Annotated in this window: 102 protein-coding genes, 1 tRNA gene, 2 pseudogenes and 1 other annotated feature (2 of these 106 cut by a window edge); of the genes and pseudogenes, 59 read left to right on the top strand and 46 right to left on the bottom strand. The window is 48.6% G+C overall.

Annotated features, from left to right (window positions below):
- From FQZ95_RS01855 to FQZ95_RS26240, 7 genes and pseudogenes are all read left to right on the top strand, one after another.
- Nucleotides 1–593, top strand: partial view of a fimbrial protein gene (locus FQZ95_RS01855; protein ID WP_160529821.1) — the 3' portion only. Its footprint begins 481 nt before the window's first position; 593 of the gene's 1,074 nt are visible here — the last part of the coding sequence; its start codon lies beyond the left edge, outside the window; it ends in the stop codon at nt 591–593.
- A gap of 246 nt (nt 594–839) precedes the next feature.
- Nucleotides 840–1,880 (top strand): phosphate ABC transporter substrate-binding protein PstS, encoded by a 1,041-nt coding sequence (gene pstS / locus FQZ95_RS01850; RefSeq protein WP_160529820.1) that lies wholly within the window; start codon nt 840–842, stop codon nt 1,878–1,880.
- 85 nt (nt 1,881–1,965) lie between these two features.
- Entirely contained in the window at nt 1,966–2,925 is a 960-nt protein-coding gene (gene pstC, locus FQZ95_RS01845) for a phosphate ABC transporter permease PstC (protein WP_000741620.1), read from the top strand.
- A complete protein-coding gene (gene pstA, locus FQZ95_RS01840) occupies nt 2,925–3,815 on the top strand; it encodes a phosphate ABC transporter permease PstA (protein ID WP_001251991.1) in 891 nt (296 codons plus the stop codon). Before pstC ends, pstA begins: the two co-directional genes overlap by 1 nt.
- 91 nt (nt 3,816–3,906) lie before the next feature.
- Complete coding sequence (gene pstB, locus FQZ95_RS01835; protein ID WP_000063126.1) at nt 3,907–4,680, top strand: phosphate ABC transporter ATP-binding protein PstB; 774 nt, start codon at nt 3,907–3,909, stop codon at nt 4,678–4,680.
- Nucleotides 4,681–4,694: 14 nt separating this feature from the next.
- Complete coding sequence (gene phoU / locus FQZ95_RS01830) at nt 4,695–5,420, top strand: phosphate signaling complex protein PhoU (RefSeq protein WP_160529819.1); 726 nt, start codon at nt 4,695–4,697, stop codon at nt 5,418–5,420.
- Nucleotides 5,421–5,697: 277 nt separating this feature from the next.
- Nucleotides 5,698–6,461, top strand: a pseudogene (locus FQZ95_RS26240) (type III effector protein); the annotation flags it as partial.
- Nucleotides 6,462–6,599: 138 nt separating this feature from the next.
- Here the strand turns inward: FQZ95_RS26240 and FQZ95_RS01815 are convergent.
- On the bottom strand, nt 6,600–7,790 hold the full coding sequence (locus FQZ95_RS01815; protein ID WP_160529816.1) for a pentapeptide repeat-containing protein: 1,191 nt from the start codon (nt 7,788–7,790) through the stop codon (nt 6,600–6,602).
- A 297-nt stretch (nt 7,791–8,087) separates the two neighbouring features.
- Here FQZ95_RS01815 and FQZ95_RS01810 point away from each other — a divergent pair, with 297 nt between their 5' ends.
- Nucleotides 8,088–10,493, top strand: coding sequence for a type III effector (locus tag FQZ95_RS01810; RefSeq protein ID WP_160529815.1), 2,406 nt, complete (start codon nt 8,088–8,090; stop codon nt 10,491–10,493).
- A 136-nt stretch (nt 10,494–10,629) separates the two neighbouring features.
- Here FQZ95_RS01810 and yieH read toward each other — a convergent pair whose 3' ends face one another.
- On the bottom strand, nt 10,630–11,295 hold the full coding sequence (gene yieH / locus FQZ95_RS01805; protein ID WP_032185525.1) for a 6-phosphogluconate phosphatase: 666 nt from the start codon (nt 11,293–11,295) through the stop codon (nt 10,630–10,632).
- Nucleotides 11,296–11,462: 167 nt separating this feature from the next.
- Between yieH and adeP the strand changes: the two genes are divergently transcribed.
- Nucleotides 11,463–12,800, top strand: a complete 1,338-nt coding sequence (gene adeP / locus FQZ95_RS01800; protein WP_032185524.1) for an adenine permease AdeP — start codon at nt 11,463–11,465, stop codon at nt 12,798–12,800.
- A 53-nt stretch (nt 12,801–12,853) separates the two neighbouring features.
- On the opposite strand, the gene yieF is transcribed toward adeP, so the two are convergent.
- The 7 genes from yieF to tnaC all read right to left on the bottom strand — a co-directional run bounded on the left by yieF (nt 12,854) and on the right by tnaC (nt 19,639).
- Nucleotides 12,854–13,420 carry a class I chromate reductase YieF gene (gene yieF / locus FQZ95_RS01795; RefSeq protein WP_001291118.1) on the bottom strand — a complete coding sequence of 189 codons (567 nt, stop codon included), beginning with the start codon at nt 13,418–13,420 and terminating at the stop codon, nt 12,854–12,856.
- Nucleotides 13,421–13,441: 21 nt separating this feature from the next.
- Nucleotides 13,442–14,191 (bottom strand): 4'-phosphopantetheinyl transferase family protein, encoded by a 750-nt coding sequence (locus tag FQZ95_RS01790; RefSeq protein ID WP_160529814.1) that lies wholly within the window; start codon nt 14,189–14,191, stop codon nt 13,442–13,444.
- Between the two features lie 156 nt (nt 14,192–14,347).
- Nucleotides 14,348–15,307: an HTH-type transcriptional regulator YidZ gene (yidZ, locus tag FQZ95_RS01785; protein ID WP_105272118.1), complete on the bottom strand. Its 960-nt coding sequence runs from the start codon at nt 15,305–15,307 to the stop codon at nt 14,348–14,350.
- Nucleotides 15,282–16,457 (bottom strand): multidrug efflux MFS transporter MdtL, encoded by a 1,176-nt coding sequence (gene mdtL, locus FQZ95_RS01780; RefSeq protein WP_160529813.1) that lies wholly within the window; start codon nt 16,455–16,457, stop codon nt 15,282–15,284. The genes yidZ and mdtL overlap by 26 nt, the downstream gene beginning before the upstream one ends.
- A 132-nt stretch (nt 16,458–16,589) precedes the next feature.
- The gene (gene tnaB, locus FQZ95_RS01775; RefSeq protein WP_160529812.1) at nt 16,590–17,837 is read right to left on the bottom strand and encodes a low affinity tryptophan permease TnaB; all 1,248 of its coding nucleotides are present in this window, start codon (nt 17,835–17,837) and stop codon (nt 16,590–16,592) included.
- 91 nt (nt 17,838–17,928) lie between these two features.
- On the bottom strand, nt 17,929–19,344 hold the full coding sequence (tnaA, locus tag FQZ95_RS01770; protein ID WP_001365206.1) for a tryptophanase: 1,416 nt from the start codon (nt 19,342–19,344) through the stop codon (nt 17,929–17,931).
- 220 nt (nt 19,345–19,564) lie between these two features.
- Nucleotides 19,565–19,639, bottom strand: a complete 75-nt coding sequence (tnaC, locus tag FQZ95_RS01765) for a tryptophanase leader peptide (RefSeq protein WP_001364348.1) — start codon at nt 19,637–19,639, stop codon at nt 19,565–19,567.
- Nucleotides 19,640–20,039: 400 nt separating this feature from the next.
- Between tnaC and FQZ95_RS01760 the strand changes: the two genes are divergently transcribed.
- The gene (locus FQZ95_RS01760; RefSeq protein WP_105288200.1) at nt 20,040–22,211 is read left to right on the top strand and encodes a ShET2/EspL2 family type III secretion system effector toxin; all 2,172 of its coding nucleotides are present in this window, start codon (nt 20,040–20,042) and stop codon (nt 22,209–22,211) included.
- 147 nt (nt 22,212–22,358) lie between these two features.
- Here the strand turns inward: FQZ95_RS01760 and mnmE are convergent, their stop codons facing one another.
- The 6 genes from mnmE to FQZ95_RS01730 form a co-directional block, all read right to left on the bottom strand.
- A complete protein-coding gene (gene mnmE, locus FQZ95_RS01755) occupies nt 22,359–23,723 on the bottom strand; it encodes a tRNA uridine-5-carboxymethylaminomethyl(34) synthesis GTPase MnmE (RefSeq protein WP_001282361.1) in 1,365 nt (454 codons plus the stop codon).
- Between the two features lie 105 nt (nt 23,724–23,828).
- Complete coding sequence (gene yidC, locus FQZ95_RS01750) at nt 23,829–25,475, bottom strand: membrane protein insertase YidC (protein ID WP_000378258.1); 1,647 nt, start codon at nt 25,473–25,475, stop codon at nt 23,829–23,831.
- A 2-nt stretch (nt 25,476–25,477) separates the two neighbouring features.
- Nucleotides 25,478–25,735: a membrane protein insertion efficiency factor YidD gene (gene yidD, locus FQZ95_RS01745; RefSeq protein WP_001307474.1), complete on the bottom strand. Its 258-nt coding sequence runs from the start codon at nt 25,733–25,735 to the stop codon at nt 25,478–25,480.
- The gene (rnpA, locus tag FQZ95_RS01740) at nt 25,699–26,058 is read right to left on the bottom strand and encodes a ribonuclease P protein component (RefSeq protein ID WP_000239730.1); all 360 of its coding nucleotides are present in this window, start codon (nt 26,056–26,058) and stop codon (nt 25,699–25,701) included. Before rnpA ends, yidD begins: the two co-directional genes overlap by 37 nt.
- Before the next feature lie 16 nt (nt 26,059–26,074).
- A complete protein-coding gene (gene rpmH / locus FQZ95_RS01735) occupies nt 26,075–26,215 on the bottom strand; it encodes a 50S ribosomal protein L34 (protein ID WP_000831330.1) in 141 nt (46 codons plus the stop codon).
- Nucleotides 26,216–26,444: 229 nt separating this feature from the next.
- Nucleotides 26,445–26,525, bottom strand: coding sequence for a hypothetical protein (locus FQZ95_RS01730; protein ID WP_122134670.1), 81 nt, complete (start codon nt 26,523–26,525; stop codon nt 26,445–26,447).
- A gap of 296 nt (nt 26,526–26,821) precedes the next feature.
- Here FQZ95_RS01730 and dnaA point away from each other — a divergent pair, with 296 nt between their 5' ends.
- The 6 genes from dnaA to yidA all read left to right on the top strand — a co-directional run bounded on the left by dnaA (nt 26,822) and on the right by yidA (nt 34,412).
- On the top strand, nt 26,822–28,225 hold the full coding sequence (gene dnaA / locus FQZ95_RS01725) for a chromosomal replication initiator protein DnaA (protein ID WP_000059102.1): 1,404 nt from the start codon (nt 26,822–26,824) through the stop codon (nt 28,223–28,225).
- Between the two features lie 4 nt (nt 28,226–28,229).
- Complete coding sequence (gene dnaN / locus FQZ95_RS01720) at nt 28,230–29,330, top strand: DNA polymerase III subunit beta (protein ID WP_000673464.1); 1,101 nt, start codon at nt 28,230–28,232, stop codon at nt 29,328–29,330.
- Entirely contained in the window at nt 29,330–30,403 is a 1,074-nt protein-coding gene (gene recF / locus FQZ95_RS01715) for a DNA replication/repair protein RecF (protein ID WP_000060098.1), read from the top strand. The genes dnaN and recF overlap by 1 nt, the downstream gene beginning before the upstream one ends.
- 28 nt (nt 30,404–30,431) lie before the next feature.
- Nucleotides 30,432–32,846 carry a DNA topoisomerase (ATP-hydrolyzing) subunit B gene (gene gyrB / locus FQZ95_RS01710; protein ID WP_001353554.1) on the top strand — a complete coding sequence of 805 codons (2,415 nt, stop codon included), beginning with the start codon at nt 30,432–30,434 and terminating at the stop codon, nt 32,844–32,846.
- 240 nt (nt 32,847–33,086) lie between these two features.
- Nucleotides 33,087–33,485, top strand: a complete 399-nt coding sequence (locus FQZ95_RS01705; protein ID WP_001355061.1) for a YidB family protein — start codon at nt 33,087–33,089, stop codon at nt 33,483–33,485.
- Between the two features lie 114 nt (nt 33,486–33,599).
- On the top strand, nt 33,600–34,412 hold the full coding sequence (gene yidA, locus FQZ95_RS01700; RefSeq protein WP_001604232.1) for a sugar-phosphatase: 813 nt from the start codon (nt 33,600–33,602) through the stop codon (nt 34,410–34,412).
- A 43-nt stretch (nt 34,413–34,455) separates the two neighbouring features.
- Here yidA and FQZ95_RS01695 read toward each other — a convergent pair whose 3' ends face one another.
- A complete protein-coding gene (locus FQZ95_RS01695) occupies nt 34,456–35,112 on the bottom strand; it encodes a hypothetical protein (protein ID WP_160529811.1) in 657 nt (218 codons plus the stop codon).
- A gap of 277 nt (nt 35,113–35,389) precedes the next feature.
- Here FQZ95_RS01695 and dgoR point away from each other — a divergent pair, with 277 nt between their 5' ends.
- From dgoR to FQZ95_RS01670, 5 genes are all read left to right on the top strand, one after another.
- Entirely contained in the window at nt 35,390–36,079 is a 690-nt protein-coding gene (gene dgoR / locus FQZ95_RS01690) for a D-galactonate utilization transcriptional regulator DgoR (RefSeq protein ID WP_000174305.1), read from the top strand.
- Nucleotides 36,076–36,954, top strand: coding sequence for a 2-dehydro-3-deoxygalactonokinase (gene dgoK, locus FQZ95_RS01685; protein WP_032185518.1), 879 nt, complete (start codon nt 36,076–36,078; stop codon nt 36,952–36,954). The genes dgoR and dgoK overlap by 4 nt, the downstream gene beginning before the upstream one ends.
- Nucleotides 36,938–37,555, top strand: a complete 618-nt coding sequence (gene dgoA / locus FQZ95_RS01680; protein ID WP_001198710.1) for a 2-dehydro-3-deoxy-6-phosphogalactonate aldolase — start codon at nt 36,938–36,940, stop codon at nt 37,553–37,555. Before dgoK ends, dgoA begins: the two co-directional genes overlap by 17 nt.
- On the top strand, nt 37,552–38,700 hold the full coding sequence (gene dgoD / locus FQZ95_RS01675) for a galactonate dehydratase (protein WP_000705257.1): 1,149 nt from the start codon (nt 37,552–37,554) through the stop codon (nt 38,698–38,700). The genes dgoA and dgoD overlap by 4 nt, the downstream gene beginning before the upstream one ends.
- A gap of 74 nt (nt 38,701–38,774) precedes the next feature.
- Entirely contained in the window at nt 38,775–40,112 is a 1,338-nt protein-coding gene (locus FQZ95_RS01670; RefSeq protein WP_160529810.1) for an MFS transporter, read from the top strand.
- Here FQZ95_RS01670 and cbrA read toward each other — a convergent pair.
- Entirely contained in the window at nt 40,073–41,173 is a 1,101-nt protein-coding gene (gene cbrA, locus FQZ95_RS01665; protein WP_105277607.1) for a colicin M resistance lipid reductase CbrA, read from the bottom strand. The two genes, FQZ95_RS01670 and cbrA, sit on opposite strands and share 40 nt — an antisense overlap.
- Nucleotides 41,174–41,273: 100 nt before the next feature.
- Here cbrA and FQZ95_RS01660 point away from each other — a divergent pair, with 100 nt between their 5' ends.
- Nucleotides 41,274–42,488, top strand: a complete 1,215-nt coding sequence (locus tag FQZ95_RS01660; protein WP_202384083.1) for a DUF3748 domain-containing protein — start codon at nt 41,274–41,276, stop codon at nt 42,486–42,488.
- Between the two features lies 1 nt (nt 42,489).
- Here the strand turns inward: FQZ95_RS01660 and FQZ95_RS01655 are convergent, their stop codons facing one another.
- Nucleotides 42,490–42,822, bottom strand: a complete 333-nt coding sequence (locus FQZ95_RS01655; protein ID WP_160529808.1) for a YceK/YidQ family lipoprotein — start codon at nt 42,820–42,822, stop codon at nt 42,490–42,492.
- 239 nt (nt 42,823–43,061) lie between these two features.
- Nucleotides 43,062–43,134 (top strand) — a sequence feature (ROSE (Repression Of Heat Shock gene Expression) occurs in the 5'-region of heat shock genes and acts as an RNA thermometer to modulate expression.).
- Between FQZ95_RS01655 and ibpA the strand changes: the two genes are divergently transcribed.
- From ibpA to FQZ95_RS01640, 3 genes are all read left to right on the top strand, one after another.
- The gene (ibpA, locus tag FQZ95_RS01650) at nt 43,128–43,541 is read left to right on the top strand and encodes a small heat shock chaperone IbpA (protein ID WP_001243437.1); all 414 of its coding nucleotides are present in this window, start codon (nt 43,128–43,130) and stop codon (nt 43,539–43,541) included. It overlaps the preceding feature by 7 nt.
- A 111-nt stretch (nt 43,542–43,652) precedes the next feature.
- The gene (gene ibpB / locus FQZ95_RS01645) at nt 43,653–44,081 is read left to right on the top strand and encodes a small heat shock chaperone IbpB (RefSeq protein ID WP_001243431.1); all 429 of its coding nucleotides are present in this window, start codon (nt 43,653–43,655) and stop codon (nt 44,079–44,081) included.
- A gap of 195 nt (nt 44,082–44,276) precedes the next feature.
- Nucleotides 44,277–45,938: a putative transporter gene (locus tag FQZ95_RS01640; RefSeq protein WP_001279752.1), complete on the top strand. Its 1,662-nt coding sequence runs from the start codon at nt 44,277–44,279 to the stop codon at nt 45,936–45,938.
- On the opposite strand, the gene FQZ95_RS01635 is transcribed toward FQZ95_RS01640, so the two are convergent.
- Nucleotides 45,935–46,651 (bottom strand): GntR family transcriptional regulator, encoded by a 717-nt coding sequence (locus FQZ95_RS01635; RefSeq protein WP_001300779.1) that lies wholly within the window; start codon nt 46,649–46,651, stop codon nt 45,935–45,937. The two genes, FQZ95_RS01640 and FQZ95_RS01635, sit on opposite strands and share 4 nt — an antisense overlap.
- A gap of 295 nt (nt 46,652–46,946) precedes the next feature.
- Here FQZ95_RS01635 and FQZ95_RS01630 point away from each other — a divergent pair, with 295 nt between their 5' ends.
- Complete coding sequence (locus tag FQZ95_RS01630; RefSeq protein ID WP_000951108.1) at nt 46,947–48,563, top strand: PTS sugar transporter subunit IIB; 1,617 nt, start codon at nt 46,947–46,949, stop codon at nt 48,561–48,563.
- A complete protein-coding gene (locus tag FQZ95_RS01625) occupies nt 48,563–49,885 on the top strand; it encodes a 6-phospho-alpha-glucosidase (protein WP_032185514.1) in 1,323 nt (440 codons plus the stop codon). The genes FQZ95_RS01630 and FQZ95_RS01625 overlap by 1 nt, the downstream gene beginning before the upstream one ends.
- Here the strand turns inward: FQZ95_RS01625 and FQZ95_RS01620 are convergent.
- The gene (locus tag FQZ95_RS01620; RefSeq protein ID WP_001366762.1) at nt 49,882–50,775 is read right to left on the bottom strand and encodes a helix-turn-helix transcriptional regulator; all 894 of its coding nucleotides are present in this window, start codon (nt 50,773–50,775) and stop codon (nt 49,882–49,884) included. The two genes, FQZ95_RS01625 and FQZ95_RS01620, sit on opposite strands and share 4 nt — an antisense overlap.
- Before the next feature lie 166 nt (nt 50,776–50,941).
- Between FQZ95_RS01620 and FQZ95_RS01615 the strand changes: the two genes are divergently transcribed.
- Both FQZ95_RS01615 and FQZ95_RS01610 read left to right on the top strand, forming a co-directional pair.
- Nucleotides 50,942–52,657, top strand: coding sequence for a solute:sodium symporter family transporter (locus FQZ95_RS01615; protein ID WP_001087133.1), 1,716 nt, complete (start codon nt 50,942–50,944; stop codon nt 52,655–52,657).
- A complete protein-coding gene (locus FQZ95_RS01610; protein ID WP_160529807.1) occupies nt 52,654–54,147 on the top strand; it encodes a sulfatase-like hydrolase/transferase in 1,494 nt (497 codons plus the stop codon). The genes FQZ95_RS01615 and FQZ95_RS01610 overlap by 4 nt, the downstream gene beginning before the upstream one ends.
- A 46-nt stretch (nt 54,148–54,193) precedes the next feature.
- Here FQZ95_RS01610 and yidI read toward each other — a convergent pair whose 3' ends face one another.
- Nucleotides 54,194–54,643 carry a protein YidI gene (yidI, locus tag FQZ95_RS01605; protein ID WP_088541975.1) on the bottom strand — a complete coding sequence of 150 codons (450 nt, stop codon included), beginning with the start codon at nt 54,641–54,643 and terminating at the stop codon, nt 54,194–54,196.
- A gap of 109 nt (nt 54,644–54,752) precedes the next feature.
- Here yidI and FQZ95_RS01600 point away from each other — a divergent pair, with 109 nt between their 5' ends.
- Genes FQZ95_RS01600 through FQZ95_RS01590 form a run of 3 tightly spaced genes read left to right on the top strand, consistent with a single transcriptional unit; the run spans nt 54,753 to nt 55,946 of the window.
- A complete protein-coding gene (locus FQZ95_RS01600) occupies nt 54,753–55,100 on the top strand; it encodes a YidH family protein (RefSeq protein WP_000703959.1) in 348 nt (115 codons plus the stop codon).
- Nucleotides 55,090–55,452 carry a DUF202 domain-containing protein gene (locus FQZ95_RS01595; protein WP_001113432.1) on the top strand — a complete coding sequence of 121 codons (363 nt, stop codon included), beginning with the start codon at nt 55,090–55,092 and terminating at the stop codon, nt 55,450–55,452. Before FQZ95_RS01600 ends, FQZ95_RS01595 begins: the two co-directional genes overlap by 11 nt.
- Nucleotides 55,449–55,946: a radical SAM protein gene (locus FQZ95_RS01590; RefSeq protein ID WP_160529806.1), complete on the top strand. Its 498-nt coding sequence runs from the start codon at nt 55,449–55,451 to the stop codon at nt 55,944–55,946. The genes FQZ95_RS01595 and FQZ95_RS01590 overlap by 4 nt, the downstream gene beginning before the upstream one ends.
- A 7-nt stretch (nt 55,947–55,953) precedes the next feature.
- On the opposite strand, the gene emrD is transcribed toward FQZ95_RS01590, so the two are convergent.
- Nucleotides 55,954–57,138, bottom strand: a complete 1,185-nt coding sequence (emrD, locus tag FQZ95_RS01585) for a multidrug efflux MFS transporter EmrD (RefSeq protein WP_024166225.1) — start codon at nt 57,136–57,138, stop codon at nt 55,954–55,956.
- Between the two features lie 81 nt (nt 57,139–57,219).
- Here emrD and ysdE point away from each other — a divergent pair, with 81 nt between their 5' ends.
- Entirely contained in the window at nt 57,220–57,294 is a 75-nt protein-coding gene (gene ysdE, locus FQZ95_RS26235) for a hypothetical protein (protein WP_212736119.1), read from the top strand.
- Between the two features lie 123 nt (nt 57,295–57,417).
- Here the strand turns inward: ysdE and tisB are convergent, their stop codons facing one another.
- Nucleotides 57,418–57,507 (bottom strand): type I toxin-antitoxin system toxin TisB, encoded by a 90-nt coding sequence (gene tisB / locus FQZ95_RS01580; RefSeq protein ID WP_000060506.1) that lies wholly within the window; start codon nt 57,505–57,507, stop codon nt 57,418–57,420.
- 563 nt (nt 57,508–58,070) lie between these two features.
- On the opposite strand from tisB, the gene ivbL reads away from it, so the two are divergent.
- The 9 genes from ivbL to uhpT all read left to right on the top strand — a co-directional run bounded on the left by ivbL (nt 58,071) and on the right by uhpT (nt 68,593).
- Nucleotides 58,071–58,169: an ilvB operon leader peptide IvbL gene (gene ivbL, locus FQZ95_RS01575; RefSeq protein ID WP_001300753.1), complete on the top strand. Its 99-nt coding sequence runs from the start codon at nt 58,071–58,073 to the stop codon at nt 58,167–58,169.
- A gap of 105 nt (nt 58,170–58,274) precedes the next feature.
- Entirely contained in the window at nt 58,275–59,963 is a 1,689-nt protein-coding gene (gene ilvB / locus FQZ95_RS01570) for an acetolactate synthase large subunit (protein WP_088541978.1), read from the top strand.
- A gap of 3 nt (nt 59,964–59,966) precedes the next feature.
- Nucleotides 59,967–60,257: an acetolactate synthase small subunit gene (ilvN, locus tag FQZ95_RS01565; RefSeq protein ID WP_001181706.1), complete on the top strand. Its 291-nt coding sequence runs from the start codon at nt 59,967–59,969 to the stop codon at nt 60,255–60,257.
- Between the two features lie 261 nt (nt 60,258–60,518).
- The gene (locus FQZ95_RS01560; protein ID WP_088541979.1) at nt 60,519–61,784 is read left to right on the top strand and encodes a hypothetical protein; all 1,266 of its coding nucleotides are present in this window, start codon (nt 60,519–60,521) and stop codon (nt 61,782–61,784) included.
- Between the two features lie 213 nt (nt 61,785–61,997).
- Nucleotides 61,998–63,482, top strand: a complete 1,485-nt coding sequence (locus FQZ95_RS01555; protein ID WP_202384085.1) for a hypothetical protein — start codon at nt 61,998–62,000, stop codon at nt 63,480–63,482.
- Between the two features lie 160 nt (nt 63,483–63,642).
- Nucleotides 63,643–64,233 (top strand): transcriptional regulator UhpA, encoded by a 591-nt coding sequence (uhpA, locus tag FQZ95_RS01550; protein ID WP_000633668.1) that lies wholly within the window; start codon nt 63,643–63,645, stop codon nt 64,231–64,233.
- Nucleotides 64,233–65,735, top strand: a complete 1,503-nt coding sequence (uhpB, locus tag FQZ95_RS01545; protein ID WP_001355057.1) for a signal transduction histidine-protein kinase/phosphatase UhpB — start codon at nt 64,233–64,235, stop codon at nt 65,733–65,735. Before uhpA ends, uhpB begins: the two co-directional genes overlap by 1 nt.
- A 9-nt stretch (nt 65,736–65,744) precedes the next feature.
- Nucleotides 65,745–67,064: an MFS transporter family glucose-6-phosphate receptor UhpC gene (gene uhpC / locus FQZ95_RS01540; RefSeq protein WP_160529825.1), complete on the top strand. Its 1,320-nt coding sequence runs from the start codon at nt 65,745–65,747 to the stop codon at nt 67,062–67,064.
- Nucleotides 67,065–67,201: 137 nt separating this feature from the next.
- Nucleotides 67,202–68,593, top strand: a complete 1,392-nt coding sequence (uhpT, locus tag FQZ95_RS01535) for a hexose-6-phosphate:phosphate antiporter (RefSeq protein ID WP_000879194.1) — start codon at nt 67,202–67,204, stop codon at nt 68,591–68,593.
- Nucleotides 68,594–68,639: 46 nt separating this feature from the next.
- On the opposite strand, the gene adeD is transcribed toward uhpT, so the two are convergent.
- Nucleotides 68,640–70,406, bottom strand: coding sequence for an adenine deaminase (gene adeD, locus FQZ95_RS01530; RefSeq protein ID WP_160529804.1), 1,767 nt, complete (start codon nt 70,404–70,406; stop codon nt 68,640–68,642).
- A gap of 174 nt (nt 70,407–70,580) precedes the next feature.
- Here adeD and adeQ point away from each other — a divergent pair, with 174 nt between their 5' ends.
- Complete coding sequence (gene adeQ / locus FQZ95_RS01525; RefSeq protein WP_024166224.1) at nt 70,581–71,915, top strand: adenine permease AdeQ; 1,335 nt, start codon at nt 70,581–70,583, stop codon at nt 71,913–71,915.
- A gap of 52 nt (nt 71,916–71,967) precedes the next feature.
- Entirely contained in the window at nt 71,968–72,420 is a 453-nt protein-coding gene (locus FQZ95_RS01520) for a DUF1198 domain-containing protein (RefSeq protein WP_001306732.1), read from the top strand.
- 115 nt (nt 72,421–72,535) lie between these two features.
- Here the strand turns inward: FQZ95_RS01520 and FQZ95_RS01515 are convergent, their stop codons facing one another.
- Complete coding sequence (locus FQZ95_RS01515) at nt 72,536–72,859, bottom strand: helix-turn-helix domain-containing protein (RefSeq protein WP_000125643.1); 324 nt, start codon at nt 72,857–72,859, stop codon at nt 72,536–72,538.
- The gene (locus FQZ95_RS01510; RefSeq protein ID WP_001521686.1) at nt 72,843–73,196 is read right to left on the bottom strand and encodes a type II toxin-antitoxin system RelE/ParE family toxin; all 354 of its coding nucleotides are present in this window, start codon (nt 73,194–73,196) and stop codon (nt 72,843–72,845) included. The genes FQZ95_RS01515 and FQZ95_RS01510 overlap by 17 nt, the downstream gene beginning before the upstream one ends.
- Nucleotides 73,197–73,429: 233 nt before the next feature.
- On the opposite strand from FQZ95_RS01510, the gene nepI reads away from it, so the two are divergent.
- A complete protein-coding gene (gene nepI, locus FQZ95_RS01505; protein WP_160529803.1) occupies nt 73,430–74,614 on the top strand; it encodes a purine ribonucleoside efflux pump NepI in 1,185 nt (394 codons plus the stop codon).
- A 202-nt stretch (nt 74,615–74,816) separates the two neighbouring features.
- Nucleotides 74,817–83,330: an inverse autotransporter adhesin IatC gene (iatC, locus tag FQZ95_RS01500; protein WP_160529802.1), complete on the top strand. Its 8,514-nt coding sequence runs from the start codon at nt 74,817–74,819 to the stop codon at nt 83,328–83,330.
- Between the two features lie 51 nt (nt 83,331–83,381).
- Here the strand turns inward: iatC and eilA are convergent, their stop codons facing one another.
- The 7 genes from eilA to yicS form a co-directional block, all read right to left on the bottom strand.
- Nucleotides 83,382–85,079 (bottom strand): HilA family transcriptional regulator EilA, encoded by a 1,698-nt coding sequence (gene eilA, locus FQZ95_RS01495; protein WP_001176834.1) that lies wholly within the window; start codon nt 85,077–85,079, stop codon nt 83,382–83,384.
- A gap of 202 nt (nt 85,080–85,281) precedes the next feature.
- Nucleotides 85,282–86,631 carry an IpaD/SipD/SspD family type III secretion system needle tip protein gene (locus FQZ95_RS01490; protein ID WP_160529801.1) on the bottom strand — a complete coding sequence of 450 codons (1,350 nt, stop codon included), beginning with the start codon at nt 86,629–86,631 and terminating at the stop codon, nt 85,282–85,284.
- Between the two features lie 43 nt (nt 86,632–86,674).
- The gene (locus FQZ95_RS01485; protein ID WP_160529800.1) at nt 86,675–87,826 is read right to left on the bottom strand and encodes a hypothetical protein; all 1,152 of its coding nucleotides are present in this window, start codon (nt 87,824–87,826) and stop codon (nt 86,675–86,677) included.
- Nucleotides 87,827–87,838: 12 nt separating this feature from the next.
- Nucleotides 87,839–89,620: a type III cell invasion protein SipB gene (locus FQZ95_RS01480; RefSeq protein WP_160529799.1), complete on the bottom strand. Its 1,782-nt coding sequence runs from the start codon at nt 89,618–89,620 to the stop codon at nt 87,839–87,841.
- Nucleotides 89,621–89,675: 55 nt separating this feature from the next.
- Nucleotides 89,676–89,858: a hypothetical protein gene (locus tag FQZ95_RS01475; protein ID WP_160529798.1), complete on the bottom strand. Its 183-nt coding sequence runs from the start codon at nt 89,856–89,858 to the stop codon at nt 89,676–89,678.
- A 9-nt stretch (nt 89,859–89,867) separates the two neighbouring features.
- A complete protein-coding gene (locus FQZ95_RS01470; RefSeq protein ID WP_000443167.1) occupies nt 89,868–90,365 on the bottom strand; it encodes a SycD/LcrH family type III secretion system chaperone in 498 nt (165 codons plus the stop codon).
- A 301-nt stretch (nt 90,366–90,666) separates the two neighbouring features.
- Nucleotides 90,667–90,960, bottom strand: a complete 294-nt coding sequence (yicS, locus tag FQZ95_RS01465) for a protein YicS (RefSeq protein WP_001306625.1) — start codon at nt 90,958–90,960, stop codon at nt 90,667–90,669.
- A gap of 208 nt (nt 90,961–91,168) precedes the next feature.
- On the opposite strand from yicS, the gene nlpA reads away from it, so the two are divergent.
- Nucleotides 91,169–91,987, top strand: a complete 819-nt coding sequence (nlpA, locus tag FQZ95_RS01460; RefSeq protein ID WP_000779407.1) for a lipoprotein NlpA — start codon at nt 91,169–91,171, stop codon at nt 91,985–91,987.
- A gap of 3 nt (nt 91,988–91,990) precedes the next feature.
- Here nlpA and FQZ95_RS01455 read toward each other — a convergent pair whose 3' ends face one another.
- From FQZ95_RS01455 to FQZ95_RS01415, 9 genes and pseudogenes are all read right to left on the bottom strand, one after another.
- Nucleotides 91,991–92,914 (bottom strand): carboxylate/amino acid/amine transporter, encoded by a 924-nt coding sequence (locus FQZ95_RS01455; RefSeq protein WP_160529797.1) that lies wholly within the window; start codon nt 92,912–92,914, stop codon nt 91,991–91,993.
- 110 nt (nt 92,915–93,024) lie between these two features.
- Nucleotides 93,025–94,209 (bottom strand): sugar efflux transporter, encoded by a 1,185-nt coding sequence (locus tag FQZ95_RS01450; RefSeq protein WP_001355051.1) that lies wholly within the window; start codon nt 94,207–94,209, stop codon nt 93,025–93,027.
- A 432-nt stretch (nt 94,210–94,641) separates the two neighbouring features.
- A pseudogene (rhuM, locus tag FQZ95_RS01445) lies at nt 94,642–94,770 on the bottom strand (RhuM family protein); the annotation flags it as partial.
- Between the two features lie 574 nt (nt 94,771–95,344).
- Nucleotides 95,345–97,678 (bottom strand): primase-helicase zinc-binding domain-containing protein, encoded by a 2,334-nt coding sequence (locus FQZ95_RS01440; RefSeq protein ID WP_160529796.1) that lies wholly within the window; start codon nt 97,676–97,678, stop codon nt 95,345–95,347.
- A 14-nt stretch (nt 97,679–97,692) separates the two neighbouring features.
- Nucleotides 97,693–98,013 (bottom strand): DUF5375 domain-containing protein, encoded by a 321-nt coding sequence (locus tag FQZ95_RS01435; protein ID WP_032207431.1) that lies wholly within the window; start codon nt 98,011–98,013, stop codon nt 97,693–97,695.
- 135 nt (nt 98,014–98,148) lie between these two features.
- Nucleotides 98,149–98,604: a hypothetical protein gene (locus FQZ95_RS01430; protein ID WP_000459294.1), complete on the bottom strand. Its 456-nt coding sequence runs from the start codon at nt 98,602–98,604 to the stop codon at nt 98,149–98,151.
- A complete protein-coding gene (locus FQZ95_RS01425; RefSeq protein WP_001244670.1) occupies nt 98,597–98,884 on the bottom strand; it encodes a hypothetical protein in 288 nt (95 codons plus the stop codon). The genes FQZ95_RS01430 and FQZ95_RS01425 overlap by 8 nt, the downstream gene beginning before the upstream one ends.
- Nucleotides 98,877–99,476, bottom strand: a complete 600-nt coding sequence (locus FQZ95_RS01420) for a host cell division inhibitor Icd-like protein (RefSeq protein WP_160529795.1) — start codon at nt 99,474–99,476, stop codon at nt 98,877–98,879. Before FQZ95_RS01420 ends, FQZ95_RS01425 begins: the two co-directional genes overlap by 8 nt.
- On the bottom strand, nt 99,473–99,739 hold the full coding sequence (locus tag FQZ95_RS01415; protein ID WP_160529794.1) for a helix-turn-helix transcriptional regulator: 267 nt from the start codon (nt 99,737–99,739) through the stop codon (nt 99,473–99,475). The genes FQZ95_RS01420 and FQZ95_RS01415 overlap by 4 nt, the downstream gene beginning before the upstream one ends.
- Nucleotides 99,740–100,290: 551 nt before the next feature.
- Here FQZ95_RS01415 and FQZ95_RS01410 point away from each other — a divergent pair.
- From FQZ95_RS01410 to FQZ95_RS01400, 3 genes are all read left to right on the top strand, one after another.
- The gene (locus FQZ95_RS01410; RefSeq protein WP_061348471.1) at nt 100,291–101,025 is read left to right on the top strand and encodes a hypothetical protein; all 735 of its coding nucleotides are present in this window, start codon (nt 100,291–100,293) and stop codon (nt 101,023–101,025) included.
- Nucleotides 101,022–101,522 carry an ogr/Delta-like zinc finger family protein gene (locus tag FQZ95_RS01405; protein ID WP_000638634.1) on the top strand — a complete coding sequence of 167 codons (501 nt, stop codon included), beginning with the start codon at nt 101,022–101,024 and terminating at the stop codon, nt 101,520–101,522. Before FQZ95_RS01410 ends, FQZ95_RS01405 begins: the two co-directional genes overlap by 4 nt.
- A gap of 73 nt (nt 101,523–101,595) precedes the next feature.
- Nucleotides 101,596–102,168 carry a phage polarity suppression protein gene (locus FQZ95_RS01400; RefSeq protein WP_000446136.1) on the top strand — a complete coding sequence of 191 codons (573 nt, stop codon included), beginning with the start codon at nt 101,596–101,598 and terminating at the stop codon, nt 102,166–102,168.
- A 273-nt stretch (nt 102,169–102,441) separates the two neighbouring features.
- Here the strand turns inward: FQZ95_RS01400 and FQZ95_RS01395 are convergent, their stop codons facing one another.
- From FQZ95_RS01395 to FQZ95_RS01380, 4 genes are all read right to left on the bottom strand, one after another.
- On the bottom strand, nt 102,442–103,074 hold the full coding sequence (locus FQZ95_RS01395) for a hypothetical protein (RefSeq protein ID WP_000998640.1): 633 nt from the start codon (nt 103,072–103,074) through the stop codon (nt 102,442–102,444).
- 1 nt (nt 103,075) lies between these two features.
- Nucleotides 103,076–103,942 carry an HAD family hydrolase gene (locus FQZ95_RS01390; RefSeq protein ID WP_000754434.1) on the bottom strand — a complete coding sequence of 289 codons (867 nt, stop codon included), beginning with the start codon at nt 103,940–103,942 and terminating at the stop codon, nt 103,076–103,078.
- A 55-nt stretch (nt 103,943–103,997) separates the two neighbouring features.
- Nucleotides 103,998–105,176 (bottom strand): tyrosine-type recombinase/integrase, encoded by a 1,179-nt coding sequence (locus tag FQZ95_RS01385; protein ID WP_160529793.1) that lies wholly within the window; start codon nt 105,174–105,176, stop codon nt 103,998–104,000.
- A gap of 162 nt (nt 105,177–105,338) precedes the next feature.
- Nucleotides 105,339–105,433, bottom strand: a tRNA-Sec gene (locus FQZ95_RS01380).
- 292 nt (nt 105,434–105,725) lie between these two features.
- Between FQZ95_RS01380 and FQZ95_RS01375 the strand changes: the two genes are divergently transcribed.
- The 9 genes from FQZ95_RS01375 to FQZ95_RS01335 all read left to right on the top strand — a co-directional run.
- On the top strand, nt 105,726–107,108 hold the full coding sequence (locus FQZ95_RS01375) for a glycoside-pentoside-hexuronide family transporter (protein WP_000834421.1): 1,383 nt from the start codon (nt 105,726–105,728) through the stop codon (nt 107,106–107,108).
- A 9-nt stretch (nt 107,109–107,117) separates the two neighbouring features.
- Nucleotides 107,118–109,436, top strand: a complete 2,319-nt coding sequence (gene yicI, locus FQZ95_RS01370; protein WP_032185493.1) for an alpha-xylosidase — start codon at nt 107,118–107,120, stop codon at nt 109,434–109,436.
- Between the two features lie 294 nt (nt 109,437–109,730).
- Entirely contained in the window at nt 109,731–111,284 is a 1,554-nt protein-coding gene (locus tag FQZ95_RS01365; RefSeq protein WP_001314234.1) for a BglG family transcription antiterminator, read from the top strand.
- Between the two features lie 26 nt (nt 111,285–111,310).
- Complete coding sequence (locus FQZ95_RS01360) at nt 111,311–111,781, top strand: PTS sugar transporter subunit IIA (RefSeq protein ID WP_000355546.1); 471 nt, start codon at nt 111,311–111,313, stop codon at nt 111,779–111,781.
- Nucleotides 111,782–111,798: 17 nt separating this feature from the next.
- Nucleotides 111,799–112,113, top strand: coding sequence for a PTS fructose transporter subunit IIB (locus FQZ95_RS01355; RefSeq protein WP_021513873.1), 315 nt, complete (start codon nt 111,799–111,801; stop codon nt 112,111–112,113).
- Between the two features lie 24 nt (nt 112,114–112,137).
- Nucleotides 112,138–113,190: a PTS fructose transporter subunit IIC gene (locus FQZ95_RS01350; protein WP_160529792.1), complete on the top strand. Its 1,053-nt coding sequence runs from the start codon at nt 112,138–112,140 to the stop codon at nt 113,188–113,190.
- A 50-nt stretch (nt 113,191–113,240) separates the two neighbouring features.
- Nucleotides 113,241–114,092 carry a class II fructose-bisphosphate aldolase gene (locus FQZ95_RS01345; RefSeq protein ID WP_160529791.1) on the top strand — a complete coding sequence of 284 codons (852 nt, stop codon included), beginning with the start codon at nt 113,241–113,243 and terminating at the stop codon, nt 114,090–114,092.
- 80 nt (nt 114,093–114,172) lie between these two features.
- Nucleotides 114,173–115,033 carry a ketose-bisphosphate aldolase gene (locus tag FQZ95_RS01340; protein ID WP_032185490.1) on the top strand — a complete coding sequence of 287 codons (861 nt, stop codon included), beginning with the start codon at nt 114,173–114,175 and terminating at the stop codon, nt 115,031–115,033.
- Nucleotides 115,034–115,080: 47 nt separating this feature from the next.
- Nucleotides 115,081–115,343, top strand: the beginning of a protein-coding gene (locus FQZ95_RS01335) for an ROK family protein (protein WP_032185489.1). Its footprint extends 670 nt past the window's final position; only the first 263 of its 933 coding nucleotides appear in the window; it begins with the start codon at nt 115,081–115,083; the stop codon falls past the right edge of the window.

Here is a 115,343-nt window from a genome sequence, read left to right as displayed (position 1 = left end):
AGGTTTATTTTTATATTAAAAAACCCTTTGCGGGAAAGGTAACTATTCCCACAACGCTTGTTGCGAAGTTGTACGGAACTATCAGCCGTGACACACCGATTGATTATTCACAGCCGATGGCTGATGTTTATGTTCGTGGAGACATCACTGCGCCACAAAGTTGTGAAATTAATAGTTTACAGCCAATTAATTTTGATTTTAGTACTATTCCAGCCGCAGATTTTTCATCTGTTGTCGGGAGTACTGTGTCAGCGCATAAAATCACCAAAACTGTCACTATTAAGTGTGAGTATTTAGGAATAATGAATACGGATGATATCACTACCTCTTTTTATGCTACTGAACCCAGTAGCGATAATTCGATGGTTGTAACATCAAACCCAAATGTAGGGATAAAAATCTACGATAAAAATAACAGGGAAATCAACGTAAACGGTGGCGAACTACCAACTGATATGGGAGCAACAAGCGTTATTGGTGAGAAAGCTGGCAATGTAACTTTTTCTGCTGCGCCTGCGAGCCTCACTGGTGCACGACCCGCGCCAGGAACATTTACCGCTACGGCAACTATCACCATCGAAATTGTTCGTTAATCAAAGGACAACGGTGCTCCTCGCACCGTTGTCATCAGACACCTCTTTCTAACCTATTTGCACATGACATGACAAAAAGATGACATGGTTTTTCTTTTTGCCTGGTTATAAAAATCAATAAATTACGCATAAATCTCGTTGTGTCATAAAACTGTCATATTCCATACATATAACTGTCACCTGTTTGTCCTATTTTGCTTCTCGTAGCCAACAAACAATGCTTTATGAATCCTCCCAGGAGACATTATGAAAGTTATGCGTACCACCGTCGCAACTGTTGTCGCCGCGACCTTATCGATGAGCGCTTTCTCTGTGTTTGCAGAAGCAAGCCTGACAGGTGCAGGTGCAACCTTCCCTGCGCCGGTGTATGCCAAATGGGCTGACATTTACCAGAAAGAAACCGGTAATAAAGTTAACTACCAGGGTATCGGTTCTTCCGGCGGCGTAAAACAGATTATCGCCAACACCGTTGATTTCGGTGCTTCTGACGCGCCGCTGTCTGACGAAAAACTGGCTCAGGAAGGTCTGTTCCAGTTCCCGACCGTAATTGGCGGCGTGGTGCTGGCGGTTAACATTCCGGGGCTAAAATCTGGCGAACTGGTGCTGGATGGTAAAACCCTCGGCGACATCTACCTGGGCAAAATCAAAAAGTGGGATGATGAAGCCATCGCCAAACTGAATCCGGGTCTGAAACTGCCTTCACAGAACATTGCTGTAGTGCGCCGCGCAGATGGCTCCGGGACATCCTTCGTCTTCACCAGCTACCTGGCGAAAGTGAACGAAGAATGGAAAAACAACGTTGGTACTGGCTCTACCGTAAAATGGCCGATCGGTCTGGGCGGTAAAGGTAACGACGGTATCGCCGCGTTCGTTCAGCGTCTGCCGGGGGCAATTGGTTACGTTGAATATGCTTACGCTAAGCAGAACAACCTGGCATACACCAAACTGATCTCCGCTGATGGTAAACCAGTTAGTCCGACCGAAGAAAACTTCGCTAATGCAGCAAAAGGCGCAGACTGGAGCAAAACATTCGCTCAGGATCTGACCAACCAGAAAGGCGAAGATGCATGGCCTATCACTTCTACCACCTTCATTCTGGTCCACAAAGATCAGAAGAAACCTGAGCAGGGTGTAGAAGTGCTGAAGTTCTTCGACTGGGCGTACAAAACCGGGGCTAAACAGGCTAACGACCTGGATTACGCCAGCCTGCCGGATAGCGTAGTTGAACAAGTTCGCGCTGCGTGGAAGACCAATATTAAAGACAGTAGCGGCAAGCCACTGTACTAATAAAACACCATGCCGGATAAGGCATTAACAGCTTATCCGGCATTACAAAATGACTTTGTAAACGCGTTTAACTGAAGAGTAACTTATGGCTGCAACCAAGCCTGCTTTTAACCCACCGGGTAAAAAGGGCGACATAATTTTCAGCGTGCTGGTAAAACTGGCGGCGCTGATTGTGCTATTGATGTTGGGTGGCATTATTGTCTCTCTGATCATCTCCTCCTGGCCGAGCATTCAGAAATTTGGTCTGGCTTTCCTGTGGACCAAAGAGTGGGATGCGCCGAACGATATCTACGGGGCGCTGGTGCCGATCTACGGTACTCTGGTGACCTCGTTTATCGCGCTGCTGATCGCCGTCCCGGTGAGTTTCGGTATCGCCCTGTTCCTGACCGAGCTTGCGCCTGGCTGGCTGAAGCGCCCGCTGGGTATCGCCATTGAGCTGCTGGCAGCCATTCCAAGTATCGTGTACGGCATGTGGGGCCTGTTTATCTTCGCGCCACTGTTCGCCGTTTACTTCCAGGAGCCGGTCGGCAATATCATGTCGAATATCCCGATTGTTGGCGCGCTGTTCTCCGGCCCGGCCTTTGGTATCGGTATCCTTGCGGCAGGCGTGATCCTCGCCATCATGATTATTCCGTACATTGCAGCGGTAATGCGCGATGTATTCGAACAAACCCCGGTGATGATGAAAGAGTCAGCCTACGGTATCGGCTGCACCACCTGGGAAGTTATCTGGCGTATCGTTCTTCCGTTCACCAAAAATGGGGTTATCGGCGGCATCATGCTGGGTCTGGGGCGCGCGCTCGGTGAAACCATGGCGGTGACCTTTATCATCGGTAACACCTACCAGCTCGACAGCGCCTCGCTGTACATGCCGGGCAACAGTATCACCTCTGCGCTGGCGAACGAATTTGCGGAAGCGGAATCCGGTCTGCACGTTGCCGCACTGATGGAACTGGGCCTGATCCTGTTTGTGATTACCTTCATCGTCCTCGCCGCATCGAAGTTTATGATTATGCGCCTGGCTAAGAATGAGGGGGCACGCTAATGGCTATGGTTGAAATGCAAACCACTGCGGCGCTGGCAGAATCCCGCCGCAAAATGCAGGCGCGTCGCCGCCTCAAGAACCGTATTGCACTGACGCTCTCAATGGCGACGATGGCCTTCGGCCTGTTCTGGCTGATCTGGATTTTAATGTCCACCATCACCCGCGGTATCGACGGTATGTCGCTGGCGCTGTTCACTGAAATGACGCCGCCGCCAAATACGGAAGGCGGTGGTCTGGCGAACGCCCTGGCAGGTAGCGGCTTGTTAATTTTGTGGGCTACGGTATTCGGTACGCCGCTGGGCATTATGGCGGGGATTTATCTGGCGGAATATGGCCGTAAGTCCTGGCTGGCAGAAGTGATTCGCTTCATTAACGACATTCTGCTCTCCGCGCCGTCGATTGTGGTTGGTCTGTTTGTTTACACCATCGTGGTGGCGCAAATGGAGCACTTCTCTGGTTGGGCTGGTGTAATTGCGCTGGCGCTGTTGCAGGTGCCGATTGTTATCCGCACCACCGAGAACATGCTGAAACTGGTGCCGGACAGCCTGCGTGAAGCGGCTTATGCGCTGGGTACGCCGAAGTGGAAGATGATCTCCGCGATTACGCTGAAAGCGTCGGTGTCCGGGATTATGACCGGTATCCTGCTGGCGATTGCCCGTATTGCCGGTGAAACCGCGCCGCTGCTGTTTACCGCGCTCTCCAACCAGTTCTGGAGCACGGACATGATGCAGCCGATCGCCAACCTGCCGGTAACGATCTTTAAGTTTGCGATGAGCCCATTTGCAGAATGGCAGCAACTGGCCTGGGCCGGGGTGTTGATTATTACCCTGTGCGTCCTGCTGCTGAACATTCTGGCGCGCGTTGTTTTTGCGAAGAATAAACACGGTTAACACTTTGCCGGATGCGGTGTGAAACGCCTTATCCGGCCTACGGTAAGCCTGATTAGCGAAGTGCATCAGGCACGATGAGGAAAAGATTGCAATGAGTATGGTTGAAACTGCCCCGAGTAAAATTCAGGTTCGTAATTTGAACTTCTACTACGGCAAATTCCATGCCCTGAAAAACATCAACCTGGATATCGCCAAAAACCAGGTTACGGCGTTTATCGGGCCGTCTGGCTGCGGTAAATCGACGCTGCTGCGTACTTTCAACAAAATGTTTGAACTGTATCCGGAGCAGCGTGCGGAAGGTGAGATTTTGCTCGATGGCGACAACATCCTGACTAACACTCAGGATATCGCCCTGCTGCGTGCGAAAGTGGGCATGGTGTTCCAGAAACCGACGCCGTTCCCGATGTCCATTTACGACAACATCGCCTTTGGCGTGCGTCTGTTTGAGAAGCTCTCCCGTGCCGACATGGACGAGCGCGTGCAGTGGGCATTGACCAAAGCCGCATTGTGGAACGAAACCAAAGATAAATTGCACCAGAGCGGTTACTCTCTCTCTGGTGGTCAGCAACAGCGTCTGTGCATTGCGCGTGGTATCGCCATTCGCCCGGAAGTGCTGCTACTCGACGAACCGTGTTCGGCGCTCGACCCTATCTCTACCGGGCGTATTGAAGAGCTGATCACCGAACTGAAGCAGGATTACACCGTAGTGATCGTCACCCACAACATGCAGCAGGCAGCGCGTTGTTCCGACCACACGGCGTTTATGTACCTGGGCGAATTGATTGAGTTCAGCAACACGGACGATCTGTTCACCAAGCCAGCGAAGAAACAAACAGAAGACTACATCACCGGTCGTTACGGTTGATTCAGGAGTGCGTTATGGACAGTCTCAATCTTAATAAACATATTTCCGGCCAGTTCAATGCCGAACTGGAAAGCATCCGCACGCAGGTGATGACCATGGGCGGCATGGTGGAGCAGCAGCTTTCTGATGCGATCACCGCGATGCATAACCAGGACAGCGATCTGGCGAAGCGGGTGATCGAAGGCGACAAAAACGTCAATATGATGGAAGTGGCGATCGATGAAGCCTGCGTGCGCATTATCGCCAAACGTCAGCCGACGGCGAGCGACCTGCGTCTGGTGATGGTGATTAGCAAAACCATTGCCGAGCTGGAGCGTATTGGCGACGTGGCGGACAAAATCTGCCGTACTGCGCTGGAGAAATTCTCCCAGCAGCATCAGCCATTGTTGGTAAGTCTGGAATCACTGGGGCATCACACTATCCAGATGCTGCATGACGTGCTGGACGCGTTCGCGCGTATGGATATTGACGAAGCGGTGCGAATTTATCGGGAAGATAAAAAAGTCGATCAGGAGTACGAAGGTATTGTTCGTCAACTGATGACCTACATGATGGAAGATTCGCGGACTATTCCAAGTGTCCTTACCGCGCTGTTCTGTGCACGTTCTATCGAACGTATCGGCGACCGCTGCCAGAATATTTGTGAATACATCTTCTACTACGTGAAAGGTCAGGATTTCCGTCACGTCGGTGGTGATGAGTTGGATAAACTGCTGGCGGGAAAAGACCCGAAAGAGTAACGCTAACACATTGCCAGATAAGGCTTTTATGCCGCATCTGGCAATCAGCCCGGTAATGCATATTTATCGGGTAGATATACATTTTCTCTAAAAATTGCCTCACAAACTCCCCTTGATGCTATTCCCAATAGATTGCATATACATTATTTCATTCAAATTTTTGAATATTAATGTAGTGCTCTGTTCTAAAAAACATTCTTGTTATTTTTTTATTAATAATGTAACCCTCACAGAAAAAAACAGAAACCAGGGTAAAAGCCCTATGTCAAAGCACAACAAATGTGAAATAAAAAATTTCAAGATAGAGACATCAAAATATACTCTGTAAATAAAGAACCCGCAGTAGGAAAGACTGTCAGTGCATATTTGTTTATGCAGTCATTTATATATGGCTGTAGTCTTCAAGATGGAGAGTGTAAAGAAGCAAGTATTATTGCAAGTAGTTTATTATGTTGCAATATAGAAAAGTTTAATGGTGTAGAAATGGATTTTATAGAAACTTCGTTTTATAGAAAAGGTAGGGGCGATTATAGCGATGATAATCATTTTGATGATTGTGATTTTAGTTATGCTAATATGACATGCAAACGAAATGGAATTTTTGAAGATTTACTTGATCATGATCCAAGGAAATGTTTTGGAAAAAGTTAAAATAAGCTTAATCTGGATGAAACTCTTTCATAACTTATATACAATAATATTTTCCAAAATATCAAATCTAATAACGATATAAATGATAAAATAGATAAATGTTTAAAACTTAGCCATTGCTGTTTATATTATACTTGCTTGGGAAAGTTAGCCGGTGGAATTAACTTGTATGATTGTGATATTACTTTAACCACCAGGTTAAGTTATGATTTTGCTTCAAAAACACAAAGTAAAACACCTGCTTATATGGACATGCAAAGTGCTGTAGCTGAAAATGAAATTTCATCTTTCATAAAAAAGTTAATGGAAATTCATTCAAGAACAAAAGATGTTAATGTGATTGATAATTGGGAAAAGGCGCTGGTAAATTTACAACATTTATTAGTTAACGCAATAAAATAGACTAAATAATAAGTCGGTATCTCTTGTTCATCGCAATCGCACTCTACGGTTTTATCCTGCTGAAATGAGCCTGTTTCCTGACACGGATATAAACACAAAATAGAGTGCTGTAGTTAATCTTTTTGGTTATTCAGAGCAAAATAACAGTAGTGATTCTTTATAAAAAGTAATCTCTCTATCATTTTTATATAAATCATCATTAAGAAAATCCAGAAGCTCTTGCCTTACACTATAAATATTAGCTTTTTGGTCTACCAATGACGATAATATATCTTTGACTCCTTTTAATTTTATGACTCTATCAGATATTGTATTAAGGGTGAAGAGGATATTACGTTTATTAGAGCTTGAGAACCAATACTTCAAAATATTATCAGACCATTCTCTCGGTGTCTTAATTAATTGCGCTTTTGTTCTGACTTTATCGAATGTGGAATCGCTAAAATTTGTTCCTACGCACGAAATGAAATTCATTTCTGACTTGTCAAAATTGCAATTACGCATCTCACACATATCAAGATTAACATTTTGAAATATCGAATAATTCATATCGGCATGTGAAAAAGAACATGCAATAAACGATATAAACTCCAACCTGGAGTTAGAAAATGAATTGTTTTTAAAATCAAAAGCACAGGTTTTTTTGATTCCATAATTGTTAGTCCATCTACAATATAACGAAATCATGTTTTTTATTAACTGATAACACCAATGTGATGATTGAGATAATTCACTGGGATATAAATTTAAATCCTCTTCGAATATAATCTGTGTGTTATAGTTGTTTATTGTATATATATGAAGGCAATCATTTTTTGATGCTATGGTTGTGCTAAAATTAAGTTGCTGAGCATGATCCTTGCTAACGAAATCCAATGTAATAATGTCTTTATTTCCTTTCTTTTCTATGTGATATGCGTTTAAAAAAGAAATTTCATCGATCTGTTCCTCACTTAATATAAATGGCATTTTGTTATCAAAGACAGTGTTATCGGCAGATGGGGCTGGAATACAAGTATTTGAGCACAGTTTTAATAAAAAAACATGAAAACGATGGAACTTGTTTTTGTACATAAGAGAGTCTAATCTCTGTTGTATCTTCTGTAATTGTCCTTTAGGAAGTAAATGCTGTAAATTTGAAAATGCGCAATCTAAAATACGTTGATAATCAAAAAGGTCTTTTCTTGGACCAGTTATCAAAAAATCGTCAGGCAATTTAGAAAAGTGATTGAGATGACATAAATATTCCCGTTGCTTCTTGTCTATATTCTTATAGGAAACTGCATAGTTTGGTGGAGTGCCAATAAGATTTTCCATAAATCACCTTGGTAACATATTATAAAATCTATTTATTCTAACATTGACAATATAACCAGCTATAAAAAATCGCTCATTTTCAGATATTGCGGTTTACCTGAGGGATGATTCGTTATGCCTAAAAATTGGGAATCCAGGGTAAACACCCTGGATTAAATCGGGGGAAATGAGCTATTTTTTATAGTCTTCACTAGTAATATAAGTAACACTTGTTGCTAACCTGGCTAGCGGTAGTGTTAATTAACAATCTAGATGTCGTTATTTTTAAACACCCTAATATTGCACATCGGAGGATTTATGGTTGCTAAATTAAGATCAGATGTTCTTATAAATGCTAATCCCTTTTCAGAGGTGAAAAATGAGAAGCATAAGCATAACGGATATTCTGACAAGGTTACTTTAGATATTAATAATAAGAAATACGATGTAAATTTTAAGGATATTGAAAATATTCTGGATGGTAATGGGGCATTATTTAAAAAACGTACACTGTGGGAGTTTATTCGCGATCTTTTTCCCGGATCGCATATTAAACAAGTTAAAAGCTTAATTTACGAATTTGTGACAAAAAATGATAATAAAGCGGAGATGTTCAAGAATATTAAATCTCTGGCCAAAGTAGAAGAACAATGGCGATTTAGTACTACTACAGATTTTACCACAAATGAAAATAATGAAGTGGTTGTGTGTAGATCTTTTAATCTCTACACGGGGGAGACTGTAAATGAGGCCGATAAGCATCAAGTTTTTTCTGAAAGATTCACTCTTGATAACTATCTTGATGATTTACATTTTGATAATTCTCCCATGAAGAGATTAAAGTTTTCTGATAATGCTGTAAAACTTACGACGCTTATTAAAAATAAAATTCCTGTTTTTGATACAACTATCAATTTAACTTCGTTGCCTAAAGATGTATTAAATTCATTAAAATATTGTAGTTTTAAAAATGTAACTTTTTCAGGAAATATAGAAACTCCGACCCTTGAAGGCCCAGTTTTTGAAAATTGTTATTTCGAAGATTGTAAGTTCAACAACATACATTTTTATGATCCTAATGAAAAAACTGCAGAGTCAGGAAATGAAAAATCAATAATAGGTATGTTTAAAGGTTGTTTTATTTCTAAATGCGAAATAAATCATTATAGTTGTGAGACGTCTCAAGTCTACACCGTTAAACAACCCGTCAATATCCAAGAAAAATTAGGGGCTTATCTCTTTATGCAGTCTTTTGTTCAAGACTGTACAATTCAGGGAGGTAGTTGTCCTGGATCGAGTATACTTCTGAGTCATTTTTATAACTGTGATATCACAGGACTTGAAGCTCCTGGAATGAAATTTTTGGCAAACTCATTCAACAAGTCTAATAATAATTACATCAGGGGGAGGGATCATGGGCTAGTATTTAATAATTGTACTTTGAACTATATTAAAATAAACAGTGGTCTTGGTGAAGCTGGTTCAGGTAAATATATGTTTAACCCCATTGAGTATTTTTCTGAACGCATTGAAAGAAGATCGAGAACTCTTAAGTTAGATGATAATTTTATTAAATGTGCAGACAATATTAATAAAGGTATTAACTCTTCATATAGCAATGAAAATACAGAGAATAATAACGTTTTCTTTAAAAATAGTCGTTTGCGCGGGGCGGAACTGGGCTATTGTTACAGAGAGGACAGACTCGAAGGCTGTTCTATCGATTCTGCTACAATTTATTCACAAGGTAGTCTTACCGATAAAAAATACATTTATATGAATATAGACGGAGCTATAAGTAAAGAACAAATACCAAATTTCATAAGTCAGGCAGATGCTCTATATAAAGACATAGTGGAACTTAGAAAATCCTTGCCAAATACTCGGCTAATATATGAAAAAGCATTTGCAGAATTACAGTCGTTTTTGTCCGCACTCTATAATGAAAAAGGATCGTTTAAAGAGGAATTTTCTTTTGATATTGAAAAAGTTAATTTTTTTATTTTCAAAGATATGCATGGTAGGGCACAACATATCATTAATAATATGATAGGAAGTGACAGAATTAACTTTGTTGAATCTGTCATAAAAGAAATAATTTCGCAGTCAAATGCACAAGAAGATCCTAAATATTCAGAAGGATTTATCCGAAAAGAAAGGCAAGAGTCTCATAACCAATTTGATAGAAATTTAAATTTTAAATTTAAAGATCTTGTCCCCCTATTTGACGATGTTGATATAGACAACATTAAAGCGCTAAAAAATCAACTAGAAAAAATAAAATCTTTTAAAGAATTTTACGACTCAGCACTCAATAATTTTGCTTTCGATTTTCAAAATCTAGCAGGTATATTTAAAATTAACAAGGAAAGTTTAATCCAATATTATCAGGAAGTAAAAGAGTCCAATGAGGGTTACGAGGACATATTGCAAAAAATTAACGAATTAACAAAAGAACATAATAAAATTGTGAAAGAGAAAGCACAACTAGTTAGTGAAAACAAAGATAATTTGACGCGTAATGATATACAAAGAAAATTAAATAACTTTAAGATTGATATTGATAAAATAGATGATGAAATACGAACTTACCAGGATATTGTTCAAAATTATAGTCGGGAGAAAAAATATAAAAAGTATAAAAAACTCAGTGAAATAATCTTGAATGTTATTACATGGTTCGATAAATATCCCGATATTGTGAAAAATATAACCCAGGCTTAGCTAAGCAGAGAGTGATTGACTGGACGAATAACGACATCAATTTTTGAAAGGGAAACATACGCTTACTCATCAGACACTTGGTAGTCTTTATCTCAAACCAGCGTGACTGATGTGTAAGCGTTAAAGTTCGGAGCAATTAACGCGCTATATCCCAGCCGCGTGCCTTCCAGAGCGCAGGCAGTTGCGCCAGCTCGGTAAAGGTGGTGACTTTCGGGTGAACGATCGGCTTATTGTGCGGGTCAGCGCAGAAGTAAAACACTTCCATACCGGCATCTATCCCTGACTGCGCACCGGCGCTGGAGTCATCGACCAGAATGCAGTTTTCAACGTTCACATTCATCGCTTTTGCCGCATGGAACATTAATGCCGGATCGGGCTTCCAACGCTGGATATCGTAGCCGCTGAACAGTTTTTCCGGGAAGTAGTGCAGCATATTGAGCTTACCAAGCGAATGCTGCATTTTGCTCACCGGGCCATTAGAAACCACGCACATCGGCACGTTAACGCTCGCCAGCAATTCGTTCGCTCCCGTGATGACCTCTAGTTCGCTATCAAACAGGCGGGTGACTTCTGCGCGGTAAACGTGCTCTGCATCGGCCTGGACCATCGTCACGCCCTGCTCTTTACTGATGATATCGATGATTTCATAGAGTTTTACGCCTTTAAAACGGGTAAAAATCTCTTCCAGGTCAACGTTAATGCCAAATTCCCTGAACATCGTGACATAGGCGCGAGAGCAAATGACCTCGCTATCGACCAGCGTACCATCGCAGTCGAAAAATACCGCTTCTATCTGGGACATGTCTTTCCTTTATCATTAGTTTAACGTTTTCGTCATGCAAATTTGCACAACGCAATCGTTGCCGTATAAGCAAATACAATGAAAAAAAGTTTTCTTCAGCCGTCCATATTGTCTCATTTTGGTATACGATAGCGACGGATTTTCCCTCCTTAGTTCGGAAATAGATAATGAGTCAACAACACACAACCCAGGCTTCTGGTCAGGGGATGCTGGAACGCGTGTTTAAACTGCGCGAACATGGCACGACGGCTCGGACCGAAGTGATCGCCGGTTTTACCACCTTCCTGACGATGGTTTACATCGTTTTTGTTAACCCGCAAATTCTTGGCGTTGCTGGCATGGACACCAGCGCCGTCTTCGTCACCACTTGTCTGATTGCTGCATTTGGCAGCATTCTGATGGGACTGTTTGCTAATCTGCCAGTTGCACTGGCACCAGCAATGGGCCTGAACGCATTCTTCGCTTTTGTGGTTGTACAGGCGATGGGCTTGCCGTGGCAGGTCGGGATGGGCGCAATCTTCTGGGGCGCTGTCGGACTGCTTCTTTTGACCATTTTCCGCGTTCGTTACTGGATGATTGCTAATATTCCGGTAAGTCTGCGTGTGGGTATTACCAGCGGTATTGGTCTGTTTATCGGCATGATGGGGCTGAAAAACGCGGGCGTGATTGTCGCGAATCCCGAAACGCTAGTGAGCATCGGTAACCTGACTTCTCACAGCGTGCTGCTGGGTATCCTCGGCTTCTTCATCATCGCTATTCTGGCCTCGCGCAATATTCACGCGGCGGTGCTGGTTTCTATTGTGGTGACGACGCTGCTGGGCTGGATGCTGGGTGATGTGCACTACAACGGCATCGTGTCTGCGCCACCGAGCGTAATGACAGTAGTGGGTCATGTCGATTTAGCCGGTTCGTTTAACCTCGGTTTGGCAGGGGTGATTTTCTCTTTCATGCTGGTCAACCTGTTTGACTCCTCCGGTACGCTGATTGGCGTGACCGATAAAGCAGGTCTGGCGGATGAGAAAGGTAAATTCCCGCGCATGAAGCAGGCGCTGTATGTCGACAGTATCTCTTCCGTGACCGGTTCGTTTATCGGTACTTCTTCTGTTACGGCGTATATTGAGTCCTCTTCCGGCGTTTCTGTTGGCGGTCGTACCGGTCTGACGGCAGTGGTTGTTGGTCTGCTGTTCCTGCTGGTTATCTTCCTGTCGCCGCTGGCGGGAATGGTGCCGGGATATGCCGCAGCTGGCGCGCTGATTTACGTTGGCGTGTTGATGACCTCAAGTCTTGCTCGCGTGAACTGGCAGGATCTTACCGAATCCGTTCCAGCGTTTATTACCGCCGTGATGATGCCGTTCAGCTTCTCGATTACCGAAGGTATCGCACTGGGCTTTATCTCCTACTGCGTGATGAAAATCGGTACCGGACGTCTGCGTGATCTAAGCCCGTGCGTAATCATCGTTGCGCTGCTGTTTATCCTGAAGATTGTGTTTATCGACGCTCACTAAAATCGATAGCGCGTTAAAAACCCGCCATGCATGATTGCTGGCGGGTTTTTTATTTAGATCTTAACTCGCTGAATAAACTCACCAAATGCGGTTAATTGCCCGGTCAGGTGGTCAAGCGTACCCTGATCAATCACTTCTCCGGTTTGCGGATCAACTTTGTTCTGAATCACGCCGCCCATAAATTCCGGCTTGTTCATCACCATTGCATCGAGAAAAACCAGAATCTGGCGCAGGTGATACTGACAGCGCGCGCCGCCAATCACGCCCATTGAGCTGGTCTGAATCAACACCGGTTTACCAGCCAGAGGTTGATCCGGCAGGCGGGAAAGCCAGTCGATGGCATTTTTCAGCCCGCCCGGTACCGAGTAGTTATATTCCGGCGTGACGATCACCACACCGTCAGCCTGACGGATCTGCTCCGCCATAGCTTCTACCGTTGCGGGAAAACCTTCTTCCTGCTGTACATCAGCGTCATACAGGGGAATGTCGGCAATGGAAGGTAATGCATTGATTTCCATGCTAGCAGGAGCAATTTTCGGCAGGGTACGTGCAACCATGCCATTAAATGAGCCTTTGCGCAGGCTCCCCAGTAACGTAACCACCTTCAATTTTTCAGACATAATGACTCCTGTGGTTGTCTATCAATTTGGCGAAAAAGACTTCACGGTAGAGAGTTGGGCAAAACGCATCATCCGGCTGGTAGGATTGTTGGCGCGGCTGTGAATATCCGGCAGGCTTTTCCAGCCGCGTTTGCCATCTAACTCCCAGACACTGAGCTTTTCAATTGTGGGCGTGACCGCCACGGACCACACCAGCACGTCCTCCGCGTCGCATAACGCTTCTACATGATTTACATGAGCACATTTCAGGCGTCCGGCAATGGGCAGCAGCTGCAGATCGCGCGGATCGTCATTCAAAACATCACCGGTTAGTTTTAGCACGCTTCGGCGCAACGTGATGAGTTGCGCCCGCGCTTCGTTAGGATCGTTTTGTTTACTGATCCATAGCGATTCATTGCTGGAAAAGGAGTGGTTATCGAGCGCGTGTGGGCTATGAAACCCGCGCGTCGCACGCTGCAGTTCCATATCGAGGCCACATTCACCTTCGGTTGTTAGCGCCACGCCAACCATATTCCCGGCATAAGAAATAGAAAACGAGGGCAAATTTTTATCACTGAAAACCGGTTTTCCTTTCGGCAGGGTGACGATTTCCGGTAATTCGCCGATGCCATACAGCATGAACATCAGTTCTGCGAGTAAACCTCTGGACGCCAGGAAACGGCTTTGACGATGAGGGGGAATATTTCGGGCTTCTTGATGACACTGGGAGGAGAGACGAACAGAAATCAGATGTCCTTCCGTTAAAATCCCTCGGGCAAAGTGAGTCGCCATTTTTCGCTCCATGCTTAATGGTCCATTATGAATACAAGAGTAATCATTTACTGGAATGATGGACAGACTAAAGCAGCTAAAAGTTCGATTCAGACAATCTTATTACAACTATTTTACATTTTATTGTGAAATAGGGTTGCGTTTCATACGATTCGGTTATGCCATCGACGCGTAAAGATTTTTAATGGTTTCCCGTAACCAGACGATCTTCGGATTATGGCTGTTCCGTTTATGCCACAGTAGGGTAAAAGGGACTTCCAACTTTTTTTGCTGGCTTTCGTCAAACGGGAGAGGTAGAGCAACTAACGGCAGTTGGTGGAGTTGATTGTAGTACTGACAGTAGCGTGGTGCGGTCGCCAGTAGCAGATTGTCGGGCTGCGCTGCCATAAACAGTGACTGCTCGAATTCCGGCAAACTCATAGCAATCGTGCGTTCGCGCCCCAGCTCCTGTAACACATTGTCCAGCGCCCAGGTATCGCTCTGTTCCCAGCAAATGCTGATATGTGGGTAACGTAAAAAGGTATCCAGATCCCACGCTTCATGCAGTGCTGGATGATCTTTGCGCAACCAGACGCAGGGCACATCACTAAACAGTACTTCATAATCAATGGCTAATGGCAGCGAACTTAGCAGCTCCCGCGAACGGGGATGGCTTTCGCGACCGGAAAAACCAATATCCACTTCGCCACGGGTAATCGCATCCAGTGAATCATAATCCCAGTTGCGCAATTTGATCGTCGCCTGGGGGTAACGCTGGTAGATCTGCTTAGTCAGCGTATTGAACATGATCATCATCAGCGGCGATTCCGCCGCCAGTTCAAACTTAAGACCGCGCGGCGTTTGGTGGTGCGGTTTATCCAGCAGCAGATTGCTCATTTGCATCCACTCCGCCAGATTTTGCTCCATGCTGACCATTAGCGGTGTGGGCGACAGGCCCAGCGGTGAGTTCACAAAGAGCGGGTCGTCAAACCACGCTCTTAACTTTGCCAGCGACTTACTCACCGCCGAAGGTGTCACGTTCATCCGCTTCGCCGCTTTGGTTACGCTGCGCTCCTGCATCAGCAGTTGCAGACAGAGCAGCAGATTGAGATCAAGCGTGGTGATGGATTTCTTCATGAGCGGCAACCGGGCGTCCAGGCGCGACGAACATAATCAGCAACAGGCTCACTATGCTACAGGCAATCAGAATCCCGATCAGCATATTCCATGCGCCGATACCAACCACCGCTGCCAGCCAAATCCACAGTGACGATCCGCAAACTTGCGCAATACCTAAGGTCGAGCTGGCTACGCCCGCGCGTAATGAAAACGGCCCTAACGCCTGACTCATCGCTACGCCAAAACCTACCGAGAAACCGGAGCAAATCAGCGTGATACCAAACAGAGAAACCGCATGGGAAGGTGAAACGGCAAGAGTGATACCTGCCGCCAGAAATAACACCTGTGAGGTGATCATCAACGTACGTGGCTTAAAGATCCCCAGTGCAAATGGCGTGGAGAATGAAACGGTCATGCTGACTCCTGCGGTCAACGCCATTATGGTGGCGTATTCTCCGCGCTCAAAACCCATGATTTCCATCATCAATACCGGCGACGTATTCACGAAGGTGAGGATCACCGAAACGCTGAGGGTGGTGATTACCACACGGCTGAGGAAAAACCGGTTAAGCAGCGACTCGCTATTTTCTCGTGGTTTGTCAGAAGCTGCGGGGGCGGCAGGGCGCGTTTCTTTTAAAATAAACAAAGACAACATCAGTACTGCGACGCCCATCGTTGCCATCGTCCAGAACAGACTCTGCCACGGGAATTTAAGCATAATCAGGTGTCCGAGCACTGGCGCTAACACCGGAATGATGCAGGTAATACCGTTGAGTAACGACAGCACTTTTGCCCGACGTCGATCATCCAGTGTGTCACGTAAAATGGCGAACGCCACCACGTAACAACAGCCTGCGCCTAACCCCTGTAGAAATCGCCCTGCAAGAAATAACGTGCTGGTTTCAGCCAGTGAACAGAACACCGAGGCGATAATAAATAGCGCCGCGCCGGGTATGGCGACAGGCTTTCTCCCTGAACGATCGGCCACTTTACCGGCAAATAACATCGCTGCCGCCATACCTGCCAGATAAACGGAAAACGCAATATGCAACTGCGCTTCGCTGGCATTGAGATCGGCGGCGATGCGCGGTAAACCAACGAGGTACATATCAATCCCGGCGGGATAAAGTAAAACCAGGGCAAAACTACAAATCAAAAAGCGGGACATGGGCTAAAGCGTCCTGATAGTAAGGTGACGCAAAGCATACGTGGTGAAGCAGAATCAGGCGAGTTGCCATTTGGACATAAGTGATTTCCTGACAGGCAAGAAGCCAGCTATTTCGCTGGCTTCTTAAACGGATTAGCCAAATTTAGGTAACACATTAAAGACGTTACCGAACCAGCATAAAATTACGGTTATACCAAAGAGAATGACAATCGCCGGAATAAGATTGCCGCCCCAGACCGTGAACATCTGGTTGGGAAACTTCTTGCGAGCTTTGATTGCCAGCACTGCGGGGATAATGACTGCCCAGATGGTGGCGCACAACCCGGCACCGCCGATCCCGTAAATAAAGCCGTTCGGGAAGATCAGATACAACAACGCGGGTGGCAGGAAGGTTAACAGCACGGTTTTGAAACGCCCGGCGTGGGAGTTATCAATCTTAAACAGATCCGCCAGATAATCGAACAACCCCAGTGTGACACCAAAGAACGAACTGGCGACAGCTAAGTTAGAGAACACCAGCAGGCAAAACTCGATAATGCCTTGCTGTTTGGTGCCGAGGAACGATTTCACCAGCGAATCAACGTTGCCGCCTGAAGAGATAATCGCCTTAAAGCTTTCTCGCGGAATGTTCCCCATCGTGCAATAGAGCCAGAAGAGATAAATCACCAGCGCCAACAGCGAACCGAAAACCACGCTTTTGATTAGCTTATCTTTGCGTTTGCCATAGCAAATAATCAGGCTGGGAATATTGCCGTGGAAACCAAATGACGCCAGACACACCGGCAAAGCCATAAAGATATACGGGAAGTAAGACGTTCCCGCCGTGGTGCTGGTGGCATCGCGCAGAATGGAGTAATCGACCTGGAAGAAGAAAGAACCAAACACGATCACAAAGGAGATAATCTTCAGCCCGAGGAACAACGAGGTAATACGGCTGGCGGCTAACGAGCTTATCCACAATACGCTGGCAACGAAAATGGCTGTGCAGATCCCGACAATACGTGGATTAGCGTGATAACCCAAATTCATTGATATCGTTTCACTAATGATCGCACCATTAGCAGAGATATAGGCATAAGTGAGGATATAGAGAACGAAGGCAACGGTAATACCGCTGATAATGTTCCAAGTGTTACCGATTAAATCTTTGGTGATGGTGTTAAAACTGGAGCCGACGGGATAATTTAAATTTGCTTCTAATAATAATAACCCGGAATGAAGCATCGAAAACCAGGCAATGATAAGGATAAAGGCACCCCAGAAAAACCAGGCACCGGCAAGATCAACAGGTAAAGCAAACATACCTCCACCGATTACTGTACCTGCTATAACCATAACACCCCAAAATGCAGAGTGCTTTTTTTCAGCTTGATCAGTCATGATGCCACCTTTAGAGGAAGGCTATTTTTGTTATTGAAGATGTAGGGAGTTAGAGTGGCTAACATCCTTATAGCCACTCTGAATGTATTAATTAAACTTCTTTCAGTTTTGCGGTGAAGTGACGCAATACTTTTGGCTCATAGGTAAAGGTTAAACCTTTAATATTCGCCGCGTTCTCTTTCACATGTTTGAAGGCTTCAATAATGAAGTCCATATGTGTTTGAGTATATGTTGCGCGCGGAATGGTTAAACGCAGCAGTTCAGCCGGGCATGGCAGTTGTTTACCGGTTTTCGGATCGCGGCCTAACAGGAAAGAGCCAATTTCTACCGCACGGATACCGGCGACTTTATACAGCTCGCAGGCCAGCGCCTGTGCCGGGAACTGATCTGCCGGGATATGCGGCAACAGTTTACCTGCATCAACGAATGCCGCGTGACCGCCCGCCTGCTGGCAGACAACGCCAATCTCTTCCAGACCATCGACCAGATACTGCACCTGCGCGATACGATAAGCCAGCCAGTCCAGATTCATGCCGTCATACAGACCTACCGCCAGACGCTCCATCGCGCCGCCTTCCAGGCCGCCATATGTCGGGAAGCCTTCCTGTACCACGCAAAGGGTTCTGCACTCGGTGTACACATCAAAGAAGCTGTCGTCTTTCACGCATAGCAGGCCGCCCATCGGCACCATTGCATCTTTCTTGGCGGACATGGCCAGCATATCGGCATATTTGTAGGTTTCGCGGGTGATCTGCTCGATAGTCCAGTCTTTGTATTCTGCTTCACGCTGCTTGATGAAATAGGCGTTTTCGGCAAAGCGTGCGGAGTCCATGACCACCGGAATATCGTATTTCTTCGCGATGCTGTACATCGCTTTTAAGTTTGCCAGTGAAACCGGCTGACCACCTGCAGAGTTACTGGTGATGGTTGCAACGATATACGGCACGTTATTCGGGCCAACTTCTTCAATACCGCGTTCTAATCCCTCAAGGTCAAAGTTGCCTTTAAAGTCGTAACGCACGCCCGTATCGAAGGCTTCTTTGATATAGACGTTACGCACGGTACAGCCGTTGATCTGGCTATGGCCCTGCGTGGTATCAAAGAAATAGTTAGAGAACGCCACCATTTTGCTGCGATCCAGGCCCTTTTCCTGCTCGCGTTTTTTAATCAGAACTGGAATATAGATTTGCTCTGCGCCACGGCCCTGGTGAGTCGGAATAGTGTATTGATAACCAAAGATATTTTTCACTGATTCGGCTAACGCATAGTAGCTGCGGCTGCCGCTGTAGGCTTCGTCGCCGCGCATCATCGCGGCCTGCATACTCTGCGTCACTGCCCCGGTGCCGCTGTCGGTCAGTAAATCGATAAACACATCTTCGCTATCCAGCAAGAACGGGTTCATACCGGATTTAATAATTGCCTCTTCACGGTAAGCGCGAGTCGTACGTTTTACTGGCTCAATAACACGAATGCGGAATGGTTCAGGGAGATGTTTAAAGTTTTCCATTACATAATCCTTCATTTATTTTAATTACAGTGATCCCTGTGAATATGATATTTGCAATATCTATTAATTCGCCAGTTATATATGCCAAGACCATCATTTACTAAAGCAAGTAAATAAATGAGAGACAGCCTTTGCATAAGGCAAAATTAAGATATAGCAAACAAATAGATCACATTGAATCTAATCGGTTTGGCTTTGGTGATGGTTACAGAAGGGCAAATCAAGGGCGGTGATCGACAATCTTGTTGTCAATATTGAACCATTTTGAGGTCACACATATATGTAAGATATTCATAATGCACTTATCCTCGAAAGACACGAGGCTACAGTATAATACTCAAGAAATTTGTCTATGCTGAAATTGTTTAAATGTGAATCGAATCACAATTAGTTATTGGCTGTGTTTGTGGGAGCTGGCGTATACGGAATATTAACATAAATCCGTGGGTGGATAATTTTTTAATTTTTATCATTATTGTTGAAGGTGATGGCATTGATTATAGGGATACCATTACAAGGAGCTTTTTCCCACGTTGACGTGTCGCGGTTTACTCACCTCATTACCAGGTCGATGACCTTATAGGGAAATGACGTAAAAAGACGAATAACTCTATAAATGAGCGAAATTTGATAGTTGATATTTAAATAGTAACCTTATTATTACTACAACTTTCATATGAATGAGGAGAAAGGAAATGGTTGATAACGTAACTGTTGGCAGAGTATGTGTACAATCTTCTTCTTTCATACCTGATTTGGATGGAGGAAAAAATAAAACTCAATTAATCGTTGACGATATAGTGTTGTATCTTAAAAATCCTTCAGTTTATTCACTTGAAAAAGCGGGTTCATTAAGTAATTTTGTTAATAATAGCAGTGAGATTGAACCATGGGTTTTTATCGGTGGTGGACTTATTATTATTGTCTCAACATCTGAGCAAGACCCTGAAAGTATGATTGTAACTGTGGGGGATGCTGAAGGAAAGTATGCTACACAGATTTTTGTACCGCCTGCGCTTACAACATCCCTCAAAGATATTTTTATTCGCTCTCATACGAACGCAGATGATGAGAGTTTTACTAAAGAGCAGAAAAAAGCTAATAGTAAATATGATATTGTAGATTATAACTGTAAGGTTTATTTTAATGAAAAACCAGAAGATTTAGTCGTGTGCAGGCATATTTCTCTGCAGTATTGTATAGATTCAATGAATGAAAATACAGGTAAAGTTCCATTGAAGGAATGCTATTCAACTCCAGAAGGGATACAGCAACATTTTCCATACGAGCTTGATCAGCAATTTGATAATCTAATAAACAATCCACCACCAGGTACATGCGTCGTTGCTAGTGACAAGTTCGGGGAGATATTATCTGTCTTCTTTCACAGAATGGAAAAAGAGAAGTTAACGCATATGGCGGCAATCGTTAAATCTCAAAAACACGCTATGGCCGTCCGCTTGAGGATAAAACAAACGCCTGCCGGAGAAACTGAATATGTTGTATCCTTTTATGATCCTAATGCAACCAATACTGCAGTACGCTATAAAGCAAAAAACTGTGATTCTTTTGGGTCATTACAATCATTTATAAATATTGAGTTGGCGAATATAAAATGGGTAAAAACAGAGATTTGCTCCGAGTGTGTAGGCATAATTCCTTATCTCCCTCGAGAGCAGGCCCATTTATTAAGTGGTATAGAAAATGAATTGCAACCACCATTATCACCATCAGCATTATATCTATTAATGCAAATGGGGACGTATGAAAATATTGTTCTTTTTTTCGATAAGTTAAGAAATTCCCAAGAAATGACAGTATCAAAGGTTCTTGAGATTCTTGCTGCTAAAGGACCAGGGGGAACATATGGGTTATATATGTCACTGCAACACGATAATCTTAATAAGATTAATGAATATATAACAAATTTAAAAGAGTTGGCCCGAAAATTTAACTTTAGCCGGGAAGACCTGGAAACTCTACTCCTTGCGAAAGATAACCGTGGTGTGAGCGCGATTTCTGTAGCGTTATCAAAAAATAAAAAAGAAAGTGTCAAGGCATTGTTCTTGGCGATAGATGACTTTGAGAAAGAGTTTGGGGTAAATAAAAATGAAATACTTCTTTATATAGGAAAAAAAATATGCTCAACTTATGATTTAAATAGCGCTATTAAAACCAATAATTATAATGTTGTTAATATATTGCTCGCCAATATAAAAGCCAAAATGTTTAAAAATGAAATAAATAAAGAAGATATATTGAAACTGATGGCTGCAAGAGAAAAATGGACGGGGGAGTCAGACAAATGGACGAAGGCATCAGGCTTATATTCTGCGATAGTGAAAGGGTATACGGAGATTGTTGCCGCCTGGATGGAGACAGCTGATGTGATAGCCAGCCATTATGAAAATGATAAAGATGTGGTGAGCGAACTACTGTCGCTGAGCAGAAATAATGCCGTCTGCTCTTTGCATATTGCAAGCTTTAAGAAAATGAGTAAACAGGTCATTGACGTATATCTGAATGCGGCGATTCGCCTGGCGTTGCAACACGGATTCACTTTCGATGAAATTGTGGAGCAGTTTACCCGTGACTTTGATGGCAAGCCATTCTCTCATGTGGTAAATAACGGGGATGATATACATATGGGACTCTGGCTGAAAATATTCAAAATTGTGGTTGGTGAAAATGAAAATTACCTTAAAGATGTGATGATGCAGCTGGAAGAAAAGAATAATGAAGGTAAATCTGTAATAAGTCAGGCAAATGGCAATCCTGTACTTAAAGAACTATTCTGGAAAGCAGTAGACGAATTTAACTTTCCGCAAGAGGAGCTTAATAGGTTAAAGCAATATCGTTCTCTGTAAAGACAGGACTGCAAGGTGTTTAAAGTCGCTCCAGCCAGTAGCAAATGCAGTTTCGGTGCAGGATGCTCATAAAAAACAAGCGCTGTTCCGTTCTGATAGTTAGTTTCCCCAGAACGGAACAGTGCCCTTTATATCAATTTAGACGACTCACTTACCAATACAGAAGCTGGAGAAAATCCGCCCCAGTAGGTCGTCTGAGGTAAATTCTCCGGTGATCTCGCTTAAATTCTGCTGCGCCAGACGCAGTTCTTCCGCCAGCAGCTCACCCGCCCAGGCACCTAACAGTTGCGCTTTACCCTGTTGCAGGTGCTCTGCCGCCTGTTCCAGTGCCTGTAGGTGACGACGACGCGCCAGGAAGCCGCCTTCCATGTTGGTGTCAAAGCCCATGCTCTGTTTGAGATGGTTACGCAGTACGTCCACACCTTCACCAGTCCTTGCCGAGAGACGAATTAACGCGTGACCGTTCACTTCACTCATCCCCAGCGTTTCGCCGGTGATATCGGCTTTATTGCGCACCACAGTGATCGGCAGTTTCGCTGGCAGACGGGCGATAAACTCCGGCCAGATCTCTGCTGGATCAACGGCATCCGTGGTGGTGCCATCAACCATAAACAGCACACGGTCGGCCTGTTCAATTTCCTGCCATGCGCGCTCGATACCAATACGCTCCACTTCGTCACTGGCTTCGCGTAATCCGGCGGTATCGATGATATGCAGCGGCATTCCGTCAATGTGGATATGCTCACGCAGTACGTCACGCGTGGTTCCGGCGATATCAGTCACGATTGCCGCTTCACGGCCCGCCAGCGCGTTCAGTAGGCTTGATTTACCGGCGTTTGGACGCCCGGCAATGACGACTTTCATCCCTTCGCGCAACAAGCTGCCCTGACGAGCCTCGGCGCGTACTGCGTCGAGATCGGCAATCACGTCATTGAGCTGGGCTTCAATTTTGCCGTCGGAGAGGAAATCGATCTCTTCATCGGGGAAATCAATTGCCGCTTCGACGTAAATGCGCAAGTGGGTGAGGGCTTCCACCAGATGGTTAACCCGTGCGGAGAACGCGCCTTGTAGCGAGTTTAGCGCTGAGCGCGCCGCCTGTTCCGAGCTGGCGTCGATAAGGTCTGCAATCGCTTCGGCCTGGGCTAAGTCGAGTTTATCGTTAAGAAACGCGCGTTCGGAAAACTCACCAGGACGGGCAATCCGCAGGCCGGGAATAGTCAGAATGCGTTTTAACAGCAGGTCGAGGATCACCGGACCGCCATGGCCTTGCAGTTCCAGCACATCTTCGCCGGTGAACGAGTTCGGGCCAGGGAACCATAGCGCAATCCCCTGATCGAGCACGCTGCCATCGGCGTCTTTAAACGGAAGATAATCGGCGTAGCGCGGCTTAGGCAGTTTACCCAGCACGGTTTCGGCAACCTCACGGGCTTTGAGGCCGGAGATGCGCAGGATGCCAACGCCGCCACGTCCCGGAGGCGTGGCCTGGGCTACGATAGTGTCATTATCGCTCATGATGTTCCTGTTGCTTTGTGTGGCGGATGCGCGGTGCTTATCCACCCTACGAAAAGAAAAAAGGCGGTCAACTGACCGCCCTTATTTTAGCGAAAACTCACCGAATCAGGATTTTTTCTTCTCGCGGCTATGCAGGCCACGTTTCTCCAGACCACGGTAAATCAGCTGCTGCTGGATAATGGTAACCAGGTTGCTGACGATATAGTACAGCACCAGACCTGATGGGAACCACAGGAAGAACACGGTGAAGATGACCGGCATAAAGGTCATGATCTTCTGCTGCATCGGGTCGGTCACAGTGGTCGGCGACATCTTCTGAATGAAGAACATCGTTACGCCCATCAGGATCGGCAGGATGTAGTACGGGTCCTGTGCTGACAGGTCGTGGATCCACAGTGCAAACGGTGCCTGACGCAGTTCAACGGAACCCATCAGCATGTAGTACAACGCCAGGAAGATTGGCATCTGGATCAGCAGCGGGAAGCAGCCGCCCAGCGGGTTAACCTTCTCAGCTTTGTACAGCGCCATCATTTCCTGGCTGATACGCTGTTTGTCATCGCCCAGACGCTCACGCATCGCCTGAATCTTCGGCTGCAGCATACGCATCTTCGCCATGGAGGTGTACTGCGCTTTGGTCAGCGGGTACATGATGCCACGAACGATAAAGGTGATGATGATAATGGAGAAGCCCCAGTTACCCACAAAGCTATGGATCCATTTCAGCAGTTTGAACAGCGGCTGAGAGATGAACCACAACCAACCGTAATCAACGGTCAGATCCAGGTGCGGAGCAACTGCTGCCATTTTGTCCTGAATTTCCGGGCCAACCCACAGGGTGCTGTTCATTGCGCCAGTCTGACCAGGCTGAACCAGTACCGGCTGAGATTTATAGCCGATAGCGGCGATGCCGTTACCCAGATTAGCGGTGTAGAAGTTGTTGGTACCGTCGTTATGCGGGATCCACGCAGTCGCGAAATACTGTTGCAGCATCGCCACCCAACCACCTTTCGAAGAGATGTTCAGGTTTTCGTTATCGGCAATGGTATCGAACTTATATTTCTCGTACTTCTCGTCAGGCGTGGAGTACGCCGCGCCACGGAAGGTGTGCAGTGCGAAGTTGCTGCTTCCGGTGTCGAGATGCGGTGGCAGTGTAATGGATTGCTTCAACTGACCAAAGGTGGAGATCTCCAGCGGTTTCTCGCCAGCGTTCTGCACGTTGTAGTTGACGTTGACAGCGTAATCACCACGTTTCAGGACAAACGTTTTGGTAAACGTGTTGCCTGCCGCGTCGGTATACGTCATCGGCACCTGCAGTTCATTTTGACCTTCAGCCAGCACATAAGCGTCTTTTTCAACGTTATACAGCGGACGCGGGCCGTTAGCCGGATTATCCGGGCCATCACGACCGGTCAGACCGCTCTGTGCCTGATAAATAAACTGCGGTGAAGTTTCCAGCAGCTGGAACGGCTGGGTAGAGTTCAGCTCTTTCGGGTAAGCAGGCAGCAGAGCTTGCTCAACATCACCACCACGGGTGTTGATGGTCAGATCAAGCACGTCGGTCTTAACCGAGATCAGTTTCCCCTGGCCACTGGCCGGTACGCCCTGGTCGGCGGCGCTACCCGCTGCGGTGGTCGTTGTCTGCGTGGTCTGTTGGGCCTGAGGTTGCGGGTTTTTATCCTGCTCCCAGGCTTGCCAGATCATGAAAGACACGAACAGCAAAGCGATGACTAAAAGATTGCGTTGCGAATCCATCGTTAGTGTTCTCTGGTATCAAATGGTCCGGGCGGGACGGGATCGTCACCACCAGGGTGTAAAGGGTGGCATTTTAATACGCGTTTCACCGTCAACCAACTGCCTTTTATCACTCCAAACCTGCGCAATGCCTCAATTCCGTAGCTTGAACAGGTTGGAGTGAAACGACAATGCGGCCCGAGTAGCGGACTAATCAGGCGTTGATAGACCCGAATGAGGGCTATCAGGACCCGCGAGCCAGGCGACAGTGGCGGCGCCATAATTTTTCCAACGCTTCCGAGAGAGCACGGTTATCGAGGTCGGCAACCCCTTTTTTCGCCACCACCACGAAATCCATAGCCGGGAGTTCATGTTGGCGCAGACGGAAGCTTTCACGCGTCAGACGTTTAATCCGATTGCGTTCATGGGCGCGTCGAACGTTTTTCTTGGCGACTGTAAGACCGATACGGGGATGCCCCAGCGAATTCAGGCGGCCGAGAATGGTAATTTGCGGCGTGCCAGCCCGTTGTGGCTGCTGGAAGACGAATGTGAATTGACTGGGAGTTAACAAGCGTAACTCCCTGGGAAATGCGAGCTTAACCACTCAGGGGTTAGCTTTATTACTTAGAAACGGTCAGACGAGCGCGGCCTTTAGCACGACGACGTGCCAGAACCTGACGACCATTTTTAGTAGCCATACGAGCACGGAAGCCGTGAGAACGGTTGCGCTTCAGTACAGACGGTTGAAAAGTGCGTTTCATGGCGATTTCTACCTAAACTTGAATAAATTCAATGGCTTTATTGGATATCCGCCGAAAAATGAAACGATGGACACCGAAGCCATGGGTGATTAAAGAGGCCGGATTGTAATAATTGTACACTCCGGAGTCAATTCTCTTTCCTTATTTACCGCGCTTTTCCGCACCTTTTCGCAGGGAAAACGTACGGCCTCACACCAGTGAAAACCAGCATGGCGCGCCGGGTGGAGGATTATACGGGCTGACGGGTAAAGCGCAAGGATCGTCCTGGATCTTTATTAGATCGATTAAGCCAATTTTTGTCTATGGTCATTAAATTTTCCAATATGCGGCGTAAATCGTGCTCGCCTCGCGGCAGGATCGTTTACACTTAGCGAGTTCTGGATCATCCTGTGGATAAATCGGGAAAATCTGTGAGAAACAGAAGATCTCTTGCGCAGTTTAGGCTATGATCCGCGGTCCCGATCGTTTAGCAGGATCTTGATCGGGCATATAACCGCAGACAGCGGTTCGTGCGTCACCCTCAAGCAGGGTCTTTTCGACGTACGTCAACAATCATGAATGTTTCAGCCTTAGTCATTATCGACTTTTGTTCGAGTGGAGTCCGCCGTGTCACTTTCGCTTTGGCAGCAGTGTCTTGCCCGATTGCAGGATGAGTTACCAGCCACAGAATTCAGTATGTGGATACGCCCATTGCAGGCGGAACTGAGCGATAACACGCTGGCCCTGTACGCGCCAAACCGTTTTGTCCTCGATTGGGTACGGGACAAGTACCTTAATAATATCAATGGACTGCTAACCAGTTTCTGCGGAGCGGATGCCCCACAGCTGCGTTTTGAAGTCGGCACCAAACCGGTGACACAAACGCCACAAGCGGCAGTGACGAGCAACGTCGCGGCCCCAGCACAGGTGGCGCATGCGCAGCCGCAACGTGTTGCGCCTTCTACGCGTTCCGGTTGGGATAACGTCCCGGCTCCGGCAGAACCGACCTATCGTTCTAACGTAAACGTCAAACACACGTTTGATAACTTCGTTGAAGGTAAATCTAACCAACTGGCGCGCGCGGCGGCTCGTCAGGTGGCTGATAACCCTGGCGGTGCCTATAACCCGTTGTTCCTTTATGGCGGCACGGGTCTGGGTAAAACTCACCTGCTGCATGCGGTGGGTAACGGCATTATGGCGCGTAAGCCGAATGCCAAAGTGGTTTATATGCACTCCGAGCGCTTTGTTCAGGATATGGTTAAAGCCCTGCAAAACAACGCGATCGAAGAGTTTAAACGCTACTACCGTTCCGTAGATGCACTACTGATCGACGATATTCAGTTTTTTGCTAATAAAGAACGATCTCAGGAAGAGTTTTTCCACACCTTCAACGCCCTGCTGGAAGGTAACCAGCAGATCATTCTCACCTCGGATCGCTATCCGAAAGAGATCAACGGCGTTGAGGATCGTCTGAAATCCCGCTTCGGTTGGGGACTGACTGTGGCGATCGAACCGCCAGAGTTAGAAACCCGCGTGGCGATCCTGATGAAAAAGGCCGACGAAAACGACATTCGTTTGCCGGGCGAAGTGGCGTTCTTTATCGCCAAGCGTCTACGCTCTAACGTACGTGAGCTGGAAGGGGCGTTGAACCGCGTCATTGCTAACGCCAACTTTACCGGACGGGCGATCACCATCGACTTCGTGCGTGAGGCGCTGCGCGACTTGCTGGCATTGCAGGAAAAACTGGTCACCATCGACAATATTCAGAAGACGGTGGCAGAGTACTACAAGATCAAAGTTGCGGATCTCCTTTCCAAGCGTCGATCCCGCTCGGTGGCGCGTCCGCGCCAGATGGCGATGGCGCTGGCGAAAGAGTTGACTAACCACAGTCTGCCCGAGATTGGCGATGCGTTTGGTGGTCGTGACCACACAACGGTGCTTCATGCTTGCCGGAAGATCGAGCAGTTGCGTGAAGAGAGCCACGATATCAAAGAAGATTTTTCAAATTTAATCAGAACATTGTCATCGTAAACCTATGAAATTTACCGTAGAACGTGAGCATTTATTAAAACCGCTACAACAGGTGAGCGGTCCGTTAGGTGGTCGTCCTACGCTACCGATTCTCGGTAATCTGCTGTTACAGGTTGCTGACGGTACGTTGTCGCTGACCGGTACCGATCTCGAGATGGAAATGGTGGCACGTGTTGCGCTGGTTCAGCCGCACGAACCAGGGGCGACGACCGTTCCGGCGCGCAAATTCTTTGATATCTGCCGTGGTCTGCCTGAAGGCGCGGAAATTGCCGTGCAACTGGAAGGTGAGCGGATGCTGGTGCGTTCCGGGCGTAGCCGTTTTTCGCTTTCCACCCTGCCAGCAGCAGATTTCCCGAACCTCGATGACTGGCAGAGCGAAGTCGAATTTACCCTGCCGCAGGCGACGATGAAGCGTCTGATTGAAGCGACTCAGTTTTCGATGGCGCATCAGGATGTTCGCTATTACTTAAACGGTATGCTGTTCGAAACCGAAGGTGAAGAACTGCGTACCGTGGCGACCGACGGTCACCGTCTGGCGGTCTGTTCCATGCCAATTGGTCAGTCTTTGCCAAGCCATTCGGTGATCGTGCCGCGTAAAGGTGTGATTGAACTGATGCGTATGCTCGACGGCGGCGACAATCCGCTGCGCGTGCAGATTGGCAGCAACAACATTCGCGCCCACGTTGGCGACTTTATCTTCACCTCCAAACTGGTGGATGGTCGCTTCCCGGATTATCGCCGCGTTCTGCCGAAGAACCCGGACAAACATCTGGAAGCAGGCTGCGATCTGCTCAAGCAGGCGTTTGCCCGTGCAGCGATCCTCTCCAACGAGAAATTCCGCGGCGTGCGTCTGTATGTCAGCGAAAATCAGCTGAAAATCACCGCCAATAACCCGGAACAGGAAGAAGCGGAAGAGATCCTCGACGTTACCTATAGCGGTGCGGAGATGGAAATTGGCTTCAACGTCAGCTATGTACTGGATGTTCTGAACGCGCTGAAATGCGAAAACGTGCGCATGATGCTGACCGATTCGGTTTCCAGTGTGCAGATTGAAGATGCCGCATCACAGTCGGCTGCCTATGTTGTCATGCCAATGAGACTGTAATGTCCCTCACCCGCTTGTTGATCCGCGATTTCCGCAACATTGAAACCGCGGATCTCGCTTTATCTCCCGGCTTTAACTTTCTGGTTGGTGCCAACGGCAGTGGCAAAACCAGCGTGCTGGAAGCCATCTATACGCTCGGCCACGGTCGGGCGTTTCGCAGTTTGCAGATTGGTCGTGTTATTCGCCACGAGCAGGAGGCGTTTATTCTCCATGGGCGTTTACAGGGCGAAGAGCGCGAGACGGCGATTGGCCTAACCAAAGATAAACAGGGCGACAGCAAAGTCCGCATCGACGGTACTGACGGGCATAAGGTCGCCGAGCTGGCGCACCTGATGCCGATGCAACTGATAACGCCAGAAGGGTTTACTTTACTCAACGGCGGCCCCAAATACAGAAGAGCTTTCCTCGACTGGGGATGCTTTCACAACGAACCCGGATTTTTCACCGCCTGGAGCAATCTCAAGCGATTACTCAAGCAGCGCAATGCGGCACTGCGCCAGGTGACTCGTTATGAACAGCTACGCCCGTGGGACAAAGAACTGATCCCGCTGGCAGAACAAATCAGTACCTGGCGCGCCGAGTACAGCGCCGGTATCGCCGCTGATATGGCCGATACCTGTAAGCAATTTCTCCCGGAGTTTACTCTGACTTTCTCTTTTCAGCGCGGCTGGGAGAAAGAGACAGAATATGCTGAGGTGCTGGAACGTAATTTTGAACGCGATCGCCAGTTAACCTACACCGCGCATGGCCCGCATAAAGCGGACTTACGCATTCGCGCCGACGGTGCGCCGGTGGAAGATACCTTATCGCGTGGGCAGCTTAAGCTGTTGATGTGCGCCTTACGTCTGGCGCAAGGAGAGTTCCTCACCCGTGAAAGCGGGCGGCGGTGTCTCTACCTGATAGATGATTTTGCCTCTGAGCTTGATGATGAGCGTCGCGGACTGCTTGCCAGCCGCTTAAAAGCGACGCAATCACAGGTCTTTGTCAGCGCGATCAGTGCTGAACACGTTATAGACATGTCGGACGAAAATTCGAAGATGTTTACCGTGGAAAAGGGTAAAATAACGGATTAACCCAAGAATAAATGAGCGAGAAACGTTGATGTCGAATTCTTATGACTCCTCCAGTATCAAAGTCCTGAAAGGGCTGGATGCGGTGCGTAAGCGCCCGGGTATGTATATCGGCGACACGGATGACGGCACCGGTCTGCACCACATGGTATTCGAGGTGGTAGATAACGCTATCGACGAAGCGCTCGCGGGTCACTGTAAAGAAATTATCGTCACCATTCACGCCGATAACTCTGTCTCTGTACAGGATGACGGGCGCGGCATTCCGACCGGTATTCACCCGGAAGAGGGCGTATCGGCGGCGGAAGTGATCATGACCGTCCTGCACGCAGGCGGTAAATTTGACGATAACTCCTATAAAGTGTCCGGCGGTCTGCACGGCGTTGGTGTTTCGGTAGTAAACGCCCTGTCGCAAAAACTGGAGCTGGTTATCCAGCGCGAGGGTAAAATTCACCGTCAGATCTACGAACACGGTGTACCGCAGGCTCCGCTGGCGGTTACCGGCGAGACTGAAAAAACCGGCACCATGGTGCGTTTCTGGCCAAGCCTCGAAACCTTCACCAATGTGACCGAATTCGAATATGACATTCTGGCGAAACGCCTGCGTGAGTTGTCGTTCCTCAACTCTGGCGTTTCCATTCGTCTGCGCGACAAGCGCGACGGCAAAGAAGACCACTTCCACTATGAAGGCGGTATCAAGGCGTTCGTTGAATATCTGAACAAAAACAAAACGCCGATCCACCCGAACATTTTCTACTTCTCCACCGAAAAAGACGGTATCGGTGTTGAAGTTGCATTGCAGTGGAATGATGGCTTCCAGGAAAACATCTACTGCTTTACCAACAACATTCCGCAGCGTGATGGCGGTACACACCTGGCAGGCTTCCGTGCGGCGATGACCCGTACTCTGAACGCCTACATGGATAAAGAAGGCTACAGCAAAAAAGCCAAAGTCAGCGCCACCGGTGACGATGCGCGTGAAGGCCTGATTGCCGTCGTTTCCGTAAAAGTGCCGGACCCGAAATTCTCCTCTCAGACCAAAGACAAACTGGTTTCTTCTGAGGTGAAATCGGCGGTTGAACAGCAGATGAACGAACTGCTGGCAGAATACCTGCTGGAAAACCCAACCGACGCGAAAATCGTAGTCGGCAAAATTATCGATGCTGCTCGTGCCCGTGAAGCTGCGCGTCGCGCTCGTGAAATGACCCGTCGTAAAGGTGCGCTGGATTTAGCGGGCCTGCCGGGTAAACTGGCGGACTGTCAGGAACGCGACCCGGCGCTCTCTGAACTGTACCTTGTGGAAGGGGACTCCGCGGGCGGCTCTGCGAAGCAGGGGCGTAACCGCAAGAACCAGGCGATTCTGCCGCTGAAGGGTAAAATCCTCAACGTCGAGAAAGCGCGCTTCGATAAGATGCTCTCTTCCCAGGAAGTGGCGACGCTGATCACCGCGCTTGGTTGTGGTATCGGTCGTGACGAGTACAACCCGGACAAACTGCGTTACCACAGCATCATCATCATGACCGATGCGGACGTCGACGGCTCGCACATTCGTACGCTGCTGTTGACCTTCTTCTATCGTCAGATGCCGGAAATCGTTGAACGCGGTCACGTCTACATCGCTCAGCCGCCGCTGTACAAAGTGAAGAAAGGCAAGCAGGAACAGTACATTAAAGACGACGAAGCGATGGATCAATACCAGATCTCTATCGCGCTGGATGGTGCAACGCTGCACACCAACGCCAGTGCACCGGCATTGGCTGGCGAAGCGTTAGAGAAACTGGTGTCTGAGTACAACGCGACGCAGAAAATGATCAACCGCATGGAGCGTCGTTATCCGAAAGCAATGCTGAAAGAGCTTATCTATCAGCCGACGCTGACGGAAGCCGACCTCTCTGATGAGCAGACCGTTACCCGTTGGGTGAACGCGCTGGTCAGCGAACTGAACGACAAAGAACAGCACGGCAGCCAGTGGAAGTTTGATGTCCACACCAATGCTGATCAAAACCTGTTTGAACCGATTGTTCGCGTGCGTACCCACGGTGTGGATACTGACTATCCGCTGGATCACGAGTTTATCACCGGTGGCGAATATCGTCGTATCTGCACGCTGGGTGAGAAACTGCGTGGCCTTCTGGAAGAAGATGCGTTTATCGAACGTGGCGAGCGTCGTCAGCCGGTAGCCAGCTTCGAGCAGGCGCTGGACTGGCTGGTGAAAGAGTCCCGTCGCGGCCTCTCCATCCAGCGTTATAAAGGTCTGGGCGAGATGAACCCGGAACAGCTGTGGGAAACCACCATGGACCCGGAAAGCCGTCGTATGCTGCGCGTTACCGTTAAAGATGCGATTGCTGCCGATCAGTTGTTCACCACGCTGATGGGCGACGCCGTTGAACCGCGTCGTGCGTTTATCGAAGAGAATGCCCTGAAAGCGGCGAATATCGATATTTAATGGCGTTAACAATGCGAGCGTGCATGATGCACTACGCTTATCAGGCCTACGAGACTCCTGCAATATTTTGAATTTGCATGATTTTGTAGGCCGGATCAGACGTTAACGCCGCATTCGGCAAGAATGCTATAAGAAAAGGGCGGAGATCATCTCCGCCCTTTTTATTTCTGCAATCCGTAATTATCATTCCGCAGATCTATACTTTTTGAGTCAACACGTAACGCTTTACAGGTGATTATCATGGGGCTTTTTGATGATGTTGTCGGCGCCTTTCTGAAAGGCGATGCGGGGAAATATCAGGCTATTTTGAGTTGGGTTGAGGAACAGGGCGGCATTCAGGTGCTGTTGGAAAAACTGCAAAGTGGCGGCTTAGGTGCCATTCTCTCAACCTGGTTGAGTAATCAACAGGGCAATCAGCCGGTGAGTGGCGAGCAACTGGAGTCGGCGCTCGGCACAAATGCGGTGTCCGATCTCGGGCAAAAACTGGGTGTAGATACCAGTACGGCTTCCAGCTTGCTGGCAGAGCAACTGCCAAAGATTATTGATGCTCTCTCACCGCAGGGTGAAGTGTCTTCGCAAGCCAATAACGATCTGCTTTCCGCAGGCATGGAACTGCTGAAAGGGAAACTCTTCCGCTAAGCAAAAGGGGAGCATGCAACGCGCGTTGCATCCCCCTTTTCCCTCAGGTGTTGTACTGATTTTTGAGCGGAATCGCGTTAGCATGGGTCAGGAACCAATCTACCTGGGGAACTCATGGCTATCAAACTCATTGCTATCGATATGGATGGCACCCTTCTGCTGCCCGATCACACCATTTCACCCGCTGTTAAAAACGCGATTGCCGCAGCTCGCGCCCGTGGCGTGAATGTCGTGCTAACGACGGGTCGCCCTTATGCAGGTGTTCACAACTACCTAAAAGAGCTGCATATGGAACAGCCGGGCGACTACTGCATTACTTATAACGGCGCGCTGGTACAGAAGGCCGCCGATGGTAGCACCGTGGCGCAAACCGCTCTCAGCTATGACGACTACCGTTTCCTGGAAAAACTCTCTCGCGAAGTCGGTTCTCATTTCCACGCCCTGGACCGCACCACGCTGTACACCGCCAACCGGGATATCAGCCCTTACACCGTGCATGAGTCGTTTGTGGCGACGATCCCGCTGGTGTTCTGCGAAGCGGAGAAAATGGACCCCAATACCCAGTTCCTGAAAGTGATGATGATTGATGAACCCGCCATCCTCGACCAGGCTATCGCGCGTATTCCGCAGGAAGTGAAAGAGAAATATACCGTGCTGAAAAGTGCGCCGTACTTCCTCGAAATCCTCGATAAACGCGTTAACAAAGGTACAGGTGTGAAATCACTGGCCGATGTGCTGGGCATTAAGCCGGAAGAAATCATGGCGATTGGCGATCAGGAAAACGACATCGCAATGATTGAATATGCAGGTGTTGGTGTGGCAATGGATAACGCTATTCCTTCGGTGAAAGAAGTGGCGAACTTTGTCACCAAATCCAACCTGGAAGATGGCGTGGCGTTTGCTATTGAGAAGTATGTGCTGAATTAATCAGTGGGAGGGCAAACTGCATAAATGCGTTTGCCCGCAGCGATTAACAATTTCTGGTCGTGCATAAAATCAGGAACTGGAGTGGTGACGTTACTATATCCAGCGTAAGAGTGACTGGTAGCAGCGCATTAGCGAGGCCGCGCGGAACGCCATCAGTTGCTTTGTACTTATAAAATCCCACCGTAAAGGGTTGATGGAAAACCATCACGTTTGAGTAATACGCTTTTTTATTTTTCTGGTGGATAGAGCCTTTCAGGCCGTCAAGTGCCCAGGTACAACGCTGGGTATTACAAATAAAACCATATTGTGTCGCCAGTGCTTTATCTTCCTCATTATCCCAGTCGTAATAGAGCGTTATTGAACCAGAAAAATTAGTATCACTGCTGCTTAAAATAAATTTCGCGTTATCGGAAACGGTGATTCTTTCGCCATGAATTGCCGGATCGTTCAGCATTTTAACCACCTCGCCGCCGCCCGTGGTCAACAGATAGTCCAACGATTCACCAACAAAAACATAGCCTTTCGTACCGTTACTATCCTCTGCCAGCGATAACCCCTTAATCGAGTCTGACCGCCATTGCTCGGCATGTGGCGGACTTGCGGTATTGAAAAGCAGTCCTGCGGTTAGACATCCGGTCAACGCAAATGCCAAAGAACACAAACCGGCAGCCTTAAAAAATCCCTTAAAATTCAACTTCATGACTAATCCTTTAAACGAGTAGCTAAGCCGTTGAAAGCATACTCTTCTTTCCCTCCTGTTTAGCGCCTGATATCCCTTTTCAGATTTCTGCCCGACGCATGTCATTTTTTTATGCATTGTTCTTTTTGTGATCTAAATTGTAGTACAACAATATAACTTTGTACTACATTACGCATACAGCAAACGCGAACGTCATCACGCTGGTACTACAAAATTGCCGCGTTATGCATCGATCGGGGTAAAGTAGAGAAGTACATACAGAGCACAAGGACTCTCCATGACTCTCAATAAAACCGATCGCATAGTCATTACGCTGGGTAAACAGATCGTTCACGGCAAATACGTGCCAGGCTCGCCGCTTCCGGCCGAAGCGGAACTTTGTGAGGAGTTTGCAACCTCGCGCAACATCATCCGTGAGGTGTTTCGTTCGCTGATGGCGAAGCGGCTGATTGAAATGAAACGTTATCGCGGGGCGTTTGTGGCACCGCGTAATCAGTGGAATTACCTCGACACTGACGTGCTGCAATGGGTGCTGGAAAACGACTACGACCCACGGCTTATCAGTGCAATGAGCGAAGTGCGAAATCTGGTGGAACCGGCGATTGCCCGTTGGGCGGCAGAGCGCGCGACTTCCAGCGATCTGGCGCAGATTGAATCAGCGCTGAACGAGATGATCGCCAACAATCAGGACCGCGAAGCGTTTAACGAAGCGGATATTCGCTATCACGAGGCGGTACTGCAATCAGTGCATAACCCGGTGTTACAGCAACTTAGCATTGCGATTAGTTCATTACAGCGGGCGGTTTTTGAACGAACCTGGATGGGCGATGAGGCCAACATGCCGCAAACGCTCCAGGAACATAAGGCGCTGTTTGATGCGATACGGCATCAGGACGGCGATGCGGCAGAGCAGGCGGCGCTTACCATGATCGCCAGCTCGACACGAAGGTTAAAGGAAATCACATGACAGCTCGCTACATCGCAATTGACTGGGGATCGACCAATCTGCGCGCCTGGCTTTATCAGGGCGACCACTGCCTGGACAGCAGGCAATCAGAAGCAGGCGTCACGCGTCTGAACGGAAAATCTCCGGCTGCGGTGCTAGCGGAAGTGACGACCGACTGGCGTGAAGAGAATACGCCAGTGGTGATGGCAGGAATGGTCGGCAGCAATGTCGGCTGGAAAGTTGCACCGTATTTATCTGTTCCTGCCCGTTTTTCATCTATTGGCGAACAATTAACGTCTGTTGGCGACAATATCTGGATTATTCCCGGATTATGCGTTTCTCATGATGATAACCACAATGTGATGCGCGGCGAAGAAACACAATTGATCGGCGCGCGTGCTTTGGCTCCTTCCTCTCTTTATGTCATGCCCGGTACGCATTGCAAATGGGTGCAGGCCGATAGCCAGCAAATCAACGATTTTCGCACCGTGATGACCGGTGAATTACATCATTTACTGTTAAATCATTCATTGATTGGCGCAGGTTTACCACCGCAGGAAAACTCTGCCGATGCCTTCGCGGCTGGCCTTGAGCGCGGCCTTAATGCGCCCGCAATATTGCCGCAACTTTTTGAAGTTCGTGCCTCGCATGTGCTGGGAACACTTCCCCGTGTACAGGTCAGCGAATTTCTCTCTGGATTGTTGATTGGCGCAGAGGTCGCCAGTATGCGCGACTACGTGGCCCATCAACACGCCATCACCCTTGTCGCCGGAACATCGCTGACTGCACGCTACCAGCAAGCCTTTCAGGCGATGGGTTGCGAGGTGACGGCGGTGGCGGGCGACACGGCATTTCAGGCTGGTATAAGGAGCATCGCTCATGCAGTGGCAAACTAAACTCCCGCTGATCGCCATTTTGCGCGGTATTACGCCCGACGAGGCGCTGGCGCATGTTGGCGCGGTGATTGACGCTGGGTTCGACGCGGTTGAAATCCCGCTGAATTCCCCACAATGGGAACAAAGCATTCCCGCCATCGTTGATGCGTATGGCGACAAGGCGTTGATTGGCGCAGGTACGGTACTGAAACCTGAACAGGTCGATGCGCTCGCCAGGATGGGCTGCCAGCTCATCGTTACGCCCAATATCCATAGTGAAGTGATCCGCCGCGCGGTGGGCTATGGCATGACCGTTTGCCCCGGCTGCGCGACGGCGACTGAAGCCTTTACCGCGATCGACGCGGGCGCTCAGGCGCTGAAAATATTCCCGTCATCGGCTTTTGGGCCGCAATACATCAAAGCGTTAAAAGCGGTATTACCGCAGGACATCCCGGTCTTTGCCGTAGGCGGTGTGACGCCAGAAAACCTGGCGCAGTGGATAGACGCAGGTTGTGCAGGGGCGGGCTTAGGCAGCGATCTCTATCGCGCCGGGCAGTCCGTAGAACGCACCGCGCAGCAGGCAGCAGCATTTGTTAAGGCGTATCGAGAGGCAGTGCAATGAAAATCACCAACATTACTACGTATCGTTTACCTCCCCGCTGGATGTTCCTGAAAATTGAAACTGATGAAGGCGTGGTCGGTTGGGGCGAGCCCGTGATCGAAGGCCGCGCCCGCACGGTGGAAGCGGCAGTTCACGAGCTGGGTGACTATTTGATTGGTCAGGATCCATCGCGCATCAATGACTTATGGCAAGTGATGTATCGCGCCGGATTTTATCGTGGCGGTCCGATTCTGATGAGCGCCATTGCCGGGATCGACCAGGCGTTATGGGATATCAAAGGTAAAGTGCTGAATGCGCCGGTCTGGCAATTGATGGGTGGCCTGGTTCGCGACAAAATTAAAGCCTACAGTTGGGTCGGTGGCGATCGTCCGGCGGATGTTATCGACGGCATTAAAACGCTACGCGAAATCGGCTTCGATACCTTCAAACTGAACGGTTGTGAAGAGCTGGGATTGATTGATAACTCCCGCGCGGTAGATGCGGCGGTCAACACCGTGGCACAAATTCGTGAAGCTTTTGGCAATCAGATTGAGTTTGGTCTTGATTTCCACGGTCGCGTCAGCGCGCCGATGGCGAAAGTGCTGATTAAAGAACTGGAACCGTATCGCCCTCTGTTTATTGAAGAGCCGGTGCTGGCGGAACAAGCCGAATACTACCCGAAACTGGCGGCACAAACGCATATTCCACTGGCGGCGGGTGAGCGCATGTTCTCACGCTTCGATTTTAAACGCGTGCTGGAAGCTGGCGGTATTTCGATTCTGCAACCGGATCTCTCCCACGCAGGCGGTATTACCGAATGCTACAAAATTGCCGGAATGGCGGAAGCCTATGACGTGACCCTTGCGCCGCACTGTCCGCTCGGCCCGATTGCACTGGCGGCTTGCCTGCATATCGACTTTGTTTCCTATAACGCGGTACTTCAGGAACAAAGTATGGGCATTCATTACAACAAAGGCGCGGAGTTACTCGACTTTGTGAAAAATAAAGAAGACTTCAGCATGGTCGGCGGCTTCTTTAAACCATTAACGAAACCGGGCTTAGGCGTGGAAATCGACGAAGCCAAAGTCATTGAGTTCAGTAAAAATGCCCCGGACTGGCGTAATCCGCTCTGGCGTCATGAAGATAACAGCGTAGCAGAGTGGTAATTCCTGCCACGTAAGCCCCTCATCGGGCACTAAAACAGCAATACAAAAATATAACCCTCTGTACATTACAGGGCATGGTGAGCGGCTTCGCTATGCCCAAAATCTGGAGAAAGCTCGCTATGGATATTCCCGTTAATGCAGCAAAACCGGGGCGTCGGCGTTATCTGACGCTGGTGATGATCTTTATTACGGTGGTCATTTGTTATGTTGACCGCGCTAACCTGGCCGTGGCTTCCGCCCATATTCAGGAAGAGTTCGGCATTACCAAAGCGCAAATGGGCTATGTATTTTCGGCCTTCGCCTGGCTTTATACCTTATGTCAGATCCCCGGCGGTTGGTTTTTAGATCGCGTAGGTTCTCGCGTGACTTATTTTATTGCGATATTTGGCTGGTCAGTGGCGACGTTATTCCAGGGCTTTGCCACGGGCTTAATGTCATTAATTGGTCTGCGCGCGATAACCGGTATTTTCGAAGCGCCCGCGTTCCCGACCAATAACCGGATGGTGACCAGCTGGTTCCCGGAACATGAACGCGCTTCTGCCGTGGGTTTTTATACGTCTGGTCAGTTTGTCGGTCTGGCGTTTCTGACTCCGCTGCTGATCTGGATTCAGGAAATGTTGAGCTGGCACTGGGTGTTCATTGTCACCGGCGGTATCGGCATTATCTGGTCGCTGATTTGGTTTAAGGTTTATCAGCCGCCGCGCCTGACCAAAGGCATTAGCAAAGCTGAACTGGATTACATTCGTGACGGCGGCGGTCTGGTGGATGGCGATGCGCCAGTGAAAAAAGAGGCGCGTCAGCCGCTAACCGCCAAAGACTGGAAACTGGTGTTCCATCGTAAACTGATCGGCGTCTATCTTGGGCAATTTGCGGTGGCTTCTACACTGTGGTTCTTCTTAACCTGGTTCCCGAACTATTTAACCCAGGAAAAAGGAATCACAGCGCTGAAAGCGGGCTTTATGACCACGGTGCCATTCCTTGCGGCGTTTGTTGGCGTCCTGCTCTCAGGCTGGGTCGCGGATCTGCTGGTACGTAAGGGCTTTTCACTGGGCTTTGCGCGTAAAACGCCGATTATCTGCGGTTTGCTGATCTCCACCTGCATTATGGGTGCTAACTACACCAACGATCCGATGATGATTATGTGCCTGATGGCGCAGGCATTCTTCGGCAACGGTTTTGCTTCGATTACCTGGTCGTTAGTCTCTTCTCTGGCACCGATGCGGCTGATTGGTTTAACCGGCGGCGTGTTTAACTTCGCCGGTGGTCTGGGCGGCATCACCGTTCCGCTGGTGGTAGGGTACCTGGCGCAGGGTTACGGTTTCGCGCCTGCACTGGTTTATATCTCCGCCGTCGCGTTGATTGGCGCGCTCTCTTACATCCTGCTGGTGGGCGATGTGAAGCGCGTTGGATAATCTTTCAACTGTGGAATATGCGCCACACCACTGCGCATAATCCATTTTCTTAAAGCCGGTGCGGTCAGGCATCGGCTTTTTACTATTTTGCCGAAGAGTTTTAAACGCAGTTTGCGGGTGGCGCGCCAGTAGGCGGCGTTGCTCTTCTCCGGTTGCTTGAGTAACACCGAACGCAGAATCTCTGCGCTATCCAGCGCATAGCTAATCCCCTCCAGTGAGCTGGCGCTGATAAATCCCGCCGCTTCACCAATCAGAAAGGCATTGTCCTTACCGCAGACAAAATCCTGCCAGCGTGAGGGAAACAACACGGTACATTTCTCACTTTTCACCGCTTTGCCAAACTGGAACTGAAAGGCGCTCATTTTCTCTTTCAGCGTCGTGAAACGCGTCTGACCGTCTTTCATTGGATAGGCACCGCCAAAGATAAAATAACCGTCTTTGCTGATACTCCATGAGTAACAGTCAGTTATCGCATTATCAAAGATGCAGGAGTAGAACGGCACCGGATGTTTCTCTGCGAACCACTGCTGGATAGCGACATATTTACGAATTTGATGGTTCGGGTAGAGATGTCGCCGCACCATCGAGTTGGCACCATCGGCACCGACCAGATAGCGGGCGGTAATGTGTTGCTCCCAGCCGTCTGCGCGAAAAATGACATGCCATTTATCATCCTCATGCCAGATTTTCCGGCACAGGCTGTCGTGGTAAACCTCAACGCTGGCGGGGATCAGCGATTTCATCCATAAGTCGAAAGCATGGCGATTAATATTGATATAGCTTCGCTGGTAGTTACGTGTAAGCGATGCGGCTACGTCGACGGTTTTGACGCTGAAAATCTGCGGATTGGCGATCACATCGACAGGAAGCGTCAGTCCATCGCGAATAAAAGATCGCTGAGCGTCCGGTGCCAGCAGACCGCCGCAAGGCTTGTTGAAACCTTCAGTACCGCACTGGTGCTTTTTATCCAGCGCGATGACCTGCATTTTGCCTGCTAACTTTCGCGCCAACGCCGACCCTGCCGGGCCGAGGCCAATAATCGCCACGTCGAAATGTTCCATCTTTTCACTCACATTCATCACGATGGCAAAAGACTATTGTCTGAAAGTGAAGTCCTTGTGAAGTATGATGGCGGGAACCGTTTTGTATCAGGACCGCGCCATGAAACAGATAACCTTTGCTCCCCGTAATCACCTGCTCACCAATACCAATACCTGGACGCCCGACAGCCAGTGGCTGGTATTTGACGTGCGTCCTTCTGGGGCGTCGTTTACCGGCGAAACTATTGAACGTGTGAATATTCATACCGGTGAGGTCGAGGTTATCTACCGTGCGTCACAGGGCGCACACGTCGGCGTGGTGACCGTTCATCCGAAGTCAGAGAAATATGTCTTTATTCACGGCCCTGAAAATCCTGATGAAACATGGCATTACGATTTCCATCATCGACGCGGAGTGATTGCTGAAAGCGGCAAGGTGAGCAATCTCGATGCGATGGATATTACCGCGCCGTATACGCCAGGAGCGCTGCGCGGCGGCAGCCATGTACATGTCTTTAGCCCGAACGGTGAAAGGGTGAGCTTTACCTATAACGACCATGTAATGCATGAACGCGATCCGGCGCTGGATTTGCGAAACGTCGGTGTTGCGGTACCGTTTGGCCCGGTCAACGTACAAAAGCAGCATCCGCGTGAATACAGCGGCAGCCACTGGTGCGTGTTGGTGAGTAACACCACGCCCACGCCGCAGCCTGGCAGTGATGAAATCAATCGTGCTTATGAAGAAGGATGGGTAGGAAACCACGCGCTGGCGTTTATTGGCGACACATTTTCGCCAAAGGGCGAGAAAGTGCCGGAGCTGTTTATCGTTGAGTTACCGCAAGATGAAGCTGGCTGGAAAGCAGCAGGTGATGCGCCGTTAAGCGGAACGGAATCGACCCTGCCTGCGCCACCGCGTGGCGTCGTGCAGCGACGTTTAACTTTTACCCATCATCGGGCTTATCCGGGATTAGTCAACGTTCCGCGCCACTGGGTGCGCTGTAATCCGCAGGGGACGCAAATCGCGTTTTTAATGCGTGATGATAACGGCATTGTGCAACTGTGGCTTATCTCACCACAGGGCGGCGAGCCGCGACAGTTAACTCATAACAAAACGGATATTCAGTCTGCATTTAACTGGCACCCTTCCGGGGAATGGCTGGGCTTTGTGCTGGATAATCGAATTGCTTGCGTCCATGCGCAAAGCGGCGAGGTTGAGTATTTAACCGAAAACCACGCCAATCCCCCTTCTGCGGACGCTGTGGTCTTCTCGCCGGATGGTCAATGGTTGGCGTGGATGGAAGGTGGCCAGCTGTGGATCACCGAAACTGATCGCTAAATCAGTTATCAGGCATTCTGGCCGGTGGAATAACCGCATTGGTGGCTTGCGCGTTGGCTTCGCTTTTTTCAACGCGTGAGCGCACCGAGCTGTCTTTGCGGAACACATCCCACGGCAGTAAAAGCGTATCCATCACAGCGGTAAACGGCATATCGAGGATCGCCAACGACTTAGTGCCCCAGTTGGTTTCATCGTCGCCAATCATGGTGGCGCTGGCGCGGGTGCCGGGATACGTTCCTTCTTTTCCCCCGGTATGGGACATCACGCTGGAGCATCCTCCGAGTAATGTCATTCCGCTGCATATCATTAACGCTAACAACACATTTCTTATCATAATAAATTCATCTGTTGATCGTGGGTGTTGGCCTGATGAGTTATAGCGATCCCTTGCTGAAAATAACATCATCATTACGTCGCACTGTGGCGGCTATCGCACTTTAACGTTTCGTGCTGCCCCCTCAGTCTATGCAATAGACCATAAACTGCAAAAAAAAGTCCGCTGATAAGGCTTGAAAAGTTCATTTCCAGACCCATTTTTACATCGTAGCCGATGAGGACGCGCCTGATGGGTGTTCTGGCTACCTGACCTGTCCATTGTGGAAGGTCTTACATTCTCGCTGATTTCAGGAGCTATTGATTATGCGTAACTTTGATTTATCCCCGCTTTACCGTTCTGCTATTGGATTTGACCGTTTGTTTAACCACTTAGAAAACAACCAGAGCCAGAGTAATGGCGGCTACCCTCCGTATAACGTTGAACTGGTAGACGAAAACCATTACCGCATTGCTATCGCTGTGGCTGGTTTTGCTGAGAGCGAACTGGAAATTACCGCCCAGGATAATCTTCTGGTGGTGAAAGGTGCTCACGCCGACGAACAAAAAGAGCGCACCTATCTGTACCAGGGCATCGCTGAACGCAACTTTGAACGTAAATTCCAGTTAGCTGAGAACATTCATGTTCGTGGCGCTAACCTGGTGAATGGTCTGCTGTATATCGATCTCGAACGTGTGATTCCGGAAGCGAAAAAACCGCGCCGTATCGAAATCAACTGATTCCCTAAGGCCGCCTGGCGCGGCCTGATATCTCCATGCTCGCCGTCAGGGAGCATATGCGAATCTTCGGATTTGCAGGTATTTACTCGCTTCTTAGAAGGAGAAATGACTATGCGTAACTTCGATTTATCCCCACTGATGCGTCAATGGATCGGTTTTGACAAACTGGCCAACGCACTGCAAAACGCCGGTGAAAGCCAGAGCTTCCCGCCGTACAACATTGAGAAAAGCGACGATAACCACTACCGCATTACCCTTGCGCTGGCAGGTTTTCGTCAGGAAGATTTAGAGATTCAACTGGAAGGTACGCGCCTGAGCGTAAAAGGCACGCCGGAGCAGCCAAAAGAAGAGAAGAAATGGCTGCATCAAGGGCTTATGAATCAGCCATTTAGCCTGAGCTTTACGCTGGCTGAAAATATGGAAGTCTCTGGCGCAACCTTCGTAAACGGTTTACTGCATATTGATTTAATTCGTAATGAGCCTGAACCCATCGCAGCGCAGCGTATCGCTATCAGCGAACGTCCCGCGTTAAATAGCTAACTAGCTATTCTCTTTGCCCCACCATTCTGGTGGGGCTTTTTTTGTCTTTCTTACTCAACAAAGCGTTAAATTTCGCCTGTTTAAGATATTTCGGCACGTTCTTTCCCGTGATAATGTGCGCTATAAGGCAAATCTGCTTCACCGATTCAGCCATAATCCGTAGCAATTAAAATGTTATCTCAAGAGAAATGGACGATGAGTGATATAGCATTAACGGTCAGTATTCTGGCTTTGGTGGCAGTCGTCGGTTTGTTTATCGGCAACGTCAAATTTCGCGGCATAGGATTAGGTATTGGCGGCGTGCTGTTTGGTGGGATCATCGTCGGCCATTTTGTTTCTCAGGCGGGGATGACATTAAGTAGCGATATGCTGCATGTTATTCAGGAATTTGGCCTGATCCTGTTCGTTTATACCATCGGGATTCAGGTGGGTCCGGGCTTCTTTGCCTCATTGCGCGTCTCCGGATTACGCCTCAACCTGTTTGCTGTTCTGATCGTCATCATCGGTGGTCTGGTTACCGCCATCCTGCATAAACTGTTTGATATTCCACTGCCGGTCGTGCTGGGGATTTTCTCCGGTGCGGTAACCAATACGCCAGCACTGGGGGCAGGGCAGCAGATCTTGCGCGACCTGGGTACACCAATGGAAATGGTCGATCAGATGGGGATGAGCTATGCGATGGCGTATCCATTTGGCATTTGCGGGATCTTGTTCACCATGTGGATGTTGCGGGTTATTTTCCGCGTCAATGTCGAGACAGAAGCTCAGCAGCACGAGTCTTCACGCACCAATGGCGGTGCGCTGATCAAGACTATCAATATTCGCGTTGAGAACCCTAACCTGCATGACTTAGCCATTAAAGATGTACCGATTCTCAACGGGGACAAAATTATCTGTTCGCGTCTGAAACGAGAAGAAACCCTAAAAGTACCTTCGCCTGATACCATTATCCAACTGGGCGATTTGCTGCATTTGGTGGGGCAGCCAGCGGATTTACATAATGCGCAACTGGTGATTGGTCAGGAGGTCGATACCTCGCTGTCCACGAAAGGCACTGATTTACGCGTCGAGCGTGTGGTGGTCACCAATGAAAACGTGCTTGGTAAGCGTATTCGCGATCTGCACTTTAAAGAACGCTATGACGTTGTTATCTCGCGTCTGAACCGTGCCGGGGTCGAACTGGTCGCCAGTGGTGATATCAGCCTGCAGTTCGGCGATATCCTCAACCTGGTGGGGCGTCCGTCCGCAATTGATGCCGTTGCCAATGTGCTGGGGAATGCGCAGCAGAAACTGCAACAGGTTCAGATGCTGCCGGTGTTTATTGGTATCGGGCTTGGCGTATTGTTAGGTTCTATTCCCGTCTTTGTGCCGGGATTCCCGGCGGCGTTGAAACTGGGACTGGCGGGCGGCCCGCTGATTATGGCGTTGATCCTCGGGCGTATCGGCAGTATCGGTAAGCTGTACTGGTTTATGCCGCCAAGCGCCAACCTCGCGCTGCGGGAGCTGGGGATCGTACTGTTCCTCTCGGTAGTGGGGCTGAAATCCGGTGGGGATTTTGTAAATACCCTGGTCAATGGCGAAGGGCTAAGCTGGATTGGATATGGTGCCCTGATCACCGCCGTTCCGCTGATTACTGTTGGTATTCTGGCGCGGATGTTAGCCAAAATGAATTACCTGACCATGTGCGGAATGCTGGCTGGCTCCATGACCGATCCTCCGGCGCTGGCATTTGCTAATAATCTTCATCCAACCAGCGGTGCGGCGGCACTCTCTTATGCCACTGTCTATCCGTTGGTGATGTTCCTGCGCATTATCACCCCACAATTACTGGCGGTGCTCTTTTGGAGTATCGGTTAACTCTTTTCCGGGTGGAGTCGCCGTAAATGGTACTCCACCTGGTATTCACTGGCATTTCTGAACATCACTGAATAATTCAAAAACTCACCGCTCTCACTATATGACAACGAGGTGATCCGCAGCAGTGGTGTGTGTTCCGCTACCTTCATTTGCCGCGCCAGCAGTCTATCGGCGAGAACCGGCGTCAGGCTTTCATAATTACCGCCAATAAGAATCCCGCACTCTTGTTCAATATATTCAAACTTCGACCCTTCCAGATGTTGCAGCGAAAGGTTGCGGAATAGTTTTACCGGCATATAGCTATCTTCCAGCATCAGCGGTTTCCCTTCCACAAAACGAACGCGACGGGAGAAGTAGATCTGCTCGTTGATTTGAATCCGTAATTGGCTGGCAATGGCCGGAGGCGCAGGCATGATTTCAAATATTAGCACCTGGCTGGTGACTGTTTTCCCCTGGCGTTTTAACACCTCCACCAGCCCGGTCAGGCTGGCAGTTTGATGCAGTACATCTTTGCGCACCAGATAAGTACCGCTGCCGTGGCGGCGGACCACCAACCCCCACGCCACCAGCAGGTCAATGGCTTTACGGATGGTCATCCGTGATACCGCAAATTCTTCCGCCAGCTTTTTTTCACCGGGAAGAAGACTGTTTAGCGTGAAATCCGCGGAGTTAAGTCGAATTCTTAACCGCTCCGCAATGCTTTTGTAGATCATCTCTAGATCTCTTTTTTGCCTGCAAGCCCGGGTAAAGCGCCCACAAATTTCGATTAATCCGTTGAAAAAGCATCTTTTTTTTAGTGATGTGTTTGATGCTGTGTACCCGTGTTCACAGATGTCTACTTTTTCGCGAAAACGTAGATCTCTACCGCTCAACGAAAAGCATGAAAGCGATCACGAATCCCACTGGGTCGTCATGTTCTGCCGATAGCATCTTCCTATCCTCGCTCCAGGCCTGCCGCATAACCAATCAGGCTTCCTACTTACAGAATTGAGAAAAGAGGATGTGGAAATGCTCAGTCAAATTCAACGCTTTGGCGGCGCGATGTTCACGCCAGTGCTGCTGTTTCCCTTCGCCGGGATTGTGGTGGGTCTTGCCATTTTGCTGCAAAACCCGATGTTTGTCGGGGAATCACTGACCGATCCGAACAGTTTGTTCGCGCAAATCGTACACATTATTGAAGAGGGCGGTTGGACGGTATTCCGTAATATGCCGCTGATTTTTGCTGTCGGTTTACCTATTGGCCTTGCTAAGCAAGCGCAGGGGCGTGCTTGTCTGGCGGTGATGGTGAGTTTCCTGACCTGGAACTATTTCATCAACGCGATGGGAATGACCTGGGGAAGCTACTTCGGCGTCGATTTCTCTCAGGACGCGGTGGCAGGTAGCGGGCTGACCATGATGGCCGGAATTAAAACCCTCGATACCAGCATTATCGGCGCAATTATCATTTCCGGCATTGTGACAGCGTTGCATAACCGTCTGTTCGATAAAAAACTGCCGGTGTTTCTCGGCATTTTCCAGGGGACGTCTTATGTGGTGATTATCGCCTTCCTGGTGATGATCCCCTGCGCCTGGCTGACTTTGCTCGGCTGGCCAAAAGTACAAATGGGAATTGAATCTCTGCAAGCGTTCCTGCGTTCGGCGGGTGCGCTTGGGGTGTGGGTTTACACCTTCCTCGAACGCATTCTGATCCCAACCGGTTTACACCACTTCATCTACGGACCGTTTATCTTTGGTCCGGCAGCTGTTGAGGGCGGCATTCAGATGTACTGGGCGCAGCATCTGCAAGAGTTCAGTCTGAGCGCCGAGCCGCTGAAATCGTTGTTCCCGGAAGGCGGTTTTGCCCTGCACGGCAACTCAAAAATCTTTGGTGCCGTGGGCATTTCTTTAGCGATGTACTTCACCGCTGCACCGGAAAATCGGGTAAAAGTGGCGGGCTTGCTGATCCCCGCAACCTTAACCGCCATGCTGGTGGGAATTACCGAACCGCTGGAATTTACCTTCCTGTTCATTTCACCGTTGCTGTTTGCGGTACATGCCGTGCTGGCAGCTTCAATGTCGACTGTGATGTATCTCTTTGGTGTGGTGGGCAACATGGGCGGTGGTCTGATAGACCAGGTTTTACCGCAAAACTGGATCCCGATGTTCAGCAACCATGCGGATATGATGCTGACCCAAATCGCCATTGGGTTGTGCTTTACCCTCTTGTACTTCGTTGTCTTCCGCACCCTGATTCTGCAATTCAACATGTGCACACCGGGGCGTGAAGATGCGGAGGTGAAGCTCTACTCGAAAGCCGAATACAAAGCCTCACGAGGTCAAACTACCGCTGCAGAGCCCAAAAAAGAGCTGGAGCAGGCTGCCGGCATCCTGCAAGCCCTGGGCGGGGTGGGCAATATCTCCAGCATCAACAATTGCGCGACGCGTCTACGTATTGCACTGCATGACATGTCACAAACGCTGGATGACGAAGTCTTTAAAAAGCTGGGAGCGCATGGCGTCTTCCGTAGTGGTGATGCCATTCAGGTGATCATTGGTTTGCATGTTTCCCAGCTGCGTGAACAGCTCGATAGCTTAATTAATTCTCATCAATTAGCAGAAAAAGTTGCCATTACGGAGGCAGTATAATGACCAAATTCTCAGTGGTTGTCGCAGGCGGTGGAAGCACCTTTACGCCAGGCATCGTGTTGATGTTATTGGCGAATCAGGATCGTTTCCCGCTTCGCGCACTGAAATTTTATGATAACGATGGCGCACGGCAGGAAGTGATTGCCGAAGCCTGTAAAGTTATTCTTAAAGAGAAAGCGCCGGACATTGAGTTTAGCTACACCACCGATCCTGAAGTGGCGTTCAGCGACGTTGATTTTGTCATGGCGCACATTCGTGTCGGCAAATATCCGATGCGCGAACTGGATGAAAAAATACCGCTGCGCCACGGCGTTGTCGGTCAGGAAACTTGCGGACCCGGCGGAATAGCGTACGGCATGCGATCTATCGGTGGCGTCCTGGAACTGGTGGATTATATGGAAAAATATTCACCAAATGCCTGGATGCTCAACTACTCCAACCCGGCAGCAATTGTGGCAGAAGCCACACGTCGTCTGCGCCCGAACGCGAAAATCCTCAACATCTGTGACATGCCAATCGGTATTGAAAGTCGGATGGCGCAAATTGTTGGGCTGCAAGATCGCAAACAGATGCGCGTGCGCTACTACGGTCTGAACCACTTTGGCTGGTGGACATCAATTGAAGATTTGCAAGGCAACGACCTGATGCCCCAGCTGCGGCAATATGTCTCTAAGCACGGTTATGTTCCACCGCAGCAAGATACACATACTGAAGCGAGCTGGAACGACACCTATGCAAAAGCGCGGGATGTCCAGGCACTGGATCCGGATACATTGCCGAACACCTATCTGAAATATTATCTCTTCCCGGATTATGTCGTTCAGCATTCCAACCCTGAACATACCCGCGCGAATGAGGTGATGGAACATCGCGAGAAACAGGTTTTCGATGCTTGCCGCGCCATTACGGCGGCAGGAAATTCAGCGGCGGGCAAGCTGGAAATTGACGAACATGCGTCATACATCGTCGATCTGGCGGCGGCAATTGCCTTCAACACTCAGGAGCGGATGTTGCTGATTGTGCCTAACAACGGGGCAATTCATAACTTTGATGATGAAGCGATGGTCGAGATCCCGTGTCTGGTCGGGCACAACGGACCAGAACCACTGGTGGTCGGCGATATCCCGCAGTTTCAGAAAGGGTTAATGAGTCAGCAAGTGGCGGTGGAAAAACTGGTCGTGGACGCCTGGGAACAGCGTTCATATCAGCACCTGTGGCAGGCGATTACCCTGTCGAAAACGGTACCGAGCGCCTCGGTCGCCAAAGCTATTCTGGATGAGTTGCTGGAGGCCAACAAAGCGTACTGGCCAGAGTTACGTTAATTGTGTGGACTGGCATCCGTTGGGTGCTGGTCCGTATTCTTCAGCACGGCTGACGGCGCATAACCAAATTTATGTTTAAAGGCTTTGCTGAAATGAAAGGAGTCGAAGAAGTTGAGCGTATCAGCGACTTCGCCAACCGAGTTCCCTTGTTGCTTTAATAGCGATAGCGCCAGATCCAGACGTGCATCGAGGTAATATTCTTTGGGCGTCTTGCCGGTATAGCGTAAAAACAGACGACGCAACCAGGCTTCGCTACAGGGGATCGTGGCAGCCATATCAGCTACGCTCCAGCGTTGTTGCAGACTGGCATGTAAAGTGGCAATTAGTTTTTCAATTTGCCGCCGTTGTGGATCTTTTTTACCGTCTGAGTACATAAGACAAATCCACTGATAAATAATTTTCGTCAGAAAAGCGACTGCCAGATTATTTTTTATTGCTTCTGGTGAAGTAATTAATTCAGCAACTTCGGTGAGTTCCTGATTATAAACTTCGCCATTATAAATAACGCTTTGCTGACCGACGGGAATATCCATCATACTGGTGGGGGTAAATTCCATCCAGTACTGTTCCCAGACTAAACCTTCACAGTGATAAGAGTGAATATCCATTGGCTTTAAAAATATAATACAGTTGCCATGCAGTGTTATTTGTTCACCATTCTTTAAAATAATTTTCCCACATCCTTGTACGGTATACACCGCAACCCATGAGTTGGCGATAAGCGGTTTCTTCTTGTCCCGCGGCCAGATCACCCGATAATGCTCGTCGGCGTAGGTATGCCAGAGCGAGATCAGAGAAATTCCGCTGGAGATCACATTTTCGTTAATCAATAAGGGAATATTGTACGGAGTTTCGTTTTTTACATCCGAACTTTGCAATTTTCCATTCATTTTAATATCCCTCCGGCGAATTATGCTCACAACCTGAACTTAACAGAAAACAATCCGTTCAGGGATACGACGTTTGTATTTTAAGAATCTGACTGCCTGACCCGACGCATTTTACCTCTCCCTATATTCATGCGTCCGGGACATAAACATAAATAAGGGCTATGAGATGAATTCGTTACAAATCTTGAGTTTTGTCGGTTTTACGCTGCTGGTGGCGGTCATCACCTGGTGGAAGGTCCGCAAAACAGATACCGGATCGCAACAAGGCTATTTTCTTGCCGGACGTTCACTAAAAGCGCCGGTTATTGCCGCTTCGTTAATGTTAACCAACCTTTCCACGGAACAACTGGTTGGACTTTCCGGGCAGGCCTACAAAAGCGGCATGTCGGTGATGGGCTGGGAAGTCACTTCTGCGGTGACGCTGATCTTCCTCGCGCTAATCTTTTTACCGCGCTATCTGAAGCGTGGCATTGCCACCATCCCCGATTTCCTGGAGGAACGTTATGATAAAACGACGCGTATTATCATCGACTTCTGCTTCCTCATTGCCACCGGTGTCTGCTTTCTGCCGATTGTTCTCTACTCCGGCGCGTTGGCGTTAAACAGCCTGTTTCACGTCGGGGAATCGTTACAAATTTCCCACGGCGCAGCGATCTGGCTACTGGTTATTTTGCTTGGCCTGGCGGGAATTTTGTATGCGGTGATCGGCGGACTGCGCGCAATGGCAGTGGCGGACTCCATCAACGGTATTGGGCTGGTTATTGGCGGGTTGATGGTGCCGATATTTGGCCTGATCGCGATGGGCAAGGGTAGCTTTATGCAGGGCATTGAGCAACTCACCACCGTTCACGCCGAGAAATTAAACTCAGTCGGTGGCCCGACCGATCCCTTGCCGATTGGCGCGGCATTTACCGGTTTGATTCTGGTGAACACCTTTTACTGGTGTACAAATCAGGGCATCGTGCAACGCACGCTGGCGTCAAAAAGCCTGGCGGAAGGGCAAAAGGGGGCGCTGTTAACGGCGGTGCTGAAAATGCTCGACCCGCTGGTACTGGTGCTGCCAGGGTTGATTGCGTTTCATCTGTATCAGGATTTACCTAAAGCCGACATGGCCTACCCGACGCTGGTCAATAACGTTCTGCCAGTGCCACTGGTGGGTTTCTTCGGCGCGGTGTTATTTGGTGCGGTGATCAGTACCTTCAACGGCTTTCTGAATAGCGCCAGTACGTTATTCAGTATGGGTATTTACCGGCGCATCATTAACCAGAATGCCGAGCCGCAACAGCTGGTCACCGTTGGGCGCAAATTTGGTTTCTTTATCGCCATCGTTTCGGTGCTGGTCGCGCCGTGGATCGCCAACGCGCCGCAGGGGCTGTATAGCTGGATGAAACAGCTCAACGGTATTTACAACGTGCCGCTGGTTACCATCATCATTATGGGCTTTTTCTTCCCGCGCATTCCGGCGCTGGCGGCAAAAGTGGCGATGGGGATTGGCATAATCAGCTACATCACCATCAACTATCTGGTGAAGTTCGACTTCCATTTCCTCTATGTGCTGGCCTGTACGTTCTGTATCAACGTGGTAGTGATGCTGGTGATCGGTTTTATCAAACCGCGCGCCACGCCGTTCACCTTCAAAGATGCGTTTGCGGTGGACATGAAACCGTGGAAAAACGTCAAGATCGCGTCAATTGGCATCTTGTTCGCTATGATTGGCGTCTATGCCGGGCTGGCTGAATTCGGCGGCTACGGTACGCGCTGGTTGGCGATACTCAGTTATTTCATCGCTGCCGTAGTGATTGTCTACCTGATTTTTGACAGCTGGCGGCATCGTCACGACCCAGCCGTAACCTTTACTCCCGACGCGAAGGATAGCCTATGAAACGCCCCAATTTTCTGTTCATCATGACCGATACCCAGGCCACCAATATGGTCGGTTGCTATAGCGGTAAGCCGCTGAATACGCAAAATATTGATAGTCTGGCGGCGGAAAGTATTCGCTTTAATTCCGCCTATACCTGTTCACCGGTTTGTACACCAGCGCGCGCCGGGCTGTTTACTGGTATCTACGCTAACCAGTCCGGCCCGTGGACCAATAACGTCGCGCCGGGCAAAAACATCTCTACGATGGGGCGCTACTTTAAGGATGCGGGCTATCACACTTGTTACATTGGTAAATGGCATCTCGACGGTCATGACTATTTCGGCACTGGCGAGTGTCCGCCGGAGTGGGACGCTGATTACTGGTTCGATGGGGCGAACTACCTTAGCGAACTGACGGAAAAAGAGATCAGCCTGTGGCGCAATGGCCTAAACAGTGTTGAGGATTTACAGGCGAACCAGATCGACGAAACCTTCACCTGGGCGCACCGCATCAGCAATCGGGCGGTAGATTTTCTGCAACAGCCCGCGCGCGCCGAGGAACCCTTCCTGATGGTGGTTTCGTATGATGAGCCGCATCACCCGTTCACCTGTCCGGTGGAGTATTTAGAGAAATACGCTGATTTTTACTACGAACTTGGCGAGAAATCACAGGATGACCTGGCGAACAAACCGGAACATCACCGCTTATGGGCGCAGGCGATGCCATCGCCAGTCGGTGATGACGGGCTTTATCACCATCCGCTCTATTTTGCCTGCAATGACTTTGTTGATGACCAAATCGGACGGGTCATCAATGCCTTAACGCCAGAGCAACGTGAAAATACGTGGGTCATTTATACCTCCGATCATGGTGAAATGATGGGCGCACATAAGCTGATCAGTAAAGGAGCGGCGATGTATGACGACATCACCCGTATTCCGCTGATCATCCGTTCGCCGCAAGGGGAGCGGCGGCAGGTCGATACGCCAGTCAGTCATATCGATTTACTGCCGACAATGATGGCGCTGGCAGATATTGAAAAACCAGAGATTCTGCCGGGGGAAAATATCCTTGCCGTGAAAGAGCCACGCGGCGTAATGGTGGAATTTAACCGCTACGAGATTGAGCATGACAGCTTTGGCGGTTTTATTCCGGTGCGTTGCTGGGTGACGGATGACTTTAAACTGGTACTCAACCTCTTCACCAGTGATGAACTTTACGATCGCCGTAATGACCTAAATGAAATGCATAATCTGATAGATGATATCCGTTTTGCCGACGTTCGCCGCAAAATGCATGACGCCTTATTGGATTACATGGACAAAATTCGCGATCCGTTCCGCAGTTACCAATGGAGTCTGCGTCCGTGGCGTAAAGATGCGCAACCGCGCTGGATGGGGGCGTTCCGTCCACGCCCACAGGATGGCTATTCGCCGGTAGTACGCGACTATGACACCGGCCTGCCAACACAAGGGGTGAAGGTGGAAGAGAAAAAACAGAAGTTTTGACGATAATGCCCGCTGATGATCACCCGGCGGGCATTATTCAGGCTGCTTAAACCAGCGAACCGCCGGTCAGGAAGGAAAAGATAAGGAATATCAGCAAAATGCTGCACACGATGCCGATACCAAAAAGCAAGGTATGGAAAGCCAGCGTCCCGCCGCCAAAAACCAGCGCGCCGCGAATGCCCCAGCGATTTTCCTTACGCATACCGCCAACAAATGCGCAAAGTAGCGCAGCAATGGCCAGTGCGATACCGCTTTGATCGAGGATTTTATCGACATCTACATCCTCTTTTTTCTCCACGGTGGTAATTTTTTCGCCTTTTATTCCGGCGAGAAGACCTCTTTTAATTTCAGCCGTTTTGTCCGCCACGATACTTTCAAGCGTTGGCGGTGGTGCGGAAAAAGGGCCGAATGAAAAGTGGATAATTCCCATCATTAAAGCGATGGCACCGAACAGTATGCCCAAGGAACTGATTTTATTTTGCGCTATGATACCCATCTGACCTCCTTGTAACGGATGGCAAAGCATATCAGGAAACGGGCGGACGAAATTCTTAAAAAAAATGACCGTTAAAGGTTAGCGTTATTGAAATTGCAAAGGAGCAACAATGAAAATTTCCCGCCTCGGAGAAGCACCTGATTATCGCTTCTCGCTGGCTAATGAGCGTACTTTTTTGGCGTGGATCCGTACTGCACTAGGATTTCTGGCGGCGGGGGTTGGGCTTGATCAACTTGCGCCAGATTTCGCCACGCCCGTCATTCGCGAACTGCTGGCGTTGTTGTTGTGTCTGTTTTCCGGCGGGTTAGCGATGTATGGCTACTTGCGCTGGTTACGCAATGAAAAAGCGATGCGTCTGAAAGAGGACCTGCCCTATACCAACAGCTTATTAATCATCAGCTTAATATTGATGGTCGTGGCGGTGATCGTTATGGGACTGGTGTTGTATGCCGGATAGCCGCAAAGCCAGACGCATTGCCGACCCAGGGCTGCAGCCGGAGCGTACATCACTGGCGTGGTTTCGTACCATGCTGGGCTACGGCGCGTTGATGGCGTTGGCTATCAAACACAACTGGCACCAGGCGGGCATGTTATTCTGGATTTCGATTGGCATCCTCGCCATCGTGGCGCTGATCCTCTGGCACTACACCCGTAATCGCAATTTAATGGATGTCACGAATAGCGATTTTTCCCAATTTCACGTAGTCCGTGACAAATTTTTGATCTCCCTCGCGGTGTTATCTCTCGCAATACTGTTTGCTGTAACGCATATACATCAACTTATCGTATTTATTGAGAGAGTCGCATGACAGGAAGTCAGGTCATTGATGCTGAAGAGGACAGGCATAAACTGGTTGTAGAGTATAAGGATGCTCTGCAACCTGCCGATTTTTATTACAATTTCAAACAGCGGGGCATCCGCTCCGTACAGCTTATTCCCCATCTTGAATTTGATGACCGGGGCGATCTGACGGCCGCTTCGGTGACAGCAGAGCTGTGGGGGAAATTTTTAATTGCCCTGTTCGAGTGTTGGGTACGGGCAGATATCAGTCGTATCTCGATTGAGCTTTTTGACGCCACCCTACAAAAATGGTGTGGCAGCGAAAACCCGCAACCGGGCCGTGGCTGGCAGGCGTGCGACTGGCATCGGCTGTGCCCGCACGCTCGGGAGGAGACGCCAGACAACGTGCTTTGTGCGGGCTATCAGGCGTTTTATTCTTACTCCGCGCCGCATATGCGGGTGATGCGTGATCTGATAAAGCAGCATCGTTCTCCCATGGAGCTGATGACGATGCTGCGGTGACGTGAGCTTAAACGGGCTGCCCCTGATGCGACATCCGCGTCGCCAGCGGTAGCCAGCACAGCACGATCAACAATCCCATTAAGGTCATCAACAACCCCAGGCTGCCCTGACCGGTTTGCGGCAACATCGCAGAGAGCGACGCAAGCACGCCGGAACCAATGTTTTGCAGACCGCCGACCAGCGCGCCAGCCGTGCCCGCCAGGAAGGGGAACGGTTCCATTGCGCCGCTGGTCGCCAGCGGAAACAGCATCCCGGCACCGAAAAAGAACAGCGCGGCAGGAACAAGCAATGTCCAGACATTCATCACGCCAAACCAGTCGGGGATCCACATCAGCAAGCCAGCCAGCAGGCAGCAGATAACCGACTGCCACATCAACGTCGGGAATCGTTTATTAGGACGCCCGGCAAACCATGCTCCAAAAAATGCCGCCGGAATCGGCAGAATAAACAAAATACTGACCGTCATACTGCTCAGCCCTAATACCGCACCCATCAGCACGCCGGAGCAGGCTTCAAAGGCGGCAATCCCGGCCAGACCGCCAATCAGCATCAGCAAATAACAGTTAAAACCGCTGTTACCGAAAAGTGTTTTATAACTGGTAAGCAGGCGCGTGCGCGGTGCATCTACCGGACGCGTTTCCGGCATCCAGCGCGCCATACTGAAGGTCACACCGGCACAAAGTACCAACAGGAAGAGATAACAGGCGCGCCAGTTCCACATCGTATCCAGCAGACCGCCGATTAACGGTGCGAGCAACGGACTGACGAGAATCCCCATATTTAACAGGCTGTTAGCATGACGCAACTGTGTCCGTTCATATAAATCACGCGGCAATGTACGCGCCATCACGCCGCCTACGCCGGTGCCCATCCCCTGCATCGCGCTGGCGGCAATCAACACCGTCAAACTGGAGGTCGTGACCGCGACCAGCGTTGCCAGCATAAAAATGGACATTCCGACGAGGATCACCGGTCGGCGACCCACACGGTCGGATATCGGGCCATAAAACAGTTGCGAGACACCGTAAGTCAGCAGATAAGCGCCCATTACGCTTTGCACCGCCCCTTCACGAACGTTGAGATCGCGCGCCATATCGGCAATAGCTGGAATATAAATGGTTTGCGCCATCTGACCGACGGCCACGAGTAATACCAACATCAATAACAAATTGACGTTTCTATGCCTTTTCATTATCACGGATGCTTTTATAAAAATAATTAGAATAAGTCACTACGCATTCCCATAAATGCGGGAGAGGAATCTATCACATTGATGAATGTTAGCCAGATATACGACAGGAATGGGGAATTGTTTAGCGGCAGAATATGTAAACAAAAGCGGCAATAAATGTTGCCGGGAGGGATGGTAGGTCGGATAAGATGCGTCAGCATCGCATCCGACACCAACCCACACGCTAAATATAAAAGGGGAGCGGTTACCCGCTCCCCTTTGGTGCGACTTGAATCTGAATTACTTCAGGTATTTCAGAACAGCATCAAGCAGTTGCAGTGCTGCAACAATGAGTTTGAGGATAAGAATGGCGATATCCACCAGGCTCATACGCGTCTCCTGTGGTTCAGGAGCACTGCCAGCTGACGTACCTTTCCGCTGCCTGTTGCCAGCTGTTGTGCACGCGGTATCTCAAGGAGAAACGTTGTGCTGTTGACATAACACAGTGTGCTCTCGCGGGGTTAAGGCGCTGACGGCACCACCCGTTTCAGCCAGGACTTAGTGCGCCGGGTAACGATGCGGCCCCCGCATAACACATTGCGTACAGTGATATTATAGAAGTATACTGTATAAATAAACAGTAATTTTTAGACAAAACGCAAACTGTGATCGATACTCAACTATGCACTAAATACGTCAAAATTCGTGCCGAAATTGCGCGTTCTGCGCGGAACACGTATACTTTCAGTGTTGACATAATACAGTGTGCTTTGCGGTTACCAGCCGCGGACGGCTGACGAAACCTCGCTCCGGCGGGGTTTTTTATTGCCTGCTTTTCAGTACAAAACGTGATCAATCCCTCAATTTTCCCTTGATGAAAAATTTTCCATTGTCTCCCCTGTAAACCTGTGCTTGTATAAATATTGTTAAACACAAAACCAACAAGGTCCCCAATGACTACTTCCATGCTCAACGCAAAACTACTACCAACTGCGCCATCCGCCGCAGTGGTCGTCGTGCGTGTGGTGGTGGTCGTCGGCAATGCGCCGTAGGGACTGGAACAACACACGATTCCAAAACCCCGCCGGCGCAAACCGGGCGGGGTTTTTCGTTTAAGCACCTCCCGGAAAGTCGGCCCAGAAGAAAAGGACTGGAGCATGGCAAGTTCGGGCACATCATCGACGCGTAAGCGCTTTACCGGCGCAGAATTTATCGTTCATTTCCTGGAACAGCAGGGCATTAAGATTGTGACGGGCATTCCGGGCGGTTCTATCCTGCCTGTTTACGACGCCTTAAGCCAAAGCACGCAAATCCGCCATATTCTGGCTCGCCATGAACAGGGCGCGGGGTTTATCGCTCAGGGAATGGCGCGCACTGACGGCAAACCGGCGGTCTGTATGGCCTGTAGCGGACCAGGTGCGACTAACCTGGTGACCGCCATTGCCGATGCGCGACTGGACTCCATCCCGCTGATTTGCATCACTGGTCAGGTTCCTGCCTCAATGATCGGCACTGATGCCTTCCAGGAAGTGGACACCTACGGCATCTCTATCCCCATCACCAAACACAACTATCTGGTCAGACATATCGAAGAACTCCCGCAGGTCATGAGCGATGCTTTCCGTATTGCGCAATCAGGCCGCCCTGGCCCGGTGTGGATAGACATTCCTAAGGATGTGCAAACGGCAGTTTTTGAGATTGAAGAACAGCCCGGTATGACAGAAAAAGCTGCCGCGCCTGCGTTTAGTGAAGAGAGTATTCGTGACGCAGCTGCAATGATTAACGCCGCCAAACGCCCGGTGCTTTATCTGGGCGGTGGTGTGATCAATGCGCCTGCGCGAGTGCGTGAACTGGCAGAGAAAGCGCAACTGCCTACCACCATGACTTTAATGGCGCTGGGCATGTTGCCAAAAGCGCATCCGTTGTCGCTGGGTATGTTGGGGATGCACGGTGTGCGCAGCACCAACTACATTTTGCAGGAGGCGGATTTGTTGATTGTGCTCGGTGCGCGTTTTGATGACCGGGCGATTGGCAAAACCGAGCAGTTCTGCCCGAATGCCAAAATTATTCATGTCGATATCGACCGCGCAGAGCTGGGCAAAATCAAGCAGCCGCACGTAGCGATTCAGGCGGATGTTGATGACGTGCTGGCGCAGCTGATCCCGCAGGTGGAAGCGCAACCGCGTGCAGAGTGGCACCAGTTGGTAGCCGATTTGCAGCGCGAATTCCCGTGTCCAATCCCGAAAGCGTGCGATCCGTTAACGCATTACGGCCTGATCAACGCTGTTGCCGCCTGTGTCGATGACAATGCGATTATCACCACCGACGTGGGTCAGCATCAGATGTGGACCGCGCAAGCCTATCCGCTCAATCGCCCGCGCCAGTGGCTGACCTCCGGCGGGCTGGGCACGATGGGCTTTGGCCTGCCTGCGGCGATTGGCGCAGCGCTGGCGAATCCGGATCGCAAAGTGTTGTGTTTCTCCGGCGACGGCAGCCTGATGATGAATATTCAGGAGATGGCGACCGCCAGCGAAAACCAACTGGATGTCAAAATCATTCTGATGAATAACGAAGCGCTGGGGCTGGTGCATCAGCAACAGAGTCTGTTCTACAAGCAGGGCGTTTTTGCCGCCACCTATCCGGGCAAAATCAACTTTATGCAGATTGCCGCCGGATTTGGCCTCGAAACCTGTGATTTAAATAACGAAGCCGACCCGCAGGCCGCGTTGCAGGAAATTATTAATCGTCCTGGGCCAGCGCTGATCCATGTGCGCATTGATGCCGAAGAAAAAGTGTACCCGATGGTGCCGCCAGGTGCGGCGAATACTGAAATGGTGGGGGAATAAGCCATGCAAAACACAACTCATGACAACGTGATTCTGGAACTCACCGTTCGCAACCATCCGGGCGTAATGACCCACGTTTGTGGTCTTTTTGCCCGTCGCGCTTTTAACGTTGAAGGCATTCTCTGCCTGCCAATTCAGGACAGCGACAAAAGCCACATCTGGCTACTGGTCAATGACGACCAGCGTCTGGAGCAGATGATCAGTCAAATCGATAAGCTGGAAGACGTAGTGAAAGTGCAGCGTAACCAGTCCGATCCGACGATGTTCAACAAGATTGCGGTGTTTTTTCAGTAAGGCGCGACATTAAACCGCTCGGGGGAGTTACTGATGAGCGATTTTTGATAGATCCGTTCAGATATATAGGGTGAAATTGTGCCAGAGACCATCTCAGGCACAATTTATTGGCCCTGACGTTAATTAGAGTCCAGCACTGGTCATTCGCGGGTTGACGGTTAGGGCTAAAATTTCCAGCGATGGCGCTAAATTCTGATTGCTGTCTATACCAGTGATCATGACTAGCATTCTATAAATTAATTGCTCATCGTGAGGTATATTATGGCAAGCCCTATAAACAATGGAACAACGATATCAAATTCCTGCTCTCCCTCTATTTTAGATAAGGAAATAAATATAGCAGATGAGCTTCATATTAAGAATTATGCAAAAAAATATTCACCAGGCAGTAATTTTGCAAAATGGATGTTACAGGAAATAAAACGCTTAATAGTAAATATCATGTCCGGTTCTCGGAACATTAACACTGATATTCTTGACTATTTCCATCCTATGCCTGGAACAGAAAATAATGGTAATCGTACCTGGATGGCGGCAACTGGAGAGAGTGAATATACCGTAATCGAACAAACAGGTGACAAATCTTTTAAGATTATACAGAAGGATGAAAATTCAAATGAACGAACCGAAATATCATATTCTGGAGTGGCTGTGGCGACTATCATCAAGTCGCTTTCTGAAAAGACTGCCGCGCTAGAGACGCACTTCGCTGATACACTTTTGAGGAAAAGTATTGTCAATTGTATTGTTATGAAAAATAAGGATGCTAAAAACGTAATTAATGCAGACATTGAGAATAATATATATGATTTATTAAAGCTGCAAATTCAAAAAGATGAAGGGTATTTACCTGTTCATGAAAGTTTTAACAGCACTGATGTTTTTTTGGAATCCATAATTATGGATGCGCATAGAACTATAAAAGAACAAAGTCAGCAAAATGGTGCTGCTAAAATAACTTGCTGCGGTGTTGAGTTAAGTAAAGACATTCTTAAAATTTTTGCAAACAAAATTGAAATAATTGAAAACGAAACAAAGAATAGTCAAAGCACACTTCAACAAATAGTTCCGCTGGTTTGCTTTAAAGATGATGAACGTTCTCAGTTAAGTAAATTATTAAAACAATCAAAGAGTAACATTACTGATGATAAGATTGATGAAATAATCGATTGCTTATCTAGTCCTCAGGGGATTTCATGTTTTTATCATGCTTGCATACAATCCTATCAAAGTTATTTAAAAGGCATAACTCCAGATGTTTTACAGGGGATGAATAAGAGTATGGAAAGATTAAGTTCGGGTAAATCAGGTTATACTTTGGTAGGAGGGGGTAAGTATGTTAATGAAATATATTTTACCAAAAAAGATTTTAGACAAAAGCTGTATGTAGCGAGTGTTAGTAATGATGGGGATGAAGTTAAGCTTGAGTGCTCTCGTTATTTTACTAAAGGTGTGATTAAAGAAGAGTCCACCGATAATTCATTTTCTTTTACATTTTCCGGTGCCGCAACAATCGCTGATTTATAATTTACCCCTGATAAAGCGCGCTTATCATAAAGGTGAGTACGTGTTCTTAATAATTTGTTTTTTGCCTGTATTTTTGAAAATGAGCGATTTTTGATAGTTAATAAGTTGTGTTGATGATGCAATTGCACTGGAAAATAGTTAAGGAAAATAACAACACCATATAATTACTATTGAAATAAATGAAGAGTAGTGGTTGGCGTAGAAATATTCATGATGCTAACTATTCATGTTTTTAACAATGTTAGAATATGCAAAATGTCATATTGTGAGGTTACTATGGTTAGTGCGACGGGTTCTATGAATTCAAGGAAAACAGAGGTTGATGATAGCCAGTTTCTTAATCAGAGTCTAAGGGATAGTATCGAAAGAAGTCTTGACGGAAATATTTCTAAATTTGATGTGATGGAACAAAGTGGTCTGCTCGGTAATTGTAGAACAAGGTCTGATAAAGCCACGTTTGGCGAAATTTTTCGTAGTTTGCTATTATATATTTTAGATTCTTTTAATATCTATCGACATGATGTTAGTGATAAATTAGTCCGTTATTTTCATGTTACCCCTGAATCGGTGAATGTTGATAAAAAAACATGGGTTGCTACCACGGGTATAAATAGTCAAATAAAAATTGAGCAGACCGGCAGTAATGCATTTAGAGTCACTGAGATGTGTCGTGAGAACAATGGTAATAGCAACCAGTTGAAAAATAAAACCAGGGTAAGGATTTTTAGTGGTCGAAATGTGGAAGAGTTTATACAGTTACTTTCACAACACGATAAATTGGAAAGAGAACAATTCTCAGAATTAACAATTGCTGCAAATGCTCTTAAGAAAGAACTGGTTAGTAATTATATAACAGGTAATAATGTATATAAAACTCAAGCTGAATCCCCATTAACAAATGCTTTGCAAAAACAAACTCAATTAATTCCAGATGATTTTCTTTATCAATCGGCCATAACAAAACTGTCTGTTAATAAAGGTGAGTTTGGCTCACTTCTTGGTGATGCAAAAAGGCAAGTGGGAGAGGGGAGTTCACATATTTCATGTTGTGGGGTGAAAATTAACCGTACTATACATGAGTTACTGAAGGAGAAAACCTCGGCTTTGGCTGAGCGTAAAGATGCCCATAAAATTAATCTCGATGAGCTTTTCAATGACATTAAATTTACGCCAGAGCAATGTGATTTGGTAAGAGAATCTCTAGAGGATGAACATGTTGATAAAGCAAAAATAGCGAGTATTGTTTCTTGTCTCTCTAGTGTTTCAGGGATTGGTAATCTGTATTATGCTTGTTCACAGGCATTTCATGTGGCCCATGACGGAAAGGATATTAATGTATCTCAGGCAGGAAGTTCTCTTTATAGCATAATATCTGATAATCCTATTTTTTGTGCGTTGGGGGGGAGGATGAATTTGCTTTTTGCTGACTTTTCAGAGTATGCATTCAAACAAACTTATCATGTTGTAAAAGCAGTCGTAAATGAAGCTAAAAGCGATTTTGATATTGCAAATTTCATCTATACCACATCCGGTGAGTTACCAGAAAAAGACACGTATAAAAAAGACACTAATTATGAGTATTCCGTTGAATCTTATAGCTCTGCAGATTTTGAAGATAATTACTGGATGCCAGAAAAGTATAACGATATTATAACGAAAAATTTCTCAGGTAATATTACAATTGCAATCATCAAATAATTAGCTTTTTCTAAATCATACACGCTAAACGCTTACCTTTCAGGTAAGCGTTTTTGCGATAAGCGCAACATTAATCAGTCAATACATACCCATATCCAACTTGAACAACATCGCGCTTATCGTTAAGGTATGCGCGTTTTTTATCCGCCAGGACCCAATCATGATCACCGTTGCCCTTATAGACGATCACCTTATCGTCCGCTCCGGCTTTGCGCAGCTGCTGGGGCTGGAACCTGATTTGCAGGTAGTTGCCGAGTTTGGTTCGGGGCGCGAGGCACTGGCGGGGCTGCCGGGGCGCGGTGTGCAGGTGTGTATTTGCGATATCTCCATGCCCGATATCTCCGGTCTGGAGCTGCTAAGCCAGCTGCCGAAAGGTATGGCGACAATTATGCTCTCCGTTCATGACAGTCCGGCACTGGTTGAGCAGGCACTTAACGCGGGGGCGCGCGGCTTTCTCTCCAAACGCTGTAGCCCGGATGAACTGATTGCTGCGGTGCATACGGTTGCTACGGGGGGATGTTATTTGACACCGGATATTGCCATTAAACTGGCATCCGGTCGCCAGGACCCGCTGACCAAACGTGAACGCCAGGTGGCGGAAAAACTGGCGCAAGGAATGGCGGTGAAAGAGATTGCCGCCGAACTGGGCTTGTCGCCGAAAACGGTACACGTCCATCGCGCCAACCTGATGGAAAAACTGGGCGTCAGTAACGACGTAGAACTGGCGCGCCGCATGTTTGATGGCTGGTGATGAAGACGTTGTTCTCCCGCTTAATTACTGTTATTGCCTGCTTTTTTATCTTCTCTGCCGCGTGGTTTTGCCTGTGGAGTATCAGCCTGCATCTGGTTGAGCGCCCTGATATGGCGGTGCTGTTATTTCCGTTTGGTCTTCGACTTGGGCTAATGTTGCAATGCCCACGCGGATACTGGCCAGTGCTGCTGGGCGCGGAATGGCTGCTGATTTATTGGTTAATGCAGGCGGTTGGTTTAAGCCATTTCTCCTTATTGATGATCGGTAGTTTGCTGACGTTACTGCCCGTGGCGCTGATCTCACGCTATCGCCATCAACGCGACTGGCGCACCCTGCTGTTACAGGGGGCAGCGCTGACGGCGGCGGCGTTGTTGCAGTCGTTGCCCTGGCTTTGGTACGGCAAAGAGTCGTGGAATGCGCTGCTGTTAACTTTAACTGGCGGCCTGACGCTGGCCCCGATATGTCTGGTGTTCTGGCACTATCTCGCCAATAACACCTGGCTGCCGCTCGGTCCGTCATTGGTTTCTCAACCGATCAATTGGCGCGGGCGGCATCTGGTCTGGTACTTGCTGCTGTTTGTTATCAGTCTCTGGCTCCAGTTGGGATTGCCGGATGAACTGTCGCGCTTTACGCCATTCTGCCTGGCGCTGCCGATTATCGCGCTGGCATGGCACTACGGCTGGCAAGGGGCGCTGATTGCGACGTTGATGAACGCCATCGCGCTGATCGCCAGTCAAACCTGGCGTGACCATCCGGTCGATTTATTGCTCTCACTGCTGGTGCAAAGTCTGACAGGGTTGTTACTTGGCGCTGGCATCCAGCGCTTGCGTGAACTTAACCAGTCGCTGCAAAAGGAACTGGCGCGCAATCAGCATCTGGCTGAACGTTTGCTGGAAACCGAAGAGAGTGTGCGTCGTGATGTGGCGCGTGAATTACACGATGATATCGGTCAGACCATCACCGCCATTCGTACGCAAGCGGGCATTGTCCAGCGGCTCGCGGCGGATAACGCCCGCGTGAAACAGAGCGGGCAGCTCATCGAACAGTTATCCCTGGGCGTTTACGACGCGGTGCGCCGCTTGTTAGGGCGGTTACGTCCGCGCCAGCTGGATGATCTCACTCTGGAGCAGGCCATCCGCTCACTGATGCGGGAAATGGAGCTGGAAGGTCGCGGCATTGTCAGTCATCTCGAATGGCGAATCGATGAATCAGCGTTAAGCGAAAACCAGCGCGTGACGCTGTTTCGCGTTTGCCAGGAAGGGTTGAACAACATTGTGAAACATGCCGATGCCAGTGCGGTCACGTTGCAAGGCTGGCAGCAGGACGAACGGTTGATGCTGGTGATTGAAGACGATGGTAGCGGTTTACCGCCGGGTTCCGGGCAACACGGTTTTGGCCTCACCGGAATGCGCGAGCGAGTAACGGCGCTGGGTGGCACCTTGACCATCTCCTGTTTGCACGGCACGCGTGTCAGTGTTTCTCTACCTCAACGTTATGTCTAAGGCTTGATGATGTTGCCGTTTCTGATAGCGCCAGCTGACGCGCCGTTGATTAGCGATAAACAAGAAATTGATGCCCGTTACCGTTACTGGCGTCGGCATATTCTGCTGACCATCTGGCTGGGTTACGCACTGTTTTACTTTACGCGTAAAAGTTTTAACGCCGCCGTACCAGAAATTCTTGCCAACGGTGTGCTCAGCCGTAGCGATATCGGCCTGTTAGCGACTCTGTTTTACATTACCTACGGCGTGTCGAAGTTTGTCTCCGGCATTGTCAGCGACCGCTCAAATGCCCGGTATTTTATGGGGATTGGGCTTATCGCTACGGGCATTATCAACATTCTGTTTGGTTTCTCGACGTCGCTGTGGGCGTTTGCCATGCTATGGGGGCTGAACGCCTTTTTCCAGGGCTGGGGTTCACCGGTGTGTGCGCGTCTGTTAACCACCTGGTATTCACGTACTGAGCGCGGGGGTTGGTGGGCATTATGGAACACGGCGCATAACGTCGGCGGTGCACTCATTCCCATTGTGATGGCAGCGAGCGCGCTGCATTACGGCTGGCGTGCCGGGATGATGATTGCCGGTTGTATGGCGATAGTCGTGGGGATTATTCTCTGCTGGCGGCTGCGCGATCGCCCGCAGGCGTTAGGTTTACCAGCGGTCGGCGAATGGCGACACGACGCGCTGGAAATCGCTCAACAACAAGAAGGGGCAGGGCTGACACGTAAAGAGATCCTCACCAAATATGTGTTGCTGAATCCGTATATCTGGCTGCTTTCGTTTTGCTATGTGCTGGTCTATGTGGTCCGGGCGGCGATCAACGACTGGGGCAATTTGTATATGTCCGAGACGCTGGGCGTCGATCTGGTCACGGCGAATACGGCAGTGACAATGTTTGAACTGGGCGGATTTATCGGTGCGCTGGTAGCGGGTTGGGGCTCGGACAAACTCTTTAACGGCAACCGCGGGCCGATGAATTTAATTTTCGCCGCCGGGATTTTGCTGTCCGTCGGCTCGCTGTGGCTGATGCCATTTGCCAGCTACGTGATGCAGGCAAGCTGCTTCTTCACCATTGGTTTTTTTGTCTTTGGCCCGCAGATGTTAATCGGCATGGCGGCAGCAGAGTGTTCCCACAAGGAGGCGGCAGGGGCGGCAACGGGGTTTGTCGGCTTGTTTGCTTATCTGGGGGCGTCGCTTGCTGGTTGGCCGCTGGCGAAAGTACTCGATACCTGGCACTGGAGCGGATTTTTTGTGGTTATCGCCATTGCCGCCGGGATTTCCGCACTGCTGTTACTGCCCTTTTTGAATGCCCAGACACCGCGCGAAGCGTGATGCATCTCACTTTTTCACTTCATATCCGGCAAAACTAAGAAATTTTCCAGGTTTTGCCTGGACGCTATCTCAGGCCTGATTTGCTGCTGATTTTTACAATGCATACCTCACGCAGGTATTCATTTCAGGAGTAACCCATGCTGGCTTTCTTAAACCAGGTTCGCAAGCCGACCCTGGATCTTCCGCTCGAAGTGCGGCGCAAAATGTGGTTCAAACCGTTCATGCAATCCTACCTGGTGGTCTTTATCGGCTACCTGACGATGTACCTGATTCGCAAGAACTTTAACATCGCGCAGAACGACATGATCTCGACCTACGGCTTGAGCATGACGCAGCTGGGGATGATCGGCCTGGGCTTCTCCATCACTTATGGTGTGGGTAAAACACTGGTTTCCTATTACGCCGACGGCAAAAACACCAAACAATTCCTGCCGTTCATGCTGATCCTGTCTGCCATTTGTATGTTGGGCTTCAGTGCCAGTATGGGCAGCGGCTCGGTTAGTCTGTTCCTGATGATTGCCTTCTACGCCTTAAGCGGCTTTTTCCAGAGTACCGGGGGATCGTGCAGTTACTCCACCATCACCAAATGGACGCCGCGTCGTAAGCGCGGGACGTTCCTCGGTTTCTGGAATATTTCTCACAATCTTGGCGGTGCGGGCGCGGCAGGTGTGGCGCTGTTCGGCGCAAATTACCTGTTTGACGGCCATGTGATCGGCATGTTTATCTTCCCGTCCATCATCGCGTTGATTGTCGGTTTTATCGGCCTGCGTTACGGCAGCGACTCCCCGGAATCTTATGGCCTCGGCAAAGCTGAAGAACTGTTCGGCGAAGAGATCAGCGAAGAGGACAAAGAGACAGAATCTACCGATATGACCAAGTGGCAGATCTTTGTTGAGTATGTGCTGAAAAACAAAGTGATCTGGCTGCTGTGCTTCGCCAACATTTTCCTCTATGTGGTGCGTATTGGTATCGACCAGTGGTCAACCGTGTATGCGTTCCAGGAACTGAAACTCTCTAAAGCGGTGGCGATTCAGGGCTTTACGCTGTTTGAAGCTGGTGCGCTGGTGGGTACGCTGCTGTGGGGCTGGCTCTCTGACCTGGCGAACGGTCGCCGTGGTCTGGTGGCCTGCATCGCGCTGGCGCTGATTATCGCCACGCTCGGTGTGTATCAACATGCCAGCAACGAATATATCTACCTGGCTTCTCTCTTTGCGTTAGGTTTCCTGGTCTTTGGCCCGCAATTGTTGATTGGTGTGGCTGCTGTTGGTTTTGTACCTAAAAAAGCCATTGGCGCTGCCGATGGTATTAAAGGCACCTTCGCTTACCTGATTGGCGACAGCTTTGCCAAGTTAGGGCTGGGGATGATTGCCGATGGTACGCCGGTATTCGGCCTTACCGGCTGGGCAGGCACCTTTGCCGCGCTGGATATCGCCGCGATTGGTTGTATCTGCCTGATGGCGATAGTGGCGGTGATGGAAGAACGCAAAATCCGCCGCGAGAAAAAAATTCAGCAGTTGACAGTGGCATAAACGTAACTGGTGACTTTTGCCCGGCATGACGCCGGGCTTTTTTTTATTATTCCGTGACTTCCAGCGTGGTGAAGGCAAACTTTTCACCATCAAACAGCCCCTGGCTGGTCAGTTTCAGTGCGGGGATAACTGGCAGGGAAAGAAACGCCATCTGAATAAACGGCTCATCGGGTAACGGACCGCATTCACGGGCGGCGGCTTTCAAGGCGTCAATTTGCTCCGCCAGTGACTGTGCCGTGTCGGTGCTCATCAGGCCGGCAATGGGCAACGGTAGATGACTTTGGACCTGTCCGTTACGTACCACGCACAGCCCGCCGCCATCCTGAATCACCTGATTGACCGCCAGCGCCATCTCTTCGGCACTGCGACCGATCACCACAATATTATGGCTGTCATGGCTGACCGTCGCAGCCAGCGCGCCTTCATTCAGGCCAAAGCCGCCAAGCAAACCACAAGCCGGAGCCAGACGTTGCCCGTAACGCTCAAGTACGGCAATAAAGCACACATCATCGCGATCAAAACCATTTTCGCTGTAGACGCTGGAGCGGGAGTGCGTAATCAATTCGTTATGGATGACGTCAATGACCCGATAGCGTTTTCCAGGCGTAAATTGCAGGGCAAAGTCGCTGGCGGAAACTGGCTGGCGGGCAATGGTATTGCCATACGGCGGAGCGGATTGTTCCAGTCTCGCTGACTCTTCCGCTTGTAAGGTTTGTGCGTCAATCGGCTCGCCTTTCACCAGTACCTGCTGCACCGTGACCTTACGCGCATCGCTCAACAGGACGATATCCGCCTGCTTGCCGGGTGCCAGTAAGCCGAGATGATTCAGACCAAAATGGCGTGCTGTCGACCAGCTTGCGACGCGATATGCCACATGCAGCGGTACGTTGTGTTGTTCGATCAGGCGACGAATTAAGGCATCGATATGCCCTTCATGGGCGATCTCCCACGGGTTACGGTCATCGGTGCAGAGCATACATTGCGGGCTGTTAAATTCGTTGATCAACGGTGCCAGCGCGTTGAGATTGCGGGCAGCGGACCCTTCGCGGATCATCAACGACATGCCGAGTTGTAACTTCCGGCGACCTTCTTCCAGCAGATAACTTTCGTGGCAGTTTTCAATACCCGCAGCAATATAGGCATTAAGTTCTTTACCGCCCAAACCCGGGCAGTGACCGTCCAGCGTCAGGTGGCGAAATGCATCCAGTTTATCGAGCAGCGCATTCTGCCCGCTAATTACGCCAGGGTAATCCATCATTTCAGCAAGGCCGGTAACCTGCGGATGGTCCCGCCAGGCGAGCATCTGTTCAAGGGTAAAACTGGCACCGTTAACATCGCAGCCTTCCAGGGCAGGTACGCAAGAACTGACCTGCAAATACTGGTTTTGCCTTGCCTGTTCGGCACAGCGGGCAAACCAGGCGAATCCGGCTTCGCCCATCACGTTGACGATTTCATGGGGGTCGCAAATAACGGTCGTCAGGCCGCGCGGCAGGGTGGCGGTTTCAAAAGTAACCGGCGTCATCATGCTGGATTCAATATGCAGGTGAGCATCAATAAACCCTGGCACCGCCGTTGCGCCGTGGGCATCAATCCGCTGCAAAGCCGGAGCATCAGTGTATTCTGTGCCAACACCGGCAATGTAACGCCCTTTAATCACAATTGGGCCGGAAATTTCTCCGCCATTGATCAGGTCGAGAATAGAGACATTATCAATAATATAATCGGCAACAGCGTCGCCACGGGAAACGGCTAACAATTCCTGGTATTCCGCCCGGCTAATGTGATGAAATTTATGGTTAATAGAATTATTCATATTTTTCTCATTTTGATTTTATCAATTTGATTATTATTTATCATAAAGAAACGTCGCGAGATTATTAAAGAATATCCATTAATGCGCAATTGAAATGTGATAATTATCACTGAACCGTTGTTGTCATTTGTTTTACAAAAGCAAGGGATTAAATCTCCTCCAATGGACAAAAAAATGAATAATGACAATACCGATTACGTGAGTAATGAATCAGGGACGCTTTCGCGATTATTTAAACTGCCTCAACATGGGACCACCGTCCGCACAGAATTGATTGCGGGGATGACCACTTTTTTAACCATGGTGTACATCGTTTTTGTGAACCCGCAAATCCTCGGCGCGGCACAAATGGACCCGAAAGTGGTGTTTGTTACCACCTGTTTGATTGCCGGTATCGGCAGTATTGCGATGGGGATATTTGCTAACTTACCCGTGGCGCTGGCTCCGGCAATGGGGCTGAACGCCTTCTTTGCGTTCGTGGTCGTGGGGGCGATGGGCATCTCCTGGCAGACCGGGATGGGCGCGATATTCTGGGGCGCAATTGGACTATTTTTGCTCACGCTGTTTCGCATCCGGTACTGGATGATCTCCAACATTCCATTAAGTTTACGTATTGGTATCACTAGCGGAATCGGATTATTTATCGCCTTAATGGGGTTAAAAAATACTGGTGTTATTGTCGCCAATAAAGACACCCTGGTGATGATTGGTGATTTAAGTTCTCACGGTGTGTTGTTAGGTATATTAGGGTTTTTTATTATAACCGTGTTGTCATCTCGTCATTTTCATGCCGCGGTGCTGGTCTCTATTGTGGTGACGTCTTGCTGTGGATTATTTTTCGGTGATGTTCATTTTAGCGGCGTCTATTCCATTCCGCCTGATATTAGCGGCGTCATTGGTGAAGTGGATTTGAGTGGCGCATTATCACTTGAACTCGCTGGTATCATTTTCTCCTTTATGCTGATCAACCTATTTGATTCATCAGGAACATTAATCGGTGTGACTGATAAAGCTGGCTTAATAGATAGTAACGGTAAATTCCCTAATATGAATAAGGCGCTATATGTTGATAGCGTCAGTTCGGTGGCGGGCGCGTTTATCGGCACCTCGTCTGTTACCGCCTATATTGAAAGTACTTCTGGTGTGGCAGTTGGTGGTCGAACGGGGCTGACTGCGGTCGTGGTCGGCATTATGTTTCTGTTGGTTATGTTTTTCTCGCCGCTGGTGGCAATGGTCCCTCCTTACGCCACCGCCGGAGCGTTAATCTTTGTTGGCGTGCTGATGACCTCAAGCCTGGCGCGCGTTAACTGGGATGATTTTACCGAATCAGTACCTGCATTTATTACTACGGTGATGATGCCCTTTACTTTCTCGATCACCGAAGGGATTGCACTCGGCTTTATGTCGTACTGCATCATGAAAGTGTGCACCGGGCGCTGGCGCGATCTGAACCTGTGTGTGGTGGTGGTCGCTGCTCTGTTTGCACTGAAGATTATTCTGGTGGATTAGTAACTGGCGAGGGTTTCCAGATATCATGAGTTCTGATTACGCAGGAGAACTCATGATCTGGATAATGCTCGCCACGCTGGCGGTAGTGTTTGTAATTGGTTTTCGGGTGCTGACATCCGGGGCCAGAAAAGCGATTCGCCGTCTCAGCGATCGGCTGAATATCGATGTCGTACCCGTGGAGTCGATGGTCGATCAAATGGGAAAGTCAGCCGGTGACGAATTTTTACGTTATTTGCATCGTCCGGATGAGTCGCACCTGCAAAACGCCGCGCAGGTGTTGCTCATCTGGCAAATTGTCATTGTCGATGGTAGCGAACAGAACCTGCTGCAATGGCATCGGATTTTACAAAAAGCCCGTCTTGCCGCGCCGATTACCGATGCTCAGGTCAGGCTGGCGCTGGGTTTTCTGCGCGAAACCGAACCTGAAATGCAGGATATTAATGCTTTTCAGATGCGCTATAACGCATTCTTTCAGCCTGCTGAGGGCGTTCACTGGCTGCATTAAAACCGTTTCGTCTTATTAGCCTACAGACCGCGCCTGAGCTGGTGGGTGGATAAGGCGTGCACGCCGCATCCGGCATCGGAACTGACAGTAGGTGAACGCATTATCTACGTTCTATTTACAGCAGCACCTCCAGCCCGTGTTTTTGCACAATGCTGAGCAGTTTTAATGAAATGCCATTGGGGCGTTTAGCGCCACTTTCCCATTTTTGTACAGTTGAAACGCTGGTATTGAGATAGTGAGCGAAGACGGGCTGACTCACTTTTAATTTTTCCCGCAGTGCTTTTATCTCAACAGGTTGTAAGTCTTGCACGCTGGTCAGGCAGGCTTTGTCAAAAGTACGCATCGTTTCGGCAGAAATAGCATCGACGCTGGACAATCCAGCCGCTGCGCTGTGAATAGCCTCAAATGCAGGACTTTTAAATTTAGTTTTTGCAGTCATAGCAGATCTCTGTCAGTTCTTTAGTGTTAATCATTGCTGTTAGTTGGGCTTTCGTCAGGAAGGCATAATGCTTTGCAAGTTCACGAAACCCAGCCAGTTCCTGACTATTGATGTTCGACATATCCTGTTTTGCATATAAAAACGTGTAAAACCAATTGCTTCCCCCTTTTGCCAGAATAATTGCACGCTCACGATTTTGGTGAAGGCGCTTTTTAAAAACGCCACCACCAAGTGCATCAGCTTTACCTTGCTCCGTTTCTAAAATGGCCCGGCACAACTCTTCATCTGTTATTGCATGAGACCTGGCTTCCCTTGCAAACCATTTGGTTTTAAACACGCGCATATCGTTGAGGTCCTGTTATTAAAGTATATCACCAAGTGCAATACTTTATCCCTTATTCCCAACCCAATCGCGAAAATGCATATCAGCTTGCCCTATGATTTTTATTTCTTCGAGCAGCCTCGAACTTTTCCCACAACACCGTAAAAGTTGCAAAAACGTTAAATGCGTCACACATTTCAATGTTAAAGTGGTCGGCTTTTCCTCTGAAACATGTCACGGGTAACACCATGAGTGAATTTATTGCCGAAAACCGCGGCGCGGATGCCATCATCCGACCGAACTGGTCCGCCGTTTTCTCGGTAGCGTTTTGCGTCGCCTGCCTGATTATCGTTGAGTTTTTGCCCGTCAGTTTGTTGACGCCAATGGCCCAGGATTTAGGTATTTCGGAAGGGGTTGCCGGGCAATCGGTGACCGTGACCGCTTTTGTGGCAATGTTTGCCAGTTTGTTTATTACCCAGACAATTCAGGCCACTGACCGCCGCTACGTTGTTATTTTGTTTGCCGTTTTGCTGACGCTCTCCTGCTTGCTGGTTTCCTTTGCCAACTCATTCAGTTTGCTTTTAATCGGTCGTGCCTGTCTGGGGTTGGCACTCGGCGGGTTCTGGGCGATGTCGGCGTCGCTGACCATGCGTCTGGTACCAGCGCGTAAGGTGCCGAAGGCGCTGTCGGTGATCTTCGGCGCGGTTTCTATTGCGCTGGTGATAGCCGCACCGTTGGGTAGCTTTTTAGGTGAGCTTATCGGTTGGCGCAATGTCTTTAATGCGGCGGCGGTGATGGGCGTGCTGTGTATTATCTGGATTATCAAATCATTGCCTTCGCTGCCTGGCGAACCCTCGCATCAGAAGCAAAATACTTTCCGCTTATTACAGCGTCCGGGCGTGATGGCCGGGATGATCGCCATCTTCATGTCTTTCGCCGGGCAGTTTGCTTTCTTCACGTATATTCGTCCAGTGTATATGAATCTCGCAGGATTCGGCGTGGATGGCTTAACGTTGGTGCTGTTGAGTTTTGGTATCGCCAGCTTTATCGGCACGTCGCTTTCGTCGTTCATTCTTAAACATTCGGTAAAACTGGCCTTAGCAGGTGCGCCGTTAATACTGGCTCTGAGTGCGTTGGTGCTGACGTTGTGGGGAAGCGATAAAATCGTGGCGACCGGCGTTGCGATTATCTGGGGGCTGACTTTTGCTTTAATTCCCGTTGGCTGGTCAACGTGGATCACTCGCTCACTGGCCGATCAGGCAGAAAAGGCTGGGTCTATTCAGGTGGCGGTTATTCAGCTTGCCAATACCTGCGGTGCGGCAATCGGCGGTTATGCGTTGGATAACATTGGTCTGACTTCGCCGCTGATGTTGTCCGGCACATTGATGTTGCTTACCGCGCTGTTAGTCACCGCAAAGGTGAAAATGAAGTAACGTATTTACAGGAGGGGTTACTGCTGTGGTGGGAACACTCTCCTGTTCTTCCCTCTGATAACAATTGATCGGGCATTGTTCTTATCTTGTTGTTATTTCCATTCTTCTACCAGCATTCATCATTTACTCATCATGAATCATCATTTTCCCTCATGTTAAAGAAAAGTCATTTAATCTGAACGCATAGCGGCAGGGATGACAAATGACAGGGAAAGCGCATGGGAACGGTAATCGTTGGGGCGATAACAGCGTATGTGGATTGGGGGATCGTTTACGTCGTCTGACCGCCGGTATTTGCCTGATAACGCAAACTATTTTCCCTGTTATGGCTGCTGCTCCTACACATATTAACCATGCGCGTGCGGATACCGCCGCGTCACAGATCCTACCGAATGTTAAAACTATCCCATACACCCTGGGGGCATTGGAAACGGCACAATCGGTCGCGACACGCTTTGGTATCACCATCGATGAATTACGTCGCCTGAATCAGTTCCGTACCTTTGCGCGTGGCTTTGACAATGTGCGTCAGGGCGATGAGATAGATGTACCACTCATCAACAGTAACAGCCCTGAAGCGCGCACTCTGAAAGCAATGCAGATGGAGCGCGACGGTAAAGATCCACAAATGCAGGTCGCGGAAGTGGCGCAACAAAGTGGGACACTTTTAGCGCGCGATATGGACAGCGAACAGGCTGCGAGTATGGCGCGTGGCTGGGTGGCTTCTTCTGTGTCTGCGCAGGCGACAGACTGGCTCAGCCGCTGGGGAACTGCCCGGGTATCTCTGGGTGTTGATGAAGATTTCAGCCTTAAAAGCTCTTCATTTGAATTTCTCCATCCCTGGTACGAAACGCCAGATAACCTGGTCTTCAGCCAGCATGCACTCCACCGTACGGATGATCGCACTCAAACGAACCACGGTATCGGCTGGCGTTATTTCACTCCGAGCTGGATGTCGGGCATAAACCTGTTTATCGATCATGACCTGAGCCGCTATCACACCCGAACCGGGATGGGCGTTGAATACTGGCGCGATTACCTGAAACTGAGCGGCAACGGTTATCTGCGCCTCAGTAACTGGCGTAGTGCACCGGAACTCGACAATGACTATGAAGCACGTCCGGCGAACGGGTGGGATCTTCGCGCCGAAGGCTGGTTACCGGCCTGGCCGCAGTTGGGCGGTAAGTTAGTCTATGAACAATATTACGGCGATGAAGTGGCGCTATTTGGTAAAGATGAGCGACAAAATGATCCTCACGCGATTACCGCAGGATTGAGTTACACCCCCGTTCCCCTGATCTCCTTTAGTGCCGAGCAACGGCAGGGCAAACAGGGAGAAAACGACACCCGAATTGGTATGGAGCTGACGCTGCAACCCGGTCAATCACTGCAAAAACAGCTCGATCCGGCTGAAGTAGCAGCACGGCGTAGCCTTGTAGGCAGTCGCTATGACCTGGTCGATCGTAATAACAATATTGTCCTTGAATATCGCAAGAAAGAACTGGTGCGGCTGACGCTGACCGATCCGCTGAAAGGCAAGCCGGGCGAGGTTAAATCGCTGGTTTCTTCCTTACAAACCAAATACGCGCTGAAAGGTTATGACATCGAAGCCGCTTCCTTGCAATCTGCGGGCGGGAAAGTTGCTGTTTCCGGCAAGGATATTCAGGTCACTATTCCACCCTACCGATTTACGGTAATGCCTGAAACCGACAACACTTACCCAATAACAGTTATAGCGGAAGATTCGAAAGGGAATTTCTCCCGGCGTGAAGAAAGTATGGTGGTTGTAGAAAAACCCACACTAAGCCTCGCTGATTCAACGCTTTCTGTCGATCTACAAATCCTGCTTGCGGATGGAAAATCAATCTCAACGCTGACCTATACCGCGCGAGATTCCAGCGGCAAGCCTATCCCGGGTATGACATTAAAAACCCATGCGAAAGGTTTGCAAGATTTCGCCCTAAGCGAATGGAAAGACAACGGTAACGGAACCTATACCCAGTTAGTTACCTCCGGGAAGACGTCAGGCGCGTTGTCGCTGATGCCACAATTTAACGGCGACGATGTTGCTAAAACACCAGCGCTGATTGCCATTGTGGCTAATATGGCATCCCGAGCGGACTCCATGATTGAAACAGACCAGAATAATTACGTCGCGGGTAAGCCGATAGGCGTAAAAGTGACCCTGAAAGATGAGAATGGCAACGGGGTTACCGGAAGAAAAGAACTTCTTAAACAGGCTGTTAAAGTAGACAACACGAAGACTGATGCTGTTAGTGCCTGGACGGAAGAAAGTGAGGGAGTTTACAAAGCAAACTATACGGCCCATCTCATTGGCGACAAATTAACGGCCCAGCTGACGATGCCCGGCTGGCAAACCAAGCATTCGGATGCGTTCAGTATTGCGGGTGATAAAGATACCGCCAAAATCGCAGCGATGCAGATCACCGCGAATAACGCAGTTGCCAGACGCGATCACAATACCGTCGCTGTGACGGTCAGGGACGTGCATCAAAATTTACTGCAGGGACAAAATGTTACCTTCACGGTCGTGAATGGTGCGGCGGTTTTTGCCGATCCAAATGGCGGTATTGTGACGACAGATAAAGACGGGATTGCCAGCGTTAACCTTGCCAGTGACCAGGCGGTAAACAGTCTTATCAAGGCCGAGATCAATGGCAGTAGTCAGTCTGTGGAAGTGAGCTTTATTACTGGCGATATCTCGCAGCTGACCTCCACCATCAAGACGGACGATGTGTCATACACCGCGGGTGGCAAGATAAAAGTGTCAGTTACCCTTATGGATGAGCAGAAAAACCTGGTGAAAGGGATGGCTTCGCTGCTGGCAGGTAGCGGCGTGGTCGAGGTGAGCGGTACAGATAAAAATGAAACGGGTAACTGGAGCGAAGAGTCTGATGGCGTTTACACCACCACCCGAACTGCGAAGATTGCTGGCAATAGCCATTACGCCACGCTGAAACTATCGACATGGAGTAGCGCGCAGCAATCCGATGCGTATGTCATCCGCGAAAGCGGAGCTGTGCTGGCTTATTCCTCTATCGTTACCGACAAAACGACCTATACCGCAGGCGGTGCGATTAAAGTTACGGTAACGCTCAAGGATAGCTATGAAAACCTGGTCGGGGGGCAACGAGACGCTATCAGCCAGGCTATCCAGCTGCCAAATACAAAAGCGGAAAGCATCACCTGGAATGAAGATCAAAAAGGCATTTATACCGCAACGTATACCGCTTTACTTCCTGGCACCGGTTTAAAAGCACAGCTACAGATGTCCGGCTGGGCGAGCGCCCTGACTTCAAATGTTTACAGTATTAGTGGCGATGCCGCCAGCGCACAAATCGTCGCGATGCAAGTGACAACGGGTAGCCTGGATGTGCTGGCGAATGGTAGCGATCAACATACGGTGAATGTTCGGGTGGAAGATCAGTTTGGCAATGTGCTGCCAGAGCAGACCGTCACCTTTACGGTGACGAAGGGGGCGGCTGTATTTGCCAATGCAGGGCAGAGTGCAGACATCAGGACGGATGTGCATGGCATGGCGGAGGTTGTGCTGAGTAGTACCGTAGCGGATGCCAGCACTGTTGAGGCTAAGGTCAATCAAAGCAGCGATAGTAAAACGGTGAACTTTGTTGCTGATGTTAGCACGGCGCAGGTCGCGGAGCTGGTGGTGACGCAAGACGGCTCAGCGGCAGACGGTGCAATGGCGAATATGCTGCGGGCGAGGGTCACCGATGCGTTCGGTAATGCGCTGGGCGGGCAGACGGTCAGCGTGTTGGCGGACAACGGCGCAGCGGTCGCTCCGACGGTGATTACAGAGCCGGACGGCACGGTGGAGATCAGTGTCACCAGCCAGACGGCGGGCACCAGTGCCGTCACTGCAACCATCAACAGCAGCAGCCAGAGCCGGGATGTGACGTTTATCGCCGATGTCAGGACGGCGCAGATCGCGAGTCTGGAGGTGACGCAGGATAACGCCGTGGCTGACGGCGCAATGGCGAACACGCTGCGGGTGAGGGTGACGGATGCGTTCGGTAATGTGCTTGCCGGGCAGACGGTCAGCGTGTTGGCAGGCAACGGTGCCACGACTGCTCCGACGGTCACCACGCAGCCGGACGGCACGGCGGAGATCTCTGTCACCAGCCAGACCGCCGGAATCAGTGCGGTCACTGCCAGCATTAACAGCAGCAGCCAGAGCCGGAACGTCACGTTTATCGCCGATGTCAGGACGGCGCAGATCGCGAGTCTGGAGGTGACGCAGGATAACTCAGTGGCTGACGGCGCAATGGCGAACACGCTGCGGGTGAAGGTCACCGATGCTAACGGGAATGTACTTGCCGGGCAGACGGTCAGCGTGACGGCAGACAACAGCGCAACGGTCACTCCGACGGTCACCACACAGCCGGACGGCACGGCGGAGATCTCTGTCACCAGCCAGACCGCCGGAACCAGTGTGATCACCGCCAGCGTCAACAACAGCAGCCAGAGCCGGAACGTGACGTTTATTGCGGATGTCAGCACGGCGCAGATCGCGGATCTGATCGTTAGCCAGGATAACGCGGTGGCAGACGGCGCGACGGCGAATACGCTGCAAGTGAGGGTCACCGATGCGTTCGGGAATGCACTTGCCGGACAGGCGGTCAGCGTGTTGGCGGATAACGGCGCAACGGTCGCTCCGACTGTCATCACAGGGCAGGACGGCACGGTGGAAATCAGTGTCACCAGCCAGACGGCGGGCAGCAGTGCGGTCACCGCCAGTATCAACAGCAGCAGTCAGAGCCGGAACGTCACGTTTATCGCCGATGTCAGGACGGCGCAGATCGCGAGTCTGGAGGTGACGCAGGATAACGCCGTGGCTGACGGCGCAATGGCGAACACGCTGCGGGTGAGGGTGACGGATGCGTTCGGTAATGTGCTTGCCGGGCAGACGGTCAGCGTGACGGCAGACAACAGCGCAACGGTCACTCCGACTGTCATCACCGGGCAGGACGGGACGGTGGAAATCAGTGTCACCAGCCAGACGGCGGGCACCAGTGCGGTCACCGCCAGTATCAACAGCAGTACCGCGAGCCGGAACGTCACGTTTATCGCCGATGTCAGCACGGCGCAGATCGCGAGTCTGGAGGTGACGCAGGATAACTCAGTGGCTGACGGCGCAATGGCGAACACGCTGCGGGTGAAGGTCACCGATGCTAACGGGAATGTACTTGCCGGGCAGACGGTCAGCGTGACGGCAGGCAATGGCGCAACGGTCGCTCCGACTGTCATCACAGGGCAGGACGGCACGGTGGAGATCAGTGTCACCAGCCAGACGGCGGGCACCAGTACAGTCACCGCCAGCATCAACAGCAGCAGCCTGAGCCGGACCGTGACGTTTATCGCCGATGTCAGGACGGCGCAGATAGCGGATCTGGTAGTCACCCGGGATAACTCAGTGGCAGACGGTGCAATGGCGAATATGCTGCGGGCGAGGGTCACCGATGCGTTCGGTAATGCGCTTGCCGGGCAGACGGTCAGCGTGTTGGCGGACAACGGCGCAACGACTGCCCCGACGGTAATCACAGAGCCGGACGGCACGGTGGAGATCAGTGTCACCAGCCAGACGGCGGGAGCCAGTACTGTCACTGCCAGCATCAACAGCAGCAGCCTGAGCCGGAACGTGACGTTTGTCGCGGATGTCAGGACGGCGCAGATCGCTGATCTGGTGGTCATTAAGGACGGCTCAGTGGCAGATGGCGCGATGGCGAACACGCTGCGGGTGAAAGTCACCGACGCGTTCGGCAATGCGCTGGCCGGACAGACGGTCAGCGTCTCAGCGGACAACGGGGCAGCGGTTGCCGCGACGGTTATCACCGGGCCGGACGGCACCGTGGAAATCTCCGTCACCAGCCAGACGGCGGGCATCAGTACAGTTACCGCAACCATCAACAACAGCACTCTGAGCCAGAACGTGACGTTTATTGCTGATGTCAGCACGGCGAAGATCGCGGATCTGGTGGTCATTAAGGACGGCTCAGTGGCAGATGGTGCGATGGCGAACACGCTGCGGGTGAAAGTCACCGACGCGTTCGGCAATGCACTGGCCGGACAGACGGTCAGCGTCTCAGCGGACAACGGGGCAGCGGTTGCCGCGACGGTTATCAGCGGGCCGGACGGCACCGTGGAAATCTCCGTCACCAGCCAGACTGCGGGCATCAGTGCCGTTGCCGCCAGCATCAACAACAGCAGTCTGAGTCAGAATGTGACATTTATCCCGGATGTCAGCACCGCGAAGATCGCGGATCTGGTGGTTATTAAGGACGGCTCAGTGGCTGACGGCGCAATGGCGAACACGCTGCGGGTGAAGGTCACCGATGCATTCGGTAATACGCTTGCCGGGCAGACAGTCAGCGTGTTGGCGGACAACGGTGCAACGGTTGCCCCGACGGTCACCACGCAGCCGGACGGCACGGTGGAGATCAGTGTCACCAGCCAGACGGCGGGCACCAGTGCGGTCACCGCCAGCATCAACAGCAGCAGCCTGAGCCAGAACGTCACCTTTGTACCGGGTGATGCATCGCAGCTCACGTCAACCGTTGAAACAAATAAGTCGAACTATACGGTTGGAGAGACAATCACCATCACGGTAACGCTCCGGGATGCGTTCGATAATCTGGTAACCGGTGCAGCTTCACAGTTAGCCGCTAATGGTGTGCTTACGGTGGCTGGCACCGACCCGTCAGAAACGGGAAGCTGGATTGAATCAGGTGGCGTGTATACCACAACCCGTATGGCGACGATTGCCAGTACCAATCAGCACGCCAACCTGCAATTGCAGACGTGGAGTGATGGTGTAACGTCAGATCGCTATGACATACAGTCCGGTTCTCCGGCGCAAGCCACATCAACTATCGCTACGGATAAAAACGCCTACACCGCTGGCGACACTATAACCGTCGCCGTGACGCTGAAAGACGCGCACGGTAACCTGGTTGAAGGGGGCGAGTCCTTACTGTCTGGTGATAACGTAATAGTGGAAGGAGCCGTACGTTCAGGAGGATGGTCTGAAAGTGCCGGTGTTTATACTGCTATATGGTCGGCGCAAATGGCGGGAGTGTCTCACCACGCGACGTTGACGTTGTCTGAATGGGGCAGCAGTAAACAATCAGAGAGTTATTCCATCCATAGTGGCGCTCTGGTGCAAACAAATTCAGCCATCAGGACAGATAAAACGACATATATCGCCGGGGAGTCATTAACTGTCACAGTAACGTTGCGGGATGAGTTTGGTAACCCGGCTTTAGGGCTGACATCAGGAGTTATCGAATCATATATCGATAATTTTACGGTGGGCGGCGCAGTCCCCGATTCGATGCAATGGGTCGAACAGAATAATGGTGAATATACCATGATCTGGACAGCATGGTTTGCCGAGAAAAATTTGGTTGCCAGTCTGAAATTAAAAACATGGGCAACGGAGATTAATTCCGCGCTATACGGGATACAACCAGGTGCAGCAGCAAAAACTCAGTCCACGATTATCACGGACAAAACGGTATATATCGCTGGGGAGAGCATAACGGTGACTGTTGTACTTAGTGATGCTCAGGGTAACTTTATTACTGATGGTGTCGCTCAGCTTAATGAGGAAAACGTAAAAGTCAGGAATGCAGATCCTATCCAGGGTAATAATTGGATATACAACGGCAATGGGCAATATCAAAGACAGTATATGGCGCAATTCGCGGAAGTGAATTTGAATGCACAACTGAAGATGGTTGGTTGGAGCGATGCCAATTATTCAAATAATTATACTATTAAACCGGGTGAAGCGAGTCCACTTAGTTCACAGCTTCGTATACGAGAAGATGCTGTGGTTGTTGGGGCGGATTTACCTGTCAGTGTTTTATTAGCTGATGATTTTGGTAACCCGTTGGATAACGGTCTGGATTTGCTGGATAATGCAGTGTACTTACAAAATGTGGAGAAGAAAGAAGGGGCTAAATGGATATATTTGGGTGATGGCATATATGAGCGTACCTATATGGCCTACAAAGAAGGAGAGAACTTAAATTCATTTCTGCAGATTAACGGTTGGCGTGTAAACGGGCAACCTTCCTATACCATCCTTCCTTTTGTAGTAGTCGATTCTCTGAGTGTGAATGGTGCAATATTCAGGGCGATAGATGGTTTTCCTGAAACAGGATTTGATGGGGCTAAATTCACCTTAGTATTAACCCATAATATGAAGAATACAGATTATGATTGGACGGCAGGCATCTATGGTATTAATGTTAACAATAATGGAGAAGTCACAATAAGTCTGCCCCTAAATAGTGAAATCACTATTACCGGGAAACCAAAAGACGGTAAAGGGAATAATGTTGTATTCAAATTCAAGATGAAAAAATGGTTTACTAGTTTAGGTGCTGCCAGTAATAACACTTGGGATATTATAAATACATCATGCAATAGCTATGGACAAGTGGCGTCATCTTTAGAATTAGCGCAGCGACCAAGTAGTGGTGTAGTTCCACGAAAAGTAGGTACGTTGTGGGGAGAATATGGTAATTTGAAAGCTTATGGCAGTACATTTAGCAGTACGGATTACTGGACAAGTACTGTACTTATAGGGGTTCACGAGAAATTCAATCCTGAAACTGGTATATCAACACCAGGATCAGGAAAGTCTTCTGGTTTGTGTGTGAGATATTTTTAACGAAATAACTACTAAATTGCCCTGCATCAGCAGGGCAATTTCTCTTCGTTCTTACGCAGAAGTACGCATCGCACTGATAGTATTAAATTCATTTTTTACATTGAGCAAACGAGGGTCGTGAAGCAAAACATTTGACCATAAATCATTGTCTTTAACTAATTGTTGCCAGCGCTTTTCATATTCTTTTTTACCATAAACAGTGTAAATTAATGGCAAAATCACACCATTTATTTTGTTGGTGTTAATATTTGCCAGTAACTTCATAATGTCATTTTTTATAGATGCGCCATAGATCAGAAACTTCGTATAAAGCGAGTTAACACAGCTGTAATCAAGACCATGTTCAGGCTCAAGTTTAAGCAATAAACTTTTGGCTTTGTCATTATGTCCTTTCAGTGCCATGAACATAGCCAGAATAGAGGTAATAATTGGATTATTACAGGTGTTTTGACTATTCAGATTTAATGCAAAAGATATCGCGTTATCGAGGGGGGATGTGTAATAAAGTATAATTAATTTAAGAATGCTTATGCCCATTTTATTGGGTTCAAGAGCAATGCTTTTTTCTATTAGATTAAATGCTCTTGCAAGGTCACCGTTCAAAAAGCATAGCAGAGACTGATAATAATAAACGTCTGGCGAATTAGGTTTGAGTAAATGTGCTTGCTTAAATAGCACATTAGACACTGAATGTTCATCTTTTAGCCCACTGATTAAACCCAGTAAACCCAATGCCTGAGAATTTGAAGGGTTAATTTCAAGAGCCTTTTCAATGGAGGTTACTGCCGTTGTTATTGCTTGTTTTTGTTCACTGAGTCCAAGGAGTGCTAATGATATATGGCATTCCGCCAGGCAACAGTAGGGCAAGGTATTTTGCGGTTGCGTACTCACACAATCTCTAAATATTACTAATGCTCGTTTCAAACTCTCTGGTGTATAACGATACATTTCCATTCTGCCATTCATATACATAACAGCAGAATCCAGAGATGGCATTTGTTGTGTATTAATAGATTTAAAATTAATATTGGGTATTTTTTCAATAAGAATATTAATTACTTGTGATAATAATACGGAAAGAGGATTGTCGGGGTTAAAATCAATACTTTGATGATCAATCAACTTATGCGTTCTGGCATGAATTAATTCAATAAATAAACGCCAGTTTTTACCATAGTGAACGACCTGACCCATAATGTAATATTCTGGGCCTGTTTTATTAATAAACTGATGGATAGTAGAAAAATCGCTTGCCTCATTCGTTACCGAGGCAGGTAAAATATCTAAACCACAAAAAGCATATTTTGAAAGGCCCTGCACAAGTTCGTAATGCAGTTTTAGAACATTGATTGAGCCTTCGGTACGAAATGGAAAAACAGCAAGAGTGGTAGTCGACTTTACCGGTTCATTATCGGTTACAATCACAATGGGTACAGTAAAACGGTATCCACGACCATAGACCGTTTCGATATACTTACACTGTTTATTCTCATGCAAAAGTTTGCGCAATGCATAAATACACCGTGTTAAAGATTCATCACTGGCAACACTTGCGCTCCAGACCTTATCAATAATCTCTTCTTTGCTAACAATTTCACCGTCAGCATTAAGTAATAGAATAATAACGCCAAGTTCTTTTGGGGGAATATGATATTCTTTGTTTTTGAATAATAATATTCCATTGTTTTTTAATACAAAGTCGCCAAATATATATTGTTGTGTATTATTTTTTCCATGTTGCAGTTGCATAGAACGCTCCTTCCGTTTTCTCTATTCATAGTATTAATTTGATCAATATAAAATAAAGTATTGGCAGAATTGCTCTATCAAAAAACGCTCATTTTGTAAGATTGTGATGAAGAAATGAATGAAAGCTGATGCTTAATAATATGAAACGCTGGTCCCATTTTACGAGACCAGATAGTGGACTATAATATTTGGCGTTACTTAATCAGAAACGTAAATAATCTTTCGCTGAATCAAATAATGCTGTAATGGTTGACGATAATAATTTTATAATCGTATCGTAGGTGGAGTTGGCTGTGCTGTATTTAGTCGTGATAACCTGTACATCGGTTTTCATGTTTTCTGCTTGCCCATTATAACCCGCTAACCATGCCTGGTATTCAGCTGTGCTTATTTCATAACCGGTGAATTCTTTAGATATATTTTTTTCCTTCCCTTTATTATCCCTGTGCACCATTGAATCTGAAGATTGACTCATACTGTCAATAATCTGAGGGTTGGGAATAATAACATATAAACCGCTACCTTGTGGTTCAACTTCGACAATCGGAGAAGGTGTGCGGTGTTTGGGATCGGGTGGAATTACCGGAAGTCCTAAAGCGGCGCACCATTTTTCTGCTTCTTCCAATGGAACACCAATTTTGTCAGCAGGTGCCGGAGGGTATAAAACATAGTCTGGATTGTAATGATAGTGGAAATCACCATTAGGATATTTATCGATATAATAAAAATGCATCAAGGCCTTTTGAAATGCATTGACATCAAAAATTATCGCATCGCCTTTTTTATTAGAGTGAGTCCATTTTCCCATATTGCTTTGGATATGTTCACTGAAGTCCTGCCAGTATGCGCTCATTATCTCAACGCTATTCGCATAAATTTCGAGGTAGTCGCTACCGAGCACACTCATCAAATCAGCAATATCACTGCATATATATTTATCACTTTTAAATTCGTTTGAACTACTGGCCGTTAAAGTACTGCTGGTTGCTGAACTTCTCATTTCAGGCGCAGAACTCTCTAAAGAAGCGATAGCGTGATTTAAGGTACCTTTGGTCAATGTCATTGCACTTGACCCGGTTGTGTTGTGAGCAACGTTAGCTAGGGTTTTTCTCACAGAGTTATGCAAGGTCAATATTTTAGCGGGATCCTTTAATTTTCCGTCAATAGTATTAACATTTTCTGTAAGCTGCAGAACTTTTTTTATCAGCGAATAACTTTCGTGTAAGAGCGCAGATCCTTTCTCTGACAGGTTCTCAGTTGGGAAATTTCTGAGCATGTTTTTAACGAAGTTGAGTTGTATGTCATGCTGGCATTTCCAGTCTTCATTTCGCTGGCTACGTTCATTGACTAAAGTTGATAGTTTTTCAACATCTTTCTTGAGCATAGCGCCAATATTATTATCCTTACTGGCGCTGTTATACAAATTACCCTCGCTTTTGCTGTTTTCCAGTTGATGAGGCTCCTCACTTTGCGAGGATGCCTCTTTAAGAGGAATGTTTGCATTCTGCTGACGTAAAATATCTATATTTAAATTATTATCTTTATTAATCATGTGTCATTCCTCCTTAAATATAATTAACTATTATTGCAATTATTTATGAGCGAATGCCTTGAACGATAGCGCTATCAGTATCAATAATGGTTTGTATTATTTGCTGTAATAAATTGAGTGCCTGATCTCTCCCTTGAACATCACGATTAATTTGATCCAGATAGCTACTCATAACTGAATGCATCACATTTTTAGCTTGCTCAACAATTTCTTTTTCTGCATGAGTAGTACTTTCTAGAATTCTAAGTGATGCTTGAGTTGATTGATTAACAAGCTGTGAAAGTACATCTGCTTTACCTATAGTAAAATATTTATTATATCTTTTGTTATGTTTTATACTAATACGCTCGTTTTTATCTCTAATCTTTTCTTCCGTAGTTTCTTTTTCTTTATCGTAATATTTCAGGGTCTCTTCTTTTTGTTCTTCATCAAGTGTTGTATCTTTCGTTGTTGTTTTTATTTCTTCATCTATTTGCTTGAGATAAGCTTGTTGATCTTGAACTTCCCTTTTTAATCCTCGCTGTGTTTTATCATCAGTTCCACTGATAGTGTGCTTCTGATCAGGTGTAAGGGTTTGCATCTTTTCGGGAGGGCTTCTGAAATTTGCTACAACAGATGCTGCAGCTCCGGCTGCGCCAACTGTTGACCCGGCAAGAACACCAGCCGAACTTGCCATTGTAGCGTGTACGGTTTCTGTTTTCTGATACTGGACAAGTTGTTCAAAAATGTTGCTCATAATAGCCTCAGACATAGCAGAGGCTTTATACATTGATGTGAATACCCTTAAAAATTCCTCCATAACAGCCTGTTGTCGCATGGTCAAATTATCTAGCATATCAAGGATATTATATTTAGATATTTTAATAGAGCTCTGTTCTGCAGAACTGCTTGATTGACTGGATGAAATTGTAGCTTGGTCAAGGTCACCCCTCAAATTATCTAGCGTACTCCTTGAGTAATTAAGATTATCCAATAGTTTTACTCTTAGTTCCGGACAGACTTCTCTGTCTGTATTTTTTAATATTATAAACTGAGAGCTTATGTCATGATTAATATCTTTAAGGTTATAGTATTGCACAATTTTATTATCATTTGGTATGTTGTTTTTTTTACTATAATCTCTATCAAAGATTGTTTTATCAAGACTGTTAATATTAGATGTGCTGGACGCATTTTTAATTTCATAGGTGGCCATGTTAAAACCCTCTTATACGATAGAATGGGAAGCAAATTTTAAGGCTTCAGTTCGGTGTTGTAATACTCGTACCATCTGGCTTACCTCTTGTTCGACGGTTTTATCCACCCTTTGCAATACTGAAAGCATTTGTTCACGCGTTTTTGATAGATTACTCATGTCCTGTTGTAAAATTGCCATGTCGGCAGAGTTTCCAGCAACAAAACAATTCATCGTCGATGTTGCTATTGCACAGATGAGTAAGCCTATTTTCTCCAGGCCATTACTTATTTTGGCAATCAACTTCAACACTACGGCTGATGTTTGTAGCACGCTGCATACGCTGTCTAATACCTTTATAATATTTTTTGAAACTGAATTAATAATTGATTCAATGGTTGATTTTATAGTGCTTGTTATTTCTTTGGTGACTTCTTCGGCGGCTGTTTTTGATAATGCAGAAACAACGGCCCCTATTGCTACAGAACATATTACAGCTGCACCAATCATTACTGTCGCCATGACAATAGAAGCGGCTGCACTTGCGTAAATACTTTTAACCAGTTCAATCGTATCTTGATCGACACCAATAACATCCAGAAGCGCGGTGATTGCGAGCAGAGTGGGATCAACTGTTTTAATCGCAGCCGAAAGACCTTCTACAACTTTCCCTAAAATCCAGCCGGTAGCCGTGGTGCCCAGAGCGATTTGACAAGTGATATCTACACCTAATACTACTGCGCCCGCTATTCCTCCAATAAGTGCCAATGCACCCGCAATACTTGAACCACCACTTGGAACTGCAGCAAGAAGACCAACAACAATTAAGACTGCGCTTACGGCAAAGGTAACTACAGTTACACACTCATTAACTATTTTTAAAACTTTAGTCGTGGTAGTATATTTATGTGCTGTTTCATTGAGTTTATTTTCCCTGACATGGTTGATTTCTTTCATTACCTCAGATTGATTTTTAATAGATTCGCAATTTGTATCGCCAATAACTTCCATTACTGAGGTAATCAAAAGGATAAATGTGGCTGTCGCGTTTCTGTTTTTCTGGTTTTCCTGTGTCAGGCAAATATTGGTGGTGAAGTTATTAATCTGTTCTTGCTGTTGAATTTCGTCAAAAACTTCCATACTTTGGCCGATCGCAGCGTCAGCATCCATAATGGCTGTATTTAATGATTTCTCAGCTAACGATTTTTTTTGTAACGACAGCGTGAGTGTTTTTTCAGCCGCGTTTTTTTGTGTCAGTACTTTATTGTATTGTGGATCGTCTGGTTGCAGTTGCGACAACTCTTGATCCAATGTGTTGACTTTTTTTTCCAGCGATTGCACTCTTTTATCGACTGCATTGTAATTATTGTTGGCCTGATGCAGATTATCGTTGGCTTTTTGCGCTGAATCTAATGACGAGGTGTAGGCGTCGCTTAATTCACGAAACTTATTATGTGCCATTTCGTGTCGAAGCAGGGTGTTGTCCAGGTTATTATGCAAGCGTGTAGTAATATCCTGATCGGCAATGCCTGATAAATTACCCAAAATCATCGTCAGGCGGGCATCATTCGTCTTTGCTGCAGTGGCGTTATCAGAATCGGAAACCTGCATTGCAGGTAGAGCAAGCATAGGTTTGTTTTCAAGACGAGCGCGAATATCGTTATCAAGGGATTTCGGGTTTTTATTAAGCCGCATGGGATCAACTTGCGTTTTGCTGCTGTCCTGCAGTCTTTTTTCCTCATCGCTATATTGTGTACGCAATGTTTCGCTGATTTGTTCAAACGTGATCGTCTGTCCCGTAATCGGTGCCGACATAATTCACCTCCTTTTTAAGCTATCATCTGGCTTAATTAACTGTTTATTATTTAACTCATGGCAGATGTTTATTTCCATCTAAAATGGCATCAACGGGAAAATAAGCAATGTGTTTATTGTTATTCTTCTCATTTATTTTATTGGCATGGTTGTTTTTTAAATCAATTGTTGATTCCTCTTTATATTTCTTGGTTGCTTCTTCAGGCGTAAAAGAAGATTTTTTTACGTTTATGTTCATTTTGCCGACTCACTCTGTTTGAACTTCCTCTTCGGAATTGGCTGTCAAGAGTTCAAGATAAGCATTAGCCATCTCTTTAACTTTTTCATTTTGACTGTAGGTTACGACTGTATTAAATAACTCCGTGGCCATTTTAATGTTTTTTAAGCCCATCTGGCATTGGCCCATATAATAAACCAAAGAGAAATCGTTATCGGGAGATAGCATCAAACAGATATGATACATGTCGAATGCCTTTTGATAATCTTTCTTCAACTGACAGACGGCGGCATATCCCTTTAAATAATTATAATTTTGGAAATCATAAATACAGAGAAATTTAAAAAAGAGTTCAGCTTCGTCAAGTCTTCCTTTTTCATAAAAGTTATAAGCGTAAGCATAAACGCCTTCAAGGGTATCCGGGGTTATGCCATGCAGTTCTGCAAGCGTTGCTCCCATACCTAGTGCACGTTCGAACTTACTGGCAATTTCTTTATTTTCTTCTAAATCCAGATTTGCGCTTTCCATCTCTACTCTCTCCTTTAGAACATTCTTTGTTCAGACTTCACCATTTTTTAGAGGGTGGTGATATCAAAATTCGCTCATTTTTATGCCCATCCGTTGGACTGCCTTTTCTGCATTAAAAACAAGTATTGTTTCAATGAGATAAGATTTTCTATGTGATGAAATGAAAATAATGTAGAGGGAATTTTATCCACAATCCTGATGAACGGGTTCAATTCTGATTGGAATTTGAAAAAGCAGGTGATTTACTGATGTGCGAGCGTACGTCAGTGGCTGCTGGCCTGAGCGCGGAGGTGTGCGAAATTCACATATCCGGGCATTCCACCTTACCCAGCGCTTCCCAGTAGTTATTCTGATTATTACGCTCCATCGCCACAATAGCTTCGCGGATATGTTGTTTGTTACTCTCATCAGACAACATTAATTTTTCCCACGCTTCGTCTGATAATGACGCCTGTGGCGTGCAAATTTTACGTAAATCTTGCAATACCGTGGTCTTTTCTTTTGCCGACTGTAGAGAACTGAATGGCGACTCGGCCTGAGAAATGGCTGGGAAAGTCAGGAATACGGTAATCATGAGTAGCATCGTTGGCTTCATAGCTGCAACCTTCTGCAAATGTGCATCGAATGAAGCATAAGTGTAGTTTGCTTTTGCCGCTCTCATCATGCTGTACGAAAGGTGTTTGCGTGGTCAGTAAGAAGTGCCAGTTTTATATACCTTTTTCTTCTATTCGATAGCTTTTCGTTTTTTAAATCGTAGTGATCTTGCCATTATAGTCAGTTAACGATTAAAAAAAGGATAAAAAATGAAACTGACAACACATCATCTACGGGCGGGGGCCGCATTATTACTGGCAGGAATTCTGCTGGCAGGTTGCGACCAGAGCAGCAGCGATGAAAAGCACATTAAAGTGGGCGTTATTAATGGCGCAGAACAAGATGTCGCGGAAGTCGCTAAAAAGGTGGCAAAAGAGAAATATGGCCTCGATGTTGAACTGGTAGGATTTAGCGGTTCGTTGCTACCGAACGATGCGACAAATCATGGCGAGCTTGATGCGAACGTCTTCCAGCATCGACCCTTTCTTGAACAAGATAATCAGGCGCATGGTTATAAACTGGTAGCGGTGGGAAATACATTTGTCTTCCCCATGGCGGGTTATTCCAAAAAAATCAAAACCGTGGCGCAAATAAAAGAAGGCGCGACAGTGGCGATCCCCAACGACCCGACCAACCTTGGTCGCGCGCTTTTACTGTTGCAAAAAGAGAAGCTAATTACTCTGAAAGAGGGAAAAGGGTTACTACCTACCGCGCTGGATATAACCGAGAATCCTCGTCATTTGCAGATTATGGAACTCGAGGGGGCGCAGCTCCCGCGCGTACTGGATGATCCCAAAGTTGATGTGGCGATTATCAGCACCACTTACATTCAGCAGACCGGGCTTTCTCCGGTGCACGACAGCGTATTTATTGAAGATAAGAATTCGCCGTATGTGAATATTCTGGTGGCACGGGAAGATAATAAGAATGCAGAAAACGTGAAGGAATTTCTGCAATCTTATCAATCGCCCGAAGTCGCTAAAGCGGCAGAAACCATCTTTAACGGTGGCGCGGTGCCTGGCTGGTAATTCTCACTCATGCCGCGCCGGACGATTTATTTTTCTGGCGCGGCGACGGGAATCCATTGAAATCAAAATCACCGATGACAGAATCAGCAGTGTGCCCAGCCAGTCCGGCAATGTGAACGTGATCCCCAGCAACAGCAAAGAGAGCAGCGCGCTACTTAATGGTTCTGCACAGCTCAAAATGCTGGCTTTTGGCCCGCCAATGAGCTGTGCGCCTTTCAGATATAGACTAAAGGTTAGCGAAGTTCCGATGACCACCAAATAAAAAAACGCCAGAATCAAACTGCCATTAACCACAAAATTTGTCCCTTGTCTGGCATAAAATGGCAGCAGGATCAGACCACCAATGAGCATACTCCAGCCGACGACCGGTAACGTGCCATAGCGGGCAATCAGCGTTGAGGGATAGGTGGTATAGAATGCAGCAGCAAATGCCGAGGCAATGCCCCAGAATAACGCGGCAGGAGAGATCGATAATGACGTCGGATTACCGTGTGTCACCAATAAAAAAGTCCCGATCAGCGATGTCAAAATAGCGCAAAAAACCAGAATGCCCGGGCGGGATTTACGCACCAGTGAGAACCAGGCGACGATAATCGTCGGTGAGAGGAATTGCAGCACCGTTGCCGTGGCAGCATTCGATTTTTCAATGGTTAGCAAAAAAGTGAGCTGTACGGTTAGCGCGCCACCCACGGAAAAAATCAGCAGACTAATGGCATCTTTGTGATTGTTAATAATAGAAAAGATTTTATCGCCATGCACAAATGACAGCGTCAGCAGAATCAAACCGGCGAATATCAAACGCGTCATAGTCAAAAACTGCGACGACATCTGGCTTTGCTCCATGATGTATTGCGCGCAGACCCCTGAACTTCCCCACAACACGGCGGCAATCAGAACGTTCAGCATCCCCTTTCTGGTGGAACCCATTTTTCCCTCTGCATACTGTTTTGTCGTTTATGTATGCAGGCATGATAGCAAAAATGGCGAGGATGGCTCTGTTTGCGCCACGCCGATTTTTCTTAGCTCAGACTGGTGAGCTAAATATCTTTAATAAACAGCAGGCAAATCATCGCAATACCCAACATCCCTATCGCCAGCCAGAACAACGCGTGGTAGCTCCAGATTTCAACCATAATTCCGTCAACAGAGCCGGCGATAATCCAGCCGACGCGTGAGGTATTTGCATATAACGTTGTCGCAGAGCCTATTTTTTCAGGCATCAGATCCTGAAAATAAAGCATGCCGATACCACAGAGAATACCAAGGAAAATGGCATTTAGAATTTGCAATTCCAGCTCAACTGCCGGAGTCGTCGCCATGAGTACGCTGGCGTAAAAACACATACCACTCACGATAGCAATGAGCATTAATAGTCGCTTGCCAATACGTTTCATGTAATAGCCTGCGATTAACATCATCGGAATTTCCAGACCGGCAGCAATACCAATCATTTCTCCAGCCAGTTTATCGGTTAGATGCAGTTCATCAATAATAAATAGCGGCATATTTATCATGTAGAGATTATTCGCCGCCCACATCATTGAACAGACTACAAAAAGTAGCCGTGTATCCCGCTTTCTATGGATGGAGGGTAAAATTTCTACGGGTTGGGTAACGACAGGAATATTTCTTTGTATTGATGGCAAAAACAACCAGACTATCAGCCCGCAAATAACAAATGCGATGGCAGCGGTGAGATACATCACTTTAAAACTAAATCCCATTGCCAGCTCATAAGCGAGCGGTGGCCCGATAACCCAGGCAAGCGAGATCTGAGCACGTAAAAATGTACTGAACATGACCGTCTCACGGCCTGTTCTGTCGGCGTGTTCACGGGCGAGGGCGAACATTTGCGGGTTTGCAGTGGAAGCAAAACTACTCAGAAGTACGCCCGTAGAGAGGAGAATGAAGTAGTTGCGATTCCACGCAAAAAGAGTGCAGGCCAACACTCCAAATAAGCAACATAGTAGGATCAGTAATTTACGGTCGCCTTGTTTATCGGAGTGCCTTGCCAGAAATTGACTGACCAGAATTCCCATAATAGCGCTACCGGTGAAGAAAAAACCTACCATTATAGGACGGGCTTTCAGTTCATCTGCGAGGAATATACTTAGGGTGGGAGTCTGGAGAGCGCCCGCAATACCAGTCAGAAAGGCGACAAGTAAAAATGCCGCGGCAGTGAGATCAAGTATTTTTGATGGAGTGGTAGCCATTTTTTGCATTCTTCTGAATCACCGGGCGACAAAATATAACTGAGTTACAAATAAGTACCAGTCGAATGAGTATTATATTAAGAATTTTTGAGTATCGCTGATACAACCAGAAAGCAATGCTAGCGCAATATTATAGGGCCAGCAATTGAGATTATTAGCAAAAGCATGTTAAGAATTAATCACCGAATTTATATATTAATTATAGTAAGGCAATGAGCTATTTTTGATAGTAAAAATAAAACAAGTTTATTTGATATATTAAATGAAAAAATTAATCTTGATGGCAGTCTGATTATTGGTGAAGTTTATAGGTCAGTTTTTTTCGCCAGCGGTTAAAGGAATAGAATCGTCGTATGAAAAAAGGGTGTTTTGGGGCGTGTAAAACAACATCTTCACCTTAATGGCGATACAGTTGGCTGAGAGTCAGCAGTGGGGGCAAATCACCTGCAAATAAACACGGCGCATGCTGGCGCGAATATCGCGGATGCGTTCGAGGACAGAAGAACCGACAGGCGGATTCTTCAGTCGCTCATCGTCCATCACAAAACCTTTGATCAGGTATTCCTGAAGCCGATTAAATATTGAGCAGTAGAAAATATCTGGATTGACTGTATTACAAGGGGTTGGAGAACGTCAGTAGAGGCAAATTGGCGGAAGATCACAGGAGTCAAAATTGCCATATAACCATTTGATTCAAATCGTTTATATTTTTCTAGTATAATTCATTTATACACATCCTTATACATATAATATCTATCGATTAATTTTTACACGTATCTTCACGCACGTTAACTCAGGAAAAAAATTTTTTTTCGAAAGAACTGTTCACACTGTTCACCTTTCTGTTTTCTCCTTTTATTTCAGAGTGATAGGTGGTGAATAATGGGTGAAGGGTGAACATTCGATTCTTCACCTCCGGCATTCTGCCGGTGTGACTCATACCGGTGATTAATCCCCCGTACTGAAATCACACAGGGAGAAAAAAGTTTTTTTTGATTTGATTGTTCACACTGTTCACCTTTCGTTTTTCTCTTTTAATTTCAGTGTGATAACGGGTGAATATACGGTGAAGGGTGAACAGTGGATTGTTCACCTGCGGGGGATATCGGGATAAAAAAAGACCGGCAGATGCCGGTCAGGTGGGTCAGGTTGTTGCAGGGTCGTCACATTTTGGCAGCCAGTCGCCGTAGCTTTCCTCTTTCAGCGTCAGGTTGGTCTGTATCCCCTGTTTGGTATGGCGCTTCTCGTAATTCAGTCCGTATTCCTTCAGCATCACCGGCAGCCCCAGCCCGAACATTTTCAGACTGAGTACATTCCGGTAGCCGTTTGCCTCCATGTAGGCCAGATAGGCGTGATAGAGGTATTTACGGTAATTGCGCGGGATGATACTGGCGTTCCCCATATACATGCCGCTGGTCTGCGGCAGGGTTTCCAGATAGCCGATAAAATCAAACGTCGGGTCGGCATCCCGTTTGATGTTCAGCGCCTCGTCTGAGTTCTGCTGGGACTGAAGCAGTGACCGGGCGAGCATCGGGTCGCTGAACTTCTGCATCAGGTGACGCACGATGACCGCCAGCTCGCGGGTGATTTTGTCCTTAAGCTGCGGGTCGCGCTCCTGCGGGGCTATCTGTTCCGGGAAGTGAATAATCACCCGCCGGCGTGACACGCCGCCGCTGCGGTCGGTGAAGCGCATCGGGTTATTGTTCACGGCCAGAATCACCGCCGGGATATGCGTGGAGTACGCATCCCGGTATTTCGGGTCCACGGACACCGCATCGCCGCCGGTGATGGCCTTGAGTCCGGCACCGTCGCCGCTCCATTTTTCCTGGTCCGGCAGGCGTATCAGTGAGAAGCCAGTTAACGCGGCACGTTCACGCGGGGATTCCAGCGTCTCAATGGTGGCCGACGTGGCGTTATCCTCCCCGGCCAGCAGGGTGGCTATTTCGGCCATGATACTTTTGCCGCTGCCGCCGGGACCGGTCACCTCCAGAAAGAGCTGCCAGTCGTAGCGGTTTGCCAGCACCATAAACAGTGCGGCCAGAATCACGTCGCGTTTTTCCGCACGGCCACCGGCGGCACGGTCAAGCCAGCGCCAGAACGCGGGGGCGTGGGTTTCCAGCGTTTCCCCTTCCACCGGCGGGGTGAAATCCACATCGCACAGGGTACGCATCCAGTGTGACGGACTGTGCGGGTGGAACGTGCCGTTCTGCGTGTCGAGCACGCCGTTACGAAAGCCAATCAGGCGGCGGGAGGGGGCTTCCTGCTGCGGAATAATCAGCTTCAGGGTGTCCACCACGGAGGCCACCTTCCCGGAGGAGAACGGCGCGCGCAGACGCTGAAACAGCCCGGCCACATCCCGGGCAAAGTCCTGTGGCGGCAGCACCTTCCAGACACCATTTTCATAACGGGACAGAAGCTGGCCGTTGGCATCAACCGCGAGCGCCTCGCCGTAATGCTCATAGATACGCATGGCCTTTTCGCTGGTACTCATGGCGGAAAACTCTGCTTCGCTCATGGTGTCGAACGGGCTTTCAGCCGGTGGCCGGATGGCATCATAAATGGCCTTACGGGTGGCCTCCCCGCCGTACTGCGTGAAGGCATCATTCCAGTCACCGAAGACCGGCGGCAGGGCAACAACGCCCTCACACGCATCTGCGGCTGCGGCGGCTTTTTTCTGGCCGTCACCGCTGAGGTCACGGTCAGCAGCAAGGACAATCTGACAGGCCGGATGCTTCTGCCGGGCAAGGCTGGCCAGAGAAAGGAGGTTCACGGAAGAAAGCGCCACCATCACCGTTTCACCGGTCAGGTGATGTACGGTAAGTGCGGTCGCGTATCCCTCCGCTATCCACAGACGTTTTCCGGCCTGATTCTGTCCTTCAAGGATGTGACAGGTGCCCCTGACCTGTCCGCCTTTCAGGGTGCGCTTACGGCCGTCAGCACTGATTAACTGAAGGTTAACCAGTTCGCCGCTGTCGTCATACAGTGGCACCACAAGGTCACCGGCACGCCAGCTCACGCCACCGGCTCTGTGTGTGCCGGTCAGCATCCGGCATTCCCGGCCGGGAAAGCCCTTGCGGGTCAGGTAGGCGTTACCGGTTCCGGGACGGGTTTTCGCCATCAGGGTTTGTGCCAGTGCGGCGGCGTTCTTCCGGGCGACTTCTGTTTCAGCACCGGCGGCGGCCGTCACTGCCTGGTCAGCCGGGGGCAGGCAGCCGGTCACGGCAGCCACCTTTGCGGCCGCGTCGGACGGGGAAACACCAAACACCTTTTCAACCAGTTTCAGGCCGTCACCGGCACCACACTGATTGCAGTACCAGGTGCCACGCCCCTCCCTGTCATCAAAACGGAAGCGGTCACTCCCGCCACAGACCGGACAGGGCTGATGACGGTTCTTCAGCACCTGAATCCCCAGCGCCGGGAGAATACGCGGCCAGTGGCCGAGCGCATGGCTGACGGTGGCGGTTACGTTCATTTTCATGGTGTAGTTCTCCTTCAGTGCAGTACCGGCGCTTTTATGTGACGGGCACAGAGTTCATCCATCACAACCAGCCCGAGAAAGGACAGCGACGGCGCGGCCTTCAGGGGGCCGGATTCCATTAAATCTTCCAGCAGGGCACAGGCTATCTGACGCCCTTTTTCCTCACCGTGCTGGCGCAGATAAAAGCCTTCCAGCTCAGCAGCGATGGCCGCCTCCAGTGATTCAAGGGTGAGATGCGGGTAGCGGTGCTGACGTTCGCACACGGTCAGCCAGGCACAGGCGACAGCGCGACGGTAAAAGGCAGCGCGTAAGACGGGCGGTAAGGGTGTTTTCATTTGCTTTCCTCCCTGTGACAGATGACTGCATTCCGTGCCGGTTGCATTAACTGATAAGGCATATCTGCGTCTCCTGAAGACGTGCGTATCCCTGCGCGAATACGCACATTTAATTTTTCGGGTGTCGTTTTTTAATTACAGATAATTGCGGTAACTGTTATCCGGGGTGATTTCCGGGTCAGGCTCCGTGCGGGGAATTTCCCGCCATTCCCGCGCCACCGGTGCCGCCCGGCTGACCGGAACAGGGTCCTGCGGGTAAATATCCAGATATTTCTCCCGCCATTTCTGTAATTCCGGGTCTCCGGCCATTTCTTTCAGTACCGCATGCCGGTTTACGGGGCTGCGTTTAAACAGGTCAGGACGGTCACAGGTAAATTCCCGCAGAAAACGCCCCAGCGGGATGTCTGTGGTGCGCCCGTCAGCGAGGATACGCACAAGGATACTGAATTTACGGCGGTACGGGTTCCAGACAATGTCCGGGCAGCGGTACGGCATTTCCCACGGAATACCGTCTTCCAGAATGCCGACCACGGCCACATCGGGAAAACCGGCAGAACGGTAAATCTCACCGGGCTGGGGAAAATCAAACATGCGTCCTGTCTCCCCGGTCTTTCTGCTGGGCGAGAAAATCGCGGCACAGGCCTTTGGCTTTCAGCTCATTCAGCACAAAATCAATATCTTCATTCAGGTAGCTGAAAATATGCGGAATGTAGAGCTGATGCAGGCCGGAGAGTTCACGGTGAATCAAATCACCCCCAACAAACCGGGATACGGCGCTGGCGCGGTTGAGCTTATGGTAAGCCTCAATGCTGAGGTGTTCACGGGCGTCATGACGCGCTGAGACGGTCTGAGGGGCTTTTTTATTACGCACGGGACACCTCCATCACCGGCAGACGGGCAGCAAGGGAGAGCACATAGTCACGGACAAGGGAACGGCGGGCGCTGCGTTCATCACCGGCGACGGTGCGAAGCATACAGATACGGGGATGACGGTCTGCGCGACGGACAGCCGCAAACACAAAGACAAATTCAGGGTGTGAGGGGGTAAGGGTTGTAGCCATGATGGCAGCCTCCTGTGAATAGCAAATAACGCTATCGCCGGAGTTTCCACGCTCGATGGCGATAGCCCAGACGGGGGTGGAAATACCGGCTTCACAGGATACCGGCCAGCCCGGAGGCTGCCCCGCCTGAGCTACCATTGACTCTGCGGCATAATGAGCGGACGCGGGCAGGATGCACGGAATGCCATCTGCACGACTGACCACACACCACACCATAATCTGGCGCTCTGTGGCGTTGATTGCGACACAAAAAAAGACGCATGGCGCGTCATATGTCGCCTGTGAATTGCTCGGGTTTCCACGCCCGGCTGCCGATTTTGCGGCAGCGGAAAAACTATATCCGCAAATGCCGGAAAAAGGCAAGCCAGAAAAAGGGCGTTTTTGCAGAGCGGGCATCATCATGCGTCGTACCCCCGTTTGCGTCCGGCAATGCGCCCGGCCATCCATGCAGTGACTTCAGAGTGCAGCCAGGCCACATTTTTACCGCCAAGGCTCACCTGCGGCGGAAATTCCCCCTTACGGATGAGTTCATAGATGGTCGAGCGTGACAGGCCGCACAGGTACATCACTTCCGGCAGACGTAAAAAACGCTCCTGCGTGATGTCCGGCAGCGGCATCAGTGGCGTCACAGGGGCGGGAGACGGGGAAGAAAAAACAGCTTGCATCGGGCTACCTCGTTAATGTCCATACAGCACCGGATAAGTCCGTCCGGCTTCGGGTAGCGCTTTATTTTGTGAATATTTTCAGCAGACGCAACAGGGGGGATTTGTTCAGGCAGCCTTACAATGGCTGTGTGTTTTTTATCCATCCGGACTGGAAGGGTCTCAAAGGGTTCTGAAGGACCTGGAATTTTTTATAGTGAAATACAAATTGTTTTTTCTTATTTATTTCAGTGAATTAATAAAAATAAAAAGTAATAAACAGCACAAAAAGTCCATGAACGGGTGAACAGTGGTGAACAGACGGTGAACAGTCATTACTGCGATTGTTCACCCTTTAACTTACTGTATTACTTATCTTTTTTCTTATGGTGAACAGAGGTGAACAGTAAAATATAAAAAAACAAACAGTAAGCCGGTTTTTCCTGCGACCTTTTCCTGGCTTGCCGGTCTGAGGATGAGTCTCCTGTGTCAGGGCTGGCACATCTGCAATGCGTCGTGTTGTTGTCCGGTGTACGTCACAATTTTCTCAACCTGAAGTGACGAGGAGCCGGAAAATGTCTGACAACACCATCCCTGAATATCTGCAACCCGCACTGGCACAACTGGAAAAGGCCAGAGCCGCCCATCTTGAGAACGCCCGTCTGATGGATGAGACCGTCACGGCCATTGAACGGGCAGAGCAGGAAAAAAATGCGCTGGCGCAGGCCGACGGAAACGACGCTGACGACTGGCGCACGGCCTTTCGTGCAGCCGGTGGTGTCCTGAGCGACGAGCTGAAACAGCGCCACATTGAGCGCGTGGCACGCCGGGAGCTGGTACAGGAATATGACAATCTGGCCGTGGTGCTGAATTTCGAACGTGAACGCCTGAAAGGGGCGTGTGACAGCACGGCCACCGCCTACCGGAAGGCACATCATCACCTTCTGAGTCTGTATGCAGAGCATGAGCTGGAACACGCCCTGAATGAAACCTGTGAGGCGCTTGTCCGGGCAATGCATCTGAGCATCCTGGTACAGGAAAATCCGCTCGCCAACACCACCGGCCATCAGGGCTACGTCGCACCGGAAAAGGCTGTCATGCAGCAGGTGGAATCATCGCTGGAACAGAAAATTAAACAGATGCAAATCAGCCTCACCGGTGAGCCGGTTCTCCGGCTGACCGGACTGTCACCGGCAACACTCCCGCACATGGATTATGAGGTGGCAGGCACACCGGCACAGCGCAAGGTGTGGCAGGACAAAATAGACCAGCAGGGAGCAGAGCTTAAGGCCAGAGGACTGCTGTCATGATTTACTGCCCGTCGTGTGGACATGTTGCTCACACCCGTCGCGCACATTTCATGGACGATGGCACCAAGATAATGATTGCACAGTGCCGGAATATTTATTGCTCTGCGACATTTGAAGCGAGTGAAAGCTTTTTCTCTGACAGTAAAGATTCAGGAATGGAATACATTTCAGGCAAACAGAGATACCGCGATTCACTGACGTCAGCCTCCGGCAGTATGAAACGCCCGAAAAGAATGCTTGTTACCGGATATTGTTGTCGGAGATGTAAAGGCCTTGCACTGTCAAGAACATCGCGGCGTCTGTCTCAGGAAGTCACCGAGCGTTTTTATGTGTGCACGGATCCGGGCTGTGGTCTGGTGTTTAAAACGCTTCAGACCATCAACCGTTTCATTGTCCGCCCGGTCACGCCGGACGAACTGGCAGAACGCCTGCATGAAAAACAGGAACTGCCGCCAGTACGCTTAAAAACACAATCATATTCGCTGCGTCTGGAATGAGGGCTGCCGGTTAACACCGGCCGTCGCCGCACACCGTATTTTTATTCTTCAGCATGATGAGAAAGAGATAACGATGGAAAGCACAGCCTTACAGCAGGCCTTTGACACCTGTCAGAATAACAAAGCAGCATGGCTGCAACGCAAAAATGAGCTGGCAGCGGCCGAACAGGAATATCTGCGGCTTCTGTCAGGAGAAGGCAGAAACGTCAGTCGCCTGGACGAATTACGCAATATTATCGAAGTCAGAAAATGGCAGGTGAATCAGGCCGCCGGTCGTTATATTCGTTCGCATGAAGCCGTTCAGCACATCAGCATCCGCGACCGGCTGAATGATTTTATGCAGCAGCACGGCACAGCACTGGCGGCGGCACTGGCACCGGAGCTGATGGGCTACAGTGAGCTGACGGCCATTGCCCGAAACTGTGCCATACAGCGTGCCACAGATGCCCTGCGTGAAGCCCTTCTGTCCTGGCTTGCGAAGGGTGAAAAAATTAATTATTCCGTACAGGATAGCGACATTTTAACGGCCATCGGATTCAGGCCTGACGCGGCTTCGGTGGATGACAGCCGTGAAAAATTCACTCCTGCGCAGAACATGATTTTTTCGCGTAAAAGTGCGCAACTGGCATCACGTCAGTCTGTGTAAAATTCCCCGAAAATCCGCCCGTTTTTACTGAAAAAAGCCATGCATCGATAAGGTGCATGGCTTTGCATGCGTTTTCCTGCCTCATTTTCTGCAGACCGCGCCATTCCCGGCGCAGCCTGAGCGTGACTGTGCAACTGCATTAAAACCGCCCTGCAAAGCGGGCGGGCGAGGCGGGGAAAGCACCGCCCGCCAGCAGTAAAGTGTTTATTTATAGCGCGTCTCTGTGCTCACAAGGTAAGTACATGCAGTTGGGGTAAAGAGTGATAAAGTGCACTATTTGTTGTCACTTGGCTGTGATGCGATAATGCAATTAACTCCATTGTAATTACTGTTTCTAGTGCAATTTGCTTTAATATTTAATTCATTTAGTTGATTTGTCTTTTGCGGGGCTTTAAAGCACAGTAGAGAAATAAAAATAGTTAACAGAACAGCTAAAACCCCAAAGTAGAAAAGGTTAGCTTTTCCAGTACTATGCATATTTTTCCAGAGCAAAATATCTTTTGGGCTACTTTTTCCTATGGTTTCTGTAAGATTAATTCCTGGGATGTCGGATGCAATTTCTTTTTCGAGTTCTGAACCTTTCTTTACAGCTCCAAGAAGTAATGGGTGATACCAGTAAACGTCAACAAAATAAAATAACAACCAAACAACAGATGCCCCGAAAGCAAGAATGGCAGCAACAGAGTAATGATTGCCAAAGGCTATAAATTCAGCGCCGGAATTAAAGCTTACACCAATTGCACCAATAAATGCAGACAAGATCAAAATTCCGAAGTTTCTAACCTTCATCTCAAGATCATTAAAATGTTTCTGAACGTCAACAACTGTCTTCCAGATATCAATTTTCAACTTGAGATTTTCTAATTTTATAGCGTCATCATGTTTCTTTAATTCTAGATCGTTCATTCTATTTTCCTTTAAATTTGGTAAATTCAAAAAAAGACAAAATATCTGAAAATTGTTTGGCTACATATGTGGGTTTTGCTCCGAAGGCATTTTCTTTAATTTTTCTTTCCCTTTCAACATCAGCATCAGTCCAGTGGGTTACCGCACGGAGTAATTCATATCCCTCCTTGTTCTCTTCAAAATGATTCGTTCCATAGCTTGCAAAAACATCTGATACGTTTGCTTTTTGGGCCATTTCTATATCTTTCATTTCACTGTCACCTATATATACACACTCTTCTGGTGTGGCACCAATTGATTTTATTATGTCCAGAAGAAGTTGTGGGTTTGGTTTAATTTCATCAATAGGTGTATATTCTTGCTTTGTCAGCATTAGATTATATTTATCTTGTTTTTTCTCACCATCAGGGATTTCATGATCTTCAGGAGAGAAAAGGACATCAATCACACCATCTAATCCTAATCTTGTTAAGCGGAAATTGGAGTAATAAGCTTTGGATTCAGTATACGCGACAATATAACACCCTTTACTTTTTAATACACTCAAAGTGTCCATTACTGTTGGGTACAGAGAAAGATATTTCTTTCTCTCACTTCTGAAAGCGTGTATAGCATCATCCATAACTAAATTGATGGAGTTTCTATCACCATATTTTTCTTGTAAAAGAGGTATGCTTTCTAGAATAAAAGAGTATTCGGCAGTACCATATTTTTGATGAATCGGTTTTATCTGTGCAATAAGCTCGTCTTTAGAAAAACCGGAAATCTCAACGACTTTATTTAGCATTGCATTAAAGCTATGATACCAAACGCTAAACCAGTCGAATAGTGTGTTATCTAAATCAGTTATAAGTACTGTCTTCTTCATTTTCAATCCTTACTATATTGTTAATTTACAGTATACAGCATTAACTTCTATTATTCTATGTTTTATCTCTATTAAGGATATAATCACTGTACCACTGCATCATAGAACTTCTCTTTTCTAAATATTGGGCATGATTATAAGTGCCTCGAATACTATTCTTATCAACATGAGCCAATTGTAATTCTATCCATTCGCTGTTAAATCCGTACTCATGCAAAATAGTAGACATTGTATGGCGGAATCCGTGGCCCGTAGCTCTTCCTTTATAGCCAAGTAATTCTATTACTTGGGATACACTTTCTTTAGAAATTGGCTTAGTGTGATTATTACGGCCGATAAAAATATATGGATAGTTTTTGGTGATTAGCTTGAGTTGTTGAAAAATTTCAACTACTTGAGTGGAGAGTGGTACAAGATGTGGTCGGCGCATTTTCATTCGTTCGGCCGGTATTTCCCATACCTTTTTTTGTAAATCAATTTCGTCCCAAGTGGCAAAACGCATTTCCTGTGTCCTGACTCCAGTAAGCATCACAATTTTAGTTGCATTTTTAGTGATTATGCTACCTGTGTAAGCCTCAAGATCTCTGACAAAATGAGGGAGTTCTTCTGCTGATAGAAAAGGATGATGTTTTTGCTTCGGTACAGCTAATGCGATAGCTAAATCAGGTGCTGGATTGTATTCAGCGCGGCCAGTGATGATCGCGTAGCGAAACACCTCTCCGCATCGTTGACGTACTTTTCTGGTTTTCTCCAACGCTCCACGTTTTTCTATGCGTTTAAGAACTTCAAGCAGTTCTAGGGGTTTAATTTCAGCTATTGGCCGTTTACCAATGAAAGGAAAAACATCCTGTTCAAATGTTTTAATAATTTCTTCGCGATAAGCTAAAGTCCAGCGATCTGCTTTTGCTGCATGCCATTCTCTGCTAACGGCCTCAAAAGAGTTTTCAGTTGATAATTTCTGAGCAATTTTCTGAGCCTTACGCTCTGCTACTGGATCAATGCCGTTTGCTACCTGCTTACGAGCCGTATCGCGTTTCTCACGTGCTTCTGCGAGGCTTACTAAATCGTAGCTGCCAAATGACATTAACCGCGCTTTCCCTGCAAACCGGAAACGGAAACGCCAGCCTTTCGAGCCATCGGGATTGATAAGCAATGACAGACCTTGTCCATCGTTTAATGTGTATGGTTTGTCTTGTGGTTTTGCACGTTTGATCTGTATATCGGTTAGGGCCATGTGTATAACTGAAAACTACGTATAAAAAATCTATACACATTACTATACATATTTTTCGCGGATTCAGGGAGATGATCTCGGACTATTACGGACAAGCTGATTATTCATCGCATTGAATATAAATGATTTTATGGAGTGTCTCGGAACTGGCTGGATGAGGTTTGGCGGAAGATCACAGGAGTCGAACCTGCCCGGGACCGCTGGCGGCCCCAACTGGATTTGAAGTCCAGCCGCCTCACCGGAGACGACGATCTTCCGCGCCTCGATTGCTACATGGAGGCGGGGCGCATTATAGCTACTTCCTTGAGTTTCTACATCCCCCAGATCAGTTTTTTCCGCTTAATACATGCAGCGTATTATCACGAAAGCATTATAGTTCATATAAAACCCATACTTTACAATGATATATGAGCGTAATTTACGCTACCACGATCACATAAAACAAGAATCATAAATTAATAACCAGATATCGGAATATTCGCTCTCACAGGGATGGTTTACAAAATGCGTTATCGGTCTCAGCACCCCTATAGCATCAAGGAAAAGCAGATGAAGAGTGAAGTGTTGTCCGTTAAAGAGAAAATTGGTTATGGCATGGGAGACGCCGCCAGCCACATTATTTTCGATAACGTAATGTTATATATGATGTTCTTTTATACCGATATTTTTGGCATTCCTGCCGGATTTGTCGGAACCATGTTTTTGGTCGCTCGTGCACTGGATGCGATTTCCGATCCTTGCATGGGGTTGTTGGCCGATCGAACGCGCTCTCGCTGGGGTAAATTTCGTCCATGGGTACTGTTTGGCGCACTGCCATTCGGGATCGTCTGTGTACTGGCCTATAGCACGCCAGATCTCAGTATGAACGGAAAAATGATTTATGCAGCAATTACTTACACCCTACTTACCTTACTTTATACCATCGTCAATATCCCTTACTGCGCATTGGGTGGTGTAATCACCAATGACCCGACTCAGCGTATCTCGCTGCAATCCTGGCGTTTTGTGCTGGCGACAGCGGGAGGCATGCTCTCTACTGTGCTGATGATGCCACTGGTTAATTTAATTGGTGGTGATAATAAACCACTCGGTTTCCAGGGCGGTATCGCGGTCCTTTCCGTGGTGGCATTTATGATGCTGGCATTTTGTTTCTTCACCACTAAAGAACGCGTTGAAGCACCACCCACAACGACGTCTATGCGGGAAGATTTACGTGATATCTGGCAAAACGACCAGTGGCGTATTGTCGGTTTCCTGACCATTTTCAATATTCTGGCGGTGTGCGTACGCGGCGGGGCGATGATGTATTACGTCACATGGATTTTGGGTACGCCGGAAGTGTTTGTCGCTTTTCTTACCACTTATTGCGTGGGTAACCTGATTGGTTCCGCACTGGCGAAACCGCTGACCGACTGGAAATGTAAAGTCACTATCTTCTGGTGGACGAACGCCCTGCTGGCAGTGATTAGCCTGGCGATGTTCTTTGTTCCTATGCAGGCCAGCATCACCATGTTTGTCTTCATCTTCGTGATTGGTGTGTTGCATCAACTGGTGACACCTATCCAGTGGGTAATGATGTCCGATACCGTCGACTACGGCGAGTGGTGTAATGGTAAACGCCTTACCGGGATCAGTTTTGCTGGCACGTTGTTTGTGCTCAAACTGGGGTTGGCCTTCGGCGGCGCTCTTATCGGCTGGATGCTGGCTTATGGCGGATATGATGCGGCAGAAAAAGCGCAGAACAGCGCCACGATTAGCATCATTATCGCGCTATTCACGATTGTTCCGGCGATCTGTTACTTGCTGAGCGCGATTATCGCTAAACGCTACTACTCACTCACGACGCACAATCTGAAAACCGTTATGGAACAGCTGGCGCAGGGCAAACGCCGTTGCCAGCAACAATTCACCTCTCAAGAAGTGCAGAACTAAGGAACGGCAATGAAAATTAGCGACGGAAACTGGTTGATTCAACCTGGCCTCAATTTGATTCACCCGCTTCAGGTGTTCGAGGTTGAACAGCAGGGTAATGAAATGGTGGTCTATGCTGCCCCCCGTGATGTGCGTGAACGTACCTGGCAGCTTGATACGCCTTTATTTACGCTGCGCTTTTTCTCCCCACAGGAAGGTATTGTCGGTGTACGGATTGAGCATTTTCAGGGGGCGCTGAATAACGGTCCTCATTACCCGCTCAATATTTTGCAGGACGTGAAGGTCACAATCGAAAACACAGAACGTTACGCTGAGTTTAAAAGTGGCAACTTAAGTGCGCGTGTCAGCAAAGGTGAGTTCTGGTCACTGGATTTTCTGCGCAACGGCGAACGTATTACCGGTAGTCAGGTGAAAAATAATGGCTACGTGCAGGACACGAATAATCAACGAAATTATATGTTTGAGCGGCTGGATCTTGGCGTTGGCGAAACAGTTTACGGTCTGGGAGAGCGCTTTACGGCCCTGGTGCGCAATGGCCAGACGGTAGAGACCTGGAACCGGGACGGCGGCACAAGTACTGAACAGGCGTATAAAAATATCCCGTTCTATATGACTAACCGTGGTTATGGTGTACTGGTCAATCATCCCCAATGCGTCTCTTTTGAAGTGGGATCGGAGAAAGTCTCCAAAGTGCAGTTCAGCGTTGAGAGTGAATATCTCGAATACTTTGTTATCGACGGCCCGACGCCGAAAGCGGTACTTGATCGTTATACCCGTTTTACTGGTCGTCCGGCGCTGCCGCCCGCGTGGTCCTTCGGCCTGTGGCTAACCACTTCATTTACCACCAACTACGACGAAGCGACGGTAAACAGCTTTATCGATGGTATGGCGGAACGCAATCTGCCACTGCATGTTTTCCACTTTGACTGTTTCTGGATGAAAGCCTTCCAGTGGTGCGATTTTGAGTGGGACCCGCTGACTTTCCCGGACCCGGAAGGGATGATCCGCCGCCTGAAAGCGAAAGGGCTAAAAATCTGCGTCTGGATTAACCCCTATATCGGGCAAAAATCCCCTGTCTTTAAAGAGTTACAAGAGAAAGGTTATTTACTCAAACGCCCGGACGGTTCGCTGTGGCAGTGGGATAAATGGCAGCCAGGTCTGGCGATTTATGACTTTACCAATCCGGATGCCTGCAAATGGTACGCCGACAAACTGAAAGGTCTGGTCGCGATGGGCGTTGATTGCTTTAAGACCGACTTTGGCGAACGTATACCAACCGATGTTCAGTGGTTTGACGGTTCCGATCCGCAGAAAATGCATAACCATTATGCGTACATCTACAATGAACTGGTGTGGAACGTGCTCAAGGAAACCGTCGGCGAGGAGGAAGCTGTCCTGTTTGCCCGCTCGGCCTCCGTTGGTGCGCAGAAATTCCCGGTACATTGGGGGGGCGACTGTTACGCTAACTACGAATCAATGGCGGAAAGCCTGCGCGGTGGTTTGTCTATTGGCCTTTCAGGTTTTGGTTTCTGGAGCCACGATATCGGCGGTTTTGAGAATACCGCTCCGGCGCACGTTTACAAACGCTGGTGCGCGTTTGGTTTGCTCTCCAGCCATAGCCGTTTACACGGCAGCAAATCTTATCGTGTGCCGTGGGCCTATGATGATGAGTCCTGTGATGTGGTGCGCTTCTTCACGCAACTGAAATGCCGCATGATGCCGTATCTGTATCGTGAGGCTGCTCGTGCGAACGCGCGGGGTACGCCGATGATGCGGGCCATGATGATGGAGTTTCCGGACGATCCGGCTTGTGATTACCTTGACCGTCAATACATGTTAGGCGACAACGTGATGGTTGCGCCTGTGTTCACTGAATCGGGCGATGTGCAGTTCTACTTGCCGGAAGGTCGCTGGACACACCTGTGGCACAACGATGAACTCGATGGTAGTCGCTGGCATAAACAGCAGCACGGCTTCCTGAGTCTGCCCGTTTATGTGCGTGATAACACCCTACTGGCGCTGGGCAACAACGAGCAACGTCCCGATTACGCGTGGCACGAAGGCACGGCATTCCAGCTCTTTAATCTGCAAGACGGGCATGAAGCCATCTGTGAAGTGCCCGCTGCCGATGGTTCCGTTCTTTTCACCCTGAAAGCGGCGCGTACTGGCAACACAATTACTGTGAATGGTGCGGGCGTGGCGAAGAACTGGACGCTGTGCTTGCGCAATGTTGTGAAAGTAAATGGTCTGCAAGGCGGTTCGCAGGCTGAAAGTGAGCAGGGGCTGGTGGTGACGCCTCAAGGGAATGCGCTGACAATTACGTTGTAATCTATTGAAGAATGCCGGATACGAATGGTTTTGTGTCGTATCCGGTAAATAATCTCACATCTGGTAATAAATATTTCTTCCATCGTATTTGCGAGCATGATCACGATTATTCATCGCGAAAATGTGATCTGTGCTGAAAAATATCCCTTAACCGCCTTGCTTTGTTTTATCACTGTCCGGATTACGGACAGATTTTAGTATTGTTGTGAAATTATTCTGCTTTATATTTACCCTCAGAGATGGCAACTGAAGCTCTTCCTCATGGGGCTTCTTAATCTGTGATAAGGGTAAAAAATGCAAATGATTACCTCGCGACAAAACAGATTATTACGATTCCTTCTACCACGAAGGGAATATACGACTATTGTTACGATTGCCGGCTATTTAAATGTTTCGGAAAAAACCATTCAACGTGATTTACGTTTACTTGAGCAATGGCTGGGGCAATGGAGAATAAATGTTGAGAAGCGTGCTGGCGCGGGTGTGATGTTAAGCGCGGAGAATATTGCTGATTTGCTGCATCTTGATCATTTGTTGGTGGCAGAATGTGAAGAGATTGATGGTGTAATGAATAATGCCAGGCGCGTTAAAATAGCGTCGCAGTTATTAAGTGAAACACCGAATGAAACGTCGATCAGTAAATTGTCAGAACGCTACTTTATCAGCGGAGCCTCTATTGTTAATGACCTGAGAGTAATTGAGTCCTGGCTTGCGCCGTTGGGGTTATCGTTGATCCGCAGCCCAAGTGGTACGCATATTGAAGGTAGTGAAGGGCAAGTCCGACAGGCAATGGCATTACTGATTAACGGCATTATTAACCATAATGAGCCGCAAGGTGTCGTGTATTCACGTCTGGATCCCGGAAGCTATAAAGCATTAGTCCATTATTTTGGAGAGGAAGAAGTGTTATTTGTCCAGTCATTGTTACTGGATATGGAAAATGAATTAAGTTGGTCTTTGGGAGAACCTTATTACGTTAACATTTTTACTCACATCCTTATTATGATGTATCGCAACACGCACGGGAATGCGTTATCAAGAGAAGAAGATCAAACCAGGCAATATGATGAAAATATCTTTAATGTTGCCAGTCAGATGATTCATAAGATAGAACAACGAATTGCACATACATTGCCCGATGATGAAGTCTGGTTTATTTATCAATATATCATTTCATCAGGTGTGGCGATTGATGGACAAAAAGATGTTAGCATTATTTCACATATGCAGGCCAGCAATGAAGCGCGTCTGATTACCTGGCGTTTAATTACGGTATTCAGTGACATCGTGGACTGCGATTTTAGTGAAGACAGCGCATTATATGATGGCTTGTTGGTTCATATTAAGCCGCTGATTAACCGTTTAAATTATCGCATTCATATCCGTAATCCATTGCTGGAAGATATTAAAGCAGAATTAGCGGATGTCTGGCGGTTGACGCAATATGTGGTGAATCAGGTATTTAAAACTTGGGGTGAGAATGCAGTGAGCGAGGATGAAGTGGGTTACCTGACCGTTCATTTTCAGGCTGCGATGGAGCGGCAAATTGCCCGTAAACGTGTATTACTGGTCTGTTCAACCGGAATCGGAACTTCGCATCTACTGAAAAGCCGTATTCTACGAGCATTTCCTGAATGGACGATTGTTGATGTTATTTCAGCAGCGAATTTATCACAGGTTTTGCCTGACAATATCGAACTGATTATTTCGACCATTAATTTGCCTACAGTCACTATGCCGGTCGCTTATGTTACCGCTTTTTTTAATGATGCCGATATTAAGCGGGTCACTGAAATGGTGATTACGGAAAAATTACATCATGCGACGTCTCGGGTCGTTGAAATTTAATGTCAGAATTTTATGAGGTATGACGAATGGACATAACAAAAATCCTGAATACGAATCGCGTTATTTTAGATATGCAAGCGACGAATAAAGCGGAGGCGATTGAAGAATTAACTAATCTTCTCAAAAAAGATGGTGCGATCGATTGTCGGGAAACCTTTATTAAAGATGTCTGGCAGCGCGAAGCGGAAGGCTCGACTGGTTTTGAAAATCATATTGCGATCCCGCATGGTAAATCTTCCGCTGTGATTAATACTACGCTGGCAATTGGCCGTACCCGGCAGGATATTCCCTGGGAAACGCTGGATGGCAGTAGCGTGCGCTGTATTATTTTATTTGCGGTACGTCTTGAAGATCAAAATACCACCCATATCCGTTTACTTTCTCAGGTCGCGGGCGCGCTGGCGGATGATGACATCATAGAACAATTGTTAGTTGAGACGAGTCCGCAAAAAATCATTGATCTCTTTAGTCAGTATGCACAATCCGATGTCTGCTAAATAACAGGGAGTATGTCATGAATATTGTCTGTGTTGCCGCCTGTACGGCGGGTATTGCTCATACCTATATTGCTCGTGAAAAGTTAATCAAAGGAGCAAAAGCTCTGGGCCATACCATTAAAGTTGAAACCCAGAGAACCATTGGTACAGAAAATGAATTACAGGCGGCAGATATCTCTGCTGCTGACGTCGTGATTCTTGCTGTAGATGTGAAAATAAAAGGAGAAGAACGCTTCACCAATAAACGTATTGTGCGAGTAAAGACAGAGATCGTCATTAAATCGCCCGTTCAATTTCTTGAAAAGGTCGAAAAATCACTGGGAAACAAATGATCCTTATACTGGAGGGATCTTAATATGAAAGACAATAAAATTCCGGTTTCACAGGAAATTAAAAAACATTTATTAACCGGCATCTCGTGGATGATACCCCTTATTGTGGCCGCCGGGATATGTATTGCGTTGGGGCAAGTTCTTGGCGGTACAGATGTTGGTGAAAAAACAGGAACAATCCCGTGGATGCTTAATCAGATTGGCGGCTGGGGAATGGGGCTGATTGTGCCGCTGATTAGCGCGGCAATTGCCTATTCTATTGCCGATCGTCCCGGATTTGCCCCGGGCCTGATTGTCGGCTTTCTCTGCGGGCAAATCCATACCGGATTTATTGGCGGTATGTTGGGTGGTTTCCTGGTGGGCTACACCATTTTGCTACTTAAACGCTATATCCGCCTGCCGCAGTCGATGCAAGGACTCATGCCAATCATGGTGTTGCCGGTATTAAGCACCATTATCGGTGGGCTGTTAATGATGACGCTGATTGGTAAACCCATCGCCTGGTTACAAGAAGCACTGATTCATTTGCTCGAGTCGATGCAGGGCGGATCGCGCTTCCTGATGGGGGCCATACTTGGCGCGATGGCAACCTTCGATTTCGGTGGTCCGGTAAATAAAACAATGTCGTTGTTTTCCGATGGCTTGCTGGTCAGCGGCGTCTATGGGCCAGAAGCCGTGAAATTTGTCGGCTCAATCATCCCTCCGTTTGGCATCACACTTTCGTTCTTACTGACACGCCATAAATACACCCGTGCGGAGCGCGAGGCGCTGAAAGCCGCGTTTCCGATGGGGATCTGCATGATCACTGAAGGAGTCATTCCGATCGCCGCGCGTGACTTGCTGCGAGTGGTGGGATCTTGTGTGGTGGCTTCTGCGGTAGCTGGCGGCTTGATCATGGTGTGGGGCGTGGAGAGTCCGGTTCCGCATGGCGGCCTGTTTGTTGTGCCTTTGTTCACCCATCCTCTGCTGTTTTGCCTGGCGCTGGGTATAGGCACGGTGATTTGTGGCGTGATGCTTTCACTCTGGAAGAAACCGGTAACGGAACGTGACGAAGAGTTTGACGAACTGAGCGATTAAAAGCTGAAAGATGAAGAGATCACTTTCACCCTCGAATAACCGGAGGCCCTATGTTTGCCGATATGAAAAGTATGGTGATGAAAGCCTGGCATGAACATTACGCCTTGCTGGCGATCAACTGTATGAATCTGGAAAGTGCTCACGCAGCTATCCGCGTGGCGGAGAAGAATCGCGCTCCGATCATTCTCAATCTCTATCAGGGGCATCTGGCGCATTTTCCTGCACCCGTCGCGGCGGCAGTGGTTAAAACGCTCGCGGAATCTGCCTCAGTACCGGTCGCTCTGGCGCTTGATCATGGCAAAAATCCGGACTGTATTCGTCAGGCGTTTCGTGCTGGTTTCAGCGGATTAATGATTGATGCTTCTGCTTTTCCCCTGGAGGAAAACGTGCGCCAGACCAGGGCGGTGGTGGAACTCGCCGCCAGCGCGCAGCTCTGCGTGGAAGGCGAACTGGGCCATCTGGCAGATGCGCCGCGTTACGACCAGGCCACCAATGCCGACCTGATGACGCAACCCACTGATGTGGAATCGTTTATCGCGCAGACAGGCATTGATCTACTGGCCGTCTCGGTAGGCACGGCGCACGGCATGTACGCGCCTGGTGTTGTACCTGCTATTGATTTTCAGCGTCTGGCGGAGATTTTCCACTGCTCGAGCGTGCCTCTGGCATTACATGGCGGTAGCGGTACGCCGTTCGATCAGCTCCAGCTCTGTACGACGCTGGGGGTAGCAAAAATCAACGTGGGGGCGGCCATTTTTGAACGGGGGAAATCCGCGCTCCTGCATACCCTCTGTCACGATATATCCATTGAACTGGTGGACGCGCTGAAAGCTATGGAACTGGCCTTCGAAGAAGCGATTACACCGTATTTACAGGCGAGCGGCTCTATCGGCAAAGCCTGATTCATTTTCTGTCATGGCCTTTATGCCAGTGCAATAACGCACCGGCAGGGCGGACTACACGCTGAAACTGGAGATTTAACATGTTAGTTTCGATGAAAGAATTACTGCAACCTACCCGCCAGCACGGCTTTGCCATTGGCGCATTTAATGTGGCGGATAACTGTTTCCTTCGCGCTGTCGTGGATGAAGCAGAAGCCACTAATACCCCGGCGATTATTGCCATCCATCCCAGCGAACATGATTTTGTGGGCGATGCCTTTTTCGCTCACATTCGCGAAATTACCCAGCGTAGTCCGGTCCCGTTTGTACTGCACCTCGATCATGGTGCCTCTGTAGAGCATGTTTTGCGTGCGATTCGCTGCGGATTTACCTCAGTAATGATCGACGGTTCGCTGCTGCCGTATGAAGAAAACGTGGCGCTGACCGCAGAAGTGGTTCGCCTCGCTCACGCGGTTGGAGTATCGGTTGAGGGTGAACTGGGGACCATCGGACAAACAGGAACGTCAGTGGAAGGTGGAGTTTCACAAGTGACCTACACAGATCCGGCGCAAGCCGCCGATTTTATTGCTCGTACAGGGGCCGACACACTGGCGGTAGCGATTGGTACGGCACACGGCATCTATCCGAAAGGGATGCAGCCGAAGCTGCAAATGGACATTTTGCGCGACATTGCCGGGCGCATTGATATTCCATTGGTGTTGCACGGTGGTTCGGCAAACCCGGACGCGGAGATTGCTGAATCAGTTACGCTCGGCGTCGGCAAAATCAATATCTCCAGCGATATGAAATACGCCTATTTCCAGAAAGTGCGTGAAATTCTCGCTAAAGAGAGCTGGTGGGACCCGAACGTCATCTATCCGGATGCGATTAACGCGGCGCGGGAAGTCATTCGCCACAAAATGAAACTGTTCGGTTCGCTCGGTAAAGCATCACTGTACTAAGCCAGAAGGGCGGGGTGACCCGCCTTTTACGCAACAAGGAACGAGATATGCACTATCTGGGGTTGGATATTGGTGGGACCAAAATCGCCGCCGTCGTCATGGATGCGCATGGCTGGGAGATTCGCCGTTACCGCTGCCCGACGCAAAAGTCGACATATCAACAATTTGTCTCATGCGTTGTGGCGCTTATCGAGCAGATTAGGCGGGACGTTCAACGACCGATGCTGACAGGGATCGCCTTACCCGGCAGTATCTCGCCACTCACTGGCCTGATTAAAAATGCGAATATTCAGGTGATTAACGGGCATGC

The sequence above is a fragment of the Escherichia sp. HH41S genome (assembly GCF_009820115.1).
Taxonomy (GTDB): Bacteria; Pseudomonadota; Gammaproteobacteria; order Enterobacterales; family Enterobacteriaceae; genus Escherichia; species Escherichia coli_F.
The sequence above is the reverse complement of the archived record's forward strand: the minus strand, read 5'-3'. Positions and strand labels throughout refer to the sequence as shown.

What these genes read in the sequence shown, in the direction of transcription:
- pstS (WP_160529820.1), top strand. Translation starts at nt 840, where the DNA reads ATGAAAGTTATGCGTACCACCGTCGCAACTGTTGTCGCCGCGACCTTA.
- pstC (WP_000741620.1), top strand. Translation starts at nt 1,966, where the DNA reads ATGGCTGCAACCAAGCCTGCTTTTAACCCACCGGGTAAAAAGGGCGAC.
- pstA (WP_001251991.1), top strand. Translation starts at nt 2,925, where the DNA reads ATGGCTATGGTTGAAATGCAAACCACTGCGGCGCTGGCAGAATCCCGC.
- pstB (WP_000063126.1), top strand. Translation starts at nt 3,907, where the DNA reads ATGAGTATGGTTGAAACTGCCCCGAGTAAAATTCAGGTTCGTAATTTG.
- phoU (WP_160529819.1), top strand. Translation starts at nt 4,695, where the DNA reads ATGGACAGTCTCAATCTTAATAAACATATTTCCGGCCAGTTCAATGCC.
- FQZ95_RS01815 (WP_160529816.1), bottom strand. Translation starts at nt 7,790, where the DNA reads ATGGAAAATCTTATTGGCACTCCACCAAACTATGCAGTTTCCTATAAG.
- FQZ95_RS01810 (WP_160529815.1), top strand. Translation starts at nt 8,088, where the DNA reads ATGGTTGCTAAATTAAGATCAGATGTTCTTATAAATGCTAATCCCTTT.
- yieH (WP_032185525.1), bottom strand. Translation starts at nt 11,295, where the DNA reads ATGTCCCAGATAGAAGCGGTATTTTTCGACTGCGATGGTACGCTGGTC.
- adeP (WP_032185524.1), top strand. Translation starts at nt 11,463, where the DNA reads ATGAGTCAACAACACACAACCCAGGCTTCTGGTCAGGGGATGCTGGAA.
- yieF (WP_001291118.1), bottom strand. Translation starts at nt 13,420, where the DNA reads ATGTCTGAAAAATTGAAGGTGGTTACGTTACTGGGGAGCCTGCGCAAA.
- FQZ95_RS01790 (WP_160529814.1), bottom strand. Translation starts at nt 14,191, where the DNA reads ATGGCGACTCACTTTGCCCGAGGGATTTTAACGGAAGGACATCTGATT.
- yidZ (WP_105272118.1), bottom strand. Translation starts at nt 15,307, where the DNA reads ATGAAGAAATCCATCACCACGCTTGATCTCAATCTGCTGCTCTGTCTG.
- mdtL (WP_160529813.1), bottom strand. Translation starts at nt 16,457, where the DNA reads ATGTCCCGCTTTTTGATTTGTAGTTTTGCCCTGGTTTTACTTTATCCC.
- tnaB (WP_160529812.1), bottom strand. Translation starts at nt 17,837, where the DNA reads ATGACTGATCAAGCTGAAAAAAAGCACTCTGCATTTTGGGGTGTTATG.
- tnaA (WP_001365206.1), bottom strand. Translation starts at nt 19,344, where the DNA reads ATGGAAAACTTTAAACATCTCCCTGAACCATTCCGCATTCGTGTTATT.
- FQZ95_RS01760 (WP_105288200.1), top strand. Translation starts at nt 20,040, where the DNA reads ATGGTTGATAACGTAACTGTTGGCAGAGTATGTGTACAATCTTCTTCT.
- mnmE (WP_001282361.1), bottom strand. Translation starts at nt 23,723, where the DNA reads ATGAGCGATAATGACACTATCGTAGCCCAGGCCACGCCTCCGGGACGT.
- yidC (WP_000378258.1), bottom strand. Translation starts at nt 25,475, where the DNA reads ATGGATTCGCAACGCAATCTTTTAGTCATCGCTTTGCTGTTCGTGTCT.
- yidD (WP_001307474.1), bottom strand. Translation starts at nt 25,735, where the DNA reads ATGGCGCCGCCACTGTCGCCTGGCTCGCGGGTCCTGATAGCCCTCATT.
- rpmH (WP_000831330.1), bottom strand. Translation starts at nt 26,215, where the DNA reads ATGAAACGCACTTTTCAACCGTCTGTACTGAAGCGCAACCGTTCTCAC.
- FQZ95_RS01730 (WP_122134670.1), bottom strand. Translation starts at nt 26,525, where the DNA reads ATGACCATAGACAAAAATTGGCTTAATCGATCTAATAAAGATCCAGGA.
- dnaN (WP_000673464.1), top strand. Translation starts at nt 28,230, where the DNA reads ATGAAATTTACCGTAGAACGTGAGCATTTATTAAAACCGCTACAACAG.
- recF (WP_000060098.1), top strand. Translation starts at nt 29,330, where the DNA reads ATGTCCCTCACCCGCTTGTTGATCCGCGATTTCCGCAACATTGAAACC.
- gyrB (WP_001353554.1), top strand. Translation starts at nt 30,432, where the DNA reads ATGTCGAATTCTTATGACTCCTCCAGTATCAAAGTCCTGAAAGGGCTG.
- FQZ95_RS01705 (WP_001355061.1), top strand. Translation starts at nt 33,087, where the DNA reads ATGGGGCTTTTTGATGATGTTGTCGGCGCCTTTCTGAAAGGCGATGCG.
- yidA (WP_001604232.1), top strand. Translation starts at nt 33,600, where the DNA reads ATGGCTATCAAACTCATTGCTATCGATATGGATGGCACCCTTCTGCTG.
- FQZ95_RS01695 (WP_160529811.1), bottom strand. Translation starts at nt 35,112, where the DNA reads ATGAAGTTGAATTTTAAGGGATTTTTTAAGGCTGCCGGTTTGTGTTCT.
- dgoR (WP_000174305.1), top strand. Translation starts at nt 35,390, where the DNA reads ATGACTCTCAATAAAACCGATCGCATAGTCATTACGCTGGGTAAACAG.
- dgoK (WP_032185518.1), top strand. Translation starts at nt 36,076, where the DNA reads ATGACAGCTCGCTACATCGCAATTGACTGGGGATCGACCAATCTGCGC.
- dgoA (WP_001198710.1), top strand. Translation starts at nt 36,938, where the DNA reads ATGCAGTGGCAAACTAAACTCCCGCTGATCGCCATTTTGCGCGGTATT.
- dgoD (WP_000705257.1), top strand. Translation starts at nt 37,552, where the DNA reads ATGAAAATCACCAACATTACTACGTATCGTTTACCTCCCCGCTGGATG.
- FQZ95_RS01670 (WP_160529810.1), top strand. Translation starts at nt 38,775, where the DNA reads ATGGTGAGCGGCTTCGCTATGCCCAAAATCTGGAGAAAGCTCGCTATG.
- cbrA (WP_105277607.1), bottom strand. Translation starts at nt 41,173, where the DNA reads ATGGAACATTTCGACGTGGCGATTATTGGCCTCGGCCCGGCAGGGTCG.
- FQZ95_RS01660 (WP_202384083.1), top strand. Translation starts at nt 41,274, where the DNA reads ATGAAACAGATAACCTTTGCTCCCCGTAATCACCTGCTCACCAATACC.
- FQZ95_RS01655 (WP_160529808.1), bottom strand. Translation starts at nt 42,822, where the DNA reads ATGATAAGAAATGTGTTGTTAGCGTTAATGATATGCAGCGGAATGACA.
- ibpA (WP_001243437.1), top strand. Translation starts at nt 43,128, where the DNA reads ATGCGTAACTTTGATTTATCCCCGCTTTACCGTTCTGCTATTGGATTT.
- ibpB (WP_001243431.1), top strand. Translation starts at nt 43,653, where the DNA reads ATGCGTAACTTCGATTTATCCCCACTGATGCGTCAATGGATCGGTTTT.
- FQZ95_RS01640 (WP_001279752.1), top strand. Translation starts at nt 44,277, where the DNA reads ATGAGTGATATAGCATTAACGGTCAGTATTCTGGCTTTGGTGGCAGTC.
- FQZ95_RS01635 (WP_001300779.1), bottom strand. Translation starts at nt 46,651, where the DNA reads ATGATCTACAAAAGCATTGCGGAGCGGTTAAGAATTCGACTTAACTCC.
- FQZ95_RS01630 (WP_000951108.1), top strand. Translation starts at nt 46,947, where the DNA reads ATGCTCAGTCAAATTCAACGCTTTGGCGGCGCGATGTTCACGCCAGTG.
- FQZ95_RS01625 (WP_032185514.1), top strand. Translation starts at nt 48,563, where the DNA reads ATGACCAAATTCTCAGTGGTTGTCGCAGGCGGTGGAAGCACCTTTACG.
- FQZ95_RS01620 (WP_001366762.1), bottom strand. Translation starts at nt 50,775, where the DNA reads ATGAATGGAAAATTGCAAAGTTCGGATGTAAAAAACGAAACTCCGTAC.
- FQZ95_RS01615 (WP_001087133.1), top strand. Translation starts at nt 50,942, where the DNA reads ATGAATTCGTTACAAATCTTGAGTTTTGTCGGTTTTACGCTGCTGGTG.
- FQZ95_RS01610 (WP_160529807.1), top strand. Translation starts at nt 52,654, where the DNA reads ATGAAACGCCCCAATTTTCTGTTCATCATGACCGATACCCAGGCCACC.
- yidI (WP_088541975.1), bottom strand. Translation starts at nt 54,643, where the DNA reads ATGGGTATCATAGCGCAAAATAAAATCAGTTCCTTGGGCATACTGTTC.
- FQZ95_RS01600 (WP_000703959.1), top strand. Translation starts at nt 54,753, where the DNA reads ATGAAAATTTCCCGCCTCGGAGAAGCACCTGATTATCGCTTCTCGCTG.
- FQZ95_RS01595 (WP_001113432.1), top strand. Translation starts at nt 55,090, where the DNA reads ATGCCGGATAGCCGCAAAGCCAGACGCATTGCCGACCCAGGGCTGCAG.
- FQZ95_RS01590 (WP_160529806.1), top strand. Translation starts at nt 55,449, where the DNA reads ATGACAGGAAGTCAGGTCATTGATGCTGAAGAGGACAGGCATAAACTG.
- emrD (WP_024166225.1), bottom strand. Translation starts at nt 57,138, where the DNA reads ATGAAAAGGCATAGAAACGTCAATTTGTTATTGATGTTGGTATTACTC.
- tisB (WP_000060506.1), bottom strand. Translation starts at nt 57,507, where the DNA reads ATGAGCCTGGTGGATATCGCCATTCTTATCCTCAAACTCATTGTTGCA.
- ivbL (WP_001300753.1), top strand. Translation starts at nt 58,071, where the DNA reads ATGACTACTTCCATGCTCAACGCAAAACTACTACCAACTGCGCCATCC.
- ilvB (WP_088541978.1), top strand. Translation starts at nt 58,275, where the DNA reads ATGGCAAGTTCGGGCACATCATCGACGCGTAAGCGCTTTACCGGCGCA.
- ilvN (WP_001181706.1), top strand. Translation starts at nt 59,967, where the DNA reads ATGCAAAACACAACTCATGACAACGTGATTCTGGAACTCACCGTTCGC.
- FQZ95_RS01560 (WP_088541979.1), top strand. Translation starts at nt 60,519, where the DNA reads ATGGCAAGCCCTATAAACAATGGAACAACGATATCAAATTCCTGCTCT.
- FQZ95_RS01555 (WP_202384085.1), top strand. Translation starts at nt 61,998, where the DNA reads ATGCTAACTATTCATGTTTTTAACAATGTTAGAATATGCAAAATGTCA.
- uhpA (WP_000633668.1), top strand. Translation starts at nt 63,643, where the DNA reads ATGATCACCGTTGCCCTTATAGACGATCACCTTATCGTCCGCTCCGGC.
- uhpB (WP_001355057.1), top strand. Translation starts at nt 64,233, where the DNA reads ATGAAGACGTTGTTCTCCCGCTTAATTACTGTTATTGCCTGCTTTTTT.
- uhpC (WP_160529825.1), top strand. Translation starts at nt 65,745, where the DNA reads ATGTTGCCGTTTCTGATAGCGCCAGCTGACGCGCCGTTGATTAGCGAT.
- uhpT (WP_000879194.1), top strand. Translation starts at nt 67,202, where the DNA reads ATGCTGGCTTTCTTAAACCAGGTTCGCAAGCCGACCCTGGATCTTCCG.
- adeD (WP_160529804.1), bottom strand. Translation starts at nt 70,406, where the DNA reads ATGAATAATTCTATTAACCATAAATTTCATCACATTAGCCGGGCGGAA.
- adeQ (WP_024166224.1), top strand. Translation starts at nt 70,581, where the DNA reads ATGAATAATGACAATACCGATTACGTGAGTAATGAATCAGGGACGCTT.
- FQZ95_RS01520 (WP_001306732.1), top strand. Translation starts at nt 71,968, where the DNA reads ATGATCTGGATAATGCTCGCCACGCTGGCGGTAGTGTTTGTAATTGGT.
- FQZ95_RS01515 (WP_000125643.1), bottom strand. Translation starts at nt 72,859, where the DNA reads ATGACTGCAAAAACTAAATTTAAAAGTCCTGCATTTGAGGCTATTCAC.
- nepI (WP_160529803.1), top strand. Translation starts at nt 73,430, where the DNA reads ATGAGTGAATTTATTGCCGAAAACCGCGGCGCGGATGCCATCATCCGA.
- iatC (WP_160529802.1), top strand. Translation starts at nt 74,817, where the DNA reads ATGACAGGGAAAGCGCATGGGAACGGTAATCGTTGGGGCGATAACAGC.
- eilA (WP_001176834.1), bottom strand. Translation starts at nt 85,079, where the DNA reads ATGCAACTGCAACATGGAAAAAATAATACACAACAATATATATTTGGC.
- FQZ95_RS01490 (WP_160529801.1), bottom strand. Translation starts at nt 86,631, where the DNA reads ATGATTAATAAAGATAATAATTTAAATATAGATATTTTACGTCAGCAG.
- FQZ95_RS01485 (WP_160529800.1), bottom strand. Translation starts at nt 87,826, where the DNA reads ATGGCCACCTATGAAATTAAAAATGCGTCCAGCACATCTAATATTAAC.
- FQZ95_RS01480 (WP_160529799.1), bottom strand. Translation starts at nt 89,620, where the DNA reads ATGTCGGCACCGATTACGGGACAGACGATCACGTTTGAACAAATCAGC.
- FQZ95_RS01475 (WP_160529798.1), bottom strand. Translation starts at nt 89,858, where the DNA reads ATGAACATAAACGTAAAAAAATCTTCTTTTACGCCTGAAGAAGCAACC.
- FQZ95_RS01470 (WP_000443167.1), bottom strand. Translation starts at nt 90,365, where the DNA reads ATGGAAAGCGCAAATCTGGATTTAGAAGAAAATAAAGAAATTGCCAGT.
- yicS (WP_001306625.1), bottom strand. Translation starts at nt 90,960, where the DNA reads ATGAAGCCAACGATGCTACTCATGATTACCGTATTCCTGACTTTCCCA.
- nlpA (WP_000779407.1), top strand. Translation starts at nt 91,169, where the DNA reads ATGAAACTGACAACACATCATCTACGGGCGGGGGCCGCATTATTACTG.
- FQZ95_RS01455 (WP_160529797.1), bottom strand. Translation starts at nt 92,914, where the DNA reads ATGGGTTCCACCAGAAAGGGGATGCTGAACGTTCTGATTGCCGCCGTG.
- FQZ95_RS01450 (WP_001355051.1), bottom strand. Translation starts at nt 94,209, where the DNA reads ATGCAAAAAATGGCTACCACTCCATCAAAAATACTTGATCTCACTGCC.
- FQZ95_RS01440 (WP_160529796.1), bottom strand. Translation starts at nt 97,678, where the DNA reads ATGAAAATGAACGTAACCGCCACCGTCAGCCATGCGCTCGGCCACTGG.
- FQZ95_RS01435 (WP_032207431.1), bottom strand. Translation starts at nt 98,013, where the DNA reads ATGAAAACACCCTTACCGCCCGTCTTACGCGCTGCCTTTTACCGTCGC.
- FQZ95_RS01430 (WP_000459294.1), bottom strand. Translation starts at nt 98,604, where the DNA reads ATGTTTGATTTTCCCCAGCCCGGTGAGATTTACCGTTCTGCCGGTTTT.
- FQZ95_RS01420 (WP_160529795.1), bottom strand. Translation starts at nt 99,476, where the DNA reads ATGATGATGCCCGCTCTGCAAAAACGCCCTTTTTCTGGCTTGCCTTTT.
- FQZ95_RS01415 (WP_160529794.1), bottom strand. Translation starts at nt 99,739, where the DNA reads ATGCAAGCTGTTTTTTCTTCCCCGTCTCCCGCCCCTGTGACGCCACTG.
- FQZ95_RS01410 (WP_061348471.1), top strand. Translation starts at nt 100,291, where the DNA reads ATGTCTGACAACACCATCCCTGAATATCTGCAACCCGCACTGGCACAA.
- FQZ95_RS01405 (WP_000638634.1), top strand. Translation starts at nt 101,022, where the DNA reads ATGATTTACTGCCCGTCGTGTGGACATGTTGCTCACACCCGTCGCGCA.
- FQZ95_RS01400 (WP_000446136.1), top strand. Translation starts at nt 101,596, where the DNA reads ATGGAAAGCACAGCCTTACAGCAGGCCTTTGACACCTGTCAGAATAAC.
- FQZ95_RS01395 (WP_000998640.1), bottom strand. Translation starts at nt 103,074, where the DNA reads ATGAACGATCTAGAATTAAAGAAACATGATGACGCTATAAAATTAGAA.
- FQZ95_RS01390 (WP_000754434.1), bottom strand. Translation starts at nt 103,942, where the DNA reads ATGAAGAAGACAGTACTTATAACTGATTTAGATAACACACTATTCGAC.
- FQZ95_RS01385 (WP_160529793.1), bottom strand. Translation starts at nt 105,176, where the DNA reads ATGGCCCTAACCGATATACAGATCAAACGTGCAAAACCACAAGACAAA.
- FQZ95_RS01375 (WP_000834421.1), top strand. Translation starts at nt 105,726, where the DNA reads ATGAAGAGTGAAGTGTTGTCCGTTAAAGAGAAAATTGGTTATGGCATG.
- yicI (WP_032185493.1), top strand. Translation starts at nt 107,118, where the DNA reads ATGAAAATTAGCGACGGAAACTGGTTGATTCAACCTGGCCTCAATTTG.
- FQZ95_RS01365 (WP_001314234.1), top strand. Translation starts at nt 109,731, where the DNA reads ATGCAAATGATTACCTCGCGACAAAACAGATTATTACGATTCCTTCTA.
- FQZ95_RS01360 (WP_000355546.1), top strand. Translation starts at nt 111,311, where the DNA reads ATGGACATAACAAAAATCCTGAATACGAATCGCGTTATTTTAGATATG.
- FQZ95_RS01355 (WP_021513873.1), top strand. Translation starts at nt 111,799, where the DNA reads ATGAATATTGTCTGTGTTGCCGCCTGTACGGCGGGTATTGCTCATACC.
- FQZ95_RS01350 (WP_160529792.1), top strand. Translation starts at nt 112,138, where the DNA reads ATGAAAGACAATAAAATTCCGGTTTCACAGGAAATTAAAAAACATTTA.
- FQZ95_RS01345 (WP_160529791.1), top strand. Translation starts at nt 113,241, where the DNA reads ATGTTTGCCGATATGAAAAGTATGGTGATGAAAGCCTGGCATGAACAT.
- FQZ95_RS01340 (WP_032185490.1), top strand. Translation starts at nt 114,173, where the DNA reads ATGTTAGTTTCGATGAAAGAATTACTGCAACCTACCCGCCAGCACGGC.